Raw genomic sequence first — 110,665 nt, 5'->3', positions numbered from 1 at the left:
TGGCGAGACCAACCTCGTGCTGCTGGTCCGCGCCGGCGGCGGCCGGGTCGACACCCCGTCCGCCGAGCAGAACGGCAAGGCACTGGTCGCGAGCCTGAAGAAGGAGAAGACGCTCGCGAACGTCGTCTCCTACTGGGACACGCGGAGCGCCCAGCTCCTGTCCGAGGACGGCCGCGAGGCCATGGTCCTCGCCCACGTCAAGGGCGACCCGACCCAGCAGCAGAAGAACGCCACGAGCCTGCTCGACGACTACGACGGCACGTACAACAAGGCGCTCACGGTACGGGCCGGCGGGGTGGCCGCCGTCGGCAACGACATGTCGACGCAGGTGGTCGAGGATCTTGAACTGGCCGAGCTGATCGCGATCCCGCTGACCCTCATCCTGCTGCTGTTCGTTTTCGGCAGCGTGGTCGCCGCGCTGCTGCCGTTGGCCATCGCCGTCATCGCCATCCTGGGCTCGTTCGCCGAACTGTCCCTGCTCGCCGACGTCACCAGCGTCTCGAACACGGCGACCAACCTCACCACGGCTCTCGGCCTGGGACTGGGCATCGACTACGGCCTGTTGATGATCAGCCGGTTCAGGGAACAGCTCGCGACCGGCGCGAGCGTGGAGGACGCCGTCCGCCGGACGGTGCACACCGCCGGCCGCACCGTCGCGTTCTCCGCCTCCACCGTGGCCGCCGCACTCGCGGCGCTTCTCGTCTTCCCGCAGTATTTCCTGCGCTCGTTCGGCTTCGCCGGGGTCGGCGTCGTCGCCATCGCGGCCGTCAGCGCGCTGTTCGTCATGCCGCCGCTGCTCGTCGTCCTGGGGCACCGGGTCAACAAGGGGCAGATGCCCTGGGTGAAGACCGCGAACGCCACCACGCGCCTGTCCATATGGGCGCGGCTGGCGCGTACCGTCATGCGGCGGCCCGGGCTCACCGCGCTGCCCGTCCTCGCGGTCCTGCTGGTGGCGGCGAGTCCGCTGCTCGGCATCACCTTCGGCACCCCGGACGAACGCGTGCTGCCCAAGGACGCCGAGAGCCGCCAGGTCTCCGCGACGCTCCAGAAGAACTTCGACGGCAACGACAACGCCGCCCTCCAGATCGTCATCGGCCACAACGTCGGCCAGGACGTGGGCAAAGCCCCGCTGGACAAGTACGCCGATCAACTGTCCCAGCTCAAGGGCGTGGTACGGGTCGAGACCAGCACCGGAACCTACACCCACGGGCAGGAATCGGCGGCCGGTCCCGGCAGCGCCAACCTCAGCCGCCCCGACGGCCAACGGATCAGCGTCGTCAGCTCCTTGACGCCCAAGTCCGACGCGGCACAGGACCTGGTCGGCGACGTACGGGCGCTCACCCCGCCCCCCGGCACCCACCCGCTGGTGGGCGGCATCGACGCCGAACTGGTCGACGCCAAGCACTCCATCAGCGGCCAGCTCCCGCTCGCCATCGGCCTGGTCGTCCTGACCACGTTCGTCCTGCTCTTCCTGTTCACCGGCAGTGTCGTGCAGCCCCTGCGTGCCCTGGCCCTGAACGCGATCACCCTGGTGGCGACGCTCGGCGTCATGACCTGGATCTTCCAGGACGGCCATCTCTCCTCCCAGCTCGGCTTCACGGCGCAGCCGATGGAGATGTCGATGACCGTGCTGATGTTCTGCATCGTCTTCGGTCTGTCGATGGACTACGAGGTGTTCGTCACCAGCCGGATCAAGGAACTCCACGACCAGGGCGAGGACACCGAGTCCGCCGTCACCAACGGCCTCGGGCACACCGGGCGCATCGTCACCGCCGCCGCCTGCCTGCTCGCGGTGAGCTTCTTCGCCTTCGGTACGGCCAAGCTCAGTTTCATGCAGATGTTCGGCCTGGGCAGCGGGCTGGCCATCCTCATCGACGCCGTCGCCATCCGCGGTGTCCTCGTCCCGGCCGCGATGCGCCTGCTCGGCGGCTCGGCCTGGTACGCGCCCGGCTTCCTGCGCAGATTCCACAGCCGGTTCGGCCTCAGCGAAAGCGCGCCCGAGCCCGCTGCCGAGCCCGAACCCGCAGTCGCACGGGGCTGACCCCGGCCCACAGCGTCCTGCCCGGCGCGGAGTCCGGCCGGGGTGACACCGCCCAGCGGGCCGCGAGCCTGCTGACGAGGCAGCGCCCCCGGCCGTTCTCGGCGTGCGGATGATCCAGGGCGCACGGACCGGCGGGGCGGGCGGCAGTTGCCGCCCGCCCCGCCGGTCCGTCAAGCGAGGACTACGCCGCAGGCGCTCATCAGCGCAGCTGAACCGGGGGGGCGCCCAAGCGGGGTCGCGGCCGGTGAAAGCGACCAGCCGGTCCGGAGGTGGTGCGCTTGCGTCGATGACGATTTCGGGGCCGAAGGGCATGCACTTCGGCGCCGCTCCGTCGCGGCCCAGCCCTCGTGAAGTCAGCGCCGGTTTCAGGTGCGGAAGACCACCGGCATGCTGGTCCAGCCGTTGCGGATGTGGTTCATGACCGGTGTGGGCTCGGCGGCGGCCGTCACTCCCGAGAAGCGGTCGAGGAGTGCGTCGAGGACGATCGGAGCCTCGGCCCGGACGAGACGGGCTCCCATGCAGTGGTGGATGCCGGCGCCGAACGCCAGGTGCCGGACGCTCTCGGCGCGGGTGACGTCGTACCGGTGGGCGTCGGGGAACACCGACTCGTCCCGGTTGGCGGCCATGTACATCAGGTACACGTGCTGTCCGGCGCGGACCTGGTGGCCGTCCATCTCGACGTCCCGCGTCGCGGTCCGCAGCATCGCTCGGGCCGGTGTGACGTAGCGCAGGGTCTCCTCGACCGCCGCGGGGATCAGCGAACGGTCCCGGCGGAGCAGTTCCCACTGGTCGGGGTGCCGGGCCAGCTGGTGGACCAGGCCGGCGAGCAGGGACCGGGTCGTGTCGTTGCCGGCCGCGAGCATGGTCATGGCGAACATGACGACGTTGGCCTCGGACACGTTCGTCCGGTCGAGTTCCGCGGTCAGCAGGACGGTGAGGAGGTCGCCGTCGCCGGGGTCCCGGCGCTTGGCCTCCAGGCTCTCCGCGATGAACCGCTGGAGGCTCTGGAACTCGGCGGCCGCGGACCGCAGTTCCTCGAACGTCACGTCGCCGGCGAGTTTCTCCAGTTCGTCGCTCCAGAACCGGACGCGTTCGAAATCCGTGTGGGGCAGCCCGATCATCCGGATCGCGGCGTTGATCGGCACCAGGTTGGCGTAGGACACCCAGTCGACCACGGTGTCCTGGGCTATCCCGGCGACGAGGTCACGGACGTCCGGCGTCAGCGCCTCCCGCAGCCGCCGGATCGCCTCCGCCGAGAAGGCCGGGGCCATCACCCGGCGCAGCTCCGCGTGGCGCGGCGGGTCCGTCGTACCGACCTGCTCGCCGCCCTGGGGGAAGAAGCTGTCGGTGATCAGCTCGTCCCCGGCCTGCGCCTGGTACTTGACGTCGTTGAGGAAGAGGCCCCTGGAGCTGACGAAGGTCTCCGGCAGGCCGGCGATGGCCCGGATGTCGGCGTGCCGGGTCACCACGAAGGTGTCGAGAGGCGCGTAGTAGTAGAAGGGCGCCTCCTCCTGCATCCGGGCGAAAACCGGCCAGGGATCGTCGACGTAGAAACCCGGGTCCTCGATCGGGACGGTGGGCGCGCTGTCGGTCATCGTCACACTCCGGTCGGCGGTGTCGCGTGGTCACAACGGGTCCGGGGGCACCCGGGCCGGGAGTTCAGGAACGTCCTCAGGTGTTCCGGGGACTCCGTGCGCCCGGCTGCCGTGACGCCCTCCCGGCGCGCCGGCCGGCCGCGGAAGTCCTGCACCTGCTCGACCGCCGGCCTCGCCTGCGCGAGCGTCCGCGCCGGCGTCAGCCGGTGGATGAGCGCCAGGTCCCGCACCGGCTGTGCGATCTCGCGACAGGTCCCCTTGTCGATGTCGAGCAGCCGTGCCGCCTGGGCGTGTCATCTTGTGGCCTCACTCGTGCGGTGCCCGCATACGCGAGCCATTCTGCGCACGGCGTCCGGCCGTCAGCGACGTCCCCGAACGGGCGTCCCTCACCCCCGTGAGAGGGGACCGTCCCCCTCGCGGCTCACCTCGTGGTGGCGGCCGTCGGGGCGGGGCAGCGGCTTGAGGTCGACCTGGATGCGGTGCGTGGAGTCGTGGCTCACCGAGCCGCCCAGCCGGGCCTCGACCACACCCAGGCGCAGCCCCGCACCGCCCTCGCCGGCCCGGTGGAACTGCACCGAGAACTCCAGGCTGACCTGCTCCACGCTGAACCGCCAGTCGCTCTCGGCGCCCTCGGCCTGGGCCCGGGCCAGTTCCGCACGCACCGTGCCGATGGCCTCCGCGAGACCGATCGGTTCCGGATCCCCCATGACAACACACCGCCGGCTTCCGTTGATTGACCGATGCAACCCGGTCACAAGTCTAGGGACGGGCGATGCCCCGCGCGTAGTGTGAGACAGCATGGGGGAACTGCGTGCGGACTGGAGACTCAGGCTGCGACGCGAGGACGCGCACGGCCCCGTCTGCGGGGCCGGTGTACTCGTCGACCAGCACACGGCGCTGACCTGTGCGCACGTGGTGCGCCACCCGGATGCCGTGATGTGGCTGGAGTTCGCCGAGAACAGCGCGCTGGAACCGGTGGCCGCCCGGGTGATGGCGGGCGGCTGGCTCCGGGAGGGCGGACACGGCGAGGACGTCGCCGTGTTACGGCTCGACAGTCCGCGTCCGCAGGCGCGCCCCGCTCCGCTGGAACCCGTGCTCAGGGCCGGCACGGAGGTGTACACGACCGGGTACGCGGAGGGCTTCGACGACGGTATGAGCCTGTGGGGCCGGATCGGCGGCGCCAGCGGCGAGCGGGTACAGCTCGACGCCGTCACCAAGGCCGAGGTGGTGCGCGCCGGCTTCAGCGGCGCAGCCGTGTGCACCCGGCCCCGTGAGGGTCGTCCGGCCCGGGTGGTCGGCCTCGTCGTCAGCTGGCGCGGGGACATGGCCCAGCTGCTGCCCGAGGACAACCGGCTCGCCTTCTCGTATCTGGTTCCGGTCGACCGCATCGCCGAACTCTCCCCCGTCGTGTCGGAGTTGAGCAGCCCGGACGCCTGGGACCACGGCTTCGAGGAGCGACTGGACCGGTGGTACGACGATCCGGACGAGGACCCGGTGAAGATCACCGTGGTGCCCCCGGGCAGCGGCAAGGACCGCTCGCTGCGCCATCTGCTGCACCGTGCCGACATCGTCCATCGCGGCGGCGACAGCAGACCGCACCTGGCCGACCACGCCCTGGGCCGGATCTCCTTCCCGGTCGGCGAGTACCTCGCGTACTGGGACTGGCTGCTCGGCACCGCGCGCCACCCGACGGGCGCGACCCCCACCCCCGTCCGGCCCGTGACGGTCGTCGTCGACGGCCTCGACGAGGAGCCCCGGCCCGGCCCGCTGCTCGAACTCCTCGTGCGGTTACGGGTGTTGGGCTTCCGGCTGCTGCTCGTCTTCCGTCACGAGGGCGGCACCGGCTGGAACGCGGCCCGAGACGACCTGCTGCGGCCCGCGCTCCTCGGCCACGCGGACGCGCTGCTCGGCCGGCTGCGACTCGCCGAGTTCGGCAACGCCGTCCGCCGCGACGTCGTCGGCAGCGCCTCCCTCGACGCCGTCACCGAGACGGCCGACCTGCGCCGGTCCGAACTCCGCCGGATCGGCTCGTTACCGGACCCGCAGCAGCAACTTCCCCGGCTGCGCGCGCTGCTCAGAACCCTGCGCGCCGACCTGGACCGGCAGGGAGGCCGGTGATGCGGGGGCACCGCCCGGACCGGGCCGGGAGGCAGGACGAGGGGAGGATGCCCGGCTGCCCGCACCGGAACTTCGACGGCTCCCGCTGCCAGGGCTCGGTCCTGCCCACCGGCTGGTGCGACCAGTGCGGCCGCGCGGAGCGGGGTCCCGCACTGCCCGCCCTGCCCGACGACCCGGGGGACCTCGGCCCCCGCGGCCTCCTCACGCTCCCCGACCGCGCACCGCGCCCCGCCGAGGAACGCCTCGTCCGTACGGAGACACCGCTGCGTATCCGGATGGGCTGCTCGGCCGCCGACTGCGGGATCACCTTCGCCCCGCCCTACACCGAGGGCCCGGTGCCCATCACGGGGTACTGCCCGGCGTGCGGCGAGCGGTACTCGTACGAACCCGAGCTCACCGAGGGCGAGTTGCTGCGCGACCAGTACCGGATCATGGGGCCCATCGCACACGGCGGCCAGGGCTGGGTCTACCTCGCCGAGGACACCCATCTCGGGGACGTCGTCGCCGTCAAGGGGCTGCTCAACCGGTACGAGCACGACGGCGCCCGGCTCGCCGACGTCGAGCGCCGCAACCTGGTCGCCATGCGCCACCCCCGGATCGTCCAGATCCGCGACTTCGTCGCCCGCGGCGACGGCACCGGGGAGATCACCGGCGGCTACATCGTCATGGACGACGTCGGCGACGGCACCCTGGAGAAGGTCGTCGAGGAGACCCGGCGGGGCGAGTCGGTGCTCGACATCGAGCACGTGGCGGCATACGGCTGCCAGCTCCTCGAAGCCCTGGCGCATCTGCACGCCGGCGGTGAACGGGTCTTCGTCTACGGGGACATGAAGCCCTCGAACGTCGTGCACCACGGGGACGGCGTCAAGGTCATCGACCTCGGCGGCATGCGCGAGGAGGGCCAGAGCCAGCCGCCCGCCCATGTCACCAACGACTACATGGCGCCGGAGACCGCGTTCTCGGGCCTGCCCACCGTCGCCCACGACCTGCACACCGTCGGCGTCACCCTGCGGGAGCTCGCCCACTGGGCCGTCGACGAGGTACCCGGCCTCGGCACCGGCTCCTTCTGGCAGGTCGTCGAGCGAGCCGTGCGGACCGACCCCGGCCGGCGCTTCGCCGACGCCCGCGAGATGGCGGGCCAACTGCGGGGCGCGCTGCGGGAGATCCGGGCCCTGCGCGGCAAGAGCGACCCGCCCGAGCCCTCCGACTACTTCCGTCCGTCCCCCCAGCTGCTCGGCGCCCGGCTCGGCACGGTGCCGGGCATCGAGCACTGGCTGGAGCGGCCCCGCCGTGACCGGTACGAGCCGCCGTTGGCTCCCGCCCTCGATCTCGGCGCCCCCACTCCCACCGAGATCGCCGGCTGTCTGCCGGTGCCACGACGCTACCCGGGCGACCCGCAGACCGCGCGGTTCGAGGTGAGCAGCGGTTACGACCCCGGGCTGCTCCTCGACCAGGAGGACGAGAAACCGGCCTCGGTGGAGATCTGCCTGCACAACGTGCGTGTCCTGCTGGGCCGGAACACCCGGCGCGACCTGGAGCTGGCCCAGGCGGAGCTCGACACCGCCGACTCCATCCCCGGGCCGTCCGCGGTGCGCCGGTGGCGTCTGGAGTGGCACCGCGCGCTGCTCGCGCTGCGGCACGCCGGTCTTCACGACACCGCACAGCAAGTCGCCGATGCCCAGGGCCACTTCCTGCGGGTCCACCTCGAACTGCCCGGCGAGTACGCCCCCAAGCTGGCCCTCGCCTACTGCGGGGAGCGGCTCGGCGACCACGGCAACGGACCCACCGCAAGGGAGCTGTACGAGGCGGTGTTCGCGCGCAACCCGGCGCACGGCGGCGCCGCGCTGGGGCTGGCCAGGCTGGCGCTGCGCGCGGGCGACCGGCGGGCGGCCCTCGACGTGCTCGGCCGGGTGGGGCCCGGCACCCTGGACCACACCGTGGCCCGGATCGCGTCCCTGCGGATCCGCGCGGCCCGGCTGCCCGAGGACGTCGGTCCGCCGTCGAGGAACTTCGCGCCGCTGCCCGCGCCCGCCGAGGTCGACGCGGCGCTGGCCGAGCTGCCCGGCCTGGTGGGCCGCGGACCGGGCGCGGGAGAGCCGAGCCTGTCCGAGGACGAGGCGCTGCGGCTGCGGACCGAGCTGCACGAATGGAAGCTGGACGCGCTGCACCACCAGAGCGACCGGACCGGCGCTGCGGGCGCGGGCGCAGGCCGGCTCGACGCCCGCCGGCTCAGACGCCTGACCCCGCCGGAGCGGGAGCAGCGCAGGCGGTTGGAGTCGCTCTACCGGCAACTGGCCGCCTGGAACCGGGAGTCGGCCGCCACCCACGAACACCTCGTGGACCTCCTGCACGCGATCCGACCACAGACCCGGATCTGACCACCCGGCACAACCGAACCGAACGACGCAGACGCAGACGCAGACGCAGACAGCACACGAGCACCGCAGGGCACGGCACAAACGCACGGCAGCACCCGAGCACCCCACGGCACGAAACGACCAGGCGGAACGACCGAACTACCCGGCACGACAGGGCCGGGCGGCACGACAGGGCCGGGCGGCACGACAGGGCCGGGCGGCACGACGCAGCCGCGCAGCGCCGCAGACGCGGTGTCCTCGGTGACGAAGGGAAGGAGCGGTGACGGAGGACATGAGCAGCCACACCCGGCCGTCGCAGCCGGGCATCCGACTCCACGTCGACCTCGACGGTGACCTGCGCCCGCACCGCAGCGCGAAGATCGAGGCCCATCTGCGGGTCGAGGTGGCCGCCGACGGCGCCCCCACCGACCTGCCCGCGGTCGAACTCGCCGTGATCATCGCCGTGGACGTCGCCGAGTCCAACCGGGCGGCCGTACGCCAGGCCCTGCCGGCCGCGCTGCGCGCCCTGCCCGACCGGATCTCCTTCGCCGTGCTCGGCGGCGGCCCCGAGCCGGTCCGGTGCTATCCGCGGGGCGACGACACGTGGGCCGTCGCCGACCAGAACCAGCGCCGCCGGGCCGCGTTCGCCGTGGGCTCGCTGCCGCTGCACCGGGACGGTCCGCGTCCCGCCGGGTACGCCCCCTGGGCGGCCGAGGCGCGGGCCCTGCTCGCCGACCGCCCGCTGTCCGTGCCGCACCTGGTGCTGATCACCGACGGCAGCAGCGCCGCCGGCGAGACGCGTCTCGAGGAGGAACTGGACGCCTGTGCCGGGAAGTTCACCTGCGACGTGTTCGCGGTGGGCGCCGACTGGCCTCCTGATCCCCTGCTGGCCATCGCCGAACGGCTGCACGGCACCGCCCAGTTCGTGGACGAGGGTCTCGGCCGGGCGGTCACCGACGCCATCGCGCGGCTGCGCCGGGCGGGCACCTCCCAACTGGCGATCGAGGTCACCGTGTGCCCCTCGGTGCGCCAGGTCTCGCTCAGCGAGAAGGCGCCGCGGCCGCACCGACTCGTCGGGTTGCCCCGGTCCGGCCGGCCGCGCGGCTGGAGCTTCTCCACCCACCAGTGGGAGCAGGGCAGCCGCGACTACCTGCTCACCCTGGTCGCCAACGCCGACGACGACCCGCTGGAGACCGACCTGCAGTTCGCCATGGTCTCCGTCGCCGACGTCCACGTGCCGGTCGTCGCCCGCTGGCGCCTGCCCCGCCAGTCCGCGCCGCCCGGCCCGGCGGGCGGCGGCAGTGTGCGCAGCCTCAACGCCACCGCCCGGATGCGCGGCGCGCTGCGCGAGGGGCTCACCGCGCTCCAGGGACACCGGCCCGACACCGCCCTGGAGTGCCTGGCGCAGGCGGCCCAGCTGGCGGCGCGGTTCGGCACGGACTGGGTGCTGGACGAGATCCGTACGGTCGCCGACATCGAGGACGCGGCCGCGGGGCGGATCCGGCTGCGCGCCGTGGACGCGGGCGCCCTCGGCCCGATGATCCTGCGGGCCGGCTCCCGCCCGGGCGGCCCCCTGGCCGACCTCGTCGACGCACCGCCCGGCCCACGCTGCGGCACCTGCCGGAGCCGGGCCGGGAGCGAGGCCCGTTACTGCATCGTCTGCGGGGAGAAGCTGCTGTGACGACCGTACGGACGGCCCTGCAACGGCCGTACTCCCCCGCCGCGTTCTGGCGCGGGCGGCTGAGCCACTGGCGGACCCGCCGGCTGCTGGAGACGCATCTGCTGGTGCTGTTCCTGTGTGCCGCCGTGGCCTCGACCTCCCTGTTCTTCTCCTACCGGCAGACCCAGCGCGGCGCCACGGCCCTCGCCGCCCGTGAGGCGCCGGCCGTGCAGGGGCTCGCCGCCACCCGGCTGGCGGCGCTGCGGGCCGACCAGGAGGCCCACGCCCTGGTGACGACGCACCTCGTCGACGTGGCGGGCTCGGGCGAGACCTACCGGTCCCAGCTGTCCGCCGCCGACCAGGGCCTGTCCCGGATCGCCGACCGCACGGACCAGGACCTCGGCACGGTCAACGGTCTGCTCGCCACCTACGGCAACTCGCTCAACCTGGGCACGTCCATGTACCGCGACCAGCCGCTGATGCGGGAGCAGAAACTCGACGAGGCGCACTCGCTGCTCACCCGCAGCACGGTCGGGCTCGCGCCCCGCCTCGACGCACTGCAGCGGGTCCAGCTGCGGCACGCCGAAGCCACGGCCACCATGGGGCGGTGGCAGCGGGCCGGCTGGTGGCTCGCCGAACTCGCCCTGGCCGCGCTGGCGGCGACCCTGCTCTCGGCGCTGTTCGTGCTGCGCGACCGGTGCGGCCGCGACTGGAACCCGTATCTGCTCGCGGCCTTCGTCCTCACCGTGCTGCTCGCGGTGTTCCCGCTGCTGACGACGTCGGCCACCGAAAACCGTCTGGACAGGGCGCTCGGCGACCTCGGGCAGATCACCGAGGTGTCCCGGTCCCGGCACACCGGCCCGGGGCTGGCGGGGGCGCAGCAGAGCGTCGCGCAGAAGTCGGAGGAGGTCCGGCAGGAACTCACCGACGGCGGCTGGACCGACCGGATGTACCGGGGCACGGTCGTCGGCGGCCTGCTGGTCGTCGTCCTGCCCGCGCTGGGCCTCGGGCTCCGGCTCGACAGCGACTACTGGAGGCGGCGGTGACCCGGCGGTTCAAGGTGCTGGTGGTGCTCGTGGTCATGCTGCTGATCGCGGCCGGCGGGCTGGTGGTGGTCTGGGCACGGCACGACGACCGGGAGCCGGTGACCATCCTGGGGACCTGGACCGGGGAGCAGGCGGAGCAGTTCGAGGCCGTGCTGCGGGGCTTCGGCATCCCCTTCCGCTACCAGGGCACCGCCGCCCAGCGCGAGGTGCTGCTCTCCAAGGTGCAGTCGGGGGAGCCCCCGGACATCGTGATCATGCCGGGCATCGGTGAACTCGCCGAGTACGCCGGCCAGAACCGTCTCAAGCCACTGAACGGGCTCTACGACCCACGGCAGTACGGCGCCCCCTGGAACGCGACCGGCGCGGCCTCCGCGTCCGTGTACTGGGTCCCGGTCAAGGCGGATCTGAAGAGCATCGTCTGGTACCGGCGGGGCGAGAGGCCCACCGCCTCGCCCGCGCCGCTGCGGAGTTGGTGCATCGGCATGGGGGACGACGGTGCCTCCGGCTGGCCCGGCACCGACTGGATCGAGGACCTCGTGCTGCAACGGGCCGGGCCGGCCGTGTACGAGAAGTGGGCGCTGGGCGCCGGCGACGCGTGGCGGAGCGCTCCGGTGCGCTCCGCCTGGCAGGCCTGGGCCGGTCTGCTCGGGCAGGACCGGGCCAGGGCCCGGCACGCCCTGCTCACCGACCACCGCGGCGCCCCGGACAGCGACGGGCTGCTGTTCGACGGCTGGGGCGGATGCGGTCTGGAGCACCAGGGGTCGTTCGCGAGTTCCTTCTACAAGACCGAGGCGCCGCACGCGCACCTGACGGACTCCGCTCCGCTGCTGCCCGGCGGCGGCCAGGTCCGGGCCCACGAGGTCACCGGGGACTTCGCGGCACTGTTCAGCGGCCGTTCCGAGGCCCGTGACCTGGTCCGGCGGCTGGCTTCCAAGGAGGGCCAGCAGGAGTGGGCCGACTCGGCGGACTTCTTCTCGGCGAACCGGCAGGTGAACCCGCAGAACCACGCGGTGGAACGCGAGATCGCCGAGCGGCTCCGGGCGGGCCCGCGCTGCCTGGACGCCTCGGACGTGATGGCACCCGCGGTGCGGGACGCCTTCTACGAGGCCGTCCTGCAGACCATCGCCCGGGTCGCCGCCGGCCAGGATCCCGGCACCGCGGGCCTGCTGCGGGACCTTCAGCGGGTGCAGGACGCACAGGGCGCCCCGGGCAGCGCGGCACCGCGGACGGTGTGCAGTTCGCGGTGAGGGGTGCGCAGTTCCCGGTGAGAGGTGCGCAGTTCCCGGTGAGAGGTGCGCAGTTCCCGGTGAGAGGTGCGCAGTTCCCGGTGAGAGGTGCGCAGTTCCCGGTGAGGGGTGCGCAGTTCCCGGTGAGGGGTGCGCAGTTCCCGGTGGGGGGTGCGCAGTTCCCGGTGCGGGGTGAGGGGTGAGGGGTCCGTGGCCGGCCGCCTAGGGCAGAGCTTTCGAGATCGCCGCAAGCCAGACGTCGACCGGTCCGGCCGTCACCAGCCCGCTGCCCGCGCCGGCGAGTTGGCCGGCGGCCGGGCGCAGCCCGTCCTGGCAGCGGCGCAGGGCCCGGCTGTCGCCGACCGCCAGGGCGACGGCCGCCACGACACACCACAGCGCCTCCTGCACCAGGTCGGCAGGAGGCTCGGGCAGCCCGTGCAGCGCTTCGCGGGCCGCCCCCTCGCCGTCGGCGGCCAGCGCGAGCCCCGGCCGGATCCAGGGGAGGTACGGCCCCCAGTCGGCGTCCGGGCCGAGGGCCGCACGGATGCCGTACGGCCGCCCGGCCAGGCGCAGGCAGAGCAGCGCGAGCGGAAGCAGCCCGGCGCGCACTCCCGGCATGCCCGGCCCGTCCAGCAGCCGGTCGACCTCGCGGTAGGCGGCCTCGGCGCGCTCCGGCTGCCCGGTCGCGGCCAGCCGCAGCGCCCGGTACCCGTCCGTGAACACCTGGACCAGCGGCAGTTCATGACGGTCGGCCAGCCGGTCGGCCGCCTCGGCGTGTGCGTCGGCGGTGGCGAGGTCGGCGAGGCCCGCGCGGGCCTGCACCCGGATCAGATGGCCGAGCACCTCGTAGGTGACCAGGCCGTGCCGGGTGGACAGGGCGATCAGTTCGGTGCCGAGGGCGTCCCGGCGCGGGGCGAGGCCGGCCCGGGTGCAGGACTGCATGAAGACGCCGTTGAGGGCGAAGGCGAGCAGCGCCGGATCGTCCAGGCCGCGGGCCAGGTGTTCCGCTTCGACGGCGGCCTCGGCGGCACGGGCCGCTCGGGTGCCGCGTGACTCCAGGGCGACCGTGGCGAGCAGCCGGCAGCGGGCGGTGTCCCGGGCCGGGGCCGCGGGCAGCCGGGCGAGTGCGCGTTCGGCGGCCTCGACCACGCGGCGGGCGGCCGCCGGGTCGTCGGAGCGGGTCCAGATCGCCGGGACGTCGTAGGCGCCGATGACCCTCGCCGCCAGTTCCGGGTCGCCGGACTCCTCGGCCGCGGTGATCGCCGCGAGACGGTGTTCGCGGGCGGCGGCCAGTCCGCCGGAGCCGGTCACCGCGAGCGTGCGCAGCAGGCCGACGGTCGATTCGAGCCGGGCCCGGGCGCCCGCGGCGACGGTACGGTCGTACGCCTCGGCCGTCCGGGACCATACCCGTGCCGCCGCGGTCTCCCGTGCCGCGTCCAGGCCGGGGTCCTGCGCGAGGATGCCGGCCTCCAGCCGCCGCAGCGCCGGGCCGGGGTCGAGTCCCAGCTGGTCGGCGAGGGTCGCGCGGGCCCGGCGCAGCACCGCGAGGGCGTCGCCCTGGCGGCCGGTCCGGTAGAGCGCGAGCGCCAGCAGCCGCCAGCCCTCCTCGCGCCACGGGTGCCCGGTGAGGTGGGCGTCCAGATCGGGCACCGCCTCGGCCGCCCGGCCCCCGGTGAGCAGTGCCTCGGCCCGCTGCTCGACGGCCCGGAGCCGCAGCTCGGCCAGCCGGGCCCGCTCGCCCCCGCACCACGGCTCGTCGGCGAACTCGGCGTAGGCCGGCCCCCGCCACAGCTCCAGCGCCTCCCGGAGCCGCCGGGCGGCCTGCGCGGGCTCCTCCTGTACGGCGCTCTCCACGGCCGTCTCGAACCGCCAGGCGTCCACCGCCTCCGCTTCCGCGCGCAGGGCGTAACCGGGTCCCTCGGTGACGAGCAGCCGGGCCGGGGTGCGGGGCGGGCGGTCGGGTTCGAGGGCGCGGCGCAGGTCGCCGACGAAGGTGCGGACGGTACCGACGGCGGTGGGCGGCGGCTCGTCCCAGAGGTCGGCGACCAGACGGGCCACCGGCACGACCCTTCTGCGGGCCACGATCAGCCGGGCCAGCACGGCGCGGTGCCGGGGGCCCTTCAGAGCGAGCGGAACACCGACACGCTCGGCCGTCACGTTCCCGAGCACCCCGAAAACGACCTGCTCCATCCTCACCCGCCCCACGGTAGATCCCACCCCACGCCGGATCCGGCCCGTGCCAGGTCCCACCACACGCCCGCCCACGGCAGGTCCCGGCCCCGTCGGCTGCCGCCCCCGCCCGATCCCACCACACGCCGGATCCTCGGCCCACGGTAGTTCCCGGCCCACGCCGGATCCCCGGCCCAAGGCGACTCCCGGCCCCACGCCGAACCCCGGCCCCACGCCGGACCCCGGCCCCACGCCGAAACCCGGCCCCACGCCGGACCCGGCCCCACGGCAAGTGCTGATTCGTTGCTGATCCGGGGGCGGGAGTCTCGGGGCATGAACATCCCCGGTTTCACAACACGCCGTGTCCCGGTCGTCGACGGCGTCTCCCTGCACGCGTCCGTCGGTGGCACCGGCCGTCCGGTCGTCCTGCTGCACGGTTTCCCGCAGACCCACCTGATGTGGCGGCGGGTGGCCGCCGACCTCGCCGCCGACCACACGGTGATCTGCCCCGACCTGCGCGGCTACGGCGCCAGTGACAAGCCCGCCGACGCGCACGGGCTGACGTACGCGAAGCGGACCATGGCCGCCGACGTGGTGGCGCTGGCCCGCGCCCTCGGCCACCAGAGCTTCGCGCTGGCCGGGCACGACCGGGGCGCGCTGGTGGCGTTCCGGGCCGGCCTGGACCATCCGGACACCGTCACGCACCTGGCCCTCCTCGACGTACTGCCCACCCTGGACATGTGGGAGGTGCTGCACGGCAGCACCGCCGCCGTCGCCTTCCATCTCTACCTGATGGCCCAGCCCCCGGGCCTGCCCGAGCAGTTGATCGGCGCCGCCCCGGACCTCTTCTTCGGTCACTTCCTCGACCTGTGGACCCGGGACCCCTCGGCGATCCCCGCCGACGTCCGCGCCGCCTATCTCGCGGCCTGCCGGGCGGCGGTGCCCTCGATCGTGGCCGACTACCGGGCCTCGGCCGGCATCGACACCGAGCACGACCGGGCCGACCGGGCCGCCGGGACCGTGCTGGGCATGCCGGTGACCGTGCTCCAGCAGGACTGGGGCGCCGCCCTCGGCTACGACGCGGCCGCGCTGTGGCGGGCCTGGGCACCGGACCTGGACCACCACACGGTGGACTGCGGGCACTTCATGGCGGAGGAGGCACCGGACGAGGTCACGTCCGCGCTGCGGAAGCTGCTGACCCGGTGATCCGTCTGGTGATCCGGCCCGGCACCGCCGGGGTGCCGGGCCGCCCGGGGCCGCGCCTCAGCCCTTGTCGAGGGTCACGTCCTGCTGCTGGACGGCGTGGAAGGAGGGCAACGGCAGGCCGCCCTGGGGGCGCAGTTCCATGATCGTGGCCTCCACATGGACCGCACCGGGCTTCAGCTTCTCCGACGTCACCTTGCCGGTGTTCTTCCAGTGGTGCTCGGCGCCGTCGCACACGGCCCGGGTGCCGCCGACGCCGTGGCGGTAGTTCGGCGACTTCTGGCTGACCGACGAGCTGACGAACACCGGCCCCGTGGCATCGGTGCAGGTGTAGGTGCCGGAGAGGGTGACCGTGCCGTCGTCGGCGAGACGGCCGGTGGGGTCGACGGTGACGGACTCGGAGGGGGCGGCGGTCGCGGGGGCGGCGGCGACGCAGAGCAGCGCGGCGGAACCGAGGGCCGCGGCGAGGACAGGGCGTAGGTGCATGACATCCTTCCCAGGTCGTGGTGTGGGGCATGCCCTGGATACCGGGCGCCCGGCCCGGGAAGCGTGACCATCACCCCTTCGGTGGCGCGTCCCACCACACGGCAAGGAACCGCGCGGCTGCGCCGCCTGCCGTCCCGGGCGCGCGGCGACCGTCGTGGGAGCGTCCGGGAGTTGTCCGTGTGTTGTCACAGGTCGCGGCAGGAGGTTCCGTGGCGTTCACGGCAGGAGCATGGTCTGGTCATGCCGGTCGGCGACCGCGCCGGAGGCAGACCCGTGGAGGTGCGCCATGTGTTCCCACCAGTTCCCGAGCGCGACGGCCGACCGCGGCCTCCCGCACGTCGTGGCCGCCCACCCCGAGCAGGGCTGGACCCTGTTGTGCGACGGGGCGATCGTCTTCGACGACACCGGCGAGCTGCGCCCCGACGGCAGCGTGACCGAGCCGCGCCGCGGCCCGGCCGACCGGCTCGCCGTCGCCGCCTGACCCGCCGCGGGGAGGGCGCGGACAGAGCTCCGGCGGCTCCTCGGACGCCCCGCCGGTCCCCTCCCGGAATCCTGACTCATGTTCAGGCGCGTACCTGAGGTGACCAGCAGCGATGCCGGGGACCTAAAATGATCAACGTGTCCGAGCAACACGCCCCGAGGTCCCTCATCGTCACGCTCTACGGTGCGTACGGCCGCTTCCTGCCCGGCCCGGTGCCCGTCGCCGAGCTGATCCGGCTGCTGGCCGCCGTCGGCGTGGACGCCCCTTCCGTACGGTCGTCGGTGTCCCGGCTCAAACGGCGCGGCCTGCTGGCGCCGGCCCGTACCGCGCAGGGCGCCGCCGGCTACGAACTCTCCCCCGAGGCCCGCCAGTTGCTGGACGACGGCGACCGCCGGGTGTACGCGGCGGCACCGCCGGAGGACGCGGGCTGGGTGCTCGCGGTGTTCTCGGTGCCCGAGTCGGAACGCCAGAAGCGGCACGTGCTGCGCTCCCGGCTCGCCGGACTCGGCTTCGGCACGGCCGCCCCCGGCGTGTGGATCGCCCCGGCCCGGCTGTTCGAGGAGACCCGGCACACCCTGCGCCGGCTCGGCCTCGATCCGTACGTGGACTTCTTCCGCGGCGACCATCTCGGGTTCGCGCCCACCACCGAGGCGGTCGCCCGTTGGTGGGACCTGACAGCGATCGCCAAAGCGCACGAGCAGTTCCTCGACGACCACGAGCCGGTGCTGCGCGGCTGGGAGCACCGGACGGACACTCCGCCCGAGGGCGCCTACCACGACTATCTGCTCGCCCTGGACTCCTGGCGCCATCTGCCGTACACCGACCCCGGACTGCCGACGAGCCTGCTGCCCGCCGACTGGCCGGGCACCCGTTCGGCCGCCGTCTTCCGGGCGTTGCACCAGCGGCTGCGGGACCCGGGCGGTGCCTTCGTCGGGCTGTGAACGGACCGGCGAGCCGACCGCCGATTGTGAAATGTTCATTACACGAGCTCACCGCCGACGACCTGGGCCGGATCACCCTGCGCAGCGCCGAGCCGGTGCCGCTGGACGCCTACGCGGTCTCCCGGCGCACCGGGGCGTTCATCCTGATCGATCCGGCGGACGGCGCGACGCTGACCGCGGGGATGGTCGACTTCGCCTGATCCCTTCTCCGTCGTGGAGCCCCCGGCACCCGCCGGGGGCTCCGCGCGTTCGAGACGGTCACAAGGTCACGGCGCGTCAATAAGGCGGTAACAGAGCGGGCGGGCGTGCAGGACGGCCCGCCGGCCGGGGTAAGCAGTCCGTTGTCGGGCCGGAGGACGCGCCCGGGGCCCGCCGACAGGCTCTGGGACGGGACCCGTACCATTCCTACAGTTGAAAGCAGGACAAGCAGTGATCGCCTGCGCCATGAACGGAATCGCCGTGTACGAACCACCTTCCGCCGCCGCCTCCTGGCGCATCGCGCTGCCGCACACCGTCGCGGCCGTGCCGGTCGCCCGTGCCCTGGTGCGTTCGGCGATGGAGGAGGCCGACCACCCGGCGGACCCCGACACCGCCGAGCTGCTCACCGCGGAACTGGTCGCCAACGCCGTCGAGCACACCGCCGGCAAGGGGCCGATAGAGCTGGTGGTCGAGCTGATGCCGGGCGGCTGCAAGGTCGAGGTGCACGACCCGGACCCGGCGCCGCCGGGCCACCTGACCCGTCCGGTGATCGAGGAGCCCGATCCCATGGACGAGGGCGGGCGCGGTCTGCTGCTGATCCGCGCCCTCAGCGCGTCCTGCGGGCACCGCCCCACCGAGTCCGGCAAGGCGGTGTGGTTCAGGCTTCCTGTAGTACCGCGTCAGTGGCGTCCGGCGTGACCGCGTCGCTCGCAGCAACGGCCAGCGTGGATTTCCGGCGCCCGTAGCCGACGTAGACCAGCAGGCCCACGACCAGGAAGACGGCGAACTGGATCCAGGTCGCCCACCCGGTCTCGTACATCAGGTACAGGCAGAAACCGACGCCCAGCAGCGGTACGGCCGGGTAGAGCGGCACCCGGAAGGTGCGGGCGAGGGACGGTTCGCGACGGCGCAGGGCGATCACCGCGATGTTCACCACCGCCATGATCGCGAGGGTGCCGATGGTGCACAGGTTCATCACCGCGTCCAGCGAGGCGAAGGCCGCCGGCAGCGCGAAGACGCCCGCGACGATCAGGGTCCCGGCGACCGGGGTGGCGGTCTTCGGGGAGACCTTCTCGAAGACGCGCGGGATCAGCCCGTCCCGGGACATGGACATGAGGATGCGGGTCTGGCCGTACATCACCGCGAGGACGACGGAGGCGATGGCGACGACCGCGCCGAAGGCGATCACACCGCCGCCGATCGTGGACCCGGTGACCTGGTTGACGACGTAGGACAGGGCCGCGGGACGCCCGGCCACCTCGGCGCCGCCGATGGCGCCGGTCGCGGCCAGCGCGACCGCGCAGTAGAGCAGCGTGACCACGCCCATGCAGACGAGGATCGCGACCGGGATGTCCCGGCGCGGGTTCTTCGCCTCCTCGCCGGCCGTGGTGATCGCGTCGAAGCCGATGTAGGAGAAGAACGCGGCGGTGGTGCCGGCGCCGATGCCGCCGAGCCCGGCCGGGGAGAACGGCACGAGGTTGCCGTCCTTGAAGGCGCTGAAGCCGATCACGCAGAAGGCGACCAGGATGACGAGCTTCACGGCCGCCATCGCGGCGGTCGCCCGGGCGCTCTCCCGGACCCCGCGCACCAGCAGCACGGCGGCCATCGCGATGACGATCACGGCGGGGAGGTTGACGATCCCGCCGTCGCCGGGGCCCGCGGACAGGGCGTGCGGGAGCTGGAGGCCGGTGAGGCTGTGCAGCAGTTCGTTGACGTACTGGCTCCAGCCGACCGCGACGGCCGAGATCGAGACGCCGTACTCCAGCAGCAGGCACCAGCCGACCAGGAAGGCCGTGGTCTCGCCGAGACCGGCGTAGGCGAAGGAGTACGACGATCCGGAGACCGGGATGGCGCCGCCCAGCTCGGCGAAGGAGAGGGCGGTGAAGACGCAGGTGATCGCGGCGAGGACGAACGAGACGACGACGGCCGGACCGGCCTGGGCGACCGAGTCGGAGAGCCCGACGAAGATGCCGGTGCCGACGATCGCGCCGATGCCGAAGCAGATCAGCTGGAAGAGGCCCATGGTGCGGCGGAGGCCGTGGCCCGCGCGGTCGGCGCCGGATTCGGCGACCAGCAGGTGGGGGGACTTGATGCGGGGCATGCGGGTGGTGCTCGTTTCTGGTGGTGCGGGTGCGATCCGGGTCGGTCGCCGTGGCGGCCGCGGCAGGGGTGGGCCGGGCCGCCGGAAAGAATAAGGCCTGGTGAGGCCTGAGCGTTACGGCGGCGGTCAGCCGAGCGTGGCCACCAGCACCGCCTTGATGGTGTGCATCCGGTTCTCGGCCTCGTCGAAGACGACCGAGTGCTCGGACTCGAACACCTCGTCGGTGACCTCCAGCTCGGTCAGTCCATGGCGCTCGAAGATCTCCCGGCCGATGTCGGTGCCCAGGTCGTGGAAGGCCGGCAGGCAGTGCAGGAACTTGACGTCGGGGTTGCCGCTGGCGCGCAGCACGTCCATGGTCACGGCGTAGGGACCGAGCAGGGCGATCCGCTCGTCCCAGACCTCCTTGGGCTCGCCCATCGACACCCATACGTCGGTGGCGACGAAGTCGGCGCCGCGTACGCCCTCCTTGACGTCCTCGGTGAGCGTGATGCGGGCGCCGGACGCCTCGGCGAGCCGCTCGGCCAGCTCGACGATGGTGCCGTCCGGCCACAGCAGCCGGGGCGCCACGATCCGCACGTCCATGCCGAGCAGGGCGCCGGTGACGAGGTAGGAGTTGCCCATGTTGTAGCGGGCGTCGCCGAGGTAGGCGAAGGCCATCCCGGTGAGCGGCTTGTCGCTGTGCTCGGTCATGGTGAGCACGTCGGCGAGCATCTGGGTGGGGTGCCACTCGTCGGTGAGGCCGTTGTAGACGGGCACCCCGGCGAACGCGGCCAGCTCCTCCACGACACCCTGCCCGTGCCCGCGGTACTCGATGGCGTCGAACATCCGGCCGAGGACCCGGGCGGTGTCCTTCACCGACTCCTTGTGCCCGATCTGCGAACCGGCCGGGTCGAGGTAGGTGGTGACGGCCCCCTGGTCGGCGGCGGCCACCTCGAAGGCGCAGCGGGTGCGGGTGGAGGTCTTCTCGAAGACCAGCGCGATGTTCTTGCCGCGCAGGTACTGCGTCTCGGCCCCGGCCTTCTTGGCCGCCTTCAGCTCGGCGGCCAGCCCGACCAGCCCGCGGAACTCCTCCTGGGTGAAGTCCAGCTCCTTGAGGAAGTGGCGGCCGGCGAGGGCGGTCGGGACTGTCGCCATGGGGGCGCTCCAGCAGTAGAGGTCGACGCGGGGACTTTTGGAAGTCTATACGACGTGACACATTTCTATACAGCCACCTGTCGAGATCGTCCTATGGTCCTCACTCGCCTTGTGGCCCTCACACGGCGTCCCGCTCCACCGGGCAGCTCATGCAGCGCGGCCCGCCCCGCCCCCGGCCCAGTTCGCTGCCCGGGATCTCGATCACCTCGATGCCCTGCTTGCGCAGATGGGTGTTGGTGGTGGAGTTGCGCTCGTAGGCGACGACCACACCGGGTTCGACGGCGAGGACGTTGCAGCCGTCGTCCCACTGCTCGCGCTCGGCCGCGTGCACGTCCTGGGTGGCGGTGAGGACCCGGATCTCGCTGAGGCCGAGGGCGGCGGCGATCGCGCGGTGCATGTGCTCCGGCGGATGATCGGTGACCTTGAGCTCCTTCTCGCCGGCGCCCGGTTCGATGGTGTACGAGCGGAGCATGCCGAGCCCGGCGTACTGGGTGAAGGTGTCGCGGTCGACCATCGTCATCACCGTGTCGAGGTGCATGAAGGCGCGCCGCTTCGGCATGTCCAGGGCCACGATCGTCTGCGCGGAGCCCGCCGCGAACAGCTTGTGCGCGAGCATCTCCACGGCCTGCGGGGTGGTGCGCTCGCTCATCCCGATCAGGACCGCGCCGCTGCCGATCACCAGGACGTCGCCGCCCTCGATGGTGGAGGGATAGGCGGCCTGTCCCTCCGACCAGACATGGAACGTTTCGCCACGGAAGAGCGGGTGGTGCCGGTAGATCGCCTCGAAGTGCACGGTCTCGCGCTGCCGGGCCGGCCAGCGCATCGCGTTGATGGAGACGCCGTCGTAGACCCAGGCGGAGGTGTCCCGGGTGAAGAGGTGGTTGGGGAGCGGTTCCAGGAGGAAGTCGTCGAGGTCCATGACGTGGAAGCGGACCGAGGTGGGCTCCGTGTGCCCGTCCAGGAACTCCCGCTTGGTCATGCCGCCGACCAGCGCCTCGGCCAGCTGGGGCGCGGGCAGGTTCTCGAAGGCGGCGCGCAGGTGGTCGGTGGCGAGCGGGCCGTACTCCTTCTCGTCGAAGACCCGGTCCAGGACGAGGGTGCGAGCAGCCGGGATCGCCAGCGTCTCGGTGAGCAGGTCGCCGAAGAGATGGACGGCGACCCCGCGGTCCCGGAGCACGTCCGCGAAACCGTCGTGCTCGGCCCTGGCCCGGCGCACCCACAGGAGGTCGTCGAAGAGAAGGGCGTCCTTGTTGCTGGGGGTGAGCCTTTTGAGCTCCAGATCCGGCCGGTGCAGGATGACGCGGCGCAGCCGCCCGGCTTCGGAGTCGACATGGAATCCCATGACTCCATCCTGACCATCGCGGACCGGGTTCACCCCCAGGTCGACCGTTTCTTGTTCTCGTCCTCTTGACGACAAGCGGAACGGACGGGATTATTGTCATGCTGACTCTAAATCACGAGGGGGGCATCATGGCCGACATCACCCGGCGGCTGGGCCGGCGCCATCTGCGCGGGGCACCGACGGCGCACATCAGACATCACCGCGGCGGGAAGCTCCTGCACGACGGACCGGGCATCAGCTTCTGGTTCCGCGCGCTCACCGCGGCGATCTCCGAGATACCGGTCGACGACCGCGAGCTGGCGATGACCTTCCACGCCCGTACGGCCGACTTCCAGGACGTGTCGGTGCAGGCGACGGTCACCTACCGCGTCGGCGACCCGGCGCTGGCGGCCGCCCGCCTCGACTTCTCGATCGATCCCGACACCGGAGCCTGGCGCGGCACCCCGCTGGAACAGCTGGGCACCCTGCTCACCGAGACGGCCCAGCAGCACGCACTGGCCGTGCTGGCCCGCACCCCGCTGGCGGCGGCGCTGGTCGACGGGGTGGCGGCGGTCCGGGAACGGATCGCCGAGGGACTCGGCGCGGAGCCCCGGCTGCCGGCCACCGGGATCGAGGTGGTGGCCGTGCGGGTGATGGCGCTGCGGCCCGAACCCGAGGTGGAGCGGGCGCTGCGCACCCCGGCCCGCGAGCAGATCCAGCAGGAGGCCGACCGGGCCACCTACGAGCGGCGGGCGGTGGCCGTCGAGCGGGAGCGGGCGATCGCTGAGAACGAGCTGGCCAGCCAGATCGAACTGGCCCGCCGCGAGGAGCAGTTGGTCGAGCAGCGGGGCACCAACGCACGGCGCGAGGCGGAGGAGCACGCGGCGGCCGACGCGGTGCGCGCGGAGGCGGAGGCCGCGAGGTCGGTGAAGCTGGCGGAGGCCGAGGCGGCGCGCACGGTACGGCTCGCGGAGGCGGAGGCGGCCCGGTCCGTGAAGCTGGGCGAGGCCGAGGCGGCCCGGGCGGTCACGCTCGCGCGGGCCGAGGCCGAGGGGGCCCGGGAGACCGGCGAGGCCCGGGCCGCGGCACAGGCGGCCTGGCTGCGGGTGCACGGCGAGGTGGACGTGGCCACGCTGCACGCCCTCACGGGCACGCGGCTCGCCGAGAACCTGCCGCGCATCGACAGCGTGACCGTGTCGCCGGACGTGCTGACGGGGCTGCTGGCGAAGCTGGGCTCGACGGAGGGAGCGTGAACGCGGCCCACAGCTCACCGTCAGGAGACGACACACACCGCGCAGCCACCGACTCGGCGACACCCCGACCGACCGACCCACCGAGGCCCGCCGCCCCGCTCGGCCGAACCCCCGTCGAGAAGGACACCGAAAGCACGGCCCCCCACCGGACCGCGGCACCAGCCACACCCCGGCCCGCCGGCCCACCGAGGGCCGCCCGGCTCGGGCGGGTGCAGGAGGGGGCGGCATGAGCCTCGCGCCCCGGGTGGTGCTCGTGCACCGCACCACCGAGTACGACGAGTTGGTGGCCCACCACGGGACCCACGGGCAGGCCGCCTTCTTCCTCTCCTCCCGCGGGCGGGACATCGAGGAGGTCGCCGAGCGGCACCGCCGGACCGGGCGGGCGCTGGCCGAGGTGGCCTCGGCGATTCCGCTGACCTGGCGCCAGGCCCGGGTCGAGCGGGCCGACCTGGACCGTTTCCTGTTCGGGCCCGAGGACGTGGTGGTCGTGGTCGGCCAGGACGGGCTGGTGGCGAACGTGGCCAAGTACCTGGACGGCCAGCCGGTGATCGGCATCGACACCGACCCCGGCCGCAACCCCGGTGTGCTGGTACGGCACCGGCCCGAGCATGCGGCCCTGCTGCTGGCCTCGTTCGAGGCCACGCGCGCCGACGAGCTGACGATGGTCGAGGCGGTGGCCGACGACACCCAGCGGCTCGTGGCGCTCAACGAGATCTATCTGGGAACCGCCGGTCATCAGACCGCCCGATACCGCCTGGGCCTCGAGGACGACGGGGGTGTCGTCGAGGCCCAGGCTTCCTCCGGGGTGCTGGTGGGCACCGGTACGGGGGCCACCGGCTGGCTGCGTTCGGTGTGGCAGGAGCGGGGCGCCCGGCTGACGCTGCCCTCCCCCACCGAGGACCGCCTGCTGTGGTTCGTCCGGGAGGCCTGGCCGTCACCGGCGACCGGGACCTCCCTGGTCGCCGGTGAACTCACCGCCTCGGCGGCCCTGACCCTCACGGTCGAGTCGGACCGGCTGATCGCCTTCGGCGACGGCATCGAGACCGACGCCCTGGAGCTGACCTGGGGGCAGACGGTGAGGGTCGGAGCCTGCGCCCACCGGCTCCGGCTGGTCGGCTGACCCCGGTCCCGGCCGGCCTCACAGCCGGGGGTCGACCGGCTCCGACTCGAGGGCCAGCACCCCGAACACCGCCTCGTGTATCCGCCACAGCGGCTCGCCTTCCGCGAGGCGGTCCAGGGCCTCCAGACCCAGCGCGTACTCGCGGATCGCCAGGGACCGCTTGTGGTTGAGGAACCGGTTGCGCAGCCGGGCCAGGTTGTCGGGGCGGGTGTACTCGGGACCGTAGATGATCCGCAGGTACTCACGGCCCCGGCACTTGATCCCGGGCTGGACCAGCCGGCCCTTCGGGTCGCGCACCACCGCCCCGAGCGGCTTGACGACCATGCCCTCGCCGCCCCGGCCGGTCATCTCCAGCCACCAGTCGACACCGGTCCGCACCGACTCCGGGTCCCCGGTGTCGACGTACAGGCGCCGGGTGGTCCGGAGCAGGCCGCTCGGGTCGTTCTCCACCAGCCGGTCCAGGAGGGCGAGTTGCTCGTCGTGCGGGAGCGCGGCGAGGCTGCGGCCCTGCACCGCCAGGATCTGGAAGGGGGCCAGGTGCACCCCGTCCAGGCCCTCGGTGGTCCAGCAGTACTGGCGGTAGGCGTCGGTGAACGCGGCGGCGTCGGCTGCGCGTCCACGCTGCCGGGAGAGCAGCCCGCTGACGTCCACACCGCGCGCCGAGGCGCCCTCCAGGGCGGCCAGCGCGCCCGGGAACACCGCGCCGGAGGCGGCGCCCACCGCCGCGTACTGGGTGCGCAGCAGGCCGCCGGCCTTGAGCGACCAGGGCAGCAGTTCGGCGTCGAGGAGGAGCCAGTCGGTGGCGAGTTCGTCCCAGAGTCCGGCCGCGTCGACCGCGGCGCGGATCCGGCCGAGGATCTCCTCCGTGACCGACTCGTCGTCGAGGAACGGGCGTCCGGTGCGGGTGTAGAGGGAGCCGGTGGGGCCGGGCGCGACACCGAAGCGCCGGTGTGCCACCTCCGCGTCCCGGCACACCAGGGCCACCGCCCGCGAGCCCATGTGCTTCTCCTCGCACACGACCCGGGCGACCCCGTCCTGCGCGTACTGCGCGAAGGCCTCGGCCGGGTGCTCCAGATAGCCCTCGACGTGACTCGTGGCGGTGGGAGCCATCGTCGGGGGCAGGTACGGCAGCAGACCCGGGTCGATCGCGAAGCGGCTCATCACCTCCAGGGCGGCCGCCGCGTTCTCCTCACGGACCGCGATCCGGCCCTGGTACCGGGTCTCCACGACCCGCCGGCCCTGCACGTCCGCCAGGTCGAGCGGGCGCCCGTCCTGGCCGCCGGGCGCCTCGGCGCGCAGTGGCCGGGCCGGCTCGTACCAGACCCGCTCCGCCGGTACGTCGACCAGCTCCCGCTCCGGCCAGCGCAGCGCGGTCAGCTTGCCGCCGAAGACGGCGCCGGTGTCCAGGCAGATGGTGTTGTTCAGCCAGCTCGCCTCCGGGACCGGAGTGTGGCCGTAGACGACGGCCGCCCGGCCCCGGTAGTCCTCGGCCCAGGGGTAGCGCACCGGGAGGCCGAACTCGTCGGTCTCGCCGGTGGTGTCGCCGTACAGCGCGTGCGAGCGGACCCGGCCGGAGGTGCGGCCGTGGTACTTCTCGGGCAGGCCGGCGTGGCAGACGACCAGCTTCCCGCCGTCGAGGACGTAGTGGCTGACCAACCCGTCGATGAACTCCCGTACCTGCTGGGTGAACTCCTCGCTCTCGCCGTCCATCTGCTCGATGGTCTCGGCGAGTCCATGGGTGTGCTGGACCTTGCGGCCCTTGAGATGACGCCCGTACTTGTTCTCGTGGTTGCCGGGCACGCACAGGGCGTTGCCCGCCTTCACCATCGACATCACCCGGCGCAGCACGCCCGGGCTGTCCGGGCCGCGGTCGACGAGGTCGCCGACGAACACGGCGGTACGGCCGTCGGGGTGCACGCCGTCGGCGTAGCCCAACTTGCCGAGCAGGGCCTCCAGTTCGGAGGCGCAGCCGTGGATGTCACCGACGATGTCGAAGGGTCCGGTGAGGTGGGTCAGGTCGTTGAAGCGCTTCTCGGTGACGACGGTCGCCGACTCGGCCTCCTCGACCCCGCGCAGGAGGTGCACCTTGCGGAAGCCCTCGCGCTCCAGATGCCTGAGGGAACGCCGGAGTTCGCGGATGTGGCGCTGGATGACCCGGCGGGGCATGTCGGCGCGGTCGGCGCGGGCCGCGTTGCGCTCGGCGCACACCTCCTCGGGGATGTCCAGGACGATGGCGATGGGCAGCACGTCGTACTGCCTGGCCAGGTCGATCAGCCGGCGCCGGGACTCCTGCTGCACGCTGGTCGCGTCGACGACCGCACGGCGGCCGGCCGCCAGGCGCTTGCCCACGATGTAGTGCAGCACGTCGAAGGCGTCCTTCGTGGCGCCCTGGTCGTTCTCGTCGTCGGAGACCAGTCCCCGGCAGAAGTCGGAGGAGATCACCTCGGTCGGCTTGAAGTGGCGGCGCGCGAAGGTGGACTTGCCGGAGCCGGAGGCGCCGACGAGGACTACCAGGGAGAGGTCGGTGACGGGCAGGACCCGTCCAGCTGTCTGCTCGGTCATGCTGCCTTCGCCTCCTTCACGGCGGGAGCGGTGGTGGTCGTCCCGGTGGTGGTCGTCCCGGTCGTGGTCATCTCGGCTGTGCTCATCTCGAAGACAGCCATCTGGGTGGGCGGCCCGACCTCGGGGTCGTCCGGGCCCACGGCGATGAACTCGACCTGGTAGCCGTGGCGTTCGGCGACCCGGGCGGCCCAGGAGCGGAACTCCTCGCGGGTCCACTCGAAGCGGTGGTCGCCGTGTCGGACGTGTCCGGCGGGGAGGGTCTCCCAGCGGACGTTGTACTCGACGTTCGGCGTGGTCACCAGGACCGTGCGCGGGCGGGCGGCGCCGAACACGGCGTACTCCAGGGCGGGCAGCCGGGGCAGGTCGAGGTGCTCGACGACCTCGCTGAGCACGGCGGCGTCGTACCCCTTGAGCCGCTGGTCGGTGTAGGCGAGCGAGCCCTGGAAGAGCTTGACGCGGGCCGCCTGCCGCTCACCCATGCGGTCCAGCTTGAGCCGGCGTGCGGCGATGGTGAGCGCGCGCACCGACACGTCGACGCCGACGATCTCGGTGAAGGCGGGGTCCTTCAGCAACTCCTGCACCAACTGGCCCTGCCCGCAGCCGAGGTCGAGAACCCGGGCGGCGCCGGACCGGCGCAGCGCGCCGAGGATCGCCGCCCGGCGCTGCACCGCGAGCGGCGCCGGCTTCTCCTCCGCCTCCGTCTCCTCCTCGACCGCGTTGTCGATCTCCTCGACCTCGCTGTCGTCGGTCTCGGCGAGCCGCACCAGCTCCAGCCGCTCCATCGCCTGCCGGGTCAGCGACCAGCGGCGGGAGAGATAGCGAGTGGTGATGAGCTTCTGCTCGGGGCGGCCGGGCAGCCAGCCCTCGCCGGCCCGCAGCAGTTTGTCGACCTCCTCGGCGGACACCCAGTAGTGCTTGGCGTCGTCGAGGACGGGGAGCAGGACGTAGAGGTGGCGCAGCGCCTCGGCGAGGGTCAGCGCCTCGGACTCCAGGACGAGACCGACGTACCGCGAGTCGCCCCACTCGGGGAACGCGGTGTCCAGGGCGACCGGTTCGGCGGTCACCGTCCAGCCGAGCGGCTCGAAGAGGCGTCGTACCAGGTCGGGGCCGCCCCGTGCGGGCAGCGCCGGGACCTCTACGCGCAGCGGCCTGGTCTGCTCCGGGGCTTCGGGACGGGCCCGGCACACACCGCGCATCGCGCTGGAGAAGACGTTGCCGATCGCCACGGACAGCAGCGAGGAGGCCGCGTACGGGCGGTCGTTGACGTACTGCGCGAGCGCCGCGTCGGGTGCCCCGCCGCGTCCCTTGCCCTTGCCGCGCCGGACCAGCGCCACCGCGTCGACCTCCAGGAGCAGCGCGGCAGTGCAGCGCCCGGCATCCGCCTCGGGGTAGAAGACGTGCGCGATGCCGTAGGAGGTCGAGAACGTCTGCGCGTTGTCGGGATGCTTGTGCAGCAGGAACCCGAGGTCGGTCGCGGGACGTTCGGGGGTGCCGGTGGTGGTGATCGTCAGGAACACGGTGGGTCGCCTCGAAAAGGGTCCGGAAACAGTGCGAAAGCGCTGGTCGTGCGCTTGTGCGCGATTCCAACGTACAGACGGCCGCCGTAAAGGGCCGCCGATTTTCGCCCGCGTTACCGGTCGGCCCGCCGCCACGCGCCGACGGCGAGCTTCGCCGTGGTCCCGAGATCCAGGCCGGGGGTCACCATGACGGGCGCGGCGCCCGGCTTCGCCAGGACCCGGACGTAGGGCACGTTCACCGGTGTGCCCGCCAGCGTCGTGTTGCGCCAGATCAGGCCGGAGAGGGCGGTCTCACCGGGTTTCAGGACGAGCGGGACGGGCGGACCGTCGAAGCCGGTTCCCGAGGCGATGGCCGCGCCGCCGTGCAGGACGCGTATGCCGTCGACGGGGCGGCGGTTGTCGTCCAGGAGGCTCAGCTCCGGGTAGCCGTCTAGCGGATAGTCCCGCTTTCCGCAGTTCTCCAGGTGGAGGCCGACGACGCGCAGGCCCATCGCGGCGTCGCCGTCGTCGGCCCACAGCCGCACGCCCGAGGAGGGACAGGCACCCGTCCGGGACGGCGCCTCGCCGGCGGGGACCTTTCTGACCTCGGCGACCTTCACCCGGGTCACCGGGGAGGCACCGGGGGCGAGCACGCCCAGGTCGACGGTTCCGCTGGTGCTGCGGCCCGGTTCGACGCCGCGCACGGTCACCTTCCGGGAGCCCATGACAGCGCCGGTGTCCGTCGTGAAGTCGAAGAGCACGGTGTAGGTCATGGCTTCGCCGCCGTCGTTGCTGACCCGGTAGGCGGCGGAGATGCCGGAGTCACCGGCCCCGGGCAGCGGGTCCGCGTGCACCCGGCCCGGTGTGGCGGACGGGGTCGGGGAGGCGGTGGGGACGGTGACCGAGGTGATCCGTACACCGTCCACCGGCGGGTCGGTGACGGTGGCGCGGGGTGCCGGGACGTCCGCGCCTGCGCCACGGTTGGTGTCCGCGTGCTCCGCGCCGCATGCCGTGGCCAGGAGAAGGGCGGCGGCGGGGGCGAGGAGACGGGGGCGAGGTCTGCGCATCCGGCCACCTCATCAGGGCGGACCCCGAACGACTGTGGTGGAAGCCATAGTTCCGGTCACAGCCGCGTCACAGCTGACCGGATGCGCGGCCCGGGTCGGTTACGACAGCTGCGACTGGACCTGGGCGGAGATCAGCTCCAGGTGGTCCAGGTCGGACAGGTCGAGGATCTGGAGGTAGAAGCGCCGCGCGCCGATCTCCGCATAGCGGCCGATCTTGTCGACGACCTCCGCCGGGGTACCCGCCAGGCCGTTCGTCTTCAGCTCGTCGACCTCACGGCCGATCGCGGCGGCACGGCGGGCGACCTCCTGGTCGTCCTTGCCGACGCAGGCCACGAGGGCGTTGGAGTACGTCAGGTCGTCGCCCTTGCGGCCGGCCGCCTCGGCGGCGGCACGCACCCGGCCGAACTGGGCCGCGCTGTCCTCGACCGAGGCGAACGGCATGTTGAACTCGTCCGCGTACCGGGCGGTCAGCTTCGGGGTGCGGGTGGCGCCGTGGCCGCCGATCAGCACCGGGATCCGCGCCTGGGCGGGCTTGGGCAGCGCGGGCGAGCCGGTGAGGTCGTAGTAGGTGCCGTGGAAGTCGAAGGTCTCGCCGAGCTTGGTCTCCCACAGCCCGGTGACGATCGCCAGCTGCTCCTCCAGACGGCCGAACTTCTCCTTCGGGAAGGGGATGCCGTACGCCTTGTGCTCCTCCTCGAACCAGCCCGCGCCGAGGCCGAGTTCGACACGGCCGCCGGACATCTGGTCGACCTGGGCGACCTGGATGGCGAGCACGCCGGGCAGCCGGAAGGTGCCCGCGGTCATCAGGGTGCCCAGGCGGATCCGCTTGGTCTCGCGGGCGAGCCCGGCCAGCGTGATCCAGGCGTCGGTGGGGCCGGGCAGGCCGTCCGCGTCGCCCATCTTCAGGTAGTGGTCGGAGCGGAAGAAGGCGTCGAAGCCGAGCTCCTCGGTCGCCTTGGCGACGGTGAGGAGGGTGTCGTAGCTCGCGCCCTGCTGGGGCTCGGTGAAGATGCGAAGGTCCATGCGTCCATCCTGCACGGCCGCGGCCCCGTCAACCGCACCGGCACCGGCCGTCGCGCGCGTCCCCGCCAGGGTGAATGTCGTCAACGGCGGGGCGTGCGGCGGGGCGGGCCAGTGACCGGCCTCCGCGGTGATCGTTTGCCGGGAGGAGCCGGGCCGTCCGGCACCCGCGCCGGACGGTCCTCGCCGTCGCGCGCAGTTCGTGGCCCGCCGGCGGCGGGCCGGGGGGCCGAGGAGGCCGTCTTGTCCGAAGAGTCCGTTCCCAGCAGGGTGGCCCCGCCGGCCGGCCGAAGGGGCTGCTCCAGCAGATGGAGGAACTCATGGCGGCGCTGAACGCGGATCTGTCCGACCTCCACAAGGAGACGGGCTTCGCCGCCTCCGAATCCCAGGAGTGTTCGCGCGGCGCCGCGAGCGACTAGCCGTCAGGCGGGACTTGGCCACCACCCCGGCCGCCGCCTGCGCGTCGAGGCCGGTGCCGGGGGTCAGCCGTCGCGGACTTCCTCTCTGGCCGCCAGTTTGCGCAGCATCTCCAGTACCCGGTCCCGGGACTCGTCGGCCGCGTCGATGGCCTCCATGCACTGCCAGTACGTCGCCTCGTCGGCCGCCGCGCTGGCCATGCCGACCAGCGTGATGCCGACCTCGGCGAGGAGGCCGCCGAGGGAGAGAAGCGTGGCACGCGCGTCGTCCAGTTCGGTGAGCTGGGCGGCACGCAGGGTGCCGGGGTCCAGGTCAGGGGCGCCCAGAATCCCGCAGCCCCGGCCCGCCAGCTCGGTCAGGCCGAGGGCCTCGCCGCGCAGCTCGGGCGGCCCGGACACGGCCAGCCGGCTGCCGATCGCCTGGGCCAGGGCCTGGGCCTGCCACACCTCGGTCATCATCTCCGGTGCGCCGGCACCACTCGCCAGCGCCCGTCTGCTCGCCACGATGAGCCGCATCGCGTCCATCCGTCGCCCCGTCCCCGTCGGTCCGAACTGCCTTGCAGCATTCAGTAGTTCACTACCCAGAGTGAGGGTGCGCGAGACGTGGAGCCAGAGGAAGGGGGAAATCTGTGGACAACAATTCGGATTCGGGCGGCTTACCGGCTACCGAGCGTTATACCGGAGTACCGCACTCCCCCCGTGACCCTCCATGACCCTCCGTCAGGCGGGCGGGAACCGCTTCTCGTTGCGCTCGATCTTCGCGGCCAGCGCGGCCAGCGGGTCGATGTCCAGGACCCCGCAGAGCTGGAGCAGATAGGACAGGACGTCGGCGACCTCGTCCGTGACCTTGTGGGCGGTGTCGGGGTCGTCCATCACCCGGGCGGACTCCTCCGGGGTCAACCACTGGAAGATCTCGACCAGTTCGGAGGCCTCGACGCTGAGGGCGGCCACCAGGTTCTTGGGCGTGTGGTACTGCCGCCAGTCACGGGCGGCGGCGAACTCGGCCAGCCGGTGCTGGAGCTTCGCCACATCGAGGGGTTCTTCTTCGCTCACGCGTCCAGGTGTACCACTGTGATCGCCCCGGCTTCGGCGGCCCACGTCGCGTCGCTCACCGCGCCGACGAAGCGGATGTGACCGCGTTCGCCCATCAGGGCGGCGGTGCGCAGGAGTTCGGTGCGCTGGCGGGGGTCGAGGCAGCGGTCCGGGCCGTCGGCGAGGACGGTGAGGCTGCGCATGGCGTCGGGGACCTCACCGGGTGCGTCGACCTCCAGGACGCCGGGGCCGGTGAAGAGGACCAGGGCGAGGGCGAGATAGCGCAGCTCGCCGTCGCCGAGCCGCGCCAGCTCCGAGCGGTGGCCGTCGCCGCGGTCGAGCAGCGCCCGTACCGTGCCGTCGCCGAGCGGCTCGGCGAGCAGGTCGGTCACGGGGCCGGCGCAGCCGGTGCGCACCGCGTCGACGAGCAGTCCGTGCCGGCGGCCGCACTCGGAGCGGGTGCGCCACAGGACGTCGGCGAGGTTGTCGCAGCCGCGCAGCAGGCGCCCCGAGCCGGTGAGGACGGGGGCGCGCATACCCTCGGGGCGCGGGTCACAGGCGAACACGGACCGCAGGGCGACGACCATCTGCTCGGCGGCGGCGAGGACCTGGCGCTGCCCGTCGGTCTTCCCGGCCACGCGCAGCGGCAGCAGGGCGGTGCCGAGCCGGTCGTCGGGCAGCGGGGCCCTGGTCACCGGGGAACTGCCCGCCGTGTGCCAGGCGGCCTGCACGGCCCGCCGTCCGGGGTCGCGCAGGGCGGTCTCCAGCAGCACGAGGCCGCCGGCGGTCAACCGCTCCCCGACGATGCGGAGTTCGGGCTCGGCCTGCACGGCGACATCGAGCCGTACGGGCCCCTCGGCGCCGTCCACCGTACACCCGATCCGGAATCCCCGGCGCCGCTGCGCGTCGGGCCGCGCCCGCTCCGGCACCAGCGCCACCGGATCGGGGAACACCTCCGCGACCGAGGCCCCGCCCCCCAGCCGCGCCAGCGCCTCGTAGGCCGCGAGCACGGCGGACTTCCCACTGCCGCTGGGCCCGGCGAAGAGAGTGACCGGCCCCAGCGGAAAGCTCGCCCCCCGATGCCGCCCGAAAGCGGAGAGCCGAAGCTCGGTGACCCGGGGCCGCGGGTCGCGCCGGGGGGTGACCACGGAGGCCGCCGTGGGAGCGGCAGCGACGGAGTGAACGCCGGCCGGGCGGGCGGACGATGTCGCGGCGGCAGGCGCAGACGTGACGGACGAGGCACCCGACCGGCGGCCGGACGATGTCGCGGCGGCAGGCGCAGACGTGACGGACGAGGCACCCGACCGGCGGGCGGACGATGTCGCGGCGGCAGGCGCAGACGTGACGGAGGAGGCACCGGCCCGGCGGGCGGACGATGTCGCGGTGGGCGGACCGGCGGTTCCCGTGGCCGGCGGCTTCGCGCGGCGGTCCGACCGGGCGCGGGGTACCGTCTCCCGCGGTTCGGCGGGGGTGGCGGGGCGGGGCCCTCGGGGGCGCTCGGGTCCAGGGCCGTCGGCGAGCGTCGGGGCGCTCGGTGGTGCCGGTGGTGGCACGGCTTCGGACGGTGTCGGTGTGTCGCCTGGGCCGGAACCGGCGGTCGGGACGGGGCGGGACGCGGGCGAGGCGGAGGGCACGGCCATATGCGGACCGTAGGGCTCCGGACGATCGGTGAACCGTTCCGCCGACGGGACCTTCCTACGATCGGGGGATGCGCGCGCCATCACCCCATGGCCGACGCGCCGACCGCCACCCCCTCGGGCGAAGAGGTCCGCCGGCCGGGCCCCCTCCCCGGTCTCCGGCGAGTTGGTCGTGCGTCGGGTGGCGTGACCCTGCCGCCGGACGGGGCCTCAGCCCCCCGACACCCCCGCTCCCTCCATCAGCCCGCTGACCTCCGTGCCGGGCGGGGTGAGGAGGAAGACGTTGCGGTCCACCCGGTGCATTCCGCTCGCGAGGCCGAAGACGACGCCGGTGCTGAAGTCGAGGACCCGCTTGGCGGTCTCCGTCTCCGCGCCGGTCAGATCGAGCAGGACCGGTATCCCGGCCATCAGCGTCTCGGCGACCTCGCGCGCGTCGGCGAAGACGTTCACCCGCAGCACCACGAAACGGCGCCGCGTCTCGGTCTCCGCGTCCGGCAGCGCCCGATGGCCCACCGCCGACGGCCAGGCGTCCCGGCCCCGCAGCGGTACGACCTGGGCGAGCCCCTCCCACTGTTCATCGGTGACGTCGTAACGGCTCACCGGCTCCCCCTGACCTGACTCGCACTCGATGCCTGCACCAGCCAATTCTTACGCCAAGTCACCCGTTCGGCCCAACAGCGACACGAAGCGCGAACGACTGTGGGCACTCATGCGAGGAAGAGGGGATCTTGTCACTATTAGGGCAATTGCCGCGCATTGGGGGCTTCTTACCGCCCTCACACCGGACTCTTCTCCTCCTGCGACGCCCCGCTCACCGCCCGGGATTAGCGTCCGAGGCGTGCACTTGGCAGAAACACAACAGGTGACACCCGACCGGCGGACACAGTCGGCGGTGTCCGCCGCCCCGGGGGACACCCGAGATCCCGAAGGTCCCGGAGCCCCCGCACCCTGGCATCGCGTCCTGACCCTCCTCGCCGACATAGGTCTGTTCATCGGCACCCGCTCGTTCTGGACGCAGGCGGCCACGCACCACCTGGCCCTGGCGGCCCTGATCTCCGTCTGTTACGTCTCGATCCTGGTGACCGGCGTACTGACCCTGACGGTCCGCAGGACCCGCTCGCTGGCCCGCCTCGACCTGCTGGTCCTGCTCACGGCGGTGACCCTCACCCTGTGCGCCTGGGCGCTGAACCACAACGGCGGCGACGAGGGCGTCCTCACCACCCAGGCCGCCAGGGAACTCGTCGCCGGCCACGCCGTCTACGGGCAGCCCTGGCCCTGGCTGTTCCACGGCACGGGCATCGCCCTCACGCCGACCATAGGCGGCGGCTACGACTACACCTACGGCTATCCCCCGCTCGCCCCGCTGCTGACCGTCCCGCTGCTGTGGCTGGGCCACTCCGGCACCCCGGCGACGGCGGTGTGCACGGGCGCGCTGATCGCCGGCACGATCACGCTGTGGCGGATGCTCCCGGCGCCGTGGCGGTCCGCGGCGACGCTGGCCTGCCTGGGGTTCGGTTTCCTGTCGACGTACGCCCGGGTCGGCTACCCGGCGATCATCGGGCTGGCCCTGCTGATCCCGGTGGTGGTGCGGTGGCCGCGGACCGGTGCGGGCGGCCGGCTGGGCACGGCCGGCCTCGGCCGGGCCGCGTGCCTGGGTGCGGCCTGCGCGGCACAGCAACTGCCGTGGTTCGTGACGCCGTTCCTGCTGGCCGGGATCTACGCGGTGCGGCGCGGGGAGCTGGGCGGCCGGGCCGCCGCTCTGGTGGTGCTGCGGATCGCCGGCGTCGCCGTCACGGTCTGGCTGCTGATCAACACGTACTTCATCGTGTCCGAGCCCGGCCGCTGGCTGGGCGGGATCGCGCTGCCGCTGACCCAGGGCGCCGTGGTGCACGGCCAGGGCCTGGTGGACGTCACGCTGTACTTCACCGACGGCAGCGACCGCATCGACTGGTACTCGCACGCCAGCATGCTGCTCGCGGCGGCCCTGCTCGCCCTGTTCGTGCTGTTCGTACGGCGGCTCGGGCCGGTCGCGACCGTGCTGCCCTGGCTCGCCTTCTTCCTGGCGACCCGCTCCCAGGACGGCTACTACCTGCTGATGACCCCGCTGTGGCTGGCCGCCGCAGTCACCGCGCCGCTGCCGGAGTTCGAGCGTGCCTGGCAGCCGCGTCCGGCCTTCCTCACCGGGTCCCGCCGCCGGCCCGTCCTGGTCGCGACGGTCGCCCTGCTGTTCACCCCGGCGCTGGTGAGCGCGGCCCTCGCGGTGTCGGGCGGGCCGCCACTGCGGATGGAGATCACCGCCCTGCGCCGGGCCGAGCGGTCGGCCACGGTGGTCCGGGCGATGACGCTGAAGGTGGTGAACACCGGGAGCGCCCCGCTCACCCCGCACTACACGCTCACCACCGGTCAGGGCATGAGCAGGTACTGGCTGCTGGCAGGGGGCCCCGCGACGATTCCCGGGCACGGCACGGCGAGCGTCGAACTCCGGCCGCCGGACGGCCGGTTCGCCGTTCCCGCCAAGCCGGGCACCCGGATCCGGCTGCGCGCCTTCACGGCGGACCCGCAGACCCTGTCCAGCCAGTACGTCACGCTCGGCCGGACGGGCCCGGCACCGTCGGTCAGGCCGCCGCGCGGGTGAAGCGCAGGGTGGCGGTCACCGTGGTCGGGCCGCCCATCATGTGCATCTGGTTGAAGGTGACCCCGAACTCCTCGCGCGCCACCGTGAACTCGGTCTCCAGCGTCAGCCCGTCCGCGTCGGCCGAGACCAGCTTCGCGGTGACCTGCTGCGGCCTGCTGACGCCCCGGACGGTCAGCTGACCGTCGACGTGCACCGCGTCGCCCGCGCCCCGCTCGGCACCGCGCACCGCGAAGGTGATCTCCGGGTGGTTGGCGGCGTCGAAGAAGTCGGCCGAGCGCAGATGGTCGTCGCGCTTCTTGTTCTTGGTGTCCAGGGAGGCCGCGTCGATCGCCAGCGTGCCGGTGGCGCTGCCGTCGGCGGCGACCTCGCCCCGGCCGGTGACGCCCGTGAAGGTGCCCTTGACGGTGACCAGGCCCCACACCGACTTGTGCCGGACGGCGACGGTGGAGGCGGTCGGGTCGAGCTGCCAGAGGCCGGTTTCCACGGTGACGGTCATGGCCGTGCTCCGATCGACTAGTGGTTCAAATTTGGATGACTGCGGTACGGCTGCACGCTAGCCCAATATCCAAATTTGGACAACAGGTAGACTCGATGCCATGGCCGCCGCCCAGGAACACCCCGCAGAGCTGCCCGAATGCCCGTCCCAGGCGGGTGGCGGGCTGCTCCCGGACGAGCTGCGCGCCTGGATGCTCCTGCTGGCCGCGACCGGGGCGGTGGAGCAGCGGCTGCGGTCGGTCGTCAAGGAGAACCTGGACGTCTCGCACGACGAGTTCCTGATCCTGTGCCTGCTGGCCGAGCAGCCGCGCGAGGGCCTGCGGATGACCCGGATCGCCGAGCTGCTGGGCCGCCCCAAGACCCGCCTCACCTACCAGATCGCCTGCCTCCAGCACGCCGGCCTGGTCACCCGAAAGGCCGTCTGCGAGGACCGGCGGGGCATCGAGGTCGCCCTCACCGACAAGGCCCGGAGCCTCCTCGAGGACGCCTCCGCCACCCTCGCCGAGACGGTCGGGGAGGCGTTCGCCCACGTCATCGGAGCGGACCAGCGCGAGGCCCTGAGCGCGCTCGTGCCGAGGCTCGCCGAGGGCACGCGCTGACCGCACGAATCAGGCCACTTCCCCCTCGGGAGGCTCAGGTCACAACCACGGAGAGGGCAAGGTCACAGCCCCGTCACCCGTGCACTTTTGGCGCTCTGCCCTAGCATCCGAGCATGACGGTCCTGCCTGACGACGGGCTCTCACTGGCCGCCGAGTTCCCTGACGCGACACACGAGCAGTGGCAACACCTCGTGGAGGGTGTGCTGCGCAAGTCGGGCAGGGAAGTCTCGGGCGAGGCCGCTGAGGACGCTCTGTCCACGACGCTGGAGGACGGGCTGCGCACCCGTCCCCTCTACACCGCGCGCGACACGGCGCCCGACCCCGGCCTGCCCGGCTTCGCGCCGTTCGTGCGCGGCGGCCGGCCCGAGGGCGGTACCGGGGGCGGCTGGGACATAAGGCAGCGGCACGCGGCGGCCCCCGACGGCGCGGTCCTGACCGATCTGGAGAACGGCGTCGCCTCGCTCTGGCTGCTGGTCGGCCAGGGCGGCATCCCGGTGTCCGGCCTCGCCCGCGCCCTCGACGGCGTCTACCTCGACCTGGCGCCGGTCGTCCTCGACGCCGGCCGCGAGGTGCCGGAGGCGGCCGCCGAGCTGTTCCGGCTCTACGACGAGAGGGGCGTCGACCCCAAGGCCGTACGCGGCAACCTGGGCGCCGACCCGCTCGGCTTCGAGGCGCGTACGGGTGAGTCCCTGGACTTCGCGCCGGCCGCCGGTCTCGCACGGCGGTGCGCCGGGGAGTTCCCGGGGCTGCGCGCACTGACCGTGGACGCGCTGCCGTACCACGAGGCGGGCGGTTCGGCCGGGCAGGAGCTCGGCGTCTCGCTGGCCACCGGGGTGGCCTACCTCCGGGAGCTGACCGAGGCCGGGATGGGCGTCGCACAGGCCCTCGGGCAGCTGGAGTTCCGGTACGCGGCGACCGCCGACCAGTTCCTGACGATCGCCAAGCTGCGCGCGGCGCGCCGGCTGTGGGCACGGGTCGCCGAGGTCAGCGGGGCGGCCGACGCGGGCGCCCAGGTGCAGCACGCGGTCACCTCGCCGGTGATGATGAGCCGCCGCGACCCGTGGGTGAACATGCTGCGCACCACGGTCGCCACGCTCGCCGCCGGGGTGGGCGGCGCCGACGCGGTCACCGTGCTGCCGTTCGACCACGCCCTCGGCCTGCCGGACGCGTTCGCCCGCCGTATCGCCCGCAACACCTCGACGATCCTGGTCGAGGAGTCACATCTGGCCCGGGTCATCGACCCGGCGGGCGGCTCCTGGTACGTGGAGCGGCTCACCGACGAACTCGCCCACGCGGGCTGGGAGTTCTTCCGGTCGATCGAGCGGGACGGCGGCCAGGCGGCCGTGCTGCGCTCGGGCCGGCTGCGCACGGACCTCGCGACGACCTGGGCGGAGCGCTCCAAGAAGCTCGCCAGGCGCCGCGAACCCATCACCGGCGTCAGCGAGTTCCCGCTCCTGGCCGAGAAGCCGCCGGTGCGCGAACCCGCCCCCGAGCCGCCGTCCGGCGGACTGCCCCGGGTGCGCCGGGACGAGGCCTACGAGGAGCTGCGCGCCCGCTCGGACGCGCACCTCGCGGCGACCGGCGCCCGCCCCCGGATCTACCTGGCGACGATCGGCCCGGCCGCCGCGTACACCGCGCGCGCCGGTTTCGCCGCCAACCTCTTCCAGGCCGGTGGCATCGAAACCGTCACCGAGGGCAGCTTCGAGGAGAGCGGCGCCACCGAGGCGGTGCTCTGCTCCAGCGACGCGCTCTACGCCGAACAGGCCGCGGGAACCGCCGAGTCGCTGAAGGCGGCCGGTGCCCGGCACGTGTTCCTCGCGGGCCGGGGCGAGTTCGCCGGTGTCGACGCGTACGTCTTCGCGGGCTGCGACGCCGTGGCCGTGCTGTCCGAGACCCTTGACCGCATGGGAGTGTCCTGATGGGAATCCCCGACTTCTCCGGCATCGAGCTGGGGACCCCCGTCACCGAGGGCGGTGACGCGGAGTGGCGTACCGCCGTCAAGCACGCCACCGGCGGCGAGGCCCCGGTCTGGGAGACCCCGGAGGGCATCGGGGTCAAGCCGCTCTACACCGGCCGCGACCTGGAGGGCCTGGACTTCCTCGGGACCTACCCGGGCATCGCGCCGTATCTGCGCGGCCCCTACCCGACGATGTACGTCAACCAGCCCTGGACCATCCGCCAGTACGCGGGCTTCTCCACCGCAGAGGAGTCCAACGCCTTCTACCGGCGCAACCTCGCGGCCGGCCAGAAGGGCCTGTCGGTCGCCTTCGACCTGCCCACCCACCGGGGGTACGACAGCGACCACCCGCGGGTGACCGGTGACGTCGGCATGGCGGGCGTTGCCATCGACTCGATCTACGACATGCGCCAGCTGTTCGACGGGATCCCGCTGGACCGGATGACCGTGTCGATGACGATGAACGGCGCCGTGCTGCCGGTGCTCGCGCTCTACATCGTGGCGGCGGAGGAGCAGGGCGTACCGCCCGAGAAGCTGGCCGGGACCATCCAGAACGACATCCTCAAGGAGTTCATGGTCCGCAACACCTACATCTATCCGCCGAAGCCGTCGATGCGGATCATCTCCGACATCTTCGCCTACACCTCGCAGCGGATGCCCCGCTACAACTCGATCTCCATCTCCGGCTACCACATCCAGGAGGCCGGTGCCACGGCCGACCTGGAGCTGGCGTACACGCTGGCGGACGGCGTCGAGTACATCCGGGCGGGCCGCGAAGCCGGCCTGGACGTGGACGCGTTCGCGCCGCGCCTCTCCTTCTTCTGGGCGATCGGCATGAACTTCTTCATGGAGATCGCCAAGATGCGGGCGGCCCGGCTGCTGTGGGCCAGGCTGGTCGGCCAGTTCGAGCCGCAGAACACCAAGTCCCTCTCCCTGCGCACCCATTCGCAGACCTCGGGCTGGTCGCTGACCGCGCAGGACGTGTTCAACAACGTCACGCGGACCTGTGTGGAGGCGATGGCGGCGACCCAGGGCCACACCCAGTCGCTGCACACCAACGCCCTGGACGAGGCCCTCGCCCTGCCCACCGACTTCTCGGCGCGCATCGCCCGCAACACCCAGCTGCTGATCCAGCAGGAGTCGGGGACGACGAGGGTCATCGACCCGTGGGGCGGCAGCGCCTACGTGGAGCGGCTGACCTACGACCTCGCGCGCAAGGCCTGGGCGCACATCCAGGAGGTCGAGCGGGCCGGCGGCATGGCGCAGGCCATCGACGCGGGTATCCCGAAGCTGCGCGTGGAGGAGGCGGCCGCGCGGACGCAGGCCCGGATCGACTCCGGGCGGCAGCCGGTGATCGGCGTCAACAAGTACCGGGTGGACAGCGACGAGCAGATCGAGGTCCTCAAGGTCGACAACTCCTCGGTGCGCACCCAGCAGATCGAGAAGCTGCGGCGGCTGCGCGCGGAGCGGGACGACGTCGAGTGCCGGGCCGCGCTCGACGCGCTGACCCGGGCGGCCGACGGCGAGGGCAACCTGCTGGAGCTGGCGGTGAACGCGGCCCGCGCCAAGGCGACCGTCGGCGAGATCTCCGACGCCCTGGAGAAGGTGTACGGCCGGCACGCCAGCCAGATCCGTACGATCTCCGGTGTGTACCGCAACGAAGCCGGTGAGTCCCCGAACGTGGACCGCACCCGGGCCCTGGTCGACGCCTTCGACGAGGCCGAGGGGCGTCGCCCGCGGATCCTGGTCGCCAAGATGGGCCAGGACGGCCACGACCGCGGCCAGAAGGTGATCGCCACGGCCTTCGCCGACCTCGGCTTCGACGTCGACGTCGGCCCGCTGTTCCAGACCCCGGAGGAGGTCGCCCGCCAGGCGGTGGAGGCGGACGTGCACGTGGTCGGCGTGTCCTCGCTGGCGGCCGGCCACCTCACCCTCGTACCGGCGCTGCGCGAGAAGCTCGCCGAGGAGGGCCGGGCGGACATCATGATCGTGGTCGGCGGGGTGATCCCGCCGCAGGACGTGCCGACCCTGCTGGAGATGGGCGCCACGGCCGTGTTCCCGCCCGGGACGGTGATTCCGGACGCGGCCCACGACCTGGTGAAGCGGCTGTCGGCGGATCTCGGGCACGACCTGTGATCGACGTCGACGCCTATGTGAAGGGTGTGCTCGACGGGAAGCGCGCGGTCGTCGCCCGCGCGATCACCCTCGTCGAGTCCACCCGGCCACAGCACCGGGTGCTGGCCCAGGAGTTGCTCACCGAGCTGCTTCCGCACAGCGGCCGGGCGCGGCGGATCGGCATCAGCGGGGTGCCGGGCGTGGGCAAGTCGACGTTCATCGACGCGTTCGGGACCATACTGACCGGGCTCGGCCACCGGGTCGCCGTGCTCGCCGTGGACCCGTCGTCCACCCGGACCGGAGGCTCGATCCTCGGCGACAAGACACGGATGGAGCGGCTGGCGGTCGACCCGGACGCCTTCGTCCGCCCCTCCCCCAGCGCGGGCACCCTGGGCGGGGTCGCCAAGGCGACCCGGGAGTCGATGGTGGTCATGGAGGCCGCCGGGTACGACGTGATCCTGGTCGAGACCGTCGGCGTCGGGCAGTCCGAGACGGCGGTCGCCGACATGGTCGACTCCTTCCTGCTGCTCAGCCTGGCCCGCACCGGCGATCAGCTCCAGGGCATCAAGAAGGGCGTCCTGGAGCTGGCCGACGTCATCGCCGTCAACAAGGCGGACGGCCCGCACGAGCGCGACGCCCGGTCCGCGGCACGGGAGCTGGCCGGCGCGCTGCGGCTGATGCACGGCAAGGACGCCTTCTGGACGCCGCCGGTGCTGAGTTGCAGCGCCCGGGAGTCGACGGGGCTGGATGTCGTCTGGGAGCGCCTTGAGCAGCACCGGGCGCTGCTCGACTCCACCGGGCGGCTCGCCGAGAAGCGCCGGGAGCAGCAGGTCGGCTGGACCTGGTCGATGGTGCGGGACGAGCTGCTCGGCCGGCTGTCCGCCCATCCGGCGGTGCGCGCGGCCACCCCCGGCCTCGAACGGCAGGTCAGGGAAGGCACGTTGACGGCCACGCTGGCCGCCGAGCGGATCCTGGAGGCGTTCGGGGAATCCCCCGACGCGCCTCGGACCAGCTGATCCTGGAGCGCCTCGCGGGCCCGGACCGCCCTGACCCCGGGAAGTCATCGCGTGGACGAGGGGCCGCGGCCGCGGCGCCCGGTCCGGGCGGCGGCGGAGCGGGGTGGGGCGCGGCCGCTCGGGTGCGGCGGGCTGGCTGAGCAGCGGCCGCGGCGGTGCAATTCGTTTGCCGCCGGTCGGGCGGGTCGGATAGGAAGCTCGCATGCTTAGGGGTAGCAAGGTCGGGCTCAGGGCCCGGCACGAGGCGGACGTCCCGGTCCTGCAGGCCGAGCTCCACGGCGACGTGGTCGTCGCCTCGCGGGCCAACGGCCGGCCGTGGCGGCCGTTCACGCCCGGCTCGGACGAAGCGCCGTTCGTGGTGGCCGACGGGGAGGAGGGGAACGTCCCCTTCTCCGTGGTGGAGCTGGACGGCGGCACGCTGGTCGGCAGCGCGATGCTGTGGGGCATCGACACCCACAACCGCTCCGCGCACGTCGGGCTGGGGCTGCTGGCCTCCGCCCGCGGCAAGGGCTACGGCACCGACGTGGTCGCCGTGCTGTGCCACTACGGCTTCGTCGTGCGCGGCCTGCACCGGCTCCAGGTCGACACGCTGGCCGACAACACCGCGATGCTGCGCTCCGCCGAGCGCAACGGCTTCGTCCGCGAGGGCGTACTGCGCTCCGCGGCCTGGGTGATGGGCGAGTTCCTCGACGAGGTACTGCTCGGCCTCCTCGCCCAGGACTGGAAGCCGCCCTCGGAGGGCTGGACCAGCGCCGTCCGACGGTCGGGAGAGCTGCCGCACATGAGAGGGCCCGAGGGCCCGGTCGATACCCGCCCGTAGGAGCCCGTCGCGCCGGGCGGTCGTCCCCGAGCACTCCTCCGGCCACCCCGCACCGCACGCGCGGAGGCGGTGCGCGGGCGGTCATCTGCGACGGAGATGACTGACATCCCAGGCCATCGCCGGCTGAAGGGAAGCATGGCGGGCGGTGCAGCGCTGTGCAGGATGAGAGTCACACGTCCTGTGAGGAAGGTCCCGTGTCCCAGTCGTCGTCCGCAGTCCGCTCCCCGCGCCGGAAGCCCGCCGCCGAGCCCGTCCACGGGGTCCCGGGCTGGCTGATCGCGCTGTTCGCCGTCGCCTCCGGCATGACGGTCGCCAACCTGTACTACGCCCAGCCCCTGCTGTCCGAGCTGCGCGGCGTCTTCCACATCAGCGAGGCCACCGCGGGTGCGCTGATCACGCTCACCCAGGTCGGCTACGTGATCGGCATGGTCTTCCTGGTCCCGCTCGGTGACCGGCTGGAGAAGCGGAGCCTGATCACCGCCCTGCTGACGGTCACCACGCTCGCCCTGGTGGCGGCCGGTCTCGCGACCGGCTTCCCGATGCTGCTGATCGCCTCGCTGATCAGCGGTGCCACCTCGGTGGTCGCGCAGATCCTGGTGCCGTTCGCCGCGAGCCTGGCCCCCGACCACGCCCGGGGCCGGGTCGTCGGCCGGGTCATGAGCGGCCTGCTCACCGGCATCCTGCTGTCCCGCACGCTCAGCAGCCTGGTCTCCAGCGTCGCCGGCTGGCGGGTCGTCTACCTGGGCTCGGCCGTCCTGATGGCGCTGCTGGGCGTGGCCCTGCGGCTGGCCCTGCCCCGGCACGCACCGACCACGTCCGTGCCGTACCACCACGTGCTGCGCTCCACGGCGGCGCTGGTGCGCACGCACCCCGCGCTGCTGCGCCGCGGCCTCTACCAGGCGGCGATGTTCGGTGCCTTCAGCGCCTTCTGGACCACCGTCTCGTACGTCCTGACCGGGCCGCACTTCCACTACTCCGCGGTCGGTGTCGGTGTGTTCGCGCTGGTCGGAGCAGCCGGTGCGGCCGTGGCGCCGCTCGCCGGGCGCTGGGCCGACCACGGGCTGACCCGGAGGATGACCGGTGCCGCGCTCGCGCTCGCCGCGCTGGCCTTCGTCATAGCCGGCTTCGGTCAGCGCAGCGTGCTCCTGATCGCCCTCGGGGCCATCGCGCTGGACGCGGCCGTCCAGACCAGCCTCATCCTCGGCCAGCACACCGTCTACCAGCTCGACCCCCTCGCCCGTGCCCGCCTCAACAGCGCCTTCATCGCGATCTTCTTCATCGGCGGTGCCCTCGGTTCGCAGTTCGGCTCGATCGCCTACCGGGCCGGCGGCTGGAGCGCGGTCAGCCTCTTCGGGGCGGCCCTGCCGGTGCTGGCGCTGCTGTACTGGCTGACCGAGCGCCGGCAGAGCGCGAAGCGACCGGCGTAGCGCCGTGCGGCCGCCGTCCGGGGGAACCGTGGGTCCGGTTCCGGCCGGGCGCCCGGCCGACACTCCCCCGGTCCGCGCCGACGGGAGCCGGCGGCTGCCTAGGATGCAGCGAAGACCGCCGCCCCGCCGAAGCGGGGCGCTGCGCCGGTGGGAGCGGATGATGGACCTACGGCAGATGGAAGTCGTCGTCGCGGTGGCGGACGCGGGCGGATTCACGGCGGCGGCGCGGCGGCTGCACGTGGTCCAGTCCGCGGTCTCCGGCACGGTCCGCGCACTCGAACGCGAGCTGGGCGCCACGCTGTTCACCCGGACCACCCACCGGGTCGGGCTCACCCCGGCCGGCGAGGCGTTCGTCCCGGCGGCACGGCAGGCGCTGCGCGCGGCCGAGCTGGCCCGTGAGGCGGTCGACGCCGCCAAGGGGGAGCTGCGGGGCCGGGTGACGGTCGGCACGATGCAGGGGGTCTGGGCCAACCTGCACCACGCGCTGGCCGCGCTGCGGGCGGAACACCCGCGGGTGGTGGTGCGGCTGCGGCAGGCCGCGGTCATCGACCTCCGTCAGGCGCTGCGGGAGGGCACGGTGGACCTGGCGGTGGTGGCGCTGGACCGCCAGCAGCAGCGCGGACTGGTGACCAGGCTGCTGTCCCACGAGGAGATGGTGCTGGTGGCCTCGCCCCGCCGAAACCTCGCCCCGAGCGGCCCCGAGGGCACGGTCGACCTGGCCGACATCGCCGAGCTGCCGCAGGTGGAGTTCACCCCCGGCTGGGCGATCCGCGACGCGGCGGACCGCGCGTTCCGGGCGGCCGGCGTCGAGCGGGCCACGACCTTCGAGGTCAACGACATCGTGGCCGCGTCCGAACTGGTCCGCAACGACCTCGGCGTCTGCATCATGCCGCCGACCGTCGCCCACCGCTTCCCGGACCTGACCACCTACCGTTTCACCCGCCACGCGCCGAGCTGGAAGGTGATGGTGGTACGCCCGCCCGGCGAGCCCCCGGCAGCGGTCGCGGCACTCCTGCGCCACATGACCTGACCCGGCACGCCGGCCGGCCCGTCGCGGCCCGACTCCCCCACCCCGGCCGCCCCGGCGGCGCCACCTCGCGGTGGGGGGCGGGTGCCACGAGGTGGCGAGGGGTGGGGAGTCGGGTCGGGGGGGTCGGGTGGGGGGCGTCAGAAGGTGTCGGCGTCGGGGATCACGTGCACCGCGGCCTCCTCCGCCGACGCCCCCGCGCCGTCCAGGCCCCGGTCGGAGGCGAACAGGTCGGTCTCGGTGTTCTCGTGGGCGCCCTCGTCCGGTGCGACGAGCCGTCCGGCGCGGCCGTCGCCGACCTCGTCGTCGAGGAGTTCGCCGTCCGTGTCCCAGGCGTCTCCGAGGTCGTCGCCCTCCGGGACGGCGAGGTCCGGGACCTCCTCGGCCAGCCGCTCGTCGAGGGTCTCGCCGCGCCGCCCCTCCGCCGCCGTGACGCCCGTGTGCTCCACGGCCCAGGGCCGCTCCGGCGGCGAGTAGCCCTCGTCCAGGGCCTCCTCGCCGGCCCGGTAGTCCAGGGTGTCCGACGCGTCCAGCAGACCCGCGTCGTCCTGCACCTCCGAACCGTCCGGCTGGTAGACGTCGTCACCCATCGCCTCGTCGGTCATACGTGCTCCATCGTCGCTCGGGCCATCGGTTCGATCCGGCCGTCATCCGAAAGGTTAGGAGGTCCGGGCCGCGGCCCGGGGGCGTTCCCGGCAGCCGTCCGCCACCACTGTGCCGGTGACCTGCCGTACCTCTCCCGGAGGACCCGGCTGGAGCGGGAGGGGCTGGTGCGGCCCCGGCGGGCGGCCACCGCGGTGACGGCCCGGCGGACCAAGCCGAAATCGCGTCCGTACGCTCTGCCCGGGCCGGCCCTGTGACCAGCCACGACGGCACCGCGGCCGGTCGGCGGCCGGCACCGCGCCGACGGCGCCGGTGCGTGCGGTTGTAGTCCGTCGTGCGGCACGGGATGCTGAGTGAGCACGAAGGGAAGCGGTGCCATGGATCGTTTTCCGAATGCTGCCAACGTCGAATTCCACAGTCCTCTGGACCTCACGAAGGCCGCCGTCGCGGTGCTGGACGCGGAGGGCCGCGTCTCCGGCTGGAGCGCTTCGGCCCAGCGTCTCCTCGGACATTCGCCCGAGGAAGTGCTCGGCCGGCCGGCCGACCGGCTGCTGGCGGCGGCCCCGGGCCCGCGGCTGTCCGCCCTGTGCAAGGCGCGCCGCCCCCGCGGCACCGTCCTGGACCTCCGCTGCCGGGACGGCCACACCCTGCGCGCCGCCGTGACGTTCGGTCCGCTCACGCACCAGGGTGTCGCGGCGACGGTGGTGGTCGCGGCGGAGCTGACGGCCCTGCGCGGCTGGGAGGCGCAGCTGGCGATGTTGCAGGGGCTGGCCACCGAATCCTCCGTGGGCCTGACCATCTTCGACACGGACATGCGCGTCGTCTGGGGAAACGTCTCCACCGACCAGGAGCTGGCCGGGGTCGCCCAGTACGTCGGCCGGCCCGCCGAGGATCTCTTTCCCGAGGGCGAGTTCATCTCCCGCCACCATCCCCCGGACGAGGACCAGGTGATGGAGCAGGTGCTGAAGACGGGCGAACCGGTCCTCGGCATGCACTACCGCGGGCGCGCCCCCGCCGACCCGGTGCGCGAGCACGTCTGGTCGTGCTCGTACTACCGGCTGGTGGACGCCAGGGGCGAACCGCTGGGGCTGTTCGAGGAGTCCCTGGACATCACCGACCGCTACCGCGCCCAGGAACGGCTGTCGCTGCTCGTACGGGCGGGAAAGCGCATCGGCGCCTCGCTGGACGTGCGGCGGACGGCCGCGGAGCTGGCCGACGTGGCGGTGCCGCAGCTGGCCGACGAGGTGCTGGTGGATCTGCCGCCGGCGGTCATCGAGGGACGGCAGCCGCCGACCCGCTCGGCGCCGGGGCACAGTCTGCTGCGCATGCACGGCCGTACCCCGGAGGAGTTCCGGACCAGCCCGGTCTCCTATCCGCCGTCGTCACCGCAGGCGCTGAGCCTGGCCACCAACCGCCCCGTCGTCGGTGCCTCCCCGCCGGAAGAAGGGGGCTCGGCCGCCCGGCACGCCGACCTCTTCGTCCCGTTGCTCGCCCGCGACGCGGTCCTCGGTCTCGCCACCTTCCGGCGCACCAACAACCCGGACCCCTTCGGGCCCGAGGAGCAGACGCTCGCGGTGGAGCTGGCCGAGCGGGCCGCCGTGGGCATCGACAACGCCCGCCGCTACACCAGCCAGCACGCGGCCGCCCTGGTGCTGCAGCGAAGCCTGCTGCCCCAGCGGCTGCCCGAGCAGAGCGCGGTCGAGGTGGCGTACCGCTACCTGCCCGCCGACAGCCGGGTGGGGGTGGGCGGCGACTGGTTCGACCTGATCCCGCTGTCCGGTGCCAGGGTGGGGCTGACCGTCGGCGACGTGGTCGGCCACGGTGTGCACGCGGCGGCGACCATGGGCCGGCTGCGCGCCACCGTACGGACCCTGGCGCTGCTGGACCTGGACCCGGCCGAGCTGCTGACCCGGCTGGACGGCCTGGTCGGGCAGGACGCGGAACCCGACGAGGCCGACGGGCTGAGCGACGAGGCACTCGGTGTGACCTGTCTCTACGCGATCTACGACCCGGTCGGTGGCCGCTGCGTCTGGGCGAGCGCGGGCCACCCTCCGCCGATCGTGGCCGACGCGAGCGGCTCGGTGCCGCTGTCCGCGCGGGTGCCGGGGCCGCCCCTGGGGCTGGGCAGCCTGCCGTACGAGAACGTCGAGCTGAGCCTGTCCGACGGCAGCGTGGTGGCGTTCTTCACCGACGGTGTCGTGGAGGACCGGCGCACCGACATCGACAGCGGGATCGACCGTCTCGCCCATGTGCTCAGCTGGCAGCGCTGCCCGCTGGAGGAACTGTGCGACCGGGCGATGTCGACCCTGCCGCCCGGGCCCCAGGCGGACGACGCCACGCTGCTGCTGGTGCGCACCCGGCGGCTCGGGTCCGACCGCGTGACGGACCTGGAACTGCCGCCGGACCCGGCCATGGTGGCGGACGCCCGCACGGACACCGAGCGCCAGTTGGAGGACTGGGGCCTGTCCGAACTGTCCTTCACCGCCGCGCTGGTGGTGAGCGAACTGGTCACCAACAGCATCCGGTACGCGACCGGTCCCGTGCTGCTACGGCTGATCAGGGACCGCAGTCTGCTCTGCGAGGTCTCCGACAACGCGCACACGGCGCCTCATCTGCGGCGCGCCCGCCGTGACGACGAGGGAGGCCGCGGCCTGTTCCTCGTCGCCCAGGTCTCCCAGCGCTGGGGCACCCGCTACACCGCGTCCGGAAAGACCATCTGGGCGGAACTGGCCATCCCGTAGCGCGCGGGCGGGGGACCGTCGCAGGCGTGTCAACGACGCCGCTGGTCGGGCCGCAGCTCGAAGTCGCCGTAGCTGTTGTCGGCCGGGTTGACCGTGACCCCGGGGGCCACGATGTCGTCGATGGCGTCGAGCACGTCGGCCGGGAGCGTGACGTCGGCGGCGGGCAGGAACGCCGCCAACTGCTCCATGGTGCGCGGCCCGATGATCGCCGAGGTGACGCCCGGGTGGTTGACGACGAAGGCGACGGCGAGCTCGATGAGTGTGAGTCCGGCCTTCTCGGCCAGGACGGCGAGCTGCTCGACGGCGTCGAGCTTGCGCTGGTTGGCCGGGGCGCCCATGTCGAAGCGGGCCCGCGGGCGGGCCGCCGAGGCCGGCCCCTCGAAAGCGCTCTTGCGGTAGCGGCCCGAGAGCCAGCCGCCGGCCAGGGGGCTGTAGGTGAGGGTGCCCATGCCATGGCGTCGCACCGTGGGCAGCACGTCCTCCTCGATGCCGCGGACCAGGATCGAGTACGGCGGCTGCTCGGTCACGAACCGCTCCAGGTGCCGCTCCCGCGAGGCCCACTGGGCCTCGACGATCTGGGAACCGGAGTACGAGGAGGAGCCGAGGTACCGGACCTTGCCCTGGCGCACGAGATCGGAGAGCGCGCCGAGGGTCTCCGAGACGTCGGTGTCCGGGCTGGGGCGGTGGACCTGGTAGAGGTCGATGTGATCGGTGCCCAGGCGTCGCAGGGAGTTCTCCACCGCGCGGATGATCCAGCGCCGTGAGCCGCCGCGCTGGTTGGGGTCGTCCTGGTCCATCGGCATGAAGAACTTGGTGGCCAGGAACACCTCGTCGCGCCGGCCCTTGAGCGCCTTGCCGACGATCTCCTCGGAGACGCCGGCGGAGTAGACGTCCGCGGTGTCGACGAAGTTGATGCCCGCGTCGAGGGCGCGGTGGATGATCCGTACGGAGTCTGCTTCGTCCTCGTTGCCCCAGGGCCCGAACATCATCGCGCCCAGGCAGAGCGGGCTGACCCGGACACCGGTGCGGCCGAGCGGTCGGTACTGCATGGAGGGGGTCTCCTGGTTCTCGCGGTTCTCGTGGTTCTCGCGGTTCTCGCGGTTCTCGCGCCGCGTTGCTCGCGCTGTTCAAGTTGCTCGCGCTGCTCGCGTGATCAGTCGGTTCCGGAGGGGACGACCGTGCCGGTGGTCGTCCAGCTGGCGAGGAGGCCGAGGGCCTCCCGTTCCGGCGAGTCCGGTTCGGGGGTGTAGAAGTTGAGGCGCAGGCCGGGGTCGGACGGCAGGTCCATCGCCTCGTACGGCAGGGCGAGAGCCCCGACCAGCGGGTGACGGAGGTTCTTCACGCCAGAGCGGTGGAACCTCACGTCGTGGCGGGCCCACCGGGCCGCGAAGGCGTCGCTCCTGGTCGTCAGCTCTCCGATCAGGTCGGTCAGCGCCTTGTCGTGCGGTGCCCGGCCCGTCTCGGTGCGCAGGAAGGCCACCGAGTCGTCGGCCCCCTGGTCCCAGTCGACCCAGAAATCCCTGCTCGCCGGGTCCAGGAACATGAAACGGGCGCTGTTGACCGGCCCCCGCTGGGCGAACAGCGGCGATTCGAAGACCGGTGCGTACAGCGCGCGCCCCAAGGCGTTGGCGGCCACGATGTCGAACCGGGCGTTGCGCACGAACGCCGGCACCCCGGTCATCGAGTCCAGCAGCCGCAGGATCGTGGGCCGCACCCGGGAGGAGGTCACCGTGGCCCGCCGCCCCGGCGGTGTCGAGGCACGGGCCAGGTCGTAGAGGTGGGTGCGCTCGGCCTCGTCCAGCCGCAGGGCGTGCGCGAGGGCTTCGAGCACCGAGTCCGAGGCGCCGGAGAGGTTTCCGCGTTCGAGGCGGACGTAGTAGTCCACGCTCATGCCCGCGAGCAGGGCGACCTCCTCGCGGCGCAGGCCCGCGACGCGGCGGTTCCCGCCGTAGACCGGCAGTCCGGCCTGCTCCGGGGTGATCCGTGCCCGCCGGGTGCTCAGGAAGTCGCGGACCTCGGCGGCCAGACCCTTCTTGTCAGCGCCGGCCATGATCGGACTCCACAGGCGTGTGCCGCGGCGCCGCCGGCGGACATGACGCGAGGCGGACGGTGGCTTCGGCGGGTACCAGGGACACGGGAACTCCTCCTGATCGGCGTGAATCGTGTGCCGGCGCCTCCACCGTAGGTCCGTGGGACGCGGCCTGCGAGGTACTACGAGTACCTGGAAGAGCAGTGACTCCCACCCCGGGTCCCGCACACGCTTCCCTGGAGAGGAGCGAGGCCCCGCCCGTACCCCCACCACGTAAGGACCCCCTGATGCAGACCCTCACCCTCAACAACGGCGTCCCGATGCCCGCCCTCGGACTCGGCGTCTTCCAGACCCCGCCCGACGAGACCCGGGCGGCCGTCACGGCCGCCCTCGACCTCGGCTACCGGCACATCGACACGGCGGCCGCGTACGGCAACGAGCGCGAGGTCGGCCAGGCCATCCGCGATTCCGGAGTGCCCCGCGACGACATCTTCGTCGAGACGAAGATCTGGATCAGCGACTACGGGTACGACGAGACCCTGCACGGCTTCGACAAGAGCGCCACGAAACTCGGCGTCGACCGGATCGACCTGCTCATCCTGCACCAGGCGCTGCCGTCGGACTTCGACAGGACCCTCGCGGCCTACCGCGCGCTGGAGAAGCTCCTGGCCGACGGCAAGGTCCGGGCCATCGGCGTCAGCAACTTCATGGTCGACCATCTGACCGCGCTGCTCGACGCCGCCTCCGTCGTCCCCGCCGTCAACCAGCTGGAGATCCACCCCTACTTCCAGCAGCGTGCCGTCCTCGACTTCGACGACGAGCACGGCATCCTCAACCAGGCGTGGTCCCCCATCGGCGGAATCACCTTCTACCCGGGGTACGGCGAGAACCGCAGGAGCGTCCTGGAGGACGCCGTCGTCACCGGCATCGCCGAGGCACACGGCAAGAGCCCGGCTCAGGTGCTGCTCCGCTGGGGCGTTCAGCACGGCCGCTCCGTGATCCCCAAGTCGACCAGGCGTCACCGGATCGCCGAGAACATCGACATCTTCGACTTCGAACTCACGGCGGACGAGCTGAAGGCCCTCGACGCCCTGGAGACCGGCCGGCGCGGCGGCCCCGAGCCGGAGGCCGTCACCCTCGCGAACTACGGCCGCGCCATCCCCGAAGCCTGATCCTCCTCCCCCGGCACCTACGACGGTCTGAAGGCGTGACGCGCACCGCGCACAGCGGACGAGGCCCGTGACCGTCACGGTGACCCGCGCCGCGGGCCGCACGGGCACCAGGGCGTCCGAGCGGCGCTAGGCGGTGTCCCGGACGCCGCGAGACCGAGGTCATGGCGTTGGGCCTTCCCGGCCGTCGTCGGCCGTGGTGGGCACGAGGTCGGTGACACGGATGTCCACGGCGGCCACGGCCAGGCCCAGTTCGCGGTCCGCGGCCTCCCACACCCGCTCGCGCACCTGGGCGGCGAGCTCCGGCAGGGGGGCGTCGGCCGGGACGTGGACGTCGAGGCGGACTTCGACCGCACCGACCGTACCGACTGCGTGGGCGTCGGCGTCGGCGTCGGAAAGCCGGCAGGAAGCGGCCCGGACGCCCTCGACCGTCTCGGCCGCCGCGCGCAGCGCGCGGGCCGCGGCCGCCTCCGTGATCCACCGGTCCGCGGCGGGTTCAGCGAGGGGCAGGGGGCGGCCCGGACGCACTTCGGGACGGACGACGTCCAGGATCCGCCGGGCCAGCGGCTCGGTGTCGTGCCCGGTGGTGGCCGTGGCCTCCACCTGCAGGCGGCGCGCGGCGGACTCCAGCCGGTCGAGTCCGCGCGCGGCCTCCCGGCAGTGCGGGCAGGACTGCCGATGAGGGTCGTCGGTCTGCTGTTCCCAGTCGTCCCAGGTCCGTGACAACAGCGGGCCGCACGGCCGGAGTTCCTCGTCGCCGCCCTGGGGGAACGCGTTGTCCGGCAGGTCGTTCCGGGTGTCCGGTGGTGCGCTCGGTGTGCGGTCCCCCGCCACTGGGCGGCTCCTCTCGTCCGGTCTTCGGAGGGTTGGACACCGTTGCGCCGCCCCCGTCACGGAGAACTTCGGGGGTCGGGCACGGTACGGATGCCGGACGGGGAAAGCCGTCAGTCCTTTCCTCCTTTCGGGTACTTCGGTCAGGTCCCGTCCTCGCGGTCGGCGGTGCGGCGGTACGCCCGCCGCCGTGCCGGCGCGCCCCCGGCAACCGTGCCGCACGGCGGCACGCAGCGAGTCCGTTCGCCGGACGTCCGGCCCGTGGGTCAGGAGGTGAGGATGGAGATGCCGTCGCCGAGCAGTTTCAGTCCGAGGACGAAGAACAGGACCGCCATCACGGCGACGTTGTGCTGAGCCGCCCAGTCCTTCCAGTTGCCGAGCGTGGTCCTGGCGCGCGCTCCGCCGAGCAGGAAGACTCCCAGGGGGGCCAGCAGGCCGAGGGTGGAGACCAGGACGAAGATCGCCAGAGACCCGATCTGCTCCCCCAGCGGCAGGTTCGCCGAGCCGATCGCCGCGCCCGCGGCGATGGTCAGCGGGGCGTTCTTGGCGTTCAGCGCGGCCAGCCCCACCCCGAGTCCGAAGACCTTGACCGGAGAGAGGCCGTCGATCGCGCTCATCCACTTCGGCAGCCGGGCCTGCGAGGGATCCTTGGGGCGCCGGTGCCACTGCCGGGCGCCGAAGAGGACGAGGAACAGGCCGAGCGCGAGTTTGAGGGCTCCCACCCAGGTGGCCGGGTGGTTGTGGGTGGAGGCACCCGCCGGGGAGGCGATCGCCAGCATCACCGCGCCCAGTACCGAGAGTCCCAGGATCCAGCCGACGGTGAAGAGGACTCCGTTGAGGCGTCCCCGAGGCGTGGCGAGGATGAGGATGACGGCGATGATCGGGAGCGGGCTGACCGCGACGGCGGCCGCGAAACCCAGTACGTCACCGAGAACTGCGCCCATGGCTGCCTCCGTGTGGGGTCAGGGCGGCGATCCGGTGGGACAGGGCCCGACGCGGGAGAGTGCCTCCACCGCCTCGGCGGCGCGACAGGCCGGCGTGCGGTCGGCTGCGTCACTGTCCTCATGGCCGTGCGCAGGTGGCTGCCGGGAGAGGGCAACGACGATGCGCTCGGCACGTCCCACCGGTTCCATCTTCCTGCGCCCGGGCGGATCTGTCCTCGGGAGCGGCCCGGGAGCAACCCGGCGACTGCTCGGGGGTCTTCGGGGTCGTACGGGGCCGGCCCGGACCCCGGGGGCCGGGGTTCCCCGGATGCGAGGCGGCGCATCCGTGGTGAGGATTGAGGTGTGAGGGCGACGGTGCCTCATGTTCGGGCGCTTGACGACCCTCGCACCGACCGCGGCAGGAGGACGTCACGATGACTGCGAACACAGGCGCGACCCAGTCAGCTCACCCCGAGCGCCCGGGCAGGTCGGACGGGGTCTGCAGTGAGTTCACCGTCTTCACCAGGATCAAGCCGGGCCATGCGGATGCGCTGCGTGAGGATCTCGCCAGGATTGCCGGGGCGGAGAACCGTGCTGCGCTGCACGAGATCGGCACCCTGCACGACGCACGCCATGTGCTGTTCGACAATGACACCCAGTTCATGTTCGCGAGCGTCTTCGACGGCTCCTGGGACACCTACATCGACGACTTCGGCAAGACGGTGGTCGGGGCGAACTTCGAAAGGATCTTCTCGCACAGCGAAGGGTTCCCCGGCGTCACCGATCCAGGGGTGAAGGACTGGTTCGTCGCCCATCAGGCGCCCGCCGGCGTCTTCGTCAGCTCGTACCCCGATCTGACCGTCCAGCAGATCTGGAAGGACCAGCGCGTGGACGACGCGTTCCAGGAGGTGCTGGACACCCCCCAGTTCCGGGCGGCGCTGGAGAACCCGGCCAACGCGGAGTTGGTGGCCACACCGGCCTTCCAGAAGCTGTTGGAGGAAGCCTCGGCCTAGACCCCGGACACGGCCGGTCCTCGGATTCCGCCCACCATCGGCCGCCGTCGCGGGGCGGCCGGCACGGGGCGGGCGTCGCGGGGCGGTTTGGGCACGGACCCGATACGGAGGCACGAGCGACCATGACCACAGCGGACGGCGACAGCGCGGCGGGCGTGCGCGTCGACATCGACGACGTCCAGAGCGGGGCCCTGCGGCCACGGCCCGTGCCCTACGAGGGAAGGTTCGTCTTCCTGCGCGTGGACGACCCCCGGGCCGGCCGCGCGCTGCTGGGCCGGCTGCTGCCGGTGACCTCGGGTGGCCTGCCGGACGCGGACCGGAGCCGGGATGCCTGGGTCGCCGTGGCGCTCACCTATCGGGGGCTGGAGGCCCTGGGGGTGCCCCAGGAGTCGCTGGACAGCTTCCCACGGGCGTTCCGCGAGGGCATGGCCGCGCGCGCGGAGCTGATCGGCGACGTCGGCGAGAGCGCCCCGGCCCACTGGGAGGCACCGTTCGGAACGGGCGAGGTCCACATCGCGTTGAGCGCCCTCTCCTCCGACTCGGCACAGCTGGACCAGGAGCTGGGGCGGGCCCGTGCCGCCTACGAGGACACGCCCGGTGTGCGGGTGATCTGGCAGCAGTTGGTCCGGCAGCTCCCGACCGGGCGCACCACCTTCGGCTTCCGTGACGGCATCAGCCACCCGAACATCGAGGGCGTCGGACTGCCCGGATCCAACCCGCAGGAAGTCCCCATCAAGGCCGGGGAGTTCATCCTCGGCTACCCCGACGAGACCGGCAATCTGCCGTCCATGCCCAGCCCTGACGTGCTGGGGCGCAACGGGACCTACGCGGCCGTTCGGAAGATCCACACGGACGTGGCGGCCTGGCGCCGCTACCTGCGCGCGAACAGCGCCGGCGCCGAGGAGGAGGCGCTGCTGGCGGCGAAGATGGTGGGACGCTGGCCCAGCGGGGCGCCGCTGGCGCTGGCGCCGGAGCACGACGATCCGGAGCTGGCGGCCGATACGCACCGCGTGAACGACTTCCTGTACCGGGAGAACGACGACCGGGGGTACCGGTGCCCCGCCGGTGCGCACATCCGGCGCGCCAACCCCCGCGACGCCACCATCATCGGCGACGCCCGGATGCACCGCCTCATCCGCCGCGGCACCACCTACGGCCCGCCGCTGCCCGAGGGCGTGCTGGAGGACGACGGCGCCGACCGGGGCCTGGTCGGCGTGTTCATGGGGGCCCATCTGGAACGGCAGTTCGAGTTCATCAAGGCCGAGTGGGTCAACGACGGCAACTTCATCGGCTACCCCGGCGAGCAGGACCCGGTGGCCGGGCACCACGGCGGCACCGGCAGCGTCACCATCCCGGAGAAGCCGGTCCGGCGTCGCCTGCAGAACCTGCCCAGCTTCGTCGTCACCCGCGGCGGCGAGTACTGCTTCGTACCGGGTCTGCGTGCCTTGCGCTGGCTGGCCGAACTGGAGGACTGACGGTGATTCCCACTCCCTGAGGTCCGCACACGCTCTCCGAGGAGAGGCCGCAGCCATGGCAGCACAGTTCGTCCGCTACACGCCCGACGTCGAAGACGACGCCCCGGGCTTCGACCGCGACGTGCAGACGGTGATCGAGAAGACCGAGGGCTACATCGCCGAGTCCGTCGAGGCCGGCGGCACCGGGCGGGCCCTTCGCGACGCCCATGCCAAGGGCTACGGGCTGGTCCGAGGGGAGGTGGAGATCCTGGACGGGCTGCCCCCGGAGTACGCCCAGGGCATCTACGCGACCCCGGGAACCCACGACGCGCTGATCCGCTTCTCCAACGGCTCGCCCCACGCCGGAGCCGACGCACGACTGGGCGCCGCCACCGGACTGGCGCTGAAGATGTTCGGCATCCCCGGCCCGACCCTGCTGGAGGACGAACCGGACTCGGGCACCTTCGACTACGCCAACATCAACGCACCGGTCTTCTTCTGCAACACGGTCCAGCACTACCTGTTCATCCAGGAGCTGTTCCTGAACGCCCCGGCCTACTTCTCCCAGGGCCGTCCCGGCGCGCATCGCTTCTTCACCGACTTCGTGACCGGAAAGGGCACGCTGGACCAGGACAACTGGGCGTGGGACGAGTTCCTGGCCTTCCTGCGCGTGTCGAAGACCCCTCCGGCGAACGTACTGCTGTCCAGCTACTGGACGATGGGTGCGGTCCGGCACGGCGACTACATCGCCAAGGTGCGCATCACCCCCGACCCGACGTCCGCCGCCGGAGTGGTCCGGCGCACCCTCGACCTGGCCTCGGCGGCGGAGGTCTTCAGGCCGGCCCTGCAAGCAGAGTTGCAGGAGGGGCCCTACGCCTTCGACATCCAGGTCCAGCTCTGCACCGACCTGGAGCGCATGCCGGTGGAGGACACCACCGTGGAGTGGCCCGAACAGCTCTCGCCGTCCGTCACCGTCGCCAAGCTGCGGCTGCCGCGGCAGGACATCTCCGAGCCGGAGAACCTGGAGAAGATGGACTCGCTGTCCTTCACGCCCTGGCGGGTCACCGCCGAGCACGCGCCCCTGGGCAACATCATGCGGGTCCGCAAGGAGGTCTACCGGCGATCCTCCATCGAGCGCCACAAGCTCAACCAACAGCCCCGCACCGAGCCCCGAAGCGCCGACGACGTACTCGGCCCCACCACATGAGCACCGGATCGAGCGGCCCGGCCCCCCGTGGCCCTGCTGTTCGCCGCGGCGAAGAACGACGAACAGCAGCCCTCAGCGACCACCTTCCCGGCCGTCTTCCCGACCGCGGGCGGCTGCGGGCGGCCGCGGGCGGATGATGGCCGGTATGCGCATCCGTATCGACGCCGTGGACCTGCCCGGCCGCACCCGCCCGGCCCCCGCCGGCTCCGACGGCCCCGCGTACGCCGGCATCCATGTCGCCGTGCAACGCCGTGACCGTCCGGCCGAACTTCTCGCACCCCAGCCCGGCGACGCCGCGTCCGCGACCTGGACCCTGGAGTGCACCGCGACCGCCACACCCGCCGGCATCGACGTGACAGGCCCGTATGTGCAGGACCGCCTGGGCGGCAGGTTCGTGTACCTGTCCTGGTGCACGGCTGACGACTCGGGCGTCTTCTCCATGTTCCGGGCACCAAGCTCATGCTCGACGCCGTCCCCGCAGACGTACTCGCCGCCGCCGCGCACCACGGACTGCTGGTCGGCCGTCTCGGCCTGACCGACGCGGACGGCGGCCCCCGGTACGCACGCGTCGAGCCCCCGCACATCACCTGGACCGCCGGATCCGGCGACCCGGAGTGACCCGTGCTCAGCTCCGGGGACCCTCACAGAGGTCGAGGATCATGGTGAACGGTCTGCGGAGCAGTACGGCCACAGGGGCGCTGTCCTCCTTCCGGTACCGGGCCAGTGCGGCGCGGGCGGTGGCCGTGTCCTGGCGGGGGTCCCGTCCTTCGAGGACGGCTCCCAGGGCTCGTCCGGTGGCCTCGGCGACCGGGAGCAGGGCGGCCCGGGCCCGGCAGAGGGCCGGGGTGGGTCCGTCGCGCGCGGTGAAGAAGTCCACCTCGGCGGCCAGGTCGCGGAGATGGGACCCGGCCTGGGCGGCGCGGTCGATCCGGTCGCGCAGGTCGGTCACCTCGGTCCGGTGGCGCCGTCGCAGTGGATTGAACCGCATGGCCTTCTCCGCTTCCCGGGCCTTGTCCGCGTAGCCGGGCAGCCGGTCCGCCTCCGCTTGCGTGTGCCTCCGGTTCGCGTACGCGGCGTCCGGTGAGCCGATCGCGCGTGTGCTGCGTACGAGGCCCTCCGTCAGGTCGCCCGCACACGCGCGGGCCAGGGTCGCGGCCTCCTGGTGGGGATCGCGCGGCCAGAGCAGCGGAGCCAGGACGGCGGTGACCGCGCCGCCCAGCGCGTTCTCCCACAGCCGGGCGAAGCCGTAGGAGTCCGGCGAGGGGTTGGCGAAGACCAGGAGTGAGGTCACCGCGACCTGCACGTTCAGTGTCGTGCCGGAGGTGATGACGGTCCCGCACAGCAGGGCCAGGCCCATCACGACGGCGAGGACGGCCGTGGTCGGCCGGAAGAAGTGGACCACGGTGACGCCCAGGGCCACTCCGGCCATCACGCCGAGGATCCTCAGCAGCAGCGCGGTCAGGGAGGCGGCGGAGTCACCGCGCAGGCTCAGGACCGGGACGATGGCGGCGAACACCGGCGGCTGAACGGCACCGGCCCACAGCGAGACCTGCCAGCAGACCACCGCGATCACCAGAATGCGGGCCGCCGTCGGCCCCTGCGCCCGGAGCCTGGAGCGCACCCGCGTCCACGGCGAAACGCCCGTCACCTGCCCACCATAAGCACACGCCGCGCCCCACGCCCGCCGGTGTACGCCCCGTGGAGCGGTGGCTCAGGCCGCTTCGCGTGCCGCCCGGGTGAGCTGGTCGACCTCTTCGGGGTCGAGGGTGAGCCGGGCGGCGCCGACGTTCTCGTCCAGGTGCGTCACACGGGAGGTGCCGGGGATCGGCAGCATGACCTCCGTGCGGGCCAGCAGCCAGGCCAGCGCGACCTGACCGGGGGTGGCCTCGTGCCGCTTGGCGATCGTGTCGACGAGACGGCCCGGCTCGACCAGCTCGCCCGCGGCGACGGGCGCCCACGGGATGAAGCCGATGCCCTCACGCGTGCAGTGGTCCACCACGTCCTCCGACGTGGAGTCGGTGAGGTTGTAGCGGTTCTGCACGGTGACGATCTCCGCGATCCGCCGGCACTGCTCGATCTGGTCCACCGTGACCTCGGAGAGCCCGATGGCCACGATCTTGCCCTCGTCCTGGAGCTGCTTCAGCTCGCCGATCTGGTCCTCCAGGGGCACCTTCGCGTCGATGCGGTGGAGCTGGAACAGGTCGATGCGGTCCAGGCCGAGCCGCCGCAGGCTCATCTCGAGTTCCTGCCGCAGGTACTCGGGCCGTCCGAGCGGGGCCCACTCGTCCGGGCCCGAGCGGGCGAGGCCCGCCTTGGTGGCGATCAGGACGTCGTCGGGGTACGGGTGGATCGCCTCGCGGATGATCTCCTCGCTGACATGGGGACCGTACGAGTCGGCGGTGTCGATCAGCTGGACGCCGAGTTCGACGGCACGGCGGACGACCCGCCGGCACTCCTCACGGTCGGCCGGTTCGCCCCAGATGCCGGGTCCGGTCAGCCGCATCGCCCCGAAGCCCAGCCGGGCCACCTGCTTGCCGGCTATCTCGAAGGTCCCTGACTCGTGTGCGATCAGCGTGTCTTCGGTCATGAATTCCACGCTACTCCCGCACCGGGAATCCGTCTGGGCGCAGCCGTACCGGTCAGGGGGCGGCAGCCGCCCGGCGGGGGCACACCCGGCGGGGTGTGCCCGTCCGCCGTTGGCGGTCTACCGCATCGCTCCCGGCCGCAGGGAGTGACGGGGCGTCAGGACGGGTTCTTCCACGGGCCGGTGCTGGGTCCGCAGGTAGCCGTAGACCACCGAGGCCAGCGCCAGCAGGAGAAGCGGGCCGGACGCCCACGGGTGCCTGGCCATCTCCAACGGCAGCCAGCGGTACGACACCAGGAGCGCGGCGAAGACCGTCACGCCGTAGGCGGCGAACCGGAGACCCGACCGGTCCCAGCCGCGGTCGAACGAGCGCAGCGCCGCCTCGACGGTGAGCGTGAACACCACGCCGGCGACGAGGTCCACGCCGTAGTGGTAGCCGAATCCCAGCGTCGCCGTGAGCGTGGCGACCAGCCAGAACGCGCCGGCGAAGCGCAGCACGCGCGGGCCGCTCCGGGAGTGGATGAAGATCGCTACGGCCCACGCCGTGTGCAGGCTGGGCATGCAGTTCCGCGGGGTGAACGCGTCGAACGGCATGGGGTGCGGGGCATCGACCGGTGGCGTCGCCCGCGGCCACAGGTCGGCCACCTCCCAGTGGCCGCCGTCGAGGCCGTGCCCGCCGGGCGGCGTGTCCGGCCACAGGCTGACCGAAGCCCAGTGCTCGACGCCGGTGCCGTAGGCGAAGACCGGTCCGACCACCGGGAAGATCATGTAGACGGCCGGCCCGATGAGGCCGATCACCAGGAAGGTGCGCACCAGGTGATGGCGGGGAAAGCGCCGTTCGGCCGCCACGTGGCGCAGCTGGTACAGCGCGACGACGACGGCGGCCACGGCGAGCTGGCCGTAGACGATGTTGAGAAGGTTGAAGCCGACCGGACCGGTGGCGGTGACGAACCTGCCCACCAGCCACGACGGTTCGCCCAGCGCGTGATCGGCGGTGGCCACGTACTGGTCGAGCACCGTCGGACGGGTCTTCGAGGTGAGGAGCAGCCAGGTGTCGCCGGTCTTGCGGCCGGTCACCAGCAGCAGGCCCAGCCCGACGCCCTTGAGCAGCAGGACGCGTTCCCGGCCGGTGCGGCGGGTGACCGCCATGACCGCGTGGCCCAGGATCACCCACAGCGCGCCGTTGCCGAAGGGGTGGCCGTCGGTCGCCTGGGCGTCGAGTGCCCACCGGACCGCCGCGATGGCGATGTCGATGCCGATCGCGGCAGCGGCGGCGGCGAACCGTTGCCGCCAGGTGAGCACCGTCATCATCAGCGCCAGGCCGGCGTACAGCAGGAAGCCTGATTTGGGGGCGCAGACCACCTCCCGCGCCTGGTTGGTGATCGGCCCCGGCAGGCCGTAGCGTCGTGCGGCGATCTCGAGTGCCAGGAGGAACCCGAGGGCCGCGACGCCCGCCACGGCCCAGAGTCTCAGCCCCGGTCGAGGCCCCGGGAAGGGCGGTGTTCCGTCGCTTCTTCGCGAAGGGCCCCGCGATGGTATGGATCTCAATTTCCGGCCGATTTGTTAGATGACGACACCTGTCCGATGAAGGAAGACGGAAAGATCGCCCGCCAGGTTCCGGCCTCGTTCAGGAAAGACCCCCGGATTGTTCACCCAGGGGTCTTTCGGGGCAAGACCGTGAAGGGGTCAGCCGGCCTGTGACGGGGTCTGCTTGATCCCGTCGACGACGGCGCGGACCATGACGGCGTTGGTGAACGTCACGGTGCCCGGCTTGATGAGGGCGTCGGTGCCGGTGTTCGGCTTCACCTGGACCGAGCGCTCGCCCAGGAAGACATCGCTCTTCCTGTCGAAGATCCACTCCTCGCGCTCACCGCTGGTCTCGTCGAGCCGGGCCACCGCGACGCCGTGCCGGCCGGCGGCGTCCACCGCGTCGTCCACGACGACGACGCCGGGGATCTTCGCGGCGGCCTTGAAGAGCGCCGGGTAGAGCTTCGCCGGGGGGTAGCTCTCGCCGAGCAGGTCGCCGATGGTGGTGAACGCCTCCTGGTCGGGGGAGTTCCCCTGCCCCTTCGTCTCCTGGTAGATCTTGGCCAGCAGGGCGTCGGGGTCGGTGGTCAGCCTGGCCAGGTAGTCGTACGACGGAGCGTTCAGGTTCGCCTTCGGGGTGTTGCCCTGCTCGTCGGGCAGGCTCAGGGTCTCGCCCTCGCTGCCGTCGTTGACGGCCGGGTCGATCAGCCAGCCCTTGGTACCGTCCGCGGACCTCCACACCTGGCGGGTGTGCAGCTCGTGACCGGCCAGGGTGGTCCCGTCGTCGGTGGACTTCAGGAAGGTGTCGGCCGACTTGGACTCGATGTAGACGTACTGGCCGGGCTTGACGTCCGGGTGGGACGTGTCGGCCGCCGCCAGCGCGATCCGGTCGAGCAGCTGCGGTACGCCCTTGCTGGTCGCGGCGCCGACGGTGGTGGTCAGGGCCGGTCCGGTGGCGACGCCTTCGTCCTTGACGCCGTCGCCGCCACCGGAGACGGCCACCCCGGCGACGACCACCCCGGCGAGGGCGGCGGCCAGTGCGGGCAGGGCGATCGCGGGGCGCGGCAGCCGCGGCCGCCGGGTCCGCGGCCGGTCCGCCGGGTGCTCGGCGGTGTGCTCCGCCGCCTGGGTCTCGTGAATCCGGGCCATCATGTGCTCCTTGTGGAACTGGTGACGGCCCGGCGGCAGGTCGCGTGTCGTCCGGTCGAAGAGCCGGTCGCCCTCGTCCCGTTCGGCAGCGTTCTGCCGGGACGTGTCCGCGTTCATCGGTTTCCTTCCTGTGCGGGCCGGATCGCGTGTGCGTGATCGCCTCTTGTCTGTCGGCCGGGGCGGCCGCCTTCCCGTTTCCCGGGACTTGTTCCGATATTTTTCCCGGCCGCCGCTGCCACGGCCGGATCCTCCAAATGCCTTGCATGGAGCGGTGGTTGCTGTCTGGCCTGCGCGGCATCGGCCAGCTTGCGGAGCTTCTTGCGGGCGCGGGAGAGCCGGGAGGCGACCGTGCCGACCGGGATGCCGAGCGCCTCCGCGGCGGCCTCGTAGTCCAGGCCCTCCCCCAGGCACAGCGCGATGACCTCGCGCTCCGGGCGGCGCAGCGACGCGAGCGCGGTGAGCGCCGTCGCGAGGCGTTCCCGGTCGTCCAGCCGGTCCGCCACCTCCTCGGCGTGGTCGGGCACCGACAGCTCGGCCGCGGCGGCCGCCGTCGCCGCCGCCCGGTAGCGCCGGTTGCTCCGGTACTGGTTGCGCGCGGTGTTGGTGGCGATGCCCAGCAGCCACGGCCGCAGGGAACCACCCGTCGGATCGACCTTCTCGCGCAGCCGCCACGCCTCCATGAAGGTCGCGGCCATCACGTCCTCGGCCGTCGACCAGTCGGCGGTCAGCCGGAAGGCATGGTTGTAGACCGCGCGGGCGTAGGTGTCGAAGAGCTCGGCGAACGCGCTCGAATCCCCGGCCCGTATCCGGGTTCGCATAGGAGTGCTCACCTCATTGAGCTGTGCGGCACCCGGCACCGACTTCCCGTGACCTGTGTCACACCCGCCTCTGGTGCGCCCTCCCGCGCGGCGGGGACTCATCATGCCCGAGGGCGGCGGGACCAGGAGGCCCGGCACGTTCGCCGTGGACGGCGGTCACCGGTCTTGCCTCCCCGTACCGGCCCCCGTTACCTTGCGGCGGGGCTTGCGGCCAGGTACGCGACGCGTCCGGCGCATCGACGCGCGGCGTACGGAACGGACATCGGGTGACAGGTCGAGGCAAGGGCCGGCAGGAGGCGCAGCACGGCCTGCTCACGAACATCGCCGCCGAGGCGGGGCTCTCGCTCAGCACCGTGTCCAAGGTGGTGCACCGGCGCCGGGACGTCGGCGCGGCGACCCGGGACCGGGTCGAGGAACTGCTGGCGCGGCACGGGTACGTCCGCCCGTGGGAGCGGGATCCCGAGACGCCCCGGCAGATCATCGTCGTCTTCCGGGACCTGTCCGGCCCTTACACCCTGGAGGTCGCCCGGGGGATCGTGGACGCGGCCGGTGAACTCGGCATCGACGTGGTCACCGGCACGACGAGCCGGCGGTCGATCTCCGCGTGGCTGGAGGAGTGCGTGGCGCTCGGCGCGGCGGGGCTGGTGATCGTGATCTCGATGCTGGCCGAGGAGGACCAGCGGCGGATCGTCGAACAGCGCCTGCCGGTCGTGCTGATCGACCCGCTCAGCGCGCCGTCCGAGGACATCCCGAGCATCGGCGTGACGAACTGGAGCGGCGCCCGGGACGCCGTCCAGCATCTGCTGGACCTGGGGCACACCCGGATCGGCATGGTCGCCGGCCGCTCGCACTCCCTGGCGGGGGCGGCCCGCGTGCACGGCTACCGGGCCGCGCTGGAGGAGGCCGGGGTCGCCTACGATCCGGCGATCGTCCGTTCGACCGACTTCGACTACGCGGAGGCGCTGACCGCCAGCCTGCAGATCCTGCGGGCCGACGACCCGCCCACGGCCGTCTTCGCGGCCAGCGACGCACAGGCGCTCGGCGTCCTGGAGGCGGCCCGGCAGCAGGGGCTCGCCGTGCCGGGCGACCTGTCGGTGATGTCCTTCGACGACACCCTGGTGGCGGCCATGGCCTGCCCGCCGCTGAGCGCGGTGCGCCAGCCGTTCGAGGAACTGGGACGCGAGGCCACCCGGGTGCTCATGGACCTCGCCCAGGGCCGGCCACCCGCGTCCTCGCGGATCGAGCTGACCACGGAACTCGTGGTGCGGACCTCGACGTCCGTTCGCCAACGCGTCAATACCCCGTAACCCGCGACCGCGCGAAACCCTTTCGCACTGTGCCGGTGACAGTGCCGTGCCGCCTACGAATACTGGCTTCCTCCCCCGCAACCCCGTGGCAAAGGAACGCCGTTGAACAGATCCTGGGCGCGAAAGGCCTTCGCTGCGGCGACGGCCCTCTGTACGGGCGTGGTGATCGCCCTCGCCTCCGCGACGGCCGCATCGGCGTACCAGCCGAGCCCCGCGAATCTGTATACCGCGGACAACACCGCCGCCTGCAACAAGAGTCCCTGTGTGCTCTACCCGAAGTCGGCCCAGCTGGCGGACGGCCGGCTCGTGGCCACGTTCGAGAACAGCCAGAGCGCCCCGGTGGGCCAGACGCTGCCGGTCTACAGGAGCGACGACTCCGGCACGACGTGGGCGAAGCTCGCCGACGTCAAGGCCCCCGCCTACCTCTCCTCCGACTCCGCGTACGCCAAGTACACGAGCAACTGGACCAACCCGTACCTGTACGTCCTCCCGCAGAGCGTCGGTTCCCTGAGCGCCGGCACCCTGCTGCTCGCGAGCATCGTCTCGGGCGACGACTACTACTACGAGGAGCAGAAGGCCGCCGACTCCGGCTGGACGCCCACCAGTGACGGCGACCGCAAGGACGTGGCGCTCGCCCTGTACGCGAGTACGGACGACGGCGCGACCTGGAGCTTCCAGAACATCATCGCGGCCGGCGGCTGGCAGGGCGGCAGCGCTGGCAGCGTCGGCCGGGTCTCGGCCGCCAACACCCACGCGCAGGTGGACCCCGTCTGGGAGCCGCACCTGCTCGCCCACAACGGGCAGCTCATCGCCTACTACTCCGACGAGGACGACTACACCGGCTACAACACCACCACCGGTGCCCCGACCCTCGACCCGGCCGACGACACCGCGACCGACTCCGGCGGCCAGGTCCTCCTGCACCGCACCTGGGACGGCAGCAGCGGCTCGGCCTGGAGCAGCCCGGTCGTCGACGTCCCGGGCGCCACGGTGAGCATGGGCAGCGGAAAGACGGAGATCGGCGGGGGCCGCCCGGGCATGACGACCATCGCCCCCACGACCGACGGCAAGTGGCTGCTGACGTACGAGTACTGGGGCGGCGGGACGAACGTCCGCTACCGGATCTCCGACGACCCGACGAAGTTCTTCTCCGCCGCGGACGCCGCGATCACCTCGCTGCCCGTGCCCTCGGGCGGGGCCGCCCTGTCCACCGGCGGCAGCCCGGTCCTGCTGCCGATGCCGGACGGCCGGATCGTCTACAACGCCGCCGGCAGCGGCGATGTCTGGGTCAACGAGTCCGGGCTGTCCACCGGCACCTGGAAGGAGTACAGGACGCCGATCGCCGCCGGATACAGCCGAAACCTGCAGTACGTCGACGGCACGGGACGCGTCCTGATCCTCCAGGCGTCCTGGAGCGGCACCAGCGTCGGCCCCGTGAAGTACGCCGAGGTCGACCTCGGCCGCTCCGACGGCGCCTACTACAGCCTCGTCAACCGGCTGACCGGTCAGGTCCTCACCACCGCGTCCGGCAGGACCCAGGACGCGAACCTCACCGGGAACACCCCCGACCTCGTCCTCGGCGCGGCCGACTCCACCTCCGCCACGCAACGCTGGCACCTGACCGCCAAGGGCGGCAACGTGACCCTGCTCAACAAGGCGGGCGGCCGCTCGGTCGCCATCTGGACCGGGACCGCGACGGCCGGGCAGAAGCTCGCCCAGTGGGTCGACGACGGCGCCACCGACAAACAGTGGACCCAGGTCGCCTCGTCGACCAGCGGGTACTACAAGCTCCGCTCGGTCCTCAACACCGGTCTCTACATGACCGGTTCGACCGCGGGCGGCTCCGTCACCGTGGCAGCGGCGACCACCGACGGCTCACAGGACTGGCAACTGGTCCAGGACCCGCTCCCCACCGCCTCGGCCTTCACCCTGAAGGGCGTCCACTCGGGCCGCTGCCTCGACGTCCCGAACGGCTCGACGGGCGTCCAGGTCCAGATCTACGACTGCTCGGGCAACGCCAACCAGACCATCACCCGGACCGCGGCCGGCGAACTCCGCGTCTCCGGGCAGTGCCTGGCCGCGAACGGCGACGGCACGACCGCGGGCACCACGCTCATCCTCTGGGCCTGCAACGGGAAGTGCAGTCAGAAGTGGGCGTTCCGCGTGGACGGCACCATCGTCAACCGCTCCGACGGCCTGGTCATCGACGTCACCGGCTGGGGGACGGCCAACGGCTCGAAGGTGGAGCTGTGGACGGGGCTGGGCAACGCGACCCAGCAGTGGACCCGTAGTTAGGTGCCGAGCCGAAGAAGCGGGCCACCGCGTCCGCACGGTGGCGCCGCCCTCTCGTACCCGCCGCTACTCCCGTTCGACGCTCACCGGCACCCCGTGCTGTCGCAGCACCGTCGCGTCCCGTTCCTCGCCCACCAGCCGGACGGCGGTCCGTACCGGGGTGTCCAGGCTGGAGGAGCCCGCCTCCAGCAGGATCTCGCCGGGCTCCACGACGCGGTGGCCGGCCAGGCCGGTGAAGGCCAGCCGGTCGGTGTGGACGTGGAAGCGGACCGTCGCCTGCTCGCCGGGTTCGAGGGCCACCTTGGCGAAGGCCAGCAGCGCGCGCACCGGGCGGGTCACCTGGGCGACCGGGTCGACGGCGTACAGCTGTACGGTCTCGGCGCCCGCCACCGCCCCCGTGTTCCGCACCCGCGCCCGCACCGTGAACTCCCCGTCCGTGGGCACCTGTTCACGGTCCACGGACATCCGGTCGACCTCGAACGTCGTGTACGACAGCCCGTGCCCGAAAGGGAACGCGGGGGTCGGGTCGAGGTTGGACAGGAAACTCTGCCGGTCGCCGAGCGGCGGGTGGAGATAGGTGTACGGCTGACCGCCCGGCGAGGTGGGGATCTGCACGGGCAGCTTGCCGCTGAAGTTCGCTTCCCCGGAGAGGAGTTGGGCCACCGCCCGGCCGCCCTCCTCGCCCGGCAGGAACACCTGCACCATGGCCGCGGCGGCGGACGCGAACCTGCCCACGGCATAGGGTCGGCCGCTGCTGACGACCAGCACGACGGGCTTCCCGGCCGCCAGGACCGCCTCGACCAGCTCCTCCTGGACGCCCGGCAGCCGGAGATCCGCCACGTCACAGCCCTCACCGGAGGTGCCGATGCCGAACATGCCTGCCTTGTCGCCGACGACCAGGACGGTGAGGTCGGCCGCGGCCGCGGCCGCCACGGCGGCGGGCACCCCGGAGCGGTCCTCGTCCCGGACCGGGCAGCCCGGTGCGAACTCCCACGCCACGGCCGGGAGTTCCGCGGCCAGCGCGGTGCGGAGGGAGACGGCCTCGACACCGTTGCCCAGGTCGTCGCGGCCGGCGAGGACGTGGTTGGGGAAGCTGTAGCAGCCGAACATGGTGCGCACGTCGTCGGCGCACGGGCCGATCAGCGCGATCCGGCCGCCGGAAGGAAGAGGCAGGGTGCCGTCGTTCGAGAGCAGGACGGCACCCGACCGGGCCACGGCCAGGGCGAGCGCACGGCCGCCCGGCTTGTCGAGGTCCAGTTCGCCCGCGCGCAGGGCGGGCGACCGTGGGTCGAAGTCCGCGTCCAGCAGGCCGAGTTCCACCTTCTGCCGCAGCACCCGGCGCACCGACCGGTCGACCAGCTCCTCATCGACCACGCCCTGCTCCACGGCGTGCACGAGCGCGTCGCCGAAGCCGCGCTGGTCGGGCAGTTCGACGTCCATCCCGGCGCGCAGGGCGAGCGCTCCGGCGTCGGGCAGGTCGGCGGCCACCCGGTGGGCGGTCACCAGGAAGGGCAGCGACCAGTAGTCGGAGACGACGGTGCCCTCGAACCCCCAGGCGTCCCGGAGGACTTCGGTGAGCAGCCGGCGGCTGGCTGCGGGGGCCTCGCCGTCGATCTCGGCGTACGAGTTCATGACCGACCGGACACCGGCGGCGACCAGGCGCTCGAACGGCGGCAGGATGACGTCGTGGAGTTCGCGGGGGCCGGCGTGGACGGGGGCGTGGTTGCGGCCGCCCATGGAGGCGGAGTATCCGGCGAAGTGCTTGAGGGTGGCGTACACGCCCGCGCTCTGCAGGCCGGTGACGTACGCCTCGCCCATCTCCCCGACCAGGTGGGGGTCCTCGCCGTAGGTCTCCTCGCAGCGGCCCCAGCGGTAGTCCCGGATCACGTCCACGACCGGGGCGAGCCCCTGGTGGACGCCCGCCTCGGCCATGTCGGCGCCGATGGCCGCGCCGACCCGCCGGATCAGCTCCGGGTCGAAGGTGGCCGCCATGCCGAGGGAGGTGGGGTAGATCGTCGCCCCGTAGGCGGTGAACCCGGTCAGGCACTCGTCGTGCGCCATGGCCGGGATGCCGAGTCGGCTCTGCGCCATGACCTGCCGCTGGCGGTCGGCCAGCGCCCGGGAGTGCTCCAGGGCGGGCCGGGGCAGCGTGCCGTACGGGCGGGTGAGCTGGCCCAGGCCGTGCCGGGCGGTCTCGGCGAGGTCGCCGACCCGGTCGAAGATGCTGGTACCCGGTGCCACCTCGGGTCCGGCCGGTTCGACGTCCTCCCAGGCGCTGCTGAGCTGCGCGACCTTCTCGGCGAGGGTGAGCCGGGCGAGCAGTGCCTCGACCCGCTCGGCGACGGGGAGGGCGGGGTCGGTCCAGGGACGGCCGTCCTCCTCCCGGGGGAGGCCGCCGTGGTCGGGCATGGTGGTCGTCATTCACGACTCCTCGGGGAGTTGCGCGGGCATGCCGACGGGGCCGGGCGCGGGGCCCGGCCGTCGTACGGGGTGAACTGCCCGGTGGTGTGGGCTGCTTGGCTGCTTGGCTACTTGGAGAAACCGGCGGTGAGGCCGGCGACGAGCCGGCGCCGGGCGAGGATGAACAGCGCGAGCATCGGGAGGGTGGAGAGCACCACCGCGGCCATGGTGGCCGGTACGTCGATGCCGAACTGGCCCTTGTAGAGGGTCAGCGCCAGCGGCAGTACGGCCTTGTCGCCGCTCTGGGTGAGGATGAGCGGGAAGAGGAAGCCGTTCCAGACCTGGAGTCCGTCGTACACGGCGACCGTCGTCAGGGCCGGGCGGGCCAGCGGCGCCGCCAGCGACCAGAGCATGCGCCAGTCGCCGGCACCGTCGACGATCATGGCCTCGAACAGCGAGCGGGGCACGTCGCGCAGGAAGCTCACCAGGATCATCACGGTGATCGGCAGCGCGAACGCGGCCGAGGGCAGGACGATCGCGAGCAGGCTGTCGTAGAGCCGCATCCTGATGATCAGCAGGTACACGGGGATGATCACGGCCTGCAACGGGATCGCCAGACCCAGCAGGAACAGCCGGAACGACAGCCTGGACAGGCGGCTGCCGGCGCCCCGGACGATCGCGAACGCGGCCATCAGGGCGAAGGCGACCGCGAGCACCACCGTCCCCGCCGTGACGACCACGCTGTTGAGCAGGTAGGTCGTGAAGTCGCCGGCCAGCACGGTCCGGTAGTTGTCGAACGTCGGGTGGCCGGGCAGCGCCAGGGGGCTGTCGGTGGTGAAGTCGGTGCGGCCGCGCAGGCTGGTGACGACCAGCCAGTAGACGGGTACGACGACGATCGCCGTCCACAGGAGCGTGGTGCCGCCGGCGAGGGCGCGGCGGAGGATGCCGGGCACGGGGTTGGGCCGTACCGGCCCGGGGGTGGCCGGGCCCGGGGCGGGGAGGTCGTCCGGAGCGGTGGCGGCGCGGGCCTTGGTCACGGTGGTGCTCACATGCCCTCCTGCCGGCTGTCCATCCGGGTGAAGCCGGACAGCCGGGTGGTCAGCAGCGACAGGCCGAGTCCGAAGACCACCAGGAGGGTGGCGACGGCGCTGGCCCGGCCCATGTCGTGGGTCTGGAATCCGGTGATGTACATGGCCAGGGGAAGGACCCGGGTGGCGGTGCCGGGGCCGCCGGTTCCGCCGGACAGCACGAAGATCAGGTCGAAGTAGGTCAGCGAGCCGACGAGCATCAGGGTGCCGGAGGTGACCATCGTGTACTTCAGCTGCGGCAGGGTGATGTGCCGGAAGCGGGCCGCCGGTCCCGCGCCGTCGAGGGCGGCGGCCTCGTACAGCGCGGTGGGGATCTGCCGTATCCCGGCCTGGTAGAGCAGCGCGTGGAACGGCACGAACTGCCAGGCGATCACGAAGATCACCGTGTACAGGGCAAGGTCGGGCGAGCCGAGCAGCGGCTTCGCCAGCCAGTGCAGGCCGGGGGTGGCGCCGATGCCGAACGCCGGGTCGAGCAGCGCCTGCCAGGTCAGGCCGATCGCCACCGCGGACAGCAGCAGCGGCAGGAAGAACAGCACGGCGAACAACGCCCGCACCTTACCCTTCGGCGCCTGGAAGACGCCGAGGGCCAGCGCGACCGGTGTCTGGACCAGCCAGCTCACCGCCATCACCTTGACGGTGAGCCAGAGCGACTGCCAGGTCGCGCCGTCGGTCAGGACATCGCCCCAGTTGGCGAAGCCGGCCCAGCCGACGGAGCCCAGGCCGTCCCAGTCGGCGAGGCTGAGCGCCAGCACGCCGACCAGGGGGACCAGACCGAACAGGCTGAACAGAATCAGAGCGGGGGCGGCCATCAGGAGGCCGCTCGAACGGCGGCCCGCCTTACGGCCGGTGGCGACAGCGGTGGTCACGACCCCGCCTTGCTCATGTTCGTACCGAACTCGGCGGGCGGGATCTGCCGCAGGAACGACTTGTCGGTGTTGGTCAGCAGCGGGTCGGCCTGGTCGGACGGCAGTGCCTGGTCCCAGGAGAGCTGGAAGCCCGGCGCGTTCCGCACCAGGTCGTAGACGAACGTCAGCCACTGCTTGTCCGACGACGACTTCACCGCGGCCAGCTTCGACTCCAGGCCCTTGACCGGCGGCACACTGCCGGCCGCGAGGTAGGCGTCGACCTGGGAGCCGTCCAGGACGTAGTCCTTGAGGTAGGTCAGGGCGGCCGACTTGTTCTTCGACGAGGAGTTCAGGGACAGGAAGTTCGAGGGGTTGCCGACGATGCTCTTCGGGTCGCCGGCACCGCCGGGCAGCGACGGGAAGGCGGTGTAACCGAGGTCGCCCTTCTTCAGGAAGTCCGGGGCGGCCTTGGCTATGTTGGCGTACTCCCAGGTGCCCATCACCTCCATCGCGGCCTTGCCGGTGTAGAGGAGGGCCGTGGAGGCGCCCTGGTCGTAGTTGACGGAGGAGGCGTTGTGGCCGAAGGCACCGGTCTTCGCCAGGTCCTGGAGGTACTGGTTGGCCTTCGTGACCGACGCGTCCTTCCACCCCGCGGAGTCACCGGAGGCGATCTTCGTGAACACCTCGGAACCGCCCTGCCGGTCGAGCAGGTACTCCAGGTACATCAGCGTCGGCCACTTGGAGTTCGCGGCGAGGGACAGCGGGGTCACGCCCCTGCCCTTGAGCTTCTTCACGGCCGCCAGCAGGTCGGCGTACGTCTTCGGCGGCTGGACGCCCGCGTCGGCCAGCACCTTCTTGTTGTAGTAGAGGACGACCGGGGCGAGTCCGTTGGCGGGGACGCCGTAGACCTTGCCGTCGAAGGTGGCGCTCTGCATCACGCTCGGCGTGTACCGGTCCGTGTTCGTCCGGGCCTGCGTCAGCGGGTCGACCTTGCCGGCCTTGACGTAGTCGTCGAGGGCTCCGCCGCCCCAGCTGAAAAAGATGTCCGGGGCCTGGTTCGCGCCGAAGGCCACCCGCAGCTTCTGCTTGTAGTCGTCGTTCGCGAACAGCCGCAGGGTGATCTGAGTGTCCGGGTGGTCCTTGTTGTAGGCGTCGACGGACTCCTTGAGGATCGTCTGGTCGTTGAGCGCCCACATCGTCAGGCCCTTCGCCGACGAGGACGTCGAGGGTCCCGAAGTCCCGCACGCGGCAAGGGCCATGGCCGCCGCCAGGGTGACGGCGGACGCCACGACGCGACGAGTGCGCGGGCTGTCGGGATGTCCGCTGACCGGTGTTCTCCGCATGGTCGTGCCTCTCTTGTTGCCCCATACCGTCGGTGAGCGAGGCAGATCGGAGACTCGTACGGAGTCAATACGGACCCGTACGAAAGGCTTTCGTACGTCACGTGGCCGACGGCCTGCCTGCTGGCCGGGACACTGACACGGGATTCACGGCAGGGACAAGCAAGGGAAATGCCTCGGTTACGAAATGTTTTCGCGAACCGAGGCAAGGTGCGGGAGCCGCGGCGGCAAGGCGCCCGGGTCAGCGTTCCCCGAGGTGATTTTCGAAGCCGCCCTCGAAGCCGTCGCCGAGGTCGTCCCCGAGATCACCCGCCGCGGCCGCCATGAGCGATTCCGCGGCGTCCTCGGCGGTGTCCGGAGGCACGACCACGAGGTCCCAGCGTCCGCGGCCGGGGGCGAGCAGGACGACGGTGTGCGGGGCGTTCGCCGCCAGGGCTCTGCGTAGTCGTACGACCTGGTTGGAGACGAGTATCCGGCCGGGCGTCGCGGACCACACCGCCCCGTTGACGGTGACGCTGGTGATATGGCCCCAGTCGGGCGGCAACCCGGCCAGCAGCCGCGGGAGTTCCACGAGGAGGTCGTAGGAGCGCGGCCACCATGCTCCGTCGATGGGCCGGGGCAGGTCGCCGTGGGGCGCCAGGTGCAGGCGCAGGACGGGGTGGGAGGGAAGCACGGGCTGCAGCGCGGTGGTCATGAGGCTCCTGCCAACTGGCTCAGGTGAATGGGTGGTTGCCGTCAGGCGCGACGCGCGGCGACCCGGTCCGGCGTCGGCCAGCGCACGTCGTACACCCAGCCGAGGCGTTCCATCAGGCGGATGACGGCGGCCGACGGGTCGATCTGGCCGCGGTCGACGCCGTGCCGGGCGCTGGTCGGGTCGGCGTGGTGGAGGTTGTGCCAGCTCTCCCCGAAGGAGAGCAGGGCGAGCGGCCACAGGTTGGTGGCGCGGTCGTGCCGGCGGGTCCGGAAGGGGCGCTCCCCGATCATGTGGCACAGGGAGTTGACGCTCCAGGTGACATGGTGGAGCAGCGCGATGCGGACGAGTCCCGCCCACAGCAGGGCGGTCAGGCCGTACACCCAGCTGCCGCCGATGGCCCAGCCCGCCCCGAACGGCACGGCCAGGGTGAGGAGGCACAGCAGCGGGAAGGCGCGCGAGACGGCCCGGATGTCGGGATCCGCCAGCAGGTCGGGGGCGTAACGGTCGGCGGGAGTGCGGTCGTTGCGGAACAGCCAGCCGATGTGGGCGTGCAGGAGCCCGCGCAACTGGCCGCGCAGGTGCGTGCCGTAGCGGTACGGGGAGTGCGGGTCGCCCGGCCGGTCGGTGAAGGCGTGATGGCGGCGGTGGGTGGCGACCCAGCCGATGACGTCGCCCTGGAAGCTCATCGAACCGGCCACCGCGAGCGCGATGCGCACGGGACGTACCGCACGGTAGCTGCCGTGGGTGAGACCGCGGTGGAAGCCGACCGTGACGCCCAGGCCGGTGACCGTGTAGAAGACGGCGGCGAGCAGGATGTCGGCAGGGTGGACGAGACGGCCCCACAGCAGCCAGCCGACCAGGCCGAGAGCCACGAAGGGCAGGACGACGATCACCGCCGTCACGGTCACGTACAGCCGCTCCCCGCCGTCGCGGGCGGGCGCCGGTCCGTCCGGCGGGAAGGGCGAGACGCCGTCGTAGCCCCGGGTCGGCTCGGCGGTGTCCGGCGGAAACGCAGCGACGGGGGTCATAGGGGTGGATGGCATGGCTGGGCTCCTTGACCTGGGCGAAGGCCGCTGGGAAGGAGGTGCGGCCGGGGTCACGGACTGCCCCTGAGGGATGGGTGGTGTGCTGGAGACGACCTGACGGTAGGCACGACGCACCCTCGCTCCCCCCAACGTACTCCCTCGTACTCCGTGTGGGCGGGATACCAGGAGTGCGTCGGCCGGCGCCCGCCGGCCGGACGCGCCCGGGCCGGTGCCGCGTTGACACCGGTCGTCGCCGGACATTGACTGGCAGGACGACCGAGGGCCGGGCCATGAAGGGCAGGGTCGACCGGGTCCCCGGAAGCCTGGAGCAGGCCGTCGAGAAGGTGACGCGAAGGGCGTCTTCAGGCGGTGCCCCCCATCGCAACGGAAGCGGTACACACGACGATGTACGACCAGACACGCGCCCAGCAGCCCGCAGGCCGGCCCCCGGGCTCCGACGGACGCCGCACCTCGGGCCCGGAGCCACTGCTCCCCCCGGAACAACGGGACGAGATCGTGCGCCGCCTCGGACATGCCGTCAACACCTTCGCGGACACCCCGCGCGAGGCTCTGGAGGAGGCCGAGGGCGCCTTCGACGAAGCCGCCGCCCAGCTCACGAAGGCCCTTGCGGAGCTGCGGCAGGTCCTCCGCACGGGCTGGCAGGACCGGGATCCCGAGACGGACTCCGCCGAACTCCGGGACGCGCTGAGGCAGTACCGGGAGATCACCCAACGACTGCTGCGTACCTAGGGCTGTCCGGCGCGGGCCGGGGACTCCCGCGGTCGCGTGCGGGCCGGGGACTCCCGCGGTCGCGTGCGGGCCGGGGCCGGTCCGGTGCGGGCCCGGGACTCCCCCGTTCGCGTACGGTCCCGCGGGGCCGCGGGACATGCCGGAGTAGAGTGGAAGATCCAGTCCGAGTCCCTCTCCTACCGGGACACCGAACTCCGAGGTCGCCGTGCAGCCCATGCAAACACCCTCGGACGGGTATGCCGCGGTCCGCATCGTCGCCGCCTCGCCCGAGGTCGCCCGCAGGGTGGCGGAGGTACTGCGCCACTGCTTCGACGCCACGGAGCAGCGCAGCTATCCCGCGGGCCCCGACGGAGGAACCCGCCTCGACCTCACCGTGGACACCACCCGCGCGGCAGAACCCGCACGGTCCTGGCTCGAGACCAGCCAGTCCGGGCAGCGGGCCGCCGGCGAAGGTGGGACGGCGTCCGGGAACGGCCCCTCCGGCGCCGTCGCGGAGTAGCGTTGAGTCACCGGGAGCATTTCGCACACCGACTCCGATGCCGGTGCCGTTCCCGGTGAGCGACGACACCGGGCGGCTGCTTGCGCAGGGGTCCGGAGACGGGTCCGCGCAATGTCCGCCAGCACGCCTCGTGTCTCTGCACGGCCCGTTCCCTTCAGTCCCTTCAGTCCCTCCGGTTCGTCCGGTTCGTCCGGTCCGTATGATCCGCCTGGTGCCTTCAGCCCCTTCAGGGTGCCGACCGCGCGCCTCGCGCTGAAATCCGTGAGCCCTTCCCGTGCGGCCGCCGGGTTGGACGGCGCCTGGTGGCCCCGTTCACGTGACCTGCCGAGCGAGCTCTCCGCCTTGGCGGATGTGCTGGATCCGCTCTGGGGACGCATCACCCGTATCGCGGTCAACCCCCGCCACTGGCCGGTCCTGCCACCGAGAATGTCCGCCAACGGCCATGTGGTGAAGGTCGGTTGGTCCGCCTCGGAGCTGGATCCGCACGAGATCCTGCTGCTCTCCTACACCACGGGCCGCTGGGACCTCCTCGTGATCCCCCCGGAAACCGGCGCACTCGTGGCCGCCCGGCTGATGGCCGCCGCGAGTGCGGACACCGGCCCGGCCATGACCGCGACCACGCTCATGACGGCGGAACGAGCCCACGGTCATGCCGACGCGTCAGGGATACGGCTCGTGATGGCCAAGAAGGAGACCGGCTGACCGGGGGGGGCGCCCGGGACGCCGGGGCCCCGGCGTGATCCTCTCCGCGGTACGGCCGTTCCCGGTCCGCCGGGGCGCGTTCCGTGCGCCGGCGGCGACCGTGCCGTGGGGCGGGCGCTCGGGAGGTGCCGGAACGGATCGCCGTGTCGGCCGTGCGGGCGGGCTCCGGCCGGGGGACCATCGGACACTGGTGGGTCGGTTTCCCTGACGTGCCCGCGGTCTCCGGTGCGGGGCCGCGACGGCTGGAGGGTGCGTGGTGGCGGGTGCGTGGTGCAGGGGCGGTGCCCGGTGCGGGGGACGCGGGGCGGGCGGGGCCGGGGGCCGGGCCGGGTTTCTGGCGACGGGTCGTCGCCCAGCTGAGCACGGCCGTGATGGTGGTGGATCCGGCCGGACGGATCGTCGCCCTGAACCCGGCCGCCGAGCGGCTGCTGGGCCGTGCCGCCACCGCGATGCGCGGCAGGGACGCGCACGATCTGCTGCACCGGGACGCGGGTGGCGGACCGCTCCTGCGGGAGCGGTGCCCGCTGCTCCAGGCGCTGGCCGAGGAGGCCGCCGCGCGTGGGGAGGGCGACAGCTATCTGCGCGGTGACGGCCGCCTGATCACGATCTCCTGGTCCGCGTCCCCCTTGTGGGACGGCGGCTCCTTCAAGGGCATCGCGGTGATGTTCACCGACGTCACGGGCGACCACGGCGCGCGCCGGGAGCGTGCGGCCTATACGAGCGCCCTGGAGGACCTCAACGAGCGGCTGACGCTCGTCGCGGAGATCACCGACGTACTGGGCCAGACCCTGGAGACGGACGAGGCCCTCGCCCGGCTGGGCCGCCTGCTGGTTCCGCGTCTGGCCGACTGGGCGGCGGTTGACCTCCGGACCGGTTCCGGGCAGGTCCACCGCGTGGCGGTGACCGGTCCCACGGGCCGGGACGCCGCACAGGAGGGCGGCCGCGAGCGGCTTCCCGATCCCGGGGAGGGGGACCAATCACCTCTCGTCCGCGTGCTGAACAGCGGTGATCCCGTGCTTCAGGACGAGGCCCGGACGGCCGCGCCGCCCGGCTCTCCGCTGGCCGCGGCGCACAGCGGGTTTCTGCGGAGGGTGGGCGCGCGGTCCGTCATCACGGTGCCGCTGGGTTCCGGACGCCAGATCACCGGCGCCCTGACGCTGGTGCGCACCGACCCGGCACACCCCTTCGACACCGCCGACCTGGGGGTGGTGAGCGACATCGGTCGCCGGGTCGGTCTGGTCATCGACAACGCACGGCGGTTCGGCCGTCAGCGCGCCGTCGCCGAGGCCATGCAGCGCAACCTGCTCGCCCCGCTCCCCCAGCCCGGCCGCCTGCGGCTGGCCGCCCGCTACCAGCCCGCCCCGGCCGGCTCCCAGGTCGGCGGTGACTGGTACGACGCGTTCGAGTTGAAGGACGGCACGCTCGCGCTGGTCATCGGCGACGTCGTGGGCCACGACCTGACCGCGGCGGGCGGGATGGCCCAACTGCACGGCATCCTGCGCTCACTGGCCTGGGACCGCACCGAGCCGCCCGGCGCCGTCGTCGCCCGTCTCGACGACGCCATGTCCGCCATCACCACCGTCTCCATGGCCACCCTCGTCCTCGCCCGGATCGAAGGTCACCCGGACACCGGGCCGTGGACACTGCGGTGGACCAGCGCCGGACATCCGCCGCCCCTCCTCCTCGCCCCGGGCGGACACGCGCACTACCTCGAAGCCGGACAGGGAATCCTCCTCGGCGCCCCCCTGGGTACCGAAGCGAGCCGCCCCGACGCCACGCAGTCCCTGCCACCGGGCTCCACGCTGCTGCTCTACACCGACGGGCTGGTCGAGGTCCCCGGCAGCGACCTCAGCACCAGCCTGGGCGTGCTGCGCCACCACGCTCTCGCACTCGCCCGGGAACCGCTGGACACGCTGTGCGACCAGCTGCTCGCCCGCATGCCGCCCGGCAGCACCGACGACGTGGCCCTCCTCGCCCTGCGTCTGCCGGCTCCGTGACCCGGTCCCGCGCTCCGTCCGAGACTCGTACCCTCCGCCCTGCCGCTGCCGACCGGCGATCGAGGAGCCGCTGAGCCCACCGGACCCGGCGCACCCGGACCGGCCCCGAAGTCACGGCCCGCCTCGATGTCAGGCGCCGCGACTGCGGGACGTGGTGGTCACCGGCGTGGTGGCGCTGCGCATGCACACCACGGACGCCGGAGGTGTCAGCCGGCATCCGGCCCGGGTGTCGGAAGGCCTTCCGGGATCGCGACCGGCCTCCCGGCGTCGGGAACGGGCAGGGCGGGTTCCGCCGCGGCCGGTGCCGGCTTGGCGAGGAGTCGGGGGCGCCCGAAGCGACGCATCGCGGGGACCTCGACGAGGGTGTGCAGAACCCAGGCCAGGCACCAGGAGACCACGTACGCGGTGACGCCGAGGGCGATGGCGGCGGGGGTGCTCCACTGACGCTTCGCGCCGAGCGCCACATGGCCGAAGTTGAGGATCTGCCAGTGCACCAGGTAGAAGGCGAAGGAGAGTTCGCCCAGCCGCACCACGGGACGGCTGCGGAACGGTGAGGACAGTCCCTTCATGTCAGCCGTGGCCGCGGCGGCGACGACCAGGGCGATCGGGGCTCCGGTGGCCGCGACGAAGCTCCACGGCTCGGGCACGTTCGAGGCCAGCAGGTAGCCGCAGAACAGCAGGCCGAGCGCCGGATAGAGGCCGAGACGGATCCACTTGCCCTCCATGACGATACGGGCCATCACCATGCCCAGCACGAAGTCCAGGGCGCGCACCGGCGGGAACATCTGGATGAACCACACGTGCCGGGCCGGAATCGTGTAGAACATCGGCCGGTCCGGGAGGAGTTCGGCGACGAACGGCACCACCCACATGGCCGCCGCCAGACCCGCCGCCCAGCACCACAGGCGCTGCGGACGGATCCGCCCCACCAGTTTGTGCAGCAGCGGGAAGCAGAGGTAGAAGACCACCTCGCAGGCCATCGACCAGCTGACGAAGTCCATGCTGAAGGTGATGTCCATGGGCGGGAACCACGGGTGGATCAGGAAGAGGTTCGGGATCGCGCTGCGGGCCGCGATCGGGATGCCGAGCGCCAGCATGGTCACAGCGGCCAGGGCCCAGGCGACCACGTGGTTGGGGTAGATCTTCGCGGTGCGGCGGCGGTAGAAGCGTCGCAGCGGCTCACCGGGCTTGGCGACCGTCGTCAGGATGAAGCCGCTGAGCACGAAGAAGAACCCCACCTGCATGGGACCGGCGCGCCCGACGAGCCGGCTGTACCACTCCCCCACCTCGGTGTCGCGGAAGGGGAACTGGTACGCGAAGTGGAAGAGGAAGACGATCGAGGCGGCGACGAAGCGCATGCCGTCGAGGGCGGGCAGCCACAAGGTGCGCGGGCCACTGCGCGAGAAGGCCATCGGGATCAGCTCCGTTCGAGGGCGGGTTGCGGGGCGGGCCGGCCGGGCGCCGGGGCGGGGCGCGGGACGAGCACGACGCGGCCCCGTTGCACCCGGTCCTCGATCAGCCGGTGGCCGGTGGCGGCCTGGTCGAGCGGGAGGCGGACGTGCACCGCGGGCCGCAGGGTGCCGTCGCCGAGGCGCCGGGTGAGTTCGGCGAGCCCGGCGCGGTACTGGTCGGGACGGGCGGCGCGCCAGGCCGAGAGGGAGAAACCGGTGACGGTCTTGAGGGCGATGAGGTCCATGACGGACACCCGCGGGATGTCGGTGCCGCCGCCGGCCGAGCCGTAGAACACCAGGCGCCCGGCCGGGGCGAGGGCCCGCACGCCCGCGAGCAGGACGTCGCCGCCGATGCTGTCGAGGACGACGTCGGCGCCACGGCCGCCGGTCGCCGCACGGACCGCGTCGGGCCAGTCGGGGCGGGTGGGGTCGATGACGGCGTCAGCGCCGAGGCCGGCCGCGAACTCCCGTTTGGCGGGCGTGCTCGCGGCGGCGAGGACCTGTCCGGCGCCGGCGGCCCGGGCCAGTTGGACGGCGAGGTGGCCGATGCCGCCCGCCGCCGCGTGCACCAGGACGCTCTCGCCCTCGCGCAGGCCCGCGGTGGCCAGGATGCCGACGGCGATGGGGCCCGCGCCGGGCAGCACGGTCGCCTCGGCGGCGTCCAGCTCCACGGGCACGGGCACCAGGGAGTCGGCCCCGGCCACCATGTGGTCGGCGTAGGCGCCCTGCATCAGGAAGGCTCCCACCCGGTCGCCGACACGGACGCCGGCGGTGCCCGGGCCGAGCTCGGCCACGGTGCCCACGACGTCGCCGCCGAGCAGCAGGGGCAGGGTCGGGCGCCACATGGGGGCGGGGAAGGTGTCCGCGCGCATCTGGGTCTGGGCGAACCCCACGCTGACTGCCTCGGCGGTGATGAGGACCTCGCCGGGGCCGGGTTCGGGGGTCGGCAGTTCGCGGGGGCGCAGGACGTCGGGGCCGCCGTATGCGTCGAGCGGTACGGCGAGCATCCTGCGGGGGACGGCGGTCATGGCGTGTCTCCGGACGTTCCGACGAGGCCGAGAGGAAAGGAGGAGAGGGGCGACGGTGGGTTCACCACGGCACGGAGCCCTGGGCCGACTGGAAGGTTCCGGTGGGGCCGTCGTCCGGCAGCAGGGCCAGCCGCAGCACGGTCTCCGCGGCGTCCGCGGGCGAGCCCGGGCCGGAGTGGCCGTTGAGGTCGGTGGCGACATAGCCCGGCTCCACGGCGTTGACCTTGATGCCGTCGGGGCGCAGGGCGTGGGCGTACTGCAGCGTCACCGCGTTCAGGGCGGCCTTGGATGTGCCGTAGGCCAGCAGTTGGTAGGGCGCGAGGCGTTCGGGCTGCCGGGCGTTGACGGTCTGGGAGCCGAGGCTGCTGGAGAGGTTGACGATGCGCGGGGCCGGAGAGCGGCGCAGCAGCGGGAGCAACGCGGTGGTGACGGTGACCACGCCGAAGACGTTGACCTCGTAGGTGCGGCGCAGGTGGTCGGCGGTGGCCTCGGGAACGGGGATGCCCGCGTCGAGCAGCACGCCCGCGTTGTTGACGAGGAGGTCGAGCCGGCCGGCCGTCTCCTCGACGGCGGCCGCGGCGGCCTTCGCGGAGTCGGGGTCGGTGACGTCGAGCTGGACGTACCGGACGTCGGCGCCCTCGTCCGTGAGGGCGGCGGCCGCGGCCCGTCCGCGTTCCCTGTCGCGGGCGGCGAGGAAGACCGTGGTGCCGAGAGTGCCGAGGCGGCGGGCGGTGTGCAGGCCGATGCCCTTGTTGGCGCCGGTGACCAGGGCGACGGACGGGATACGGGCAGCCGGGGTCATCGGGTTCCTCCCACCCGGGTCGCGGGCGGCTGTTCGAGGTGGACGGTGTCGTGGGCCTCGACGAGTTCGGCGATGCGCGCGCGGTCGGTGGGGCCCGGCGCGGCGAGCAGGTCGGCCAGGCCCTCGAACATCAGCTCGGCGCCTCCGGGGGTGGTGACGAAGAGCATCCGGCCCTCGGTGTCGCCGACGTTGCGGAAGCCGTGTCCGATGCCGCGGGGGGCGTAGACGACGGTTCCGGGAGCGGCGCGGTGCAGGCTCTCGCCGACCTGGATGTCGTAGCGGCCCTCCAGGACGTAGAAGGCCTTGTCCGTGTGGCGGTGGTAGTGGAAGGGCGGCCCGCCGCCCGTGGGTGTGGTGACCTCGAAGAGGGAGAACAGGCCGCGGGTGTCGGCGCCGCGCAGCAGGAACCTGCCCCGTTCGACGGTCCACTCGACACAAGGGGTCTCCTCGGTCACCACGAACCTGGGCGGCGCGGGGACGGAGTTGTGGGTGCCGGTCATGATGCTCCCGCAGGACTTCGAACTTGATCGAACATTACGATGATGTTGGAACACTGCAGCGAGGCGGAGTTATGCTCGCCTCCATGAGCGATGTGGTGTTCCATCCGCCGGTGCAGGAGCTGGTCCTGACGAAGGTGCTCGCCGCCCTCGCCGAACCGGCCCGGCTGGCGATCGTGCGTGCCATCGCCCGCACCGGGGAGACCGGGGTGTCGTGCACCCAGATCCAGCGGGACGCGGGAATCGAGATCGGCAAGTCGACGATGTCGCACCACCAACGCGTGCTGCGGGAGTCCGGGGTCACCCGCACCCGCATCGAAGGCTCCCGGCGGATGCTGACCCTGCGCCGCACCGACCTGGACCGCCGCTTCCCCGGCCTGCTCGACGCGGTGCTCACCGAGAGCGACGCGGTCGTCGGGGCGGCCGCCGTCTGAGGCACCCGGGCGGCCCGTCACGGGGACTCCAGCCTCGACGCCGCGTAGGCGCGGGCGGCCGGTTCCCAGCGCAGGACCGCGTGCCCGGCCGCCGCGTGGACGTCCCGCCAGTAGCGCTGCAACGGCTCGCTCTCGTGCTGCGCCCGGGCGCCGGACGAGCGCAGCAACCCGTCCACGGCCGCCACCAGGAGGTCGACCGCCAGCGCGTGGTCCCGTTGCGCGCGGGCCGTCGCGGCGGCATCGGGGTGGCCCTCGTCGGCGTCGGTGGCGGCCCGCGTCAGCAGCAGCCGCGCGGCGTCCGTCTCCCCCGCCGCCCGGGCCAGCGCCAGCTCCTCGGTGGCCGCGGTGTCGCCTGACATGCCGATTCCGCCGCCGGCACGGGCCGCGCGCCGGGCGGCCTGGCTCGCGGTCCAGGCCGTCAGGGCACCGTCCAGCGCGCCCAGCGCGGGCGCCGCGAAGGACAGTCCGCTCACACTCTTCAGCGGCACCCGGTGGCAGTGCGCGTCCGACGCCTCGGGCCGCCCCGTCAACAGGGTTTCCCGGGCGAAGCTGTGCTCGTACGGCACGAAGACCTGCTCGGCCAGCACCAGCGTGTCACTGCCGGTGCCGCGCATGCCGACGGTGAACCAGGTGCGCTCGATCTCGTAGGCGGAGCGCGGGACCAGCAGGAAGCGGACCTCCCGGCCGTCGCCGTCCACCGGGACCGGGCAGCACAGCAGGGCGTGGTCCGCGTGGTCGATGCCGCTGACGAACGCCCAGCGACCGCTCAGCAGCCAGCCGCCGGCGACCGCCGTGGCCTCGCCGCCCGGCAACAGCGCGCCGACCACCAGGGCGTCCGGATTCCCGGCCCACACCGCACGCTGCCCGGCCTCCGGCAGAAAGCCGGCCATCCGGCCGAGCGAGGCGGCGATCGACGCCACCCAGGCGGCGGACGGGTCCGCCGCGGCGACCTCGGCCGTGGTGTCGAGGAACCATCGGAACGTGCCCTGCGTGCCGCCCCAGCGGGCCGGCACGAAGTGGCGCGCGAAACCGGCCTCGCGCACGGCCTGCGCCACCTCCGGCGCCGGCTGCCGGTCGGCCTCCGCCTTGTCTGCGTGGTCCGCGGCGAGAGCGACCAGACGCTCCGCTGGGTTGGGGCCGGGCATGCGGCACACCTCCTTGTGAGGACTGGGCGCCAGCGTGTGCGGCCCGGCTCGAAACGACCTCGACCGCGGCTAGGGCCGGTGGACGGGGGCGAGCCCCACCCCGTTTCGAGCCGCTCTCAAGGGTGTGGTCGCAGCCTGACCTGGCCCGGGGACCGCCCGGCGCCGGCAAGCGAAAGGAAGACGACGCGATGCCCTTGTCCGACCTCAGGCGCACAGGAGGTGTGCGGTGACCCGGCGTGTGGTGCTCACCGGCATCGGGGTGCGTGTACCGGGCGGTTCCGGAACGAAGGAGTTCTGGGACCTGCTGACCGCGGGCCGCACGGCCACCCGGCGCATCTCCTTCTTCGACCCGTCCCCGTTCCGCTCGCAGGTCGCCGGTGAAGTCGACTTCGACGCCCAGGCCGAGGGGTTCACGCCCCGCGAGCTGCGGCGCATGGACCGCGCCACCCAGTTCGCGGTCGCCTGTACCCGTGACGCCCTCGCCGACAGCGGTCTGGAGCCGGGCTCGGCGCAGGCCGGCCACCCCGAGCCGCACCGCGTCGGCGTCAGCCTGGGCAGCGCCGTCGCCTCCGCGACCAGCCTGGAGCGCGAGTATCTGGTGATGTCCGGCGGCGGCCAGGAGTGGGTCGTCGACCCGGGGTATCTGTCGCCGCACATGTTCGACTACCTCAGCCCGGGCGTGATGCCCGCCGAGATCGCCTGGGCGGTGGGCGCCGAGGGCCCGGTGACGATGGTCTCCGACGGCTGCACCTCGGGCCTCGACGCGGTGGGGTACGCGGCCCAGCTGATCCGTGAGGGCAGCGTGGACGTGATGGTCGCGGGCGCGGCCGACACCCCCATCTCGCCGATCGTCGTGGCCTGCTTCGACGCGATCAAGGCGACCACGACCCGCAATGACGACCCCGAACACGCCTCGCGCCCCTTCGACGGCTCCCGCAACGGCTTCGTGCTCGCCGAGGGCGCCGCCATGTTCGTCCTGGAGGAGTACGAGTCCGCCCGGGCCCGCGGCGCGCACGTCTACGCCGAGATCACGGGCTATGCGACGCGCTCGAACGCGTACCACATGACCGGTCTGAAGAAGGACGGCCGGGAGATGGCCGAGGCGATCCGGGTGGCCCTCGGGCAGGCCCGCGCCGACGCCACCTCCGTCGACTACGTGAACGCGCACGGCTCGGGCACCAAGCAGAACGACCGGCACGAGACGGCCGCGTTCAAGCGGAGCCTCGGGCAGCACGCGTACGACGTGCCGGTCAGTTCCATCAAGTCGATGGTCGGCCACTCGCTGGGCGCCATCGGGTCGATCGAGATCGCCGCCTGCGCCCTGGCGATGGAGCACGGTGTCGTCCCGCCGACGGCGAACCTGCACACCGCCGACCCCGAGTGCGACCTCGACTACGTCCCGCTCACCGCGCGGGAGCGGCGGCTGGACACGGTGCTGACCGTGGGCAGCGGCTTCGGCGGCTTCCAGAGCGCCATGGTGCTGCAGCGTCCGGAAGGAGCCCGCGCATGACCGCGACCACCGTCGAGGTCCCCGCCGTCCGCGCCCCGGCCACCCGGGCCGTCATCACCGGCATCGGGGTCACCGCCCCCAACGGGCTGGGCACGGAGGCGTACTGGAAGGCGGTGCTGGCCGGCGTCAACGGGATCAGGGAGCTCGGCAGGTTCGACACCAGCCGGTTCCCGTCCCGGCTGGCCGGCGAGATCACCGACTTCCGGGCCGAGGACCATCTGCCCGGCCGGCTGCTCCCGCAGACGGACCTGTCGACCCGGCTGGCGCTCGCCGCCTCCGACTGGGCGCTGGCCGACGCGGACGTGACGCCGGGGACGCTCACCGACTACGCCAAGGGCGTGGTGACGTCGAACGCCACCGGCGGGTTCGCGTTCACCCACGAGGAGTTCCGCAAGCTGTGGACCCGTGGGCCCGAACACGTCAGCGTCTACGAGTCGTTCGCCTGGTTCTACGCTGTGAACACCGGCCAGATCTCGATCCGCAACACCATGCGCGGGCCCAGCGCCGCCCTGGTCGGCGAGCAGGCCGGCGGTCTCGACGCCCTCGGGCACGCGCGGCGCACCGTACGGCAGGGCACCGACCTGGTCGTCGCGGGCGGCGTCGACTCGGCGCTCGACCCGTGGGGCTACGCCTCGCAGCTCGCGGGCGGCCGGGTGACCACGGTCGCGGACCGGGACCGGGCGTATCTGCCGTTCGACGCGCGGGCCGCCGGCTACGTGCCGGGCGAGGGCGGGGCGATCCTCGTCGTGGAGAACCCGGACACCGCCCGGGAGCGCGGGGTGGGGCAGGTGTACGGCGAGATCGCGGGCTACGCGGCCACGTTCGACCCGGCCCCCGGCTCCGGCCGGCCGCCGCGGCTGCGCCGGGCCGTCGAACTCGCCCTCACGGACGCGGGGGTGACGCCCGGCGAGGTCGACGCGGTGTTCGCCGACGCGGCCGGCATCCCCGAACTCGACCTGGCCGAGGCCGAGGCGCTGGCCGGCGTCTTCGGACCCGGCGGCGTCCCCGTCACCGCGCCCAAGTCGCTCACCGGGCGCCTGTACGCCGGCGGTGGTCCGCTCGACGTGGTGGCGGCCCTGCTCGCCATCCGTGACGGGGTGCTGCCCGCGACCGCCGGCACCACCGAGGTGCCCGAACGGTACGGCCTCGACCTGGTTTTGGGCGAGCCTCGCGAGCTGCCCGTCCGCACCGCCCTGGTGCTCGCGCGGGGCCGCTGGGGCTTCAACGCGGCCCTCGTGGTCCGCGCGGCCGGACTCTGAGCACGACTGCTCACCACGACGAGTCCGCCCACTCGTCGCCCCGGCCCGCACCTGACATCCCACCACCCATGACACGAAGGAGAGTTCACATCGTGAGGACCATGACCCTGGACGATCTGCGCCGCATCCTGCGCGAGTGCGCCGGCTTCGACGAGGGCCTCCGGGACGACGAGGCCGCGCTCGACGCGGCCTTCGAGGACCTGGGGTACGACTCCCTCGCCCTGATGGAGAGCGCCGCCCGCATCCAGAAGGAGTTCGGCGTCGTCATACCCGACGACGAGATCACCGAGGTGGAGACGCCCCGGGCGCTCCTCGGCCTGGTCAACGGCAGCCTGACCGCGGCCGCCTGAGCGGCCGGCGAGGAGAGAACGCCCATGACCGAGCAACGTCTTCACCACACCGAGCACACCCTGACCGTGGACGCGCCGGCCGCCGAGCTGTACGGCCTGGCGGCCGACGTCACCCGCTGGCCCGCCCTGTTCGGCCCGAGCGTGCACGTGCAGCACCAGTTGCGCGAGGAGCGGGCCGAGCGGTTCGAGCTGTGGGCCGTCGTCAACGGCGAGGTCGGCAGCTGGGTCTCGCAGCGGACCCTGGACCCCGACCGGCTGCGCGTGACCTTCGCCCAGGTCCGCAGCCGGGCCCCGATCGCCTCGATGCGCGGCGAGTGGCTGTTTCGCACGCTGTCGCCGACGCGCACCGAGATCGTGCTGCGGCACACCTTCTCCGCCGTCGACGACGACCCGGAGTCCGTGGCGTGGATCCTGCGGGGGCTGGACCGCAACAGCCCGGAGGAGCTGGCCGCCCTGGCCCGGTTCGCGCTGTACGGGCACCCGGTGGACGACCTCGTGTTCTCCTTCACGGACACCGTCCGCCTCACCGGGACGGCGGCGGACGCGTACACGTTCGTCCACCGGGCCGACCGGTGGGCCCGGCTGCTGCCGCACGTGGACCGGGTCCGGCTCACCGAGCCCTCGCCCGGTGTGCAGGAACTGGAGATGGACACGGTGACCTCGGACGGCTCGGCGCACACCACCCGCTCGCTGCGGGTGTGCCGGACCGGCGAGTGGATCGCGTACAAGCAGCTGATGACGCCTCGGTTGATGCTGGGGCACAGCGGCCTGTGGACCTTCGCCGACGGGTCCGGCGGCCCGGTGGTGACGGCCCGTCACACCGTCGCGCTCAACCCGGAGGCCGTGTCCGAGGTGCTCGGTGAGCATGCCACGCTCGCCGAGGCCCGGGCGTATCTGCGCGACGCCCTGGGGCGCAACAGCCGTACGACGATCGAGCACGCCGACGCGTTCGCGACGGGCCGCCGCAAGCGGGCCGTGGCGCGCAGCGCCTGAGACGGCGCCGGCCGGGAAGGCGAAGGCCCGGCGGTCCGAAGGGGACCGCCGGGCCTTCGCCGTGTGCGCTCACGCACGGGTCACAGCAGGTGCGCGCCGCCGTCCACGGACAGGATCGCACCGGTCGTGTACGGCGACTCGATCAGCCCGTACACGGACGCGGCGACGTCCTCGGGCGTGCCCACCCGGCGCAGCGGGGTGCTCTCCCGCACATGCTCGGCGATCGCCGTGAAGTCCTTGGTCCACGGCGTCTCGATGAGCCCGGGCGCCACGGCGTTGACCCGGACCTGCGGACCCGCGGTGTTGGCCAGCAGCCGGGTCATGTGCTCGATCGCGGCCTTGCTGACGGCGTACGGGACGGAGCTGCCCGCGGGCCTGCTGCCCGCCACGGAGGAGATGTTGACGACCACACCGTCGGCGGACTCGCGCAGGTGCGGCATGGCGGCCACCGTGGTCGTCCAGGTACCGATGACGTTCAGGCCGAGGATCTCGCGCCAGACGCCCGCGTGGGCCGCCTCCAGGTCCGAGTGCGGGATCACCTTCGTGGTGCCCGCGTTGTTGACCAGAATGTCGAGCCGGCCGTAGTGCGCGGCCACCTCGGCGACCAGCCGGCGCGCCTCGTCCTCGTCCGAGAGGTCGGCCTGGATGTACGTCGCCTCGGGCAGCGAGCCGGCGAACCGGCGCCCGGCGTCCGCGGAACGCGCCGAGTTGATCACCACGCGGATCCCCGCGGCGGCCAGCCGTACGGCCACCGCGGCGCCGATGCCGGAGGTGGATCCTGTCACCAGGGCCACGCGCTTGTCGTCGCTCATGCTGTGAACTCCTTCGGGTGGATGCGGGTGGATGCGGGTGGGTACGCCGGAGCGCACCGCCGAACCGGATCGCGGCCCGGCGGTGCGCTCGGGAGGAGGCCCCCTTGGGTCGGGGGCGCGGCGGCCGGGCGCCGGGGATGGACGGCCGGCCACTCGTCGAGGGGGTCAGCGGGACGTGCTGTGGACGGCGACCCGGCGCACGCCCAGGCAGATGCCCTGGCCCTCCACGGACGCGGCCATGGTGGTCAGCCCGACGGCGAGCTGGCGCGGGGCGGCCGCGCGTTCCTCGCCGGGCAGCTCCCACAGCACACAGGCTCCGTCGAACTGCTGCTGGCCCAGGTCGCCCACGGTGAGCGCGTGCCGCCCGTCGACCACCCAGCGGACGGTGCCCGCCGCCGGGTCGTAGGTCAGGGCGCAGTGGTGCGGGCGGCCGGGCCGTACGTCGCACAGCGGCACGGCGACGGAGAACGCGCGCTCGTCGCGGCCCGCCCGGGGCAGCCGTTCGTACAGCGCGTACACGGCGCTGCCGGTGAGGCAGAAGTCGAAGACCATTCCGGTCTCGCGGTCGAAGGTCATCAGGGCCCCCGCTCCGCGCCCGACGTCCCCGGCCGGGTCCGCGGCGGCGCCGGACGCGGGTGCGCCCCAGGTGCCGTAGGCGCGTACCGCGAGCTCGGCCTCGACGGTGAGGGCCCGCTCCGGCGGGGTGTCGAAGCCGGCGACGCCGGTGGACGCGGTTGTCTCCAGGTAGGCGGTCCAGCGCAGGAAGGCGTCCGGCGGTTCGGGGCCCTCGGACGGGGTGAACGCCGGTTCCCCGGTGCCCGGGTGGACGCTTCTCGGCACGATCACCACACCGCTGTCGCCGCGCCCGACGACTCCGTCGCCGCCCGCCCCGATGTGGGTGTCGCGCAGCCGCCAGGGCGCGCCGGGGCGGGTGTGGTCCAGCCCGTGGGCGAAGTCGTCGAGGAAGTGCACCCGTCGCGGGGCGTCGGTCTGCACAGTCATGGGTGCCGTACCTTTCTTCGTGGGTTGATCCGGGCCGTTCGCGGGATCGGGGCACCCAGCGATGCCGGGGCACGGCCGTCACGGGTGTGCCGCGTTCGTGGCTTGGCCTCTCCGCCGGTGGGGTGCGGGGCTCAGTAGTTGCCCAGGCCGCCGCAGACGTTCAGGGCCTGCGCGGTGACGGCGGCCGCGTCGTCGCCGACCAGGTACTCGACCATCGCGGCGACCTCTCGGGTCTCCACATAGCGGCCCAGCGGCACCCGGTTGGTGATGCGGTCGAAGGTCTCCTCCTCGCTGACCTGCCAGATCCCGGCGTAGTGGGTGCGCACCCGTTCGGCCATGGGCGTCTCGACGAAGCCGGGGCAGACGGCGTTGACGGTGATGCCGGTGCGGGCCAGTTCCAGGCCGAGCGCCTTGGTGAAGCCGACCACGCCGTGCTTGGAGGCGGAGTACGGGGCGGCGTGCACGACGCCCTGCTTACCGCCGGTGGAGGCGATGTTGACGATCCGGCCGCGCTCCTTCGCGAGCATCCCGCCGGTGGTCAGGACCTCCTTCGTCATCAGGAAGACGCTGTTGAGGTTGGTGTTGACGACGTCGAACCACAACTCGTCGGGGATTTCGTGGGTGGCGCCGCCACCGCTGCGGCCGGCGTTGTTGACGAGGATGTCCACCGGTCCGTAGCGCTCCACGGCGGCGCGCACGAAGGCGCGGATCTGCGCGGGGTCGGACACGTCGCACACCGTGCCGTCGACGTCGTACCCCTGCTCCTGAAGCGACTTGACGGTGTCGGTCAGCTGCTCCTGGCCGCGGGCACACAGATACACGCGGGCGCCGAGACCGGCGAGGCGGCTCGCCACCTCCAGGCCGATCCCGCTGGTCGCGCCGGTGACCAGGGCCACCGGCCGCGCGGACTCACTCATGCTGCCTCCTCGTGTGCGGTCTGCGGTCCGAGCCTGCGCAGGTGTTCTCGAAGGGGGCTCGAAGCGGCCTTGACCGCCGTTGCTCGAGCCGGGTTCGAGGGGCGGGGGCGAACGTGAGTGGCCGTTCATGCCCACCACTTGCCTCCGGGAGACAGCCATGACCAGCACGGAGACCGTCATGACCAGCGGCCACTCGCCGGCCGAGCGGGCCGCGCGGGTGACGCCGGAGCTGTACGCACGCGTGCAGCACTTCTACGCCCATCAGATGCAGGCACTCGACTCGCTGCGGTTCGAGGACTATGCGGCGACCTTCACCGAGGACGGCACCTTCCAGCACTCGCCCGGCGTGGAACCGGCGCGCACCCGGCCCGGGATCGTGGCCGAACTGGTCGAGTTCCACAAGCGGTTCGACGGCGACCCGGTGCAGCGGCGGCACTGGTTCGGGCACATCGCGCTGGAGCAGGGCCCGGACGGCGAGTTGCTGTCCACGGCCTACGCCCTCGTGGTCACCGTCCGCCCCGGCGGCAAGCCGGAGATCGCCCCGAGCTGCGTCGTGCACGACGTGCTGGTCGAGACGCAGGGCGGCACGATCCACACCCGCTCGCGGCGGATCACACACGACCAGATGTTCTGAGGAGGAGGCCTGGTGCGGCCCGGAAGGCGGAGACGGGGTGTACGAGGGGTGAGGACGCAGGTCCGGCCGGAGGGGCCGGAGCCGGTCGCGGTGGGTCCAGGGGGCCGGCCGGCACGGCTCGACATCCCGGCCCGGTCGGTACGCGCGGTGGCCCGGCGGGACGTCCGCGCCGCCCTCACCCGGGGCGTCGGTCCCGCCGTCGTGCTCGCCGCCGTGGCGGTGCACGGCACGCCGGAGCAGCGCGCTGTCGCGACCCGGGCCGCCCGCGCGGGCCGCCGCCTCACGCTGCTCCTGCCCGGGGCACCGGTGGGCGGGAGCGTCCTCGAAGGAACCTCTGGGTACGTGGAGTTCGTTCCGGCCGGGCCCGTCCTCGCGGACGCCTCGCTCACGGCGCGTCTGGTGGTCCGCGGCGCCGCGGAGGACTCTTTCCTGGGGGCGCCGGGGCATGGTGCCCAGGTGCTGCTGGACGCCATGCGGTTCGGTTGGCCGCTTTTCGTGTCGGTGGGCATCGGTACCGCCGACACCGTGCTGCGCGCGGTCGTCGACGCCGCCGGAACCGCCGGTGTGCGTCCGCTGGGCTCCTCACTCACCCGGCGTGCGGTGACGGCCGCCTTCCTCGACCTGCTCGTCGTGGACTGCCTGGTGACGACGGCCGTACGCGCCCTGCAGCTCGCGCCGGCCCAGGCGACGGCGCTGTCGGCCGTGGCCGGGCACCTGGGGCCGCGGCTGCTGCGGGACGGCTGCGAGGGCCTCGTACCGGTGCTGGGCCGGCACGCCCACAACGCGTCCGGCGTGTTCGGCTCGATACGCGCCCGGCTGCGGGAGCTCGCCGCGCCGTCGCCCCACGGGGCGGGAGGTCTGGGTGTGCTCACCGCGCTGTCGGCCCGCGAGGAGCACCGCGCGGCCGGCCTCCCGGAGGCCGTGTACGCGCCGGGCGGCCCGCTGCCGCCGCAGGCCCGACCGGTCACCGCTCCGCCGGCCTGGTTCGCTCCACGGTTTCCCGCGGAGGGCCGGTCCGGCCCGCTCGGCGCACTCGTACGGCTGCTGGACCGCGAAGCCTCCGTGGTGCGCGCGGAGTTGGCCGCCACGCGGGCATCGGTGTCCGCACCGGCCCTGCGCGCGGCCGCCGACCGTTATGCCCTGCTGCACGCGGCGGCCTGCTGCCTCGGTGTGGCCCGCAACGCGCCCCCGGGCTTTCTCGCCGACCCGGCATGGCTCACCGCCGCCCTCGCCCGCATCGCGCACCGCCTCGCCCTCCCCCCGGCGCCCGGCACCCGCCCCCGGGACGACACCGTCCTCGAGGAGGCCCTGACCCGGTGCCGCGACGACAGGGCCCTCGACCTGTACGCCACCCCCCTGTCCCGCACCGGGCTGTGACGATGACCGGGGACCACGCGCACGCCGTCACCGCCGCGCGCCCCCCGGCCGGGGTCGCAGGCGGGCCCGTGCCGGGGCCGGCACGCGTCGCCGGGCCGGACGCCCCCTTGGGGGAACTCGGCGCCGCTCTCGGGCGGTTCGGGCATGCCGTGCTGTGGAGCGGGACACAGGACTGGCAGGTCGGGGACGAACGTGAACTCGGGCTGTCCCAGCGGGAGTTCGCGCGGGCCGCGCTGCTGTCCGGGCGCAGGCGGTCGTCGTTCGTGGCTTCCCGGCTGCTGCTGAGGCACGCGGCGGCGCACGCTCTCGGCGCCACGCCCGCGGACATCGACGTGGCGCGCGCACCGGAGGGCCGGCCTTTCCTGCGCGGCTGCGAGGAGCTCGATGTGAGCGTGAGTCACACCGGCGACCTGGCCGTGGTCGCGCTGAGCCGCTCAGGGCGGGTCGGCGTCGATGTGGAGTCCGCGGCCCGCACGGTCGGCGGACTCGGCGAGGAGGTCCTGACAGCGCCCGAACTGGCGGCGCTGGCCCGCCTGCCGGCCGCCCGCCGCGCCCGGGCACTGCTGCGCCTGTGGACCCTCAAGGAGGCCTACGCCAAGGCTCTGGGCCACGGCCTCAGACTGCCGTTCGCGTCCTTCGGGTTCGTCCCGCTCCCCGAGGAGCGGTCCACCCCGGCCCCGGACGCGGACGGCCCCGTTCGGCTGGTCACTGCCGACGGGGCTCTGGCCGACGCGGGGGGCTGGCGGTTCGGAACGCGCGGTGTGGCCGGTGATCATGTGCTGGCCCTGGCCCTGGGGCCCGGTCCGCACACGCCGTCACCAGGGCTCGACGCCGCCCTGGCCGCGGCCGTGCTCAGTGCGCCGCGGCCAGCGGCGGTTCGAGGGACGGGTCCGCGGACAACATCGCCCGGTGCAGCCGCTGCAGCCGCGGCGACGGGTCGATCCCGAGCTCCTCGATGAGCGTGCCGCGCAGCCGCTGGAACGCCTCCAGCGCCCGCCAGGCGTTGCCCGAGCGGTACAGCGCCAGCATGAACTGGGCGCACAGGCTCTCCTTCATGGGATATCTGGCCACCAGCATCCCCAGCTCGGACAGCAGCGCGGCGTGCCGCCCCAGTCGTAGATCCGCCTCGATGCGCTGTTCGAGGACCCGCAGCCGGGACTCCTCCATGCCGATCAGCTCGACGGACAGCACCTCGCCGGTGGGCACGTCCACCAGGCCGGGACCGCGCCACAGCTCGAGCGCCCCGGCCAGCAGCAGTGCCGCGGCACCCGCGTCCCCGGCCTCCAGTTCCTCCCCGCCCCGGGCCGCCTTGTGCTCGAACTCGGCGACATCGGAGCACAGCTCAGCGGCGTCGAGGCGGTAGCCGCCGTAGCAGGTCTTCAGTACGTCCTTGGCGCAACGGCCCGAATCGCGACCGAGCGCCGACGCTATCTTGCGCCGCAGTTGGAGTATGTAGGTCTGCAGCGTGGTGCTCGCGCTGCGCGGCAGCTGGTCGCCCCAGATCTCCTCCATCAGGACCGGAGCCGGCACGACACGGCCCGCGCGCAGGGCGAGCAAGGCGAGGATCTGCCGGGGTTTGCCGGCGCTGGGCACGATCGACACACCGTGTTCCTGGACGAGCAACGGGCCAAGGACCTTGATCTCCACGTGGATCTCCCCTGTTTCTCCTGACGGACCTGTGAGGTCGGACGTCCGGAAACGAATCCATCTCCTCGGGAGCCTCGCACCGATGGACATCCCTGCCGTATACCGTTCCTCATGATCTGCGACGGGAATTGCTCATATGAGGAATTCACGTCCGGAGGCTGAACCGCTAACTGCCCCCGCGACACGCTCTGATCCACACTCGTCGGACCTTGGGCGCCCGACTAGGAGATGACATGCCCGACATCACCGACACCCGGACGTCCGGCGCCTTGACGCTCCACCTGTGGTCGCTGCTCGACGAGGTCGTCGTGGAGGGCCGCTCCGACGGGTCCGTCGTGCTGCGCCGCGGCACGGAGGTCCGGAGCCTGTACCGGCCCGGGCTGCTGGTGCGCAACGCGCTGGACCGGATGACGCTGGGGCCGGTGCGGCTGGACAACCTCACCGGGGTGCCGGTGCGACCGGGCGACAGCGGCAGCTGCGGCGAAGTGGCCGAACTGATGTGGTCGTTGCGGTGCATCGCGGAACTCGTGGTGCACACACTGGGCTACGACGACCCGCGCGGCCCGCTGCTGTCGGTGTACTGCTCGGCGGCCTCGGCCGCGTTCCGCCCGGCGCGGCCGCCCGGCGAGGGCCGGGTGCGGCTCGCGCCGGGCGTCGTGTGCCGCCGGGAGCACGGCGAGCCGGTCCTGGCCTCCCCGCGCTCCGCGCACCGCGTGCGGCTGCACCGCCCGGAGGCCACGGCCCTGGTGGCCACCCTGCACCGACCGCTGGACGCCCGGGAGGCAGCCGCGGCCGTTTCCCTGCGCCGCGACGTGACCGAGGAGATCCTGGCCTACCTGGTGGGCGCCGACCTGGTGTGCTGAACCGGCCCACCGGCCGGCGGCCTCGTCAGATGAGCCACCCCGCCTCCCGCGCGATCCGCACGGCGTCGAGGCGGTTACGTGCGTTGAGCTTGGTCACCGCGGCGGTGATGTAGTTGCGGACGGTGCCCACCGAGAGATGGAGCCGGTCCGCGATCTCCGCCGCCTCCGCGCCCTCGGCGACGAGCCTGAGCACCTCCGACTCCCGTGCCGTCAGCGGGTCCTCCGAGGCGCCCCAGGCGGCCAGGGCGAGCTTGGGGTCGATGACCCGGTGCCCGGCGTGCACCCGGCGCACTCCCTCGGCGAGGTCCCTGGGCGGGGCGTCCTTGAGGAGGAAGCCGGAGACCTGGGCGTCCAGGGCCCGCCGCAGGGTCCCCGGGCGACCGAGGCTGGTGAGGATCAGTACCCGGCACTCGGGCAGTGCCGAGCGCAGCTCGCGCGCGGCCGTCAGACCGTCGACGCCGGGCAGATCGATGTCGACGATCGCCACGTCGGGCCGCCGCCGCATCGCCTGCGGCACGATCTCGTCCCCTCGCTCCACCTCGCTGACCAGCTCGAAATCCAGTTCCAGACTGAGCAGTGCGGCCAGGGCGCCACGCACCATGTGCATGTCCTCGGCCAACAGTATTCGTATCTTGCCCGCCTTCATGCTCCCCCACTTCATGATCGCAAGCGTGACCCGAATACTACTCAAGTCAGATTTCCGGTCGTACTCGATGGTGCGTCTGCACTGTGAGGTTCCCAACAGTCCGCACACGTCTGGAGTTCTGATGACCGCGCCTGTCCAGCGGCTCGCGCCGCCCCGTACGCAGGAGGTCGCCGACCGGGTCTTCGCCTATGTGCAGCCGGACGGGGGGTGGTGCCTGAACAACGCCGGCGTCCTGGCCGGGGAGGGGGAGACGGCCCTGGTGGACACCGCGGCGACCGAACGCCGCTCGCTCGCGCTGCGGGACGCCGTGCGCTCCGTCACCCCGCACGCTCCGCGCTATGTGGTCAACACCCATTTTCACGGCGACCACACCTTCGGCAACTACGTGTTCACCCCCGGCGCGGTGGTCTTGGGCCACGAACGCACGCGTACGGAGATGACGGAGGCGGGGCTGCATCTGACCGGGCTGTGGCCGGACGTCGAGTGGGGTGACCTGGCGCTCGATCCGCCCTCGGTGACCTACCGGGACCGGTTGACGCTCCATGTGGGCGGCATCGAGGCCGAGTTGGTGCATGTGGGGCCGGCCCACACGACGAACGACACCGTGGTGTGGCTGCCCGCGCAGCGGGTGCTGTTCACCGGCGACCTGGTGATGGCCGGGGTCACGCCGTTCTGCCCGATGGGATCGGTGGCCGGTTCGCTCGAGGCGATCGCGCGGCTGCGGGAGTTCGGCGCCGAGACCCTGGTCACCGGGCACGGCCCGGTGTGCGGTCCGGAGGCGTTCGACGTCGCCGAGTCGTATCTGCGCTGGGTGCACGAGCTGGCCGTCGAAGGCGACGCGGCGGGCCTGAGCCCGCTGGACGTGGCGCGCGAGACGGATCTGGGCGAGTACGCCGAACTGCTCGACTCCGAGCGTCTGGTGCCGAACCTGCACCGCGCCTACGCCGAGGTGCGCGGCGCCCGGCGCGGCGCACCGATGGACATCGGCGCGCTTTTCAAGGAGATGATCGAACACCACGGCCGGCTGCCGGCCTGTCACGCCTGACCCAGGACCGCCGCCCCGTCACGCACGCCGAGGGCCCCGCCGACGTCCGGCGGGGCCCTCGGCGTGTCCGTCGGCCCAGCGGGTCCGGCGAAGTCCGCTGCGGTCCGGCAGCGCCCTGAAGGGGCACGGGGCGGTATCCATGTGCGGCTCCGCCGCGTGGGCTCGACCAGCCAGGACGGCGCCGCGGTCGACAGACGGCACATCGCGGCACTTCAGCGGAGCGCTCAGCCGTGCGTCGCGGCCAGCTCGGTCTCCTGGTGCCACACGCTGTAGGTGCCGCGCTGGTAGAGCAGGGGCCTGCGCCGGTACACCTCGGCCGCCTCCACACGCGCCACCAGGATCCAGTGGTCACCCGCCTCGACGTGCTGCACGATGCGGCACTCGGCGTGGGCCAGCGCGACGTCCGCCAGCACGGGCGCGCCGCCGGCCAGCGCCGCGGGGCGCCAGCGCAGTCCCTCGAACTTGGCCTCGGCCTTGGTCGCGAACACCTCGGAGACCGTACGGCCGTTCTCCGCGAGGACGTGCACCACGAAGGCGCCGGAGTGCCGAAGCGCGGGCAGGGACTGGGAATTCCGGTCCACGCACACCAGCAGCATCGGGGGTGCGGCTGAGACCGCCGTCATCGCGTTGCAGGTGAAGCCGCGGGGCGTACCGTCCGCGTCCACTGTCGTGATGACGGAGACCGAGGTGGGATAGGAACCGAAGAGCTCGCGGAAGCGCTGGGCGTCCACCGCCATTCCACTGCACCGCCAATCGGAATCGGGTTGTCTGCGGCCCTGGCTTCGAGCCGTTCGCAGCTTCCGTGTCCCGGGTGGAGCCCCGCTGGACAGGAACTCGACCCGGCCGCCCGCGGTGTTCAGCCGACCCGGTGCCCCGCCGCGACGCCGGCCGGCCGGGCCGGGATGACGGCCTCCAGCCGGAACCGCCCGTCGTCCAGACGGCCGGCCGCCAGGGTGCCGCCCACCGCGCCCAGCCGGGTGCCGAGGTTGTCGAGGCCGCTGCCGCTGTCCGGGGAGGAGTCCCGGCGGTACGTGTCGGCGCCGTCGTTGAGCACGGACAGCCGTACCGCTCCGTCGGCCATGCGCGCCGATATCTCGCAGTTGCGCACCCTGCTGTGGCGCAGCACGTTGGTGACGGCCTCCCGCAGGACGGTCGCGAGGACGGTCTCCACCTGGACGTCGAGGTCGGCGACCGTGACCATGACGTCCACGCTGACGTCGGCCGCGGCCAGCACCGACCGCGCGGAGGCCGCCTCGTCGACCAGGGAGAGCCGGCGATAGCCGCTGGCGACGGTGCGGACGTCGGCCAGGGCCTGGCGGGAGATCTCCAGCATTCCGGTGATCTCGGACTGGGCGCGCTCGGAGTGGGCCGGTACCAGGCGGTGGATGAGCTCGCCCTTGAGGGTGATGGCGGACAGGCTGTAGCCGAGCAGGTCGTGCAGGTCGCGGGAGAATCGCATGCGCTCCTCGATCACGGCCATCCGCGCGAGTTCCTGACGGGCCGTGTGCATCCTGACCACGAGTTCGGCGAGGCTGGTCAGGGCGAAGACCACCAACCCGGTCAGGAGCGTCGACTCGCACAGGTAGACACTGTCGAGCAGGGACCTGCCGACCAGGGCCGGCTGCACGAGCATGCTCAGCCCGACCAGGCCGTACGCCGCCCAGTTGTACGGTCCGGGCAGCAGGAGCAGCAGCGATCCGGCCAGGAATCCCGCCATGCCACCCCATTCCGACGCGTAGACGAACAGCGGCAGGTAGGTGACCAGGCCCTGCAGGGTGAGCGTGAGCGCTCGGCGCCGGGCGGACCGCCGCCGGGCCGAGGGCGCCGAGTGCCAGAGCTGGAGCACGAAGACCGCCGCCAGGCCGACGACGCTGCCCGCCTCGTCGGTCGCGGGAATGTCCTGGCGGAACACGTTGAGCAGGGTGATCAACAGGTAGGACAGGAGTACCGCGACCAGGATGCCGCGGGCCAGGCGTGGCGCGGGGATGTCCCCGATTCCCGGCTGCACATCCGATGCCTGCTGTAAGAGCGGATTCCCTGTCGATGCCGACGACCCTTCCGGCGGGTCCGTGTCGGTTCGACGAGGATCAACGCTGCGCGGCACGGCGCCCCTCCCCAAGTAGTCGAACCATTTCAGCCTGCAACTATAGGCAGCCCGGGTGGCAGGCATGCAACACGCTTTGCTGAGGCTGGAGTTCAGACGAAGAGGGGCACCGGGTTGAGGTCCTGGTAGGCGGTCGGCGCCTCCAGCCGGCCGAGCGCGACCGGGACGTCGTACAGGCGGCCCGGCCCGAACCGGGCCCAGAAGTGACGCAGTCCGGGCACGAGAACCTTGACGACCGGCAGGCCGATGTCCGGCCGGGTCTGGTCCAGGACGAGCAGTTCCATGCCCCGCTCGGCCACCAACGCGTTCGCCGCCGCGACGTCGTCGCGCAGATCGGTGCGCGCGAGGTACGGCCAGGAGGCGGGCGTGCGCGCCGCGGCAGCCGGATCCGGGCGCAGGAACGGCCGGCCCGCGATCGTGGCCGTACGCCACCAGGCGCGCGGCTCGGGGTCGTCGACGGCGTATCCGGTGCCGTCGGGGCGCGCCCCGGCCACCGCGGGCAGCAGCTGGCCGAGTTCGGTCAGGGCGCGTCGCAGGGCGACGGCCGGGTCGAAGTGGGCGCCGAATCCGAACAGGATGTCCTCGGCGGGCTTGTCGACGCGCCGGGAGACGGCCGCGAGGGCGGGCACGCCGAGGTCGGTGGTGAGGTCGAGGACCCAGGTCTCGCGGCCGAGGGCACGACAGCCGTCGATCACGCGCCGCACCCAGGGGGCGTCGAAAGCGTCGAGGTCGACGGCGGGCTGGCGGGTGCGGTTGTACCACCACAGGGCGACGGCGTCGCGTTCGACGAGTTCCATGAAGCCCTGGAGGACGGCGTCCTCGAGACTGCCACCCGCGGCGTTGCCGTTTGAATCGGCGCGCAGTCCGTCCCCGTCGGCGTCCCTGGGGTCGAAGTAGAGCAGGGAGGTGGGCAGGAGCCGGTGCCGGCCGGCGGTGAGCGACCAGACCGGGGTCCACTCGCCGGGCCGGTTCTCGTCGAAGGGCGCGGGCACGTACTGGAAGTGCGCGGCGCGGGCGTTCCAGCGGTCGCGGTCGCGGAACTGCCGTTCGTCGTAGAGCTGGCAGGCGTTGGGGTGGATCGCGTCGGCACCGAGCGCCCGGTAGGTGTCGCGGACGACGGGTTCGTCGCCGTGCCGGGTGGCGCTGTACCGCTCGACGGCCTCGCACAACGCGCTCACCTGCGCCTCGGCCGGGTCGAGCCCCTTGCCGCCGCTGAGCGCGCGCAGCCCGGCGCGCAGCCCGGCCAGGGTGTGCGCCTCGGTGGCGAGGTTGTGGCCGGACAGATAGCAGTCGACGAAGCCGGGAGAGCGCGGATCGCGCCGCAGCTCCTTGACCACGCCGGTGACCGGCCCGATCAAGTGGCCGTATTCCGCCAGCATCTGATCGGCGGTCAGGGCGCGGTGGCCGTTGCCCTCGACGGCCGCCTTGGGGCGCGGGCGCGGTACGTACGGCCGCCGTACGTGCCGGGCCACCAGGCCAGGGTCCCCGCAGTCGGGACACTGCGGGCGCCTGCGCACCGGGTGCAGGGTGGTGCGGCGCGTGAGCGTGTCGTAGGCGAGAAGGTCCGGTAGGGCCGGGTCGCGCAGACCGGCGATCCACTGGGCGGCTTCGAGGGCCGCCAGCTGGAAGCCGAGGGCCCGGGTGGCCGGGAGCGAGGCGCCGGGTCGCGCCGCCGGCGCGTCCGTGCCGAGGGCGCGCCTCAGCGGCGCCTCGGAGCGGCGGTGCGTGCGCAGCCGTTGTGCCAGACAGGACCAGCACGGGCCCGGCGCCCCGAGGACGGGACCGATCCACACCTCGGGTCCGTGCACCCGCACCGGCAGCCACGGCACTCCGTCCCGCCGCCGGAGCACGTCCAGTTCACCCAGCCGCGGATCGAGATGGTCCTCGCACAGCACGAGCACGAGGCTCTCGGGATCCGACGCGCCGGCGGCCACTCGCAGCCCCGCACCGGAACAGGCCGCGGCGAGCGCGGCACGGTCGGTGTCGCCGTCGGCGTCCGGCGTGTCCAGGACCACGATGCGTACGGCTTCGGTGGTCAGCCTGGCTTCCGCGGTGCGGGCGTCGGAAACCGCGTGGTCCCAGTACGCCTGGGCGGCGGAATCGAGGCGCGACGGGGTGTGGCCGCGGACGAGTCCCGCCTCGGTGAGGGCGCGCACCGCCCGGGCACTGTGCTCGGGAGCGAGCCGCGGCGCTGCGGCGCGCTGGAGGTCGGGGAGGGTGCGGGTGCCGTCGAGCAGGGGCGCCACCACCTCGGCCGCCGACCCGCGGACGGCGAGCACGCTCTCGGAGGAGAGCAGATAGACGGCCTCCCCCGGTACGACCACACTGCGCAGATGACGCTTGAACCCGACGGGCGCCTCCTCGTCGGCCATGTGCGCCCGCTCCGCCCCCCGTACCTCGCTCATGCCCGGATCACTCCGTGTGCCCCGCCACCGTGGCGCCGTCGGCCGCGGGCAGGGCGCGGACGCACACGCCGAACAGGGCGACGCCCGCGGGGTCGGGCCGGTCGAGGTTCTCGATCGTCAGCACCCCGTCCGTTCCCGGGAGTTGGTGCCCGGCGCCGTGGGGAGTGCGCGGAGAGTGCTGCATGGTTGCTTTCCTTTCCGACTGGATGACGGCATCGCCGACCGGTTCCCGGTCGTCCGACGCCTTTTACAGGGATTCTGCGGAGCCACGGCGAAGGAAGGCAGTGGCGCCGTCATGTCTTGGACCATGAACTTCTCACGTCTTTGCGCGACGTCGGAGTTCCGCCCGCCCCGCGGGGCCATCCTCCGTACAGGCCTTGGCCGTTCGCCCGCATGGCGACATCCGTCCGTTGCACTTGCGAGGACATCGACGACGATCGTACTGTTCGATGACCAACAACCTGATCGATGAACATCGAACTGATGAGAACGGACGAGGTGAGCACGATGTCCGCCACGGAGACGCGGGACACACCGAGTGCCACGGACCAGCGCAACTGGCGCATGCTGCCGGTGATCCTGGCCGCCTTCTTCATGTACGGCTTCGACGGCAACGTCGTGAACGTGACGATCCCCTCGCTCCAGGCCGACCTCCACGCCGGCGAGGCGGCCCTGGAACTGGTCGTCGGCGGTTACGTCTTCACCTACGCGGCCGGCCTGGTGCTCGGCGGCCGCATGGGCGACCTCTTCGGCTACCGGCGCATGTTCCTGCTCGGCATGGCGAGCTTCACCGTCGCCTCCGTGCTCTGCGGCCTGGCACAGAACCCCACCCAGCTCGTGATCTTCCGGATGCTGCAGGGGCTGACGGCGGCCGCCATGGTGCCGCAGGTGCTCGCCCTGATCACCTCCACGTTCCCGGCCGAGCAGCGCCCGCGCGCGCTGGCCTGGTTCGGTGTGACCGGCGGCCTCAGCGGCATCTGCGGACAGGTACTGGGCGGTCTGCTGCTGGTGTCCGACCTGTTCGGCCTCGGCTGGCGCGTGATCTTCTTCGTGAACGTCCCGATCGGCATCATCGTCATCACGCTCGCCCTGCGGCTGCTCCCCACCGCCACCTCGGGCCGCCGCCCCGGCCTCGACGCCCTGGGCATCCTCGGCATCTCCGGATCGCTCGCCCTGGCGCTGGTCCCGCTGGTCCTCGGCCGCGAGTACGACTGGCCGCTGTGGGCCTGGATCCTGCTGGTGGCCTCGGTGCCGGCGATGGCGGCCGCGCTGCTGTGGGAGCGCAGGCTCGCCCGTACCGGCGGACAGCCGCTGCTCGACCTGACGCTGTTCCGCAGCAAGGTGTTCAACGCCGGACTCGCCATCAACGCGGCCTTCATGGCCTTCTTCACCAGCTACATCTTCGTGCTGAGCCTGATGCTCCAGACCGGCCTCGGCTTCAGCGCGCTGCACGCGGGCCTGGTCTTCGCCCCGACCGCCGTACTCGCCATGGTCGCCTCGCTCAAGGGCAAGGGCCTGGTCGCCAAGTACGGCCTGCGGGTGCTCACCATCGGTTCGCTGATCACCGCCGTGAGCGTCCTGATCACCGCCGTCGGCCTGCAGGTCCAGGGCGGTGACATCACCCAGCCGGTGCTGCTGGCCTCCACGGCCCTGATGGGCATCGGCAACGGCCTCATCCTGCCGTCCCTGATCGGCGCCCCGATGGCCGGCGTCAAGCCCGCCCAGGCCGGCATCGCCTCCGGCATGCTCTCCACCACCCAGCAGTTCGCGAGCGTCACCGGCGTCGCCGTGCTGGGCGCGATCTTCTTCGCCAAGCTGGGCGACCACGCGGGCGCCGACGCGTACGCCGGCGCCACCGAGCTCGCCGCCTGGATCGCGCTCGCCCTGATCCTGGTGATGACGGCGCTGGTCACCGTGCTGGTGCGGGCCGCGGCGGCGTCGGCGGCCGAGGCCCGGGCGGCGAGCGACGCGTCCCCCGGGGACGTCGCCCCCGCGAAGGCCTGACCGTGCGCGGTTTCGTCACCGACCCCACGGCCCCCGGCGGGCTCCGGCTGACCGACGGTCTGCCGGAGCCCGACCCGGCCCCTCACGAGGCCGTGGTGGAGGTACGCGCGTTCTCCCTCAACCACGACGAGGCCAACCTCGTCCGGCGCAGGCCGGACGGCTGGCGGCCCGGCCAGGACACCGCCGGTGTCGTGGTGCGGGCCGCCGCCGACGGCACCGGTCCGCGCGAGGGCGAGCGGGTCGTCGCCTACATGGACTGGGAGGGCTGGTGCGAGCGCATCCCGATCGCCGGCCACCGGACCGCCGTACTGCCCGACGAGGTCTCCTTCGAGCAGGCGGCGACCCTTCCGGTGGCGGGTCTGACCGCGCTGCGGGCGCTGCGGGTGGGCGGCGCGCTCCTCGGCCGGGACGTACTGGTCACCGGGGCGAGCGGCGGCGTCGGACAGTTCGCGGTGCAGCTCGCGGTCGCGTCGGGCGCGCGGGTGACCGCGCACGTGACCCGCCCCGAGCGGGCCGAGGAGGTGCGCGCACTCGGCGCGCACCGCGCGGTGACCTCGCTCGCCGAGCACACCGAAGGCGTTCCGGGCCCCTTCCACCTCGCCCTCGACGGCATCGGCGGCCCGCTCCTGCCGCAGGTGATGCACCGGATGGCGCCGGGCGCGACGACAGTGCTGTACGGCAACATCGGCGGCCCGTCCCAGGTGCGCATCCTCGACTTCGCCGGATACGCGCCCAACAGCAAGGTGATGGGTCTGGTCAGCCCGATCCCCGACCAGGCCAAGGGCGAGGACCTGGCGATCCTCGTCGGTCTGATCGCCGACGGGCGTCTGGTACCGCGCATCGGTCTGCGCGACACGTGGGAGCGGACCGCGCAGGCGTTCGCGGCCCTCGCGGCCCGCTCCTTCCGGGGCAAGGCGGTACTGGTCCTGCCGTGACCGCCCGGCCCTCCCCGAACGCGGGCGGGGCGCCCGAATCCCCCGGGGCGCCCCGCCCGTACCGCTGTCCCTCAACCGCTCAGGCGGTCGCCCCGAACCACTTCGTCAGCGCCGGCTCCAGGCCCTCGCCGGTCACCTCGCCGGCCGGGGCCGCCCAGGCGACATAGCCGTCGGGGCGGATCAGCAGGGCGCCCGCGCCGAGCTCGTCGGCCCGGGCGCGCACGGTGTCCACCACGGCCCGACGCGACCCGGCCGCGAGGGCCGGCGCACCGTCGGAGAGGTCGAGCAGGACGCCGTGCCCGCCGTACAGCAGTTCGTGGACGCGGCGTTCGCCGTCCTCGGTCTTCAGCACCGCGTTGGGGACCCTGCGGCCCGCCAGCGGGTGGCCGCCGGACGCCGGGTAGACCACGTCGAGACCGTTGACCATGCCGGTGAGGAAGTCACGCACGTCGTCGAAGTCCAGCAGCAGGTCGAAGAGTTCGCGCAGCGCGCCCACCTTGTCGCCCGGCTCCATGAGGGCGACCTGGGCCCGGGTGTTGTGCAGCACGGCGGCGGCGACCGGGTGCCGCTCCTCGTGGTAGGTGTCCAGGAGTTCCCCTCCCGCACGCCCCGCGAGGACGGCCGCGAGCTTCCAGCCGAGGTTCGCCGCGTCCTGGATGCCGAGGTTGAGCCCCTGACCGCTGGCCGGGAAGTGGATGTGCGCGGCGTCCCCGGCCAGGAACACCCGGCCCACCCGGTACTGCTCCGCCTCGCGGGTCGCGTCCCCGAACCGGGACAGCCAACGGGCGGCGCGCATACCGTAGTCCGTGCCGGCGATCGACCGGTAGGCGGTGCGCAGGACATCGATGTCGAGGGGTGCGTCCCGGTCCGTGACCTTGTCGAACTCGACGGTGACCACCCGGTACAGCCCCGCTCCGAGCGGGAACTGCATGGCCACGCCGTTCGTGTGCCGGGGCATGGATCCGGTCACCGGCTGGTCCAGGCCGGGCAGTTCGACGTCGCCGACCATCGCGGTGAGCGTGGTGGGCGTGCCGGGGAAGCCGACGCCGAGCAACTCGCGCACGGTGCTGTGCCCGCCGTCGCAGCCCGCCGCGTAGGCCGCCCGCAGGACGTACGCCCCCTCGGGCCCCTCGACCGTCAGCGCGACCCCTTCCGGATCCTGCGCGAGGCCCGTCACCCGGGCGCCGAAGCGGAGTTCGACACCGAGTTCCAGCGCCCACTGCTCCAGCAGGCGCTCCGTGTCCGCCTGCGGGATCCGCAGCATGTACGGGTGGTCGCCGGCGAAGCGTTCGAAGTCGAGCTTGCGGATACCCGCGAAGTGCCCGACCGGCACCTTGGGATGCCCCTCGGCCAGGAACCGCTCCACGATCCCCCGCTGGGCCAGGACCTCCAGCGAACGGGCGTGCAGCCCGAGCGCCTTGGAGTGCCCCGTGCGTTCCGGCAGTACTTCCAGCACGACCACCTCGGCACCGGCCAGCCGCAGTTCGCACGCCAGCATCAGCCCGGTCGGCCCAGCACCCACGATCGCCACGTCCGTCATCCGTCACCCTCCCGAAGACCGCCCGCCCACCGACGCCGGCCCCCAATTCGGAACCTCCCCTTACATGTGCCGCCCCAGCGTCCCGGGGCGCACTGGAGACTGACTTGAGGCGAGCCGAGAGAGACGGAAGCCGGCCGGATGGCCGGGGGCGACGAACGCACCCCTGGCGGGCACCCGCACCGCAAAGGCCTCAGTCCGGCGATGCTCCCTCGGCACTGCGATCGGGTACCGGTAAGGGCGGCAAGGAACCGCGCGGCAGCGGCAAGCCCGCCGCCCGCCGCCCGCCGCCCGCCGCCCGGAGCGGGGACGAGCCGGGTCCGGCATCGGGGACGTAACAGGGCAACGCCTACCGCAGCAAGCCCGGCGAGAAACCCAACGAGCATCCGCAGGGGCCCGTGGTGAGCCTCGGCAGACTCAAGGAGACGCCGGCCAGGGCGGGTTGCCGCTCCGAGTGAGAGAAGTACGAAAAATGATGGGACGCAGGACATCCGGAAGCGAATGATGTCCTGACCGGCCGGTCAACCAGGCGACACGCCTGCCCTGCCGCATGATCCCGCACGCCTCAGAAAGGTCCCCTCCATGGTCCGCCCCTACGACGAACACCGTCGTGAGGCGCTCTTCGCACAACTGCATCTAGAGGCACCAGCTCGGCCCGTCATCGCTTCAGGTGGGCTGACCACCTTGCCAGCGCAGCTGACTCTCCATCGAGCGCCGTCCACCAGTCCTCGTCCAGGCTTTCTGCCTTGTCGGCCCTGCCACCCGGCAACCTCTTGACCCGCCCTCACCCGCTCGGCCAGGAGGTCCGGACGGAGCGCGGATGCCTTGCCTGTAAGAACTCCGCCACCCGCACCGGAACGTCTGAGCCCGGACACGGCGTACTCGTCCCGGAGGAACCGCCGGCACCTGTGAGGACGCCGGATCAAGCACGCCGTTCCGCTGCTGTTGTCACAGTTTCGCCGGCCGTCCTGTCAATGCTGATGATCGGCAGAGAAGGTGCCTTCGGTGGACGGAAAAGCGGTGATTGTCCACCTTGTCACAGGCTCTGCCGTCACACCCACCCGTGGCGACGACCCCAGTGAGAATACGTTGAACAACTCTCAACAGCTCAAGAGCGACGCGGCGCCGTCAAGGGCGCCGATCACAACACTCGAAAGTCTCCGCGAACACCTTCAATGGGCGGTCGAGCTGGAACACGCAACGCTGCCGCCCTACTTGTGCGCCCTCTACTCCCTCGATCCGCACCGGAACCCGGACGCGGTTCAGGCCGTCAGCGGTGTCTTCGTCGAGGAGATGCTCCACCTGGCGCTGGCGGCGAATCTCCTCAACGCGGTCGGTGGCCAACCCGTCCTGGACGCCCCCCACATGCTGCCGGCCCACCCGCGCGCCCTGCCCCATGGCGACCGCTCCATACAGCTGTCCCTCCTCCCGTTCGGACCCGAAGCCCTGGAGATGTTCCTCCGCCTCGAGCAGCCGGCCCTGCCCGGCGCCCGGGCTGAAGGAGACGACTACGAGACGATCGGCCAGTTCTATGACGCGATCGAACAAGGACTGCGCCATCTCAGTGCCGAGCTCGGTGAGCATGAAATCTTCACCGGTGACCCGGCTCGTCAGCTCACCGCGGGCCCTTTCGCCCACACAAGCGGGCAGGTGACCGCGGTCACCGATCTCGCCTCGGCCCTGACGGCGATCGAGGAAATCGTCGAACAGGGCGAGGGGGCGGCACGCGGGGCGGTCTGGGACAACGACCAGGACGTCCTCCACCCGGACCGCAACGAGGTCTCGCACTACTACCGCTTCCTGGAGCTCAAGCTGGGCCGTCGGCACCAGCCCGGTGACACGCCGCAATCCGGACCCACGGGTGAAGCCCTGGTGGTCGACCTCGACGGGATCTACCCGATGCGCCCCAATCCCCGGCTCGCGGACCACCCCGTGGGCGATCCGATCCGCGGCGCGCAGGACCAGTTCAACCAGGCGTACTGCGCTCTGCTCCAACAACTGGAGCAGGTATTCAACGGCAAGCCGCAGATGCTCGGGGCCACCATGGGCACGATGTACGCGCTCAAGGGCAAGGCGCAGAACCTGATGCAGACCCTCGACGGCGACGACAACACAGCCGGCCCGACCTTCGAGTACGTCGCACCCGAGCTCCGCCAGTAAGCCGCCTCCCACAAGCGGCACGCGACCGTCCCGAACACAACGGTCACGGCTTCCGGGAACCGCGCACCGCCCGGCCGAGCAGCGCCCTCCAGGTGCCGTGGGCGTTGCCCCGGCGCGCCGCACCACAGCGGTGACCGGATGAGCGCCCTCACCGGACTCGAGGTCGTGCCGGCATCACGACGGCACGAATCAGACGGAGGGGTCGGTCCTGCTCGCGACCGGCGCCACTTTCCCACCCTGCACAGTGAGGATGACGGACCATGACGGCTCACGGTGATCTGCCCGCCCCGCAACAAGGGCTCCTTGTCACGCACTTCCTGACCGTGCGCGACGTGGAGAGGTCACGGCGCTTCTACGCCGACGTGTTCGGCGGTGAGGTGGTGATGGAGGAGAGCCCGGCGATCGTAAAGGTGGCCAACAGCTGGATCATCATGAATCCCGGGGGTGGCCCCACCCCCGACAAGCCCGGTGTCACGCTCGAGGCGCCCCGGAGCACCGAGCGGGTGTCGAGCTTTCTCAATGTCCGCGTCGCGGACATGGCCGCCTTCCACGCCGACGCGGTCGCCAAGGGCGCTCATTTCCTCACCGACCCCCTCGACCGCGGTTCGGAACTGCGCTGCTACCTGCACGATCCGGACGGCTACCTCATCGAGGTGGGCCAGTCCACCGGCCTGCTTCGCGGTCTCCATGCCGATTGACCCACCGGCCCGCGCCCCTTCCCCTGCCGAGCCCCCACCACTGATAGAGGTATTCACGATGACCACGGAGAATGTGCAGCACCCGAGCCTGATCGCGCCGGTCGGGCATCTCGAGCCCGTCCCCCGCCGCATCCGGGGGACGCTGGGCGGCCGCGTCGTCTTCGACACACGGCGCGCGCTGTATGTGTGGGAGCGGCCCACCTACCCCCAGTTCAGCATCCCCGTCCGCGACATGATCGACGCCACGCTCGTCGACGAAGGACACAGCGAGTTCCACGGCGCCGGACCCGCACGGCGCCACACCCTGCAGGTGGGACCAGAGGTCCGAGAGGGTGCGGCGTGGGTGTGGGAGGACGGCGCTCCCGAGGCCTTGCACGGAACTGTCCGCTTCGAGTGGGAGGCACTGGACTCCTGGTTCGAAGAGGACGAGGCGGTCTTCGTCCACCCCAGGAGCCCCTACTCCCGCGTTGACGCGCTGCGCTCCTCCAGCAACGTCCGCGTGGAACTGGAGGGGGTCGTGCTGGCGGAAGCGCCGCGCTGCGTCAAACTGTTCGAGACCGGGCTGCCGACGCGTTACTACCTCGACCGCCTTTACGTCGACTTCACCAGGCTGCGCCACTCCGACACGATGACCCGATGCCCGTACAAGGGGACGACGAGCGGCTACTGGTCGTTCGACGGCGAAGTCGCCACGCATGACGACATCGCATGGGCCTACGACCTACCGACGGTCCAGGCCAACCGCATTGCCGGCATGGTCGCATTCCTCAACGAGCGCGTTGATCTGTACGTCGACGGAGAACTTCTGCCGAGGCCGGCCTGACAGGCCACGTGAAGAGGCTTTTTCCGTTCGACGCACCGCGTCCTGCTCCCCTTTGCTGCGGGCTCGAGAATCGCCACGCACTCCACATGACGCGCCATCGGAAAGATGTCAGGGTCGACGAGCAGCAGAGAACCTGCAGGTCAAGCGCATGTTCTCCCCTCCTCCGACGGGCCTTCCAGGGCTCCGAGCGTCAAATCAGCGTCACAACCCGGCTGCACTGGCACACCTTTTCCCGAATCACCCTCCCGCGGCGACTCGTCCACTACACGACCATCAAGGTGGCGCTTCTCAGCTGACGCGCGCGCCGATGCGCACTCGCGTGCGCCTGCGCCCTCGTTCGTACGGTGCCGAGCCATGTCAGCATCCGCGGAAGAGATTCTCACCCAGCTGGGCCATCAGCGTCCCGTTCACATCAATTCGACCGCCACTCTGGTGACGGACACGGACAAGGCGGCGGCTGCCATCGACCGGCAGCGCGCACGAAAGCAGGGCGAGCAGGAAGACAACGTCCGCAAACCCGGCGTCATACCGCTGCCGGGCAATGATCGGCGGGACCTCGTCATCTCGCCCTGGGAGTTGTTCGGGGTGTTCGCGCGTGCCTCGACCTTGGCTCGTCAGGGCCGCGGCAGAGGGCTGGCCGAACACTGGCAAGGTCTCAAGTAGTGGCGTTCTTCTGCTGCTGGGTCGGGTCGCCCTTGACGTGGGCCAGGACCATGGCCTCGCGGCCGTCCTCGGACAGGAGCTGGGCGCTCCGCATGTCCCAGTAGGAGACGACGTTCGCGAGCGTCTTCTCCTTCTTCAGGCTCGCGACCAGTGCCTTGCCGTTCTG

At 72.5% G+C, this 110,665-nt stretch carries 94 protein-coding genes and 2 pseudogenes; 49 read left to right on the top strand and 47 right to left on the bottom strand.

Features of this window, described 5'->3' with window-relative positions:
* Positions 1-2,041 (top strand): MMPL family transporter (locus ACWDGI_RS40425; protein ID WP_450767999.1); only part of this gene is annotated, 2,041 nt, incomplete at its 5' end.
* 365 nt (positions 2,042-2,406) lie between these two features.
* Here ACWDGI_RS40425 and ACWDGI_RS40420 read toward each other — a convergent pair.
* Positions 2,407-3,636, bottom strand: a complete 1,230-nt coding sequence (locus tag ACWDGI_RS40420; protein WP_450767997.1) for a cytochrome P450 — start codon at positions 3,634-3,636, stop codon at positions 2,407-2,409.
* 386 nt (positions 3,637-4,022) lie between these two features.
* Complete coding sequence (locus ACWDGI_RS40415; RefSeq protein WP_450767995.1) at positions 4,023-4,343, bottom strand: trypco2 family protein; 321 nt, start codon at positions 4,341-4,343, stop codon at positions 4,023-4,025.
* Between the two features lie 91 nt (positions 4,344-4,434).
* Here ACWDGI_RS40415 and ACWDGI_RS40410 point away from each other — a divergent pair, with 91 nt between their 5' ends.
* From ACWDGI_RS40410 to ACWDGI_RS40390, 5 genes are all read left to right on the top strand, one after another.
* The gene (locus tag ACWDGI_RS40410; RefSeq protein WP_450767993.1) at positions 4,435-5,754 is read left to right on the top strand and encodes a S1 family peptidase; all 1,320 of its coding nucleotides are present in this window, start codon (positions 4,435-4,437) and stop codon (positions 5,752-5,754) included.
* Complete coding sequence (locus tag ACWDGI_RS40405; RefSeq protein ID WP_450767991.1) at positions 5,754-8,132, top strand: tetratricopeptide repeat protein; 2,379 nt, start codon at positions 5,754-5,756, stop codon at positions 8,130-8,132. The genes ACWDGI_RS40410 and ACWDGI_RS40405 overlap by 1 nt, the downstream gene beginning before the upstream one ends.
* 271 nt (positions 8,133-8,403) lie before the next feature.
* A complete protein-coding gene (locus ACWDGI_RS40400) occupies positions 8,404-9,792 on the top strand; it encodes a vWA domain-containing protein (protein WP_450767989.1) in 1,389 nt (462 codons plus the stop codon).
* On the top strand, positions 9,789-10,817 hold the full coding sequence (locus tag ACWDGI_RS40395) for a hypothetical protein (RefSeq protein ID WP_450767987.1): 1,029 nt from the start codon (positions 9,789-9,791) through the stop codon (positions 10,815-10,817). The genes ACWDGI_RS40400 and ACWDGI_RS40395 overlap by 4 nt, the downstream gene beginning before the upstream one ends.
* The gene (locus ACWDGI_RS40390) at positions 10,814-12,064 is read left to right on the top strand and encodes a carbohydrate ABC transporter substrate-binding protein (RefSeq protein WP_450767985.1); all 1,251 of its coding nucleotides are present in this window, start codon (positions 10,814-10,816) and stop codon (positions 12,062-12,064) included. The genes ACWDGI_RS40395 and ACWDGI_RS40390 overlap by 4 nt, the downstream gene beginning before the upstream one ends.
* A 201-nt stretch (positions 12,065-12,265) precedes the next feature.
* Here the strand turns inward: ACWDGI_RS40390 and ACWDGI_RS40385 are convergent, their stop codons facing one another.
* Positions 12,266-14,233, bottom strand: coding sequence for a BTAD domain-containing putative transcriptional regulator (locus ACWDGI_RS40385; RefSeq protein WP_450767983.1), 1,968 nt, complete (start codon positions 14,231-14,233; stop codon positions 12,266-12,268).
* Positions 14,234-14,545: 312 nt separating this feature from the next.
* Here ACWDGI_RS40385 and ACWDGI_RS40380 point away from each other — a divergent pair, with 312 nt between their 5' ends.
* A complete protein-coding gene (locus ACWDGI_RS40380; protein ID WP_450767981.1) occupies positions 14,546-15,418 on the top strand; it encodes an alpha/beta fold hydrolase in 873 nt (290 codons plus the stop codon).
* A 57-nt stretch (positions 15,419-15,475) separates the two neighbouring features.
* Here ACWDGI_RS40380 and ACWDGI_RS40375 read toward each other — a convergent pair whose 3' ends face one another.
* Entirely contained in the window at positions 15,476-15,901 is a 426-nt protein-coding gene (locus ACWDGI_RS40375; RefSeq protein WP_450767979.1) for a DUF6299 family protein, read from the bottom strand.
* 286 nt (positions 15,902-16,187) lie between these two features.
* Between ACWDGI_RS40375 and ACWDGI_RS40370 the strand changes: the two genes are divergently transcribed.
* The 4 genes and pseudogenes from ACWDGI_RS40370 to ACWDGI_RS40355 all read left to right on the top strand — a co-directional run bounded on the left by ACWDGI_RS40370 (position 16,188) and on the right by ACWDGI_RS40355 (position 18,220).
* Positions 16,188-16,382, top strand: coding sequence for a DUF5999 family protein (locus ACWDGI_RS40370; RefSeq protein WP_450767977.1), 195 nt, complete (start codon positions 16,188-16,190; stop codon positions 16,380-16,382).
* Positions 16,383-16,510: 128 nt separating this feature from the next.
* The gene (locus ACWDGI_RS40365; protein ID WP_450767975.1) at positions 16,511-17,323 is read left to right on the top strand and encodes a PaaX family transcriptional regulator; all 813 of its coding nucleotides are present in this window, start codon (positions 16,511-16,513) and stop codon (positions 17,321-17,323) included.
* 44 nt (positions 17,324-17,367) lie between these two features.
* Positions 17,368-17,523, top strand: a pseudogene (locus ACWDGI_RS40360) (elongation factor 1-alpha C-terminal domain-related protein); the annotation flags it as partial.
* A 244-nt stretch (positions 17,524-17,767) separates the two neighbouring features.
* Complete coding sequence (locus ACWDGI_RS40355) at positions 17,768-18,220, top strand: ATP-binding protein (RefSeq protein WP_360488946.1); 453 nt, start codon at positions 17,768-17,770, stop codon at positions 18,218-18,220.
* Here ACWDGI_RS40355 and ACWDGI_RS40350 read toward each other — a convergent pair.
* From ACWDGI_RS40350 to ACWDGI_RS40340, 3 genes are all read right to left on the bottom strand, one after another.
* Complete coding sequence (locus ACWDGI_RS40350; protein ID WP_450767973.1) at positions 18,180-19,622, bottom strand: amino acid permease; 1,443 nt, start codon at positions 19,620-19,622, stop codon at positions 18,180-18,182. The two genes, ACWDGI_RS40355 and ACWDGI_RS40350, sit on opposite strands and share 41 nt — an antisense overlap.
* A 126-nt stretch (positions 19,623-19,748) precedes the next feature.
* On the bottom strand, positions 19,749-20,756 hold the full coding sequence (argF, locus tag ACWDGI_RS40345; RefSeq protein WP_450767971.1) for an ornithine carbamoyltransferase: 1,008 nt from the start codon (positions 20,754-20,756) through the stop codon (positions 19,749-19,751).
* 118 nt (positions 20,757-20,874) lie between these two features.
* Positions 20,875-22,098, bottom strand: coding sequence for an arginine deiminase (locus ACWDGI_RS40340; RefSeq protein ID WP_450767969.1), 1,224 nt, complete (start codon positions 22,096-22,098; stop codon positions 20,875-20,877).
* Positions 22,099-22,226: 128 nt separating this feature from the next.
* Here ACWDGI_RS40340 and ACWDGI_RS40335 point away from each other — a divergent pair, with 128 nt between their 5' ends.
* Entirely contained in the window at positions 22,227-23,330 is a 1,104-nt protein-coding gene (locus ACWDGI_RS40335; RefSeq protein ID WP_450767967.1) for an SPFH domain-containing protein, read from the top strand.
* A gap of 226 nt (positions 23,331-23,556) precedes the next feature.
* Positions 23,557-24,450, top strand: a complete 894-nt coding sequence (locus ACWDGI_RS40330; protein ID WP_450767965.1) for a hypothetical protein — start codon at positions 23,557-23,559, stop codon at positions 24,448-24,450.
* A gap of 18 nt (positions 24,451-24,468) precedes the next feature.
* On the opposite strand, the gene ACWDGI_RS40325 is transcribed toward ACWDGI_RS40330, so the two are convergent.
* From ACWDGI_RS40325 to ACWDGI_RS40290, 8 genes are all read right to left on the bottom strand, one after another.
* Complete coding sequence (locus ACWDGI_RS40325; protein ID WP_450767963.1) at positions 24,469-27,012, bottom strand: polynucleotide kinase-phosphatase; 2,544 nt, start codon at positions 27,010-27,012, stop codon at positions 24,469-24,471.
* Entirely contained in the window at positions 27,009-28,529 is a 1,521-nt protein-coding gene (locus ACWDGI_RS40320; RefSeq protein ID WP_450767961.1) for a 3' terminal RNA ribose 2'-O-methyltransferase Hen1, read from the bottom strand. The genes ACWDGI_RS40325 and ACWDGI_RS40320 overlap by 4 nt, the downstream gene beginning before the upstream one ends.
* A 113-nt stretch (positions 28,530-28,642) precedes the next feature.
* Positions 28,643-29,575 carry a DUF4232 domain-containing protein gene (locus ACWDGI_RS40315; protein WP_450767959.1) on the bottom strand — a complete coding sequence of 311 codons (933 nt, stop codon included), beginning with the start codon at positions 29,573-29,575 and terminating at the stop codon, positions 28,643-28,645.
* Between the two features lie 99 nt (positions 29,576-29,674).
* The gene (locus ACWDGI_RS40310) at positions 29,675-30,598 is read right to left on the bottom strand and encodes an LLM class F420-dependent oxidoreductase (RefSeq protein ID WP_450767957.1); all 924 of its coding nucleotides are present in this window, start codon (positions 30,596-30,598) and stop codon (positions 29,675-29,677) included.
* A 479-nt stretch (positions 30,599-31,077) separates the two neighbouring features.
* Positions 31,078-31,536: a DUF6099 family protein gene (locus ACWDGI_RS40305; protein ID WP_360488929.1), complete on the bottom strand. Its 459-nt coding sequence runs from the start codon at positions 31,534-31,536 to the stop codon at positions 31,078-31,080.
* Between the two features lie 195 nt (positions 31,537-31,731).
* The gene (locus ACWDGI_RS40300; RefSeq protein WP_450767955.1) at positions 31,732-32,064 is read right to left on the bottom strand and encodes a nucleotide pyrophosphohydrolase; all 333 of its coding nucleotides are present in this window, start codon (positions 32,062-32,064) and stop codon (positions 31,732-31,734) included.
* Positions 32,061-33,191, bottom strand: coding sequence for an ATP-binding protein (locus ACWDGI_RS40295; protein ID WP_450767953.1), 1,131 nt, complete (start codon positions 33,189-33,191; stop codon positions 32,061-32,063). Before ACWDGI_RS40295 ends, ACWDGI_RS40300 begins: the two co-directional genes overlap by 4 nt.
* A 699-nt stretch (positions 33,192-33,890) precedes the next feature.
* A complete protein-coding gene (locus tag ACWDGI_RS40290; protein WP_360488923.1) occupies positions 33,891-34,280 on the bottom strand; it encodes a cell division protein SepF in 390 nt (129 codons plus the stop codon).
* Between the two features lie 292 nt (positions 34,281-34,572).
* On the opposite strand from ACWDGI_RS40290, the gene ACWDGI_RS40285 reads away from it, so the two are divergent.
* Positions 34,573-36,315, top strand: a complete 1,743-nt coding sequence (locus tag ACWDGI_RS40285) for a hypothetical protein (protein WP_450768009.1) — start codon at positions 34,573-34,575, stop codon at positions 36,313-36,315.
* Here the strand turns inward: ACWDGI_RS40285 and ACWDGI_RS40280 are convergent.
* Positions 36,296-36,811, bottom strand: a complete 516-nt coding sequence (locus tag ACWDGI_RS40280; protein WP_450767951.1) for a YceI family protein — start codon at positions 36,809-36,811, stop codon at positions 36,296-36,298. The two genes, ACWDGI_RS40285 and ACWDGI_RS40280, sit on opposite strands and share 20 nt — an antisense overlap.
* A gap of 100 nt (positions 36,812-36,911) precedes the next feature.
* Between ACWDGI_RS40280 and ACWDGI_RS40275 the strand changes: the two genes are divergently transcribed.
* From ACWDGI_RS40275 to ACWDGI_RS40245, 7 genes are all read left to right on the top strand, one after another.
* The gene (locus ACWDGI_RS40275; protein WP_450767949.1) at positions 36,912-37,409 is read left to right on the top strand and encodes a MarR family winged helix-turn-helix transcriptional regulator; all 498 of its coding nucleotides are present in this window, start codon (positions 36,912-36,914) and stop codon (positions 37,407-37,409) included.
* 113 nt (positions 37,410-37,522) lie between these two features.
* The gene (locus ACWDGI_RS40270) at positions 37,523-39,328 is read left to right on the top strand and encodes a methylmalonyl-CoA mutase family protein (RefSeq protein ID WP_450767947.1); all 1,806 of its coding nucleotides are present in this window, start codon (positions 37,523-37,525) and stop codon (positions 39,326-39,328) included.
* Complete coding sequence (scpA, locus tag ACWDGI_RS40265; protein WP_450767945.1) at positions 39,328-41,502, top strand: methylmalonyl-CoA mutase; 2,175 nt, start codon at positions 39,328-39,330, stop codon at positions 41,500-41,502. The genes ACWDGI_RS40270 and scpA overlap by 1 nt, the downstream gene beginning before the upstream one ends.
* Positions 41,499-42,497 carry a methylmalonyl Co-A mutase-associated GTPase MeaB gene (gene meaB / locus ACWDGI_RS40260; protein WP_450767943.1) on the top strand — a complete coding sequence of 333 codons (999 nt, stop codon included), beginning with the start codon at positions 41,499-41,501 and terminating at the stop codon, positions 42,495-42,497. The genes scpA and meaB overlap by 4 nt, the downstream gene beginning before the upstream one ends.
* A 202-nt stretch (positions 42,498-42,699) precedes the next feature.
* A complete protein-coding gene (locus tag ACWDGI_RS40255) occupies positions 42,700-43,317 on the top strand; it encodes a GNAT family N-acetyltransferase (RefSeq protein ID WP_450767941.1) in 618 nt (205 codons plus the stop codon).
* 302 nt (positions 43,318-43,619) lie between these two features.
* Positions 43,620-44,744, top strand: coding sequence for an MFS transporter (locus ACWDGI_RS40250; protein ID WP_450768007.1), 1,125 nt, complete (start codon positions 43,620-43,622; stop codon positions 44,742-44,744).
* Between the two features lie 175 nt (positions 44,745-44,919).
* Complete coding sequence (locus ACWDGI_RS40245) at positions 44,920-45,774, top strand: LysR family transcriptional regulator (protein WP_450767939.1); 855 nt, start codon at positions 44,920-44,922, stop codon at positions 45,772-45,774.
* 137 nt (positions 45,775-45,911) lie between these two features.
* Here the strand turns inward: ACWDGI_RS40245 and ACWDGI_RS40240 are convergent, their stop codons facing one another.
* Positions 45,912-46,376, bottom strand: coding sequence for a DUF5709 domain-containing protein (locus tag ACWDGI_RS40240; protein ID WP_450767937.1), 465 nt, complete (start codon positions 46,374-46,376; stop codon positions 45,912-45,914).
* Between the two features lie 375 nt (positions 46,377-46,751).
* Here ACWDGI_RS40240 and ACWDGI_RS40235 point away from each other — a divergent pair, with 375 nt between their 5' ends.
* Positions 46,752-49,115, top strand: coding sequence for a SpoIIE family protein phosphatase (locus ACWDGI_RS40235; protein WP_450767935.1), 2,364 nt, complete (start codon positions 46,752-46,754; stop codon positions 49,113-49,115).
* Between the two features lie 29 nt (positions 49,116-49,144).
* Here the strand turns inward: ACWDGI_RS40235 and ACWDGI_RS40230 are convergent, their stop codons facing one another.
* Both ACWDGI_RS40230 and ACWDGI_RS40225 read right to left on the bottom strand, forming a co-directional pair.
* Positions 49,145-50,164: an aldo/keto reductase gene (locus tag ACWDGI_RS40230; RefSeq protein ID WP_450767933.1), complete on the bottom strand. Its 1,020-nt coding sequence runs from the start codon at positions 50,162-50,164 to the stop codon at positions 49,145-49,147.
* Between the two features lie 104 nt (positions 50,165-50,268).
* Entirely contained in the window at positions 50,269-51,165 is an 897-nt protein-coding gene (locus ACWDGI_RS40225; protein ID WP_450767931.1) for a helix-turn-helix transcriptional regulator, read from the bottom strand.
* Between the two features lie 266 nt (positions 51,166-51,431).
* On the opposite strand from ACWDGI_RS40225, the gene ACWDGI_RS40220 reads away from it, so the two are divergent.
* Entirely contained in the window at positions 51,432-52,316 is an 885-nt protein-coding gene (locus tag ACWDGI_RS40220) for an aldo/keto reductase (RefSeq protein WP_450767929.1), read from the top strand.
* 159 nt (positions 52,317-52,475) lie between these two features.
* Here ACWDGI_RS40220 and ACWDGI_RS40215 read toward each other — a convergent pair whose 3' ends face one another.
* Together ACWDGI_RS40215 and ACWDGI_RS40210 are read right to left on the bottom strand one after the other, a co-directional pair.
* A complete protein-coding gene (locus ACWDGI_RS40215; protein ID WP_450767927.1) occupies positions 52,476-53,147 on the bottom strand; it encodes an Asp23/Gls24 family envelope stress response protein in 672 nt (223 codons plus the stop codon).
* A gap of 263 nt (positions 53,148-53,410) precedes the next feature.
* Entirely contained in the window at positions 53,411-54,088 is a 678-nt protein-coding gene (locus ACWDGI_RS40210; RefSeq protein ID WP_450767925.1) for a GAP family protein, read from the bottom strand.
* A 413-nt stretch (positions 54,089-54,501) separates the two neighbouring features.
* On the opposite strand from ACWDGI_RS40210, the gene ACWDGI_RS40205 reads away from it, so the two are divergent.
* The 4 genes and pseudogenes from ACWDGI_RS40205 to ACWDGI_RS40190 all read left to right on the top strand — a co-directional run bounded on the left by ACWDGI_RS40205 (position 54,502) and on the right by ACWDGI_RS40190 (position 58,359).
* A complete protein-coding gene (locus tag ACWDGI_RS40205; RefSeq protein WP_450767923.1) occupies positions 54,502-55,080 on the top strand; it encodes a hypothetical protein in 579 nt (192 codons plus the stop codon).
* 122 nt (positions 55,081-55,202) lie between these two features.
* Complete coding sequence (locus ACWDGI_RS40200) at positions 55,203-56,555, top strand: Dyp-type peroxidase (RefSeq protein ID WP_450767921.1); 1,353 nt, start codon at positions 55,203-55,205, stop codon at positions 56,553-56,555.
* 55 nt (positions 56,556-56,610) lie between these two features.
* A complete protein-coding gene (locus ACWDGI_RS40195) occupies positions 56,611-57,741 on the top strand; it encodes a catalase family protein (protein WP_450767919.1) in 1,131 nt (376 codons plus the stop codon).
* A 133-nt stretch (positions 57,742-57,874) separates the two neighbouring features.
* Positions 57,875-58,359, top strand: a pseudogene (locus ACWDGI_RS40190) (DUF5990 family protein).
* A 7-nt stretch (positions 58,360-58,366) separates the two neighbouring features.
* Here the strand turns inward: ACWDGI_RS40190 and ACWDGI_RS40185 are convergent.
* The 5 genes from ACWDGI_RS40185 to ACWDGI_RS40165 all read right to left on the bottom strand — a co-directional run bounded on the left by ACWDGI_RS40185 (position 58,367) and on the right by ACWDGI_RS40165 (position 63,819).
* Positions 58,367-59,389 (bottom strand): FUSC family protein, encoded by a 1,023-nt coding sequence (locus tag ACWDGI_RS40185; protein ID WP_450767917.1) that lies wholly within the window; start codon positions 59,387-59,389, stop codon positions 58,367-58,369.
* 63 nt (positions 59,390-59,452) lie between these two features.
* The gene (locus tag ACWDGI_RS40180; RefSeq protein ID WP_450767915.1) at positions 59,453-60,328 is read right to left on the bottom strand and encodes an aldo/keto reductase; all 876 of its coding nucleotides are present in this window, start codon (positions 60,326-60,328) and stop codon (positions 59,453-59,455) included.
* 117 nt (positions 60,329-60,445) lie between these two features.
* Positions 60,446-61,783, bottom strand: a complete 1,338-nt coding sequence (locus ACWDGI_RS40175) for a phosphatase PAP2 family protein (protein WP_450767913.1) — start codon at positions 61,781-61,783, stop codon at positions 60,446-60,448.
* A gap of 228 nt (positions 61,784-62,011) precedes the next feature.
* The gene (locus ACWDGI_RS40170) at positions 62,012-63,118 is read right to left on the bottom strand and encodes a CU044_5270 family protein (protein ID WP_450767911.1); all 1,107 of its coding nucleotides are present in this window, start codon (positions 63,116-63,118) and stop codon (positions 62,012-62,014) included.
* Positions 63,115-63,819 carry an RNA polymerase sigma factor gene (locus ACWDGI_RS40165; RefSeq protein WP_450767910.1) on the bottom strand — a complete coding sequence of 235 codons (705 nt, stop codon included), beginning with the start codon at positions 63,817-63,819 and terminating at the stop codon, positions 63,115-63,117. The genes ACWDGI_RS40170 and ACWDGI_RS40165 overlap by 4 nt, the downstream gene beginning before the upstream one ends.
* Positions 63,820-64,085: 266 nt before the next feature.
* Between ACWDGI_RS40165 and ACWDGI_RS40160 the strand changes: the two genes are divergently transcribed.
* Positions 64,086-65,126: a LacI family DNA-binding transcriptional regulator gene (locus ACWDGI_RS40160; protein WP_450767908.1), complete on the top strand. Its 1,041-nt coding sequence runs from the start codon at positions 64,086-64,088 to the stop codon at positions 65,124-65,126.
* 102 nt (positions 65,127-65,228) lie between these two features.
* Complete coding sequence (locus ACWDGI_RS40155; protein ID WP_450767906.1) at positions 65,229-67,421, top strand: RICIN domain-containing protein; 2,193 nt, start codon at positions 65,229-65,231, stop codon at positions 67,419-67,421.
* 63 nt (positions 67,422-67,484) lie between these two features.
* Here the strand turns inward: ACWDGI_RS40155 and ACWDGI_RS40150 are convergent, their stop codons facing one another.
* From ACWDGI_RS40150 to ACWDGI_RS40125, 6 genes are all read right to left on the bottom strand, one after another.
* Complete coding sequence (locus ACWDGI_RS40150) at positions 67,485-69,839, bottom strand: glycoside hydrolase family 3 N-terminal domain-containing protein (RefSeq protein WP_450767904.1); 2,355 nt, start codon at positions 69,837-69,839, stop codon at positions 67,485-67,487.
* Positions 69,840-69,946: 107 nt separating this feature from the next.
* Complete coding sequence (locus tag ACWDGI_RS40145; protein ID WP_450767902.1) at positions 69,947-70,867, bottom strand: carbohydrate ABC transporter permease; 921 nt, start codon at positions 70,865-70,867, stop codon at positions 69,947-69,949.
* Positions 70,864-71,715, bottom strand: a complete 852-nt coding sequence (locus ACWDGI_RS40140) for a carbohydrate ABC transporter permease (RefSeq protein ID WP_450768005.1) — start codon at positions 71,713-71,715, stop codon at positions 70,864-70,866. The genes ACWDGI_RS40145 and ACWDGI_RS40140 overlap by 4 nt, the downstream gene beginning before the upstream one ends.
* A gap of 53 nt (positions 71,716-71,768) precedes the next feature.
* Positions 71,769-73,094, bottom strand: a complete 1,326-nt coding sequence (locus tag ACWDGI_RS40135; protein ID WP_450767900.1) for an extracellular solute-binding protein — start codon at positions 73,092-73,094, stop codon at positions 71,769-71,771.
* 238 nt (positions 73,095-73,332) lie between these two features.
* Complete coding sequence (locus ACWDGI_RS40130) at positions 73,333-73,785, bottom strand: DUF5994 family protein (protein WP_450767899.1); 453 nt, start codon at positions 73,783-73,785, stop codon at positions 73,333-73,335.
* Between the two features lie 41 nt (positions 73,786-73,826).
* Positions 73,827-74,813 carry an acyl-CoA desaturase gene (locus ACWDGI_RS40125; protein ID WP_450768003.1) on the bottom strand — a complete coding sequence of 329 codons (987 nt, stop codon included), beginning with the start codon at positions 74,811-74,813 and terminating at the stop codon, positions 73,827-73,829.
* Between the two features lie 402 nt (positions 74,814-75,215).
* Between ACWDGI_RS40125 and ACWDGI_RS40120 the strand changes: the two genes are divergently transcribed.
* The 4 genes from ACWDGI_RS40120 (at position 75,216) to ACWDGI_RS40105 (ending at position 78,758) form a co-directional block, all read left to right on the top strand.
* Entirely contained in the window at positions 75,216-75,560 is a 345-nt protein-coding gene (locus ACWDGI_RS40120) for a hypothetical protein (RefSeq protein ID WP_450767897.1), read from the top strand.
* A 214-nt stretch (positions 75,561-75,774) separates the two neighbouring features.
* Positions 75,775-76,059: a hypothetical protein gene (locus ACWDGI_RS40115; protein ID WP_450767895.1), complete on the top strand. Its 285-nt coding sequence runs from the start codon at positions 75,775-75,777 to the stop codon at positions 76,057-76,059.
* A 231-nt stretch (positions 76,060-76,290) separates the two neighbouring features.
* Positions 76,291-76,761 carry a DUF5994 family protein gene (locus ACWDGI_RS40110; protein ID WP_450767893.1) on the top strand — a complete coding sequence of 157 codons (471 nt, stop codon included), beginning with the start codon at positions 76,291-76,293 and terminating at the stop codon, positions 76,759-76,761.
* Between the two features lie 263 nt (positions 76,762-77,024).
* On the top strand, positions 77,025-78,758 hold the full coding sequence (locus tag ACWDGI_RS40105) for a SpoIIE family protein phosphatase (RefSeq protein WP_450767891.1): 1,734 nt from the start codon (positions 77,025-77,027) through the stop codon (positions 78,756-78,758).
* Between the two features lie 206 nt (positions 78,759-78,964).
* Here ACWDGI_RS40105 and ACWDGI_RS40100 read toward each other — a convergent pair whose 3' ends face one another.
* The 4 genes from ACWDGI_RS40100 to ACWDGI_RS40085 all read right to left on the bottom strand — a co-directional run bounded on the left by ACWDGI_RS40100 (position 78,965) and on the right by ACWDGI_RS40085 (position 82,539).
* Positions 78,965-80,170, bottom strand: a complete 1,206-nt coding sequence (locus ACWDGI_RS40100) for an acyltransferase family protein (RefSeq protein WP_450767889.1) — start codon at positions 80,168-80,170, stop codon at positions 78,965-78,967.
* Positions 80,171-80,175: 5 nt separating this feature from the next.
* Positions 80,176-81,237, bottom strand: coding sequence for a quinone oxidoreductase family protein (locus ACWDGI_RS40095; protein ID WP_450767887.1), 1,062 nt, complete (start codon positions 81,235-81,237; stop codon positions 80,176-80,178).
* A gap of 61 nt (positions 81,238-81,298) precedes the next feature.
* Positions 81,299-82,039 (bottom strand): SDR family oxidoreductase, encoded by a 741-nt coding sequence (locus ACWDGI_RS40090; protein WP_450767885.1) that lies wholly within the window; start codon positions 82,037-82,039, stop codon positions 81,299-81,301.
* Positions 82,036-82,539, bottom strand: coding sequence for a cupin domain-containing protein (locus ACWDGI_RS40085; protein WP_450767883.1), 504 nt, complete (start codon positions 82,537-82,539; stop codon positions 82,036-82,038). The genes ACWDGI_RS40090 and ACWDGI_RS40085 overlap by 4 nt, the downstream gene beginning before the upstream one ends.
* An 83-nt stretch (positions 82,540-82,622) precedes the next feature.
* Here ACWDGI_RS40085 and ACWDGI_RS40080 point away from each other — a divergent pair, with 83 nt between their 5' ends.
* Positions 82,623-82,970 carry an ArsR/SmtB family transcription factor gene (locus ACWDGI_RS40080; protein ID WP_450767881.1) on the top strand — a complete coding sequence of 116 codons (348 nt, stop codon included), beginning with the start codon at positions 82,623-82,625 and terminating at the stop codon, positions 82,968-82,970.
* A gap of 17 nt (positions 82,971-82,987) precedes the next feature.
* Here the strand turns inward: ACWDGI_RS40080 and ACWDGI_RS40075 are convergent, their stop codons facing one another.
* Positions 82,988-84,115 carry a hydrolase gene (locus tag ACWDGI_RS40075; RefSeq protein ID WP_450767879.1) on the bottom strand — a complete coding sequence of 376 codons (1,128 nt, stop codon included), beginning with the start codon at positions 84,113-84,115 and terminating at the stop codon, positions 82,988-82,990.
* A gap of 226 nt (positions 84,116-84,341) precedes the next feature.
* On the opposite strand from ACWDGI_RS40075, the gene ACWDGI_RS40070 reads away from it, so the two are divergent.
* The 4 genes from ACWDGI_RS40070 to ACWDGI_RS40055 all read left to right on the top strand — a co-directional run bounded on the left by ACWDGI_RS40070 (position 84,342) and on the right by ACWDGI_RS40055 (position 88,227).
* Positions 84,342-85,625, top strand: a complete 1,284-nt coding sequence (locus ACWDGI_RS40070; protein WP_450767877.1) for a beta-ketoacyl-[acyl-carrier-protein] synthase family protein — start codon at positions 84,342-84,344, stop codon at positions 85,623-85,625.
* A complete protein-coding gene (locus ACWDGI_RS40065; RefSeq protein WP_450767875.1) occupies positions 85,622-86,884 on the top strand; it encodes a ketosynthase chain-length factor in 1,263 nt (420 codons plus the stop codon). Before ACWDGI_RS40070 ends, ACWDGI_RS40065 begins: the two co-directional genes overlap by 4 nt.
* 89 nt (positions 86,885-86,973) lie before the next feature.
* A complete protein-coding gene (locus ACWDGI_RS40060) occupies positions 86,974-87,234 on the top strand; it encodes an acyl carrier protein (RefSeq protein ID WP_450768001.1) in 261 nt (86 codons plus the stop codon).
* A 24-nt stretch (positions 87,235-87,258) separates the two neighbouring features.
* Positions 87,259-88,227 carry an aromatase/cyclase gene (locus tag ACWDGI_RS40055; RefSeq protein ID WP_450767873.1) on the top strand — a complete coding sequence of 323 codons (969 nt, stop codon included), beginning with the start codon at positions 87,259-87,261 and terminating at the stop codon, positions 88,225-88,227.
* Positions 88,228-88,307: 80 nt separating this feature from the next.
* Here the strand turns inward: ACWDGI_RS40055 and ACWDGI_RS40050 are convergent, their stop codons facing one another.
* The 3 genes from ACWDGI_RS40050 to ACWDGI_RS40040 form a co-directional block, all read right to left on the bottom strand.
* A complete protein-coding gene (locus ACWDGI_RS40050; protein ID WP_450767871.1) occupies positions 88,308-89,039 on the bottom strand; it encodes an SDR family NAD(P)-dependent oxidoreductase in 732 nt (243 codons plus the stop codon).
* A gap of 165 nt (positions 89,040-89,204) precedes the next feature.
* A complete protein-coding gene (locus ACWDGI_RS40045) occupies positions 89,205-90,041 on the bottom strand; it encodes a DUF6081 family protein (protein ID WP_450767869.1) in 837 nt (278 codons plus the stop codon).
* Positions 90,042-90,172: 131 nt separating this feature from the next.
* Positions 90,173-90,958: an SDR family NAD(P)-dependent oxidoreductase gene (locus ACWDGI_RS40040; protein ID WP_450767867.1), complete on the bottom strand. Its 786-nt coding sequence runs from the start codon at positions 90,956-90,958 to the stop codon at positions 90,173-90,175.
* Positions 90,959-91,115: 157 nt separating this feature from the next.
* Between ACWDGI_RS40040 and ACWDGI_RS40035 the strand changes: the two genes are divergently transcribed.
* The 3 genes from ACWDGI_RS40035 to ACWDGI_RS40025 are packed head-to-tail and all read left to right on the top strand — an operon-like array spanning position 91,116 to position 93,928.
* Complete coding sequence (locus tag ACWDGI_RS40035) at positions 91,116-91,592, top strand: nuclear transport factor 2 family protein (RefSeq protein WP_450767865.1); 477 nt, start codon at positions 91,116-91,118, stop codon at positions 91,590-91,592.
* A 48-nt stretch (positions 91,593-91,640) separates the two neighbouring features.
* Positions 91,641-92,969, top strand: a complete 1,329-nt coding sequence (locus ACWDGI_RS40030; RefSeq protein WP_450767863.1) for a hypothetical protein — start codon at positions 91,641-91,643, stop codon at positions 92,967-92,969.
* A gap of 2 nt (positions 92,970-92,971) precedes the next feature.
* Positions 92,972-93,928, top strand: a complete 957-nt coding sequence (locus ACWDGI_RS40025; RefSeq protein WP_450767861.1) for a 4'-phosphopantetheinyl transferase family protein — start codon at positions 92,972-92,974, stop codon at positions 93,926-93,928.
* Here the strand turns inward: ACWDGI_RS40025 and ACWDGI_RS40020 are convergent.
* On the bottom strand, positions 93,822-94,616 hold the full coding sequence (locus ACWDGI_RS40020) for an AfsR/SARP family transcriptional regulator (protein WP_450767859.1): 795 nt from the start codon (positions 94,614-94,616) through the stop codon (positions 93,822-93,824). The genes ACWDGI_RS40025 and ACWDGI_RS40020 overlap by 107 nt on opposite strands.
* A gap of 233 nt (positions 94,617-94,849) precedes the next feature.
* On the opposite strand from ACWDGI_RS40020, the gene ACWDGI_RS40015 reads away from it, so the two are divergent.
* Entirely contained in the window at positions 94,850-95,479 is a 630-nt protein-coding gene (locus ACWDGI_RS40015; protein WP_450767857.1) for a hypothetical protein, read from the top strand.
* Positions 95,480-95,504: 25 nt separating this feature from the next.
* Here the strand turns inward: ACWDGI_RS40015 and ACWDGI_RS40010 are convergent, their stop codons facing one another.
* Positions 95,505-96,140, bottom strand: a complete 636-nt coding sequence (locus tag ACWDGI_RS40010) for a response regulator transcription factor (protein ID WP_450767855.1) — start codon at positions 96,138-96,140, stop codon at positions 95,505-95,507.
* 106 nt (positions 96,141-96,246) lie between these two features.
* Here ACWDGI_RS40010 and ACWDGI_RS40005 point away from each other — a divergent pair, with 106 nt between their 5' ends.
* Complete coding sequence (locus ACWDGI_RS40005; protein WP_450767853.1) at positions 96,247-97,170, top strand: MBL fold metallo-hydrolase; 924 nt, start codon at positions 96,247-96,249, stop codon at positions 97,168-97,170.
* 224 nt (positions 97,171-97,394) lie between these two features.
* Here ACWDGI_RS40005 and ACWDGI_RS40000 read toward each other — a convergent pair whose 3' ends face one another.
* The 4 genes from ACWDGI_RS40000 to ACWDGI_RS39985 all read right to left on the bottom strand — a co-directional run bounded on the left by ACWDGI_RS40000 (position 97,395) and on the right by ACWDGI_RS39985 (position 101,863).
* Entirely contained in the window at positions 97,395-97,907 is a 513-nt protein-coding gene (locus tag ACWDGI_RS40000) for a flavin reductase family protein (protein ID WP_450767851.1), read from the bottom strand.
* Between the two features lie 119 nt (positions 97,908-98,026).
* The gene (locus ACWDGI_RS39995; RefSeq protein ID WP_450767849.1) at positions 98,027-99,178 is read right to left on the bottom strand and encodes a sensor histidine kinase; all 1,152 of its coding nucleotides are present in this window, start codon (positions 99,176-99,178) and stop codon (positions 98,027-98,029) included.
* A 188-nt stretch (positions 99,179-99,366) separates the two neighbouring features.
* A complete protein-coding gene (locus tag ACWDGI_RS39990) occupies positions 99,367-101,679 on the bottom strand; it encodes a TOMM precursor leader peptide-binding protein (RefSeq protein WP_450767847.1) in 2,313 nt (770 codons plus the stop codon).
* A 7-nt stretch (positions 101,680-101,686) separates the two neighbouring features.
* Positions 101,687-101,863 (bottom strand): hypothetical protein, encoded by a 177-nt coding sequence (locus ACWDGI_RS39985; RefSeq protein WP_450767845.1) that lies wholly within the window; start codon positions 101,861-101,863, stop codon positions 101,687-101,689.
* 299 nt (positions 101,864-102,162) lie between these two features.
* Between ACWDGI_RS39985 and ACWDGI_RS39980 the strand changes: the two genes are divergently transcribed.
* Together ACWDGI_RS39980 and ACWDGI_RS39975 are read left to right on the top strand one after the other, a co-directional pair.
* Positions 102,163-103,683, top strand: coding sequence for an MFS transporter (locus tag ACWDGI_RS39980; RefSeq protein ID WP_450767843.1), 1,521 nt, complete (start codon positions 102,163-102,165; stop codon positions 103,681-103,683).
* 2 nt (positions 103,684-103,685) lie between these two features.
* Positions 103,686-104,618, top strand: coding sequence for a zinc-binding dehydrogenase (locus tag ACWDGI_RS39975; RefSeq protein WP_450767841.1), 933 nt, complete (start codon positions 103,686-103,688; stop codon positions 104,616-104,618).
* Positions 104,619-104,697: 79 nt separating this feature from the next.
* On the opposite strand, the gene ACWDGI_RS39970 is transcribed toward ACWDGI_RS39975, so the two are convergent.
* Positions 104,698-106,158, bottom strand: a complete 1,461-nt coding sequence (locus ACWDGI_RS39970) for an FAD-dependent monooxygenase (protein ID WP_450767839.1) — start codon at positions 106,156-106,158, stop codon at positions 104,698-104,700.
* Between the two features lie 1,002 nt (positions 106,159-107,160).
* Here ACWDGI_RS39970 and ACWDGI_RS39965 point away from each other — a divergent pair.
* From ACWDGI_RS39965 to ACWDGI_RS39950, 4 genes are all read left to right on the top strand, one after another.
* Positions 107,161-108,315 (top strand): ferritin-like domain-containing protein, encoded by a 1,155-nt coding sequence (locus ACWDGI_RS39965; protein ID WP_450767837.1) that lies wholly within the window; start codon positions 107,161-107,163, stop codon positions 108,313-108,315.
* Between the two features lie 260 nt (positions 108,316-108,575).
* Positions 108,576-109,013 carry a VOC family protein gene (locus ACWDGI_RS39960; RefSeq protein ID WP_450767835.1) on the top strand — a complete coding sequence of 146 codons (438 nt, stop codon included), beginning with the start codon at positions 108,576-108,578 and terminating at the stop codon, positions 109,011-109,013.
* A gap of 58 nt (positions 109,014-109,071) precedes the next feature.
* Entirely contained in the window at positions 109,072-109,836 is a 765-nt protein-coding gene (locus tag ACWDGI_RS39955; RefSeq protein WP_450767833.1) for a DUF427 domain-containing protein, read from the top strand.
* A gap of 354 nt (positions 109,837-110,190) precedes the next feature.
* Positions 110,191-110,499 (top strand): hypothetical protein, encoded by a 309-nt coding sequence (locus ACWDGI_RS39950; protein WP_450767831.1) that lies wholly within the window; start codon positions 110,191-110,193, stop codon positions 110,497-110,499.
* Positions 110,500-110,665: the final 166 nt, after the last annotated feature.

Source organism: Streptomyces sp. NPDC001220 (assembly GCF_053597895.1).
Note: the sequence above shows the minus strand (reverse complement) of the source record. Positions and strands in the feature narration are given on the sequence as shown.

What these genes read in the sequence shown, in the direction of transcription:
- ACWDGI_RS40365 (WP_450767975.1), top strand. Translation starts at nt 16,511, where the DNA reads ATGATCAACGTGTCCGAGCAACACGCCCCGAGGTCCCTCATCGTCACG.
- ACWDGI_RS40220 (WP_450767929.1), top strand. Translation starts at nt 51,432, where the DNA reads ATGCAGACCCTCACCCTCAACAACGGCGTCCCGATGCCCGCCCTCGGA.
- ACWDGI_RS40205 (WP_450767923.1), top strand. Translation starts at nt 54,502, where the DNA reads ATGACTGCGAACACAGGCGCGACCCAGTCAGCTCACCCCGAGCGCCCG.
- ACWDGI_RS40075 (WP_450767879.1), bottom strand. Translation starts at nt 84,115, where the DNA reads ATGCCCGGCCCCAACCCAGCGGAGCGTCTGGTCGCTCTCGCCGCGGAC.
- ACWDGI_RS40235 (WP_450767935.1), top strand. Translation starts at nt 46,752, where the DNA reads ATGGATCGTTTTCCGAATGCTGCCAACGTCGAATTCCACAGTCCTCTG.
- ACWDGI_RS40255 (WP_450767941.1), top strand. Translation starts at nt 42,700, where the DNA reads ATGCTTAGGGGTAGCAAGGTCGGGCTCAGGGCCCGGCACGAGGCGGAC.
- ACWDGI_RS40100 (WP_450767889.1), bottom strand. Translation starts at nt 80,170, where the DNA reads ATGGCCTTCTCGCGCAGTGGCCCGCGCACCTTGTGGCTGCCCGCCCTC.
- ACWDGI_RS40120 (WP_450767897.1), top strand. Translation starts at nt 75,216, where the DNA reads ATGTACGACCAGACACGCGCCCAGCAGCCCGCAGGCCGGCCCCCGGGC.
- ACWDGI_RS40370 (WP_450767977.1), top strand. Translation starts at nt 16,188, where the DNA reads ATGTGTTCCCACCAGTTCCCGAGCGCGACGGCCGACCGCGGCCTCCCG.
- ACWDGI_RS40385 (WP_450767983.1), bottom strand. Translation starts at nt 14,233, where the DNA reads ATGGAGCAGGTCGTTTTCGGGGTGCTCGGGAACGTGACGGCCGAGCGT.
- ACWDGI_RS40130 (WP_450767899.1), bottom strand. Translation starts at nt 73,785, where the DNA reads ATGACCACCGCGCTGCAGCCCGTGCTTCCCTCCCACCCCGTCCTGCGC.
- ACWDGI_RS40380 (WP_450767981.1), top strand. Translation starts at nt 14,546, where the DNA reads ATGAACATCCCCGGTTTCACAACACGCCGTGTCCCGGTCGTCGACGGC.
- ACWDGI_RS40340 (WP_450767969.1), bottom strand. Translation starts at nt 22,098, where the DNA reads ATGGGATTCCATGTCGACTCCGAAGCCGGGCGGCTGCGCCGCGTCATC.
- ACWDGI_RS40085 (WP_450767883.1), bottom strand. Translation starts at nt 82,539, where the DNA reads ATGACCGGCACCCACAACTCCGTCCCCGCGCCGCCCAGGTTCGTGGTG.
- ACWDGI_RS40010 (WP_450767855.1), bottom strand. Translation starts at nt 96,140, where the DNA reads ATGAAGTGGGGGAGCATGAAGGCGGGCAAGATACGAATACTGTTGGCC.
- ACWDGI_RS40325 (WP_450767963.1), bottom strand. Translation starts at nt 27,012, where the DNA reads ATGACCGAGCAGACAGCTGGACGGGTCCTGCCCGTCACCGACCTCTCC.
- ACWDGI_RS39985 (WP_450767845.1), bottom strand. Translation starts at nt 101,863, where the DNA reads ATGCAGCACTCTCCGCGCACTCCCCACGGCGCCGGGCACCAACTCCCG.
- ACWDGI_RS40165 (WP_450767910.1), bottom strand. Translation starts at nt 63,819, where the DNA reads ATGCGAACCCGGATACGGGCCGGGGATTCGAGCGCGTTCGCCGAGCTC.
- ACWDGI_RS40095 (WP_450767887.1), bottom strand. Translation starts at nt 81,237, where the DNA reads ATGACCGCCGTCCCCCGCAGGATGCTCGCCGTACCGCTCGACGCATAC.
- ACWDGI_RS40090 (WP_450767885.1), bottom strand. Translation starts at nt 82,039, where the DNA reads ATGACCCCGGCTGCCCGTATCCCGTCCGTCGCCCTGGTCACCGGCGCC.
- ACWDGI_RS40410 (WP_450767993.1), top strand. Translation starts at nt 4,435, where the DNA reads ATGGGGGAACTGCGTGCGGACTGGAGACTCAGGCTGCGACGCGAGGAC.
- ACWDGI_RS40170 (WP_450767911.1), bottom strand. Translation starts at nt 63,118, where the DNA reads ATGAACGCGGACACGTCCCGGCAGAACGCTGCCGAACGGGACGAGGGC.
- ACWDGI_RS40335 (WP_450767967.1), top strand. Translation starts at nt 22,227, where the DNA reads ATGGCCGACATCACCCGGCGGCTGGGCCGGCGCCATCTGCGCGGGGCA.
- ACWDGI_RS40250 (WP_450768007.1), top strand. Translation starts at nt 43,620, where the DNA reads ATGACGGTCGCCAACCTGTACTACGCCCAGCCCCTGCTGTCCGAGCTG.
- ACWDGI_RS40275 (WP_450767949.1), top strand. Translation starts at nt 36,912, where the DNA reads ATGGCCGCCGCCCAGGAACACCCCGCAGAGCTGCCCGAATGCCCGTCC.
- ACWDGI_RS40355 (WP_360488946.1), top strand. Translation starts at nt 17,768, where the DNA reads ATGAACGGAATCGCCGTGTACGAACCACCTTCCGCCGCCGCCTCCTGG.
- scpA (WP_450767945.1), top strand. Translation starts at nt 39,328, where the DNA reads ATGGGAATCCCCGACTTCTCCGGCATCGAGCTGGGGACCCCCGTCACC.
- ACWDGI_RS40065 (WP_450767875.1), top strand. Translation starts at nt 85,622, where the DNA reads ATGACCGCGACCACCGTCGAGGTCCCCGCCGTCCGCGCCCCGGCCACC.
- ACWDGI_RS39950 (WP_450767831.1), top strand. Translation starts at nt 110,191, where the DNA reads ATGTCAGCATCCGCGGAAGAGATTCTCACCCAGCTGGGCCATCAGCGT.
- ACWDGI_RS40000 (WP_450767851.1), bottom strand. Translation starts at nt 97,907, where the DNA reads ATGGCGGTGGACGCCCAGCGCTTCCGCGAGCTCTTCGGTTCCTATCCC.
- ACWDGI_RS40400 (WP_450767989.1), top strand. Translation starts at nt 8,404, where the DNA reads ATGAGCAGCCACACCCGGCCGTCGCAGCCGGGCATCCGACTCCACGTC.
- ACWDGI_RS40115 (WP_450767895.1), top strand. Translation starts at nt 75,775, where the DNA reads ATGCAAACACCCTCGGACGGGTATGCCGCGGTCCGCATCGTCGCCGCC.
- ACWDGI_RS39990 (WP_450767847.1), bottom strand. Translation starts at nt 101,679, where the DNA reads ATGAGCGAGGTACGGGGGGCGGAGCGGGCGCACATGGCCGACGAGGAG.
- ACWDGI_RS40350 (WP_450767973.1), bottom strand. Translation starts at nt 19,622, where the DNA reads ATGCCCCGCATCAAGTCCCCCCACCTGCTGGTCGCCGAATCCGGCGCC.
- ACWDGI_RS40315 (WP_450767959.1), bottom strand. Translation starts at nt 29,575, where the DNA reads ATGCGCAGACCTCGCCCCCGTCTCCTCGCCCCCGCCGCCGCCCTTCTC.
- ACWDGI_RS39970 (WP_450767839.1), bottom strand. Translation starts at nt 106,158, where the DNA reads ATGACGGACGTGGCGATCGTGGGTGCTGGGCCGACCGGGCTGATGCTG.
- ACWDGI_RS40230 (WP_450767933.1), bottom strand. Translation starts at nt 50,164, where the DNA reads ATGCAGTACCGACCGCTCGGCCGCACCGGTGTCCGGGTCAGCCCGCTC.
- ACWDGI_RS39955 (WP_450767833.1), top strand. Translation starts at nt 109,072, where the DNA reads ATGACCACGGAGAATGTGCAGCACCCGAGCCTGATCGCGCCGGTCGGG.
- ACWDGI_RS40375 (WP_450767979.1), bottom strand. Translation starts at nt 15,901, where the DNA reads ATGCACCTACGCCCTGTCCTCGCCGCGGCCCTCGGTTCCGCCGCGCTG.
- ACWDGI_RS40135 (WP_450767900.1), bottom strand. Translation starts at nt 73,094, where the DNA reads ATGCGGAGAACACCGGTCAGCGGACATCCCGACAGCCCGCGCACTCGT.
- ACWDGI_RS40125 (WP_450768003.1), bottom strand. Translation starts at nt 74,813, where the DNA reads ATGACCCCCGTCGCTGCGTTTCCGCCGGACACCGCCGAGCCGACCCGG.
- ACWDGI_RS40415 (WP_450767995.1), bottom strand. Translation starts at nt 4,343, where the DNA reads ATGGGGGATCCGGAACCGATCGGTCTCGCGGAGGCCATCGGCACGGTG.
- ACWDGI_RS40280 (WP_450767951.1), bottom strand. Translation starts at nt 36,811, where the DNA reads ATGACCGTCACCGTGGAAACCGGCCTCTGGCAGCTCGACCCGACCGCC.
- ACWDGI_RS40405 (WP_450767991.1), top strand. Translation starts at nt 5,754, where the DNA reads ATGCGGGGGCACCGCCCGGACCGGGCCGGGAGGCAGGACGAGGGGAGG.
- ACWDGI_RS40050 (WP_450767871.1), bottom strand. Translation starts at nt 89,039, where the DNA reads ATGAGCGACGACAAGCGCGTGGCCCTGGTGACAGGATCCACCTCCGGC.
- ACWDGI_RS40045 (WP_450767869.1), bottom strand. Translation starts at nt 90,041, where the DNA reads ATGACTGTGCAGACCGACGCCCCGCGACGGGTGCACTTCCTCGACGAC.
- ACWDGI_RS40005 (WP_450767853.1), top strand. Translation starts at nt 96,247, where the DNA reads ATGACCGCGCCTGTCCAGCGGCTCGCGCCGCCCCGTACGCAGGAGGTC.
- ACWDGI_RS40305 (WP_360488929.1), bottom strand. Translation starts at nt 31,536, where the DNA reads ATGGACGCGATGCGGCTCATCGTGGCGAGCAGACGGGCGCTGGCGAGT.
- ACWDGI_RS40200 (WP_450767921.1), top strand. Translation starts at nt 55,203, where the DNA reads ATGACCACAGCGGACGGCGACAGCGCGGCGGGCGTGCGCGTCGACATC.
- ACWDGI_RS40040 (WP_450767867.1), bottom strand. Translation starts at nt 90,958, where the DNA reads ATGAGTGAGTCCGCGCGGCCGGTGGCCCTGGTCACCGGCGCGACCAGC.
- argF (WP_450767971.1), bottom strand. Translation starts at nt 20,756, where the DNA reads ATGGCGACAGTCCCGACCGCCCTCGCCGGCCGCCACTTCCTCAAGGAG.
- ACWDGI_RS40195 (WP_450767919.1), top strand. Translation starts at nt 56,611, where the DNA reads ATGGCAGCACAGTTCGTCCGCTACACGCCCGACGTCGAAGACGACGCC.
- ACWDGI_RS40270 (WP_450767947.1), top strand. Translation starts at nt 37,523, where the DNA reads ATGACGGTCCTGCCTGACGACGGGCTCTCACTGGCCGCCGAGTTCCCT.
- ACWDGI_RS40055 (WP_450767873.1), top strand. Translation starts at nt 87,259, where the DNA reads ATGACCGAGCAACGTCTTCACCACACCGAGCACACCCTGACCGTGGAC.
- ACWDGI_RS40330 (WP_450767965.1), top strand. Translation starts at nt 23,557, where the DNA reads ATGAGCCTCGCGCCCCGGGTGGTGCTCGTGCACCGCACCACCGAGTAC.
- ACWDGI_RS40080 (WP_450767881.1), top strand. Translation starts at nt 82,623, where the DNA reads ATGAGCGATGTGGTGTTCCATCCGCCGGTGCAGGAGCTGGTCCTGACG.
- ACWDGI_RS40140 (WP_450768005.1), bottom strand. Translation starts at nt 71,715, where the DNA reads ATGGCCGCCCCCGCTCTGATTCTGTTCAGCCTGTTCGGTCTGGTCCCC.
- ACWDGI_RS40240 (WP_450767937.1), bottom strand. Translation starts at nt 46,376, where the DNA reads ATGACCGACGAGGCGATGGGTGACGACGTCTACCAGCCGGACGGTTCG.
- ACWDGI_RS40035 (WP_450767865.1), top strand. Translation starts at nt 91,116, where the DNA reads ATGACCAGCACGGAGACCGTCATGACCAGCGGCCACTCGCCGGCCGAG.
- ACWDGI_RS40015 (WP_450767857.1), top strand. Translation starts at nt 94,850, where the DNA reads ATGCCCGACATCACCGACACCCGGACGTCCGGCGCCTTGACGCTCCAC.
- ACWDGI_RS39980 (WP_450767843.1), top strand. Translation starts at nt 102,163, where the DNA reads ATGAGAACGGACGAGGTGAGCACGATGTCCGCCACGGAGACGCGGGAC.
- ACWDGI_RS40245 (WP_450767939.1), top strand. Translation starts at nt 44,920, where the DNA reads ATGGAAGTCGTCGTCGCGGTGGCGGACGCGGGCGGATTCACGGCGGCG.
- ACWDGI_RS40225 (WP_450767931.1), bottom strand. Translation starts at nt 51,165, where the DNA reads ATGGCCGGCGCTGACAAGAAGGGTCTGGCCGCCGAGGTCCGCGACTTC.
- ACWDGI_RS40025 (WP_450767861.1), top strand. Translation starts at nt 92,972, where the DNA reads ATGACCGGGGACCACGCGCACGCCGTCACCGCCGCGCGCCCCCCGGCC.
- ACWDGI_RS40420 (WP_450767997.1), bottom strand. Translation starts at nt 3,636, where the DNA reads ATGACCGACAGCGCGCCCACCGTCCCGATCGAGGACCCGGGTTTCTAC.
- ACWDGI_RS40150 (WP_450767904.1), bottom strand. Translation starts at nt 69,839, where the DNA reads ATGACGACCACCATGCCCGACCACGGCGGCCTCCCCCGGGAGGAGGAC.
- ACWDGI_RS40310 (WP_450767957.1), bottom strand. Translation starts at nt 30,598, where the DNA reads ATGGACCTTCGCATCTTCACCGAGCCCCAGCAGGGCGCGAGCTACGAC.
- ACWDGI_RS40210 (WP_450767925.1), bottom strand. Translation starts at nt 54,088, where the DNA reads ATGGGCGCAGTTCTCGGTGACGTACTGGGTTTCGCGGCCGCCGTCGCG.
- ACWDGI_RS39960 (WP_450767835.1), top strand. Translation starts at nt 108,576, where the DNA reads ATGACGGCTCACGGTGATCTGCCCGCCCCGCAACAAGGGCTCCTTGTC.
- ACWDGI_RS40180 (WP_450767915.1), bottom strand. Translation starts at nt 60,328, where the DNA reads ATGACCGAAGACACGCTGATCGCACACGAGTCAGGGACCTTCGAGATA.